This is a genomic window from Acidihalobacter yilgarnensis (assembly GCF_001753245.1).
Taxonomy (GTDB): Bacteria; Pseudomonadota; Gammaproteobacteria; order DSM-5130; family Acidihalobacteraceae; genus Acidihalobacter; species Acidihalobacter yilgarnensis.
The window spans coordinates 3,067,706-3,183,048 of sequence record NZ_CP017415.1; the positions used below are offsets into that span (position 1 = coordinate 3,067,706).

The 115,343-nt window shown below is 61.6% G+C and carries 105 protein-coding genes, 1 tRNA gene, 2 pseudogenes and 1 riboswitch (1 of these 109 cut by a window edge); of the genes and pseudogenes, 38 read left to right on the top strand and 70 right to left on the bottom strand.

The annotated features are described in order from the left end of the window. Positions 1–2 precede the first annotated feature (2 nt). From BI364_RS14855 to BI364_RS14865, 3 genes are read left to right on the top strand one after another with little or no spacing between them, the layout of a single operon-like run. Positions 3–2,711 carry an HAD-IC family P-type ATPase gene (locus BI364_RS14855; RefSeq protein ID WP_070079403.1) on the top strand — a complete coding sequence of 903 codons (2,709 nt, stop codon included), beginning with the start codon at positions 3–5 and terminating at the stop codon, positions 2,709–2,711. Between the two features lie 40 nt (positions 2,712–2,751). Beyond that, positions 2,752–3,615, top strand: coding sequence for a carboxylating nicotinate-nucleotide diphosphorylase (nadC, locus tag BI364_RS14860; RefSeq protein ID WP_070079404.1), 864 nt, complete (start codon positions 2,752–2,754; stop codon positions 3,613–3,615). Between the two features lie 17 nt (positions 3,616–3,632). Continuing rightward, on the top strand, positions 3,633–4,001 hold the full coding sequence (locus BI364_RS14865) for a diacylglycerol kinase family protein (protein WP_070080122.1): 369 nt from the start codon (positions 3,633–3,635) through the stop codon (positions 3,999–4,001). A gap of 19 nt (positions 4,002–4,020) precedes the next feature. Here BI364_RS14865 and BI364_RS14870 read toward each other — a convergent pair whose 3' ends face one another. Together BI364_RS14870 and BI364_RS14875 are read right to left on the bottom strand one after the other, a co-directional pair. Next, positions 4,021–4,749, bottom strand: coding sequence for a ferredoxin--NADP reductase (locus BI364_RS14870; RefSeq protein WP_070079405.1), 729 nt, complete (start codon positions 4,747–4,749; stop codon positions 4,021–4,023). A gap of 19 nt (positions 4,750–4,768) precedes the next feature. Further along, positions 4,769–5,335: a YfaZ family protein gene (locus BI364_RS14875; RefSeq protein ID WP_070079406.1), complete on the bottom strand. Its 567-nt coding sequence runs from the start codon at positions 5,333–5,335 to the stop codon at positions 4,769–4,771. Between the two features lie 127 nt (positions 5,336–5,462). On the opposite strand from BI364_RS14875, the gene BI364_RS18070 reads away from it, so the two are divergent. Both BI364_RS18070 and BI364_RS14880 read left to right on the top strand, forming a co-directional pair. Beyond that, a complete protein-coding gene (locus BI364_RS18070; RefSeq protein WP_156782786.1) occupies positions 5,463–5,624 on the top strand; it encodes a hypothetical protein in 162 nt (53 codons plus the stop codon). Positions 5,625–5,686: 62 nt separating this feature from the next. Then, the gene (locus BI364_RS14880; protein ID WP_070079407.1) at positions 5,687–6,589 is read left to right on the top strand and encodes a LysR family transcriptional regulator; all 903 of its coding nucleotides are present in this window, start codon (positions 5,687–5,689) and stop codon (positions 6,587–6,589) included. Here the strand turns inward: BI364_RS14880 and BI364_RS14885 are convergent. Next, a complete protein-coding gene (locus BI364_RS14885; protein ID WP_233279532.1) occupies positions 6,586–7,311 on the bottom strand; it encodes a pirin family protein in 726 nt (241 codons plus the stop codon). The genes BI364_RS14880 and BI364_RS14885 overlap by 4 nt on opposite strands. Before the next feature lie 171 nt (positions 7,312–7,482). On the opposite strand from BI364_RS14885, the gene BI364_RS14890 reads away from it, so the two are divergent. Beyond that, positions 7,483–7,821 (top strand): DUF1820 family protein, encoded by a 339-nt coding sequence (locus tag BI364_RS14890; protein WP_070079408.1) that lies wholly within the window; start codon positions 7,483–7,485, stop codon positions 7,819–7,821. 13 nt (positions 7,822–7,834) lie between these two features. Here BI364_RS14890 and BI364_RS14895 read toward each other — a convergent pair whose 3' ends face one another. The 4 genes from BI364_RS14895 to BI364_RS14910 all read right to left on the bottom strand — a co-directional run bounded on the left by BI364_RS14895 (position 7,835) and on the right by BI364_RS14910 (position 11,509). Continuing rightward, positions 7,835–8,830: a zinc-dependent alcohol dehydrogenase family protein gene (locus BI364_RS14895; RefSeq protein WP_070080124.1), complete on the bottom strand. Its 996-nt coding sequence runs from the start codon at positions 8,828–8,830 to the stop codon at positions 7,835–7,837. 279 nt (positions 8,831–9,109) lie between these two features. Beyond that, positions 9,110–9,949 (bottom strand): sulfurtransferase, encoded by an 840-nt coding sequence (locus BI364_RS14900; protein ID WP_070079409.1) that lies wholly within the window; start codon positions 9,947–9,949, stop codon positions 9,110–9,112. Between the two features lie 2 nt (positions 9,950–9,951). Beyond that, positions 9,952–10,620: a peptide-methionine (S)-S-oxide reductase MsrA gene (msrA, locus tag BI364_RS14905; protein WP_070079410.1), complete on the bottom strand. Its 669-nt coding sequence runs from the start codon at positions 10,618–10,620 to the stop codon at positions 9,952–9,954. A 40-nt stretch (positions 10,621–10,660) separates the two neighbouring features. Next, entirely contained in the window at positions 10,661–11,509 is an 849-nt protein-coding gene (locus BI364_RS14910; protein WP_070079411.1) for an NYN domain-containing protein, read from the bottom strand. Between the two features lie 92 nt (positions 11,510–11,601). On the opposite strand from BI364_RS14910, the gene BI364_RS14915 reads away from it, so the two are divergent. Next, a complete protein-coding gene (locus tag BI364_RS14915; protein ID WP_070079412.1) occupies positions 11,602–12,036 on the top strand; it encodes a thioredoxin family protein in 435 nt (144 codons plus the stop codon). Here BI364_RS14915 and BI364_RS14920 read toward each other — a convergent pair. The 3 genes from BI364_RS14920 to BI364_RS14930 form a co-directional block, all read right to left on the bottom strand. Then, positions 12,033–13,082: a copper resistance D family protein gene (locus BI364_RS14920; RefSeq protein WP_070079413.1), complete on the bottom strand. Its 1,050-nt coding sequence runs from the start codon at positions 13,080–13,082 to the stop codon at positions 12,033–12,035. The two genes, BI364_RS14915 and BI364_RS14920, sit on opposite strands and share 4 nt — an antisense overlap. Positions 13,083–13,091: 9 nt before the next feature. Further along, on the bottom strand, positions 13,092–13,463 hold the full coding sequence (locus tag BI364_RS14925; RefSeq protein ID WP_070079414.1) for a copper resistance CopC family protein: 372 nt from the start codon (positions 13,461–13,463) through the stop codon (positions 13,092–13,094). A 66-nt stretch (positions 13,464–13,529) separates the two neighbouring features. Beyond that, positions 13,530–14,435 (bottom strand): hypothetical protein, encoded by a 906-nt coding sequence (locus BI364_RS14930; protein ID WP_070079415.1) that lies wholly within the window; start codon positions 14,433–14,435, stop codon positions 13,530–13,532. 223 nt (positions 14,436–14,658) lie between these two features. Between BI364_RS14930 and BI364_RS14935 the strand changes: the two genes are divergently transcribed. Next, a complete protein-coding gene (locus tag BI364_RS14935; RefSeq protein ID WP_070079416.1) occupies positions 14,659–15,948 on the top strand; it encodes an ATP-binding protein in 1,290 nt (429 codons plus the stop codon). A gap of 4 nt (positions 15,949–15,952) precedes the next feature. Beyond that, a complete protein-coding gene (locus BI364_RS14940; RefSeq protein ID WP_070079417.1) occupies positions 15,953–16,516 on the top strand; it encodes a response regulator transcription factor in 564 nt (187 codons plus the stop codon). Here the strand turns inward: BI364_RS14940 and BI364_RS14945 are convergent. From BI364_RS14945 to BI364_RS14960, 4 genes are all read right to left on the bottom strand, one after another. Next, a complete protein-coding gene (locus BI364_RS14945; protein ID WP_197495736.1) occupies positions 16,513–16,887 on the bottom strand; it encodes a DUF2493 domain-containing protein in 375 nt (124 codons plus the stop codon). The two genes, BI364_RS14940 and BI364_RS14945, sit on opposite strands and share 4 nt — an antisense overlap. Next, complete coding sequence (locus tag BI364_RS14950; protein WP_070079418.1) at positions 16,884–17,465, bottom strand: tetratricopeptide repeat protein; 582 nt, start codon at positions 17,463–17,465, stop codon at positions 16,884–16,886. Before BI364_RS14950 ends, BI364_RS14945 begins: the two co-directional genes overlap by 4 nt. Before the next feature lie 5 nt (positions 17,466–17,470). Next, entirely contained in the window at positions 17,471–18,064 is a 594-nt protein-coding gene (locus tag BI364_RS14955) for a cytochrome b/b6 domain-containing protein (RefSeq protein WP_070079419.1), read from the bottom strand. A gap of 239 nt (positions 18,065–18,303) precedes the next feature. Further along, positions 18,304–18,669, bottom strand: a complete 366-nt coding sequence (locus BI364_RS14960) for a c-type cytochrome (protein ID WP_070079420.1) — start codon at positions 18,667–18,669, stop codon at positions 18,304–18,306. A gap of 247 nt (positions 18,670–18,916) precedes the next feature. Between BI364_RS14960 and BI364_RS14965 the strand changes: the two genes are divergently transcribed. Continuing rightward, positions 18,917–21,487 (top strand): bifunctional diguanylate cyclase/phosphodiesterase, encoded by a 2,571-nt coding sequence (locus tag BI364_RS14965; protein WP_070079421.1) that lies wholly within the window; start codon positions 18,917–18,919, stop codon positions 21,485–21,487. 68 nt (positions 21,488–21,555) lie between these two features. Here the strand turns inward: BI364_RS14965 and BI364_RS14970 are convergent, their stop codons facing one another. After that, positions 21,556–21,789: a hypothetical protein gene (locus BI364_RS14970; RefSeq protein ID WP_070079422.1), complete on the bottom strand. Its 234-nt coding sequence runs from the start codon at positions 21,787–21,789 to the stop codon at positions 21,556–21,558. A gap of 11 nt (positions 21,790–21,800) precedes the next feature. Between BI364_RS14970 and BI364_RS14975 the strand changes: the two genes are divergently transcribed. Together BI364_RS14975 and BI364_RS14980 are read left to right on the top strand one after the other, a co-directional pair. Beyond that, positions 21,801–22,322: a Rossmann-fold NAD(P)-binding domain-containing protein gene (locus BI364_RS14975; RefSeq protein WP_156782787.1), complete on the top strand. Its 522-nt coding sequence runs from the start codon at positions 21,801–21,803 to the stop codon at positions 22,320–22,322. A 290-nt stretch (positions 22,323–22,612) separates the two neighbouring features. Next, positions 22,613–23,227, top strand: coding sequence for a DUF1415 domain-containing protein (locus tag BI364_RS14980; protein WP_070080126.1), 615 nt, complete (start codon positions 22,613–22,615; stop codon positions 23,225–23,227). Positions 23,228–23,278: 51 nt separating this feature from the next. On the opposite strand, the gene BI364_RS14985 is transcribed toward BI364_RS14980, so the two are convergent. The 7 genes from BI364_RS14985 to BI364_RS15015 form a co-directional block, all read right to left on the bottom strand. Continuing rightward, a complete protein-coding gene (locus BI364_RS14985; RefSeq protein ID WP_083251445.1) occupies positions 23,279–25,528 on the bottom strand; it encodes a TonB-dependent receptor in 2,250 nt (749 codons plus the stop codon). A gap of 895 nt (positions 25,529–26,423) precedes the next feature. After that, on the bottom strand, positions 26,424–27,320 hold the full coding sequence (locus BI364_RS14990) for a DMT family transporter (RefSeq protein WP_197495737.1): 897 nt from the start codon (positions 27,318–27,320) through the stop codon (positions 26,424–26,426). Between the two features lie 149 nt (positions 27,321–27,469). Next, the gene (locus BI364_RS14995; RefSeq protein ID WP_070079426.1) at positions 27,470–27,877 is read right to left on the bottom strand and encodes a GFA family protein; all 408 of its coding nucleotides are present in this window, start codon (positions 27,875–27,877) and stop codon (positions 27,470–27,472) included. A gap of 876 nt (positions 27,878–28,753) precedes the next feature. Next, complete coding sequence (locus tag BI364_RS15000) at positions 28,754–29,506, bottom strand: hypothetical protein (protein WP_156782788.1); 753 nt, start codon at positions 29,504–29,506, stop codon at positions 28,754–28,756. Between the two features lie 132 nt (positions 29,507–29,638). Continuing rightward, positions 29,639–30,043, bottom strand: a complete 405-nt coding sequence (locus tag BI364_RS15005; protein ID WP_070079428.1) for a hypothetical protein — start codon at positions 30,041–30,043, stop codon at positions 29,639–29,641. A 592-nt stretch (positions 30,044–30,635) separates the two neighbouring features. After that, positions 30,636–30,953: a hypothetical protein gene (locus tag BI364_RS15010; protein WP_070079429.1), complete on the bottom strand. Its 318-nt coding sequence runs from the start codon at positions 30,951–30,953 to the stop codon at positions 30,636–30,638. Positions 30,954–31,035: 82 nt separating this feature from the next. After that, the gene (locus BI364_RS15015; RefSeq protein ID WP_070079430.1) at positions 31,036–31,398 is read right to left on the bottom strand and encodes a SpoIIAA family protein; all 363 of its coding nucleotides are present in this window, start codon (positions 31,396–31,398) and stop codon (positions 31,036–31,038) included. A gap of 380 nt (positions 31,399–31,778) precedes the next feature. Between BI364_RS15015 and BI364_RS15020 the strand changes: the two genes are divergently transcribed. Next, on the top strand, positions 31,779–34,982 hold the full coding sequence (locus BI364_RS15020) for a glycoside hydrolase family 15 protein (RefSeq protein WP_070079431.1): 3,204 nt from the start codon (positions 31,779–31,781) through the stop codon (positions 34,980–34,982). A gap of 55 nt (positions 34,983–35,037) precedes the next feature. Here BI364_RS15020 and recD read toward each other — a convergent pair whose 3' ends face one another. From recD to recC, 3 genes are read right to left on the bottom strand one after another with little or no spacing between them, the layout of a single operon-like run. After that, positions 35,038–36,840, bottom strand: a complete 1,803-nt coding sequence (gene recD / locus BI364_RS15025; protein ID WP_070079432.1) for an exodeoxyribonuclease V subunit alpha — start codon at positions 36,838–36,840, stop codon at positions 35,038–35,040. Next, a complete protein-coding gene (gene recB / locus BI364_RS15030) occupies positions 36,837–40,469 on the bottom strand; it encodes an exodeoxyribonuclease V subunit beta (RefSeq protein ID WP_070079433.1) in 3,633 nt (1,210 codons plus the stop codon). Before recB ends, recD begins: the two co-directional genes overlap by 4 nt. Then, the gene (recC, locus tag BI364_RS15035; RefSeq protein ID WP_070079434.1) at positions 40,466–43,705 is read right to left on the bottom strand and encodes an exodeoxyribonuclease V subunit gamma; all 3,240 of its coding nucleotides are present in this window, start codon (positions 43,703–43,705) and stop codon (positions 40,466–40,468) included. The genes recB and recC overlap by 4 nt, the downstream gene beginning before the upstream one ends. 108 nt (positions 43,706–43,813) lie before the next feature. Between recC and BI364_RS15040 the strand changes: the two genes are divergently transcribed. From BI364_RS15040 to BI364_RS15055, 4 genes are all read left to right on the top strand, one after another. Continuing rightward, positions 43,814–44,671, top strand: a complete 858-nt coding sequence (locus BI364_RS15040; protein ID WP_070079435.1) for a mechanosensitive ion channel family protein — start codon at positions 43,814–43,816, stop codon at positions 44,669–44,671. Positions 44,672–44,911: 240 nt separating this feature from the next. Beyond that, positions 44,912–45,910, top strand: coding sequence for an efflux RND transporter periplasmic adaptor subunit (locus BI364_RS15045; RefSeq protein WP_070079436.1), 999 nt, complete (start codon positions 44,912–44,914; stop codon positions 45,908–45,910). Continuing rightward, positions 45,907–48,975: an efflux RND transporter permease subunit gene (locus BI364_RS15050; RefSeq protein WP_070079437.1), complete on the top strand. Its 3,069-nt coding sequence runs from the start codon at positions 45,907–45,909 to the stop codon at positions 48,973–48,975. Before BI364_RS15045 ends, BI364_RS15050 begins: the two co-directional genes overlap by 4 nt. 107 nt (positions 48,976–49,082) lie before the next feature. Beyond that, the gene (locus BI364_RS15055; protein WP_083251446.1) at positions 49,083–50,048 is read left to right on the top strand and encodes a hypothetical protein; all 966 of its coding nucleotides are present in this window, start codon (positions 49,083–49,085) and stop codon (positions 50,046–50,048) included. A gap of 62 nt (positions 50,049–50,110) precedes the next feature. Here the strand turns inward: BI364_RS15055 and BI364_RS15060 are convergent. After that, positions 50,111–50,184 (bottom strand) — tRNA-Gly (locus BI364_RS15060). A 122-nt stretch (positions 50,185–50,306) separates the two neighbouring features. Here BI364_RS15060 and thiS point away from each other — a divergent pair. From thiS to BI364_RS15085, 5 genes are all read left to right on the top strand, one after another. After that, positions 50,307–50,507 (top strand): sulfur carrier protein ThiS, encoded by a 201-nt coding sequence (gene thiS / locus BI364_RS15065; protein WP_070079438.1) that lies wholly within the window; start codon positions 50,307–50,309, stop codon positions 50,505–50,507. Between the two features lie 19 nt (positions 50,508–50,526). Beyond that, positions 50,527–51,345 (top strand): thiazole synthase, encoded by an 819-nt coding sequence (locus BI364_RS15070; protein ID WP_070080128.1) that lies wholly within the window; start codon positions 50,527–50,529, stop codon positions 51,343–51,345. A 39-nt stretch (positions 51,346–51,384) separates the two neighbouring features. Beyond that, on the top strand, positions 51,385–52,071 hold the full coding sequence (gene trmB / locus BI364_RS15075) for a tRNA (guanosine(46)-N7)-methyltransferase TrmB (protein ID WP_070079439.1): 687 nt from the start codon (positions 51,385–51,387) through the stop codon (positions 52,069–52,071). A 165-nt stretch (positions 52,072–52,236) separates the two neighbouring features. Continuing rightward, positions 52,237–52,977: a helix-turn-helix domain-containing protein gene (locus BI364_RS15080; RefSeq protein WP_070079440.1), complete on the top strand. Its 741-nt coding sequence runs from the start codon at positions 52,237–52,239 to the stop codon at positions 52,975–52,977. Between the two features lie 125 nt (positions 52,978–53,102). Further along, positions 53,103–53,822 (top strand): Crp/Fnr family transcriptional regulator, encoded by a 720-nt coding sequence (locus BI364_RS15085; RefSeq protein ID WP_083251447.1) that lies wholly within the window; start codon positions 53,103–53,105, stop codon positions 53,820–53,822. 4 nt (positions 53,823–53,826) lie between these two features. On the opposite strand, the gene BI364_RS15090 is transcribed toward BI364_RS15085, so the two are convergent. The 9 genes from BI364_RS15090 to BI364_RS15130 all read right to left on the bottom strand — a co-directional run bounded on the left by BI364_RS15090 (position 53,827) and on the right by BI364_RS15130 (position 65,611). Next, complete coding sequence (locus tag BI364_RS15090; RefSeq protein ID WP_070079442.1) at positions 53,827–56,244, bottom strand: sucrose synthase; 2,418 nt, start codon at positions 56,242–56,244, stop codon at positions 53,827–53,829. Between the two features lie 40 nt (positions 56,245–56,284). Beyond that, positions 56,285–58,402 (bottom strand): HAD-IIB family hydrolase, encoded by a 2,118-nt coding sequence (locus tag BI364_RS15095; RefSeq protein WP_070079443.1) that lies wholly within the window; start codon positions 58,400–58,402, stop codon positions 56,285–56,287. A gap of 19 nt (positions 58,403–58,421) precedes the next feature. Next, positions 58,422–59,297, bottom strand: a complete 876-nt coding sequence (locus tag BI364_RS15100; RefSeq protein ID WP_070079444.1) for a carbohydrate kinase family protein — start codon at positions 59,295–59,297, stop codon at positions 58,422–58,424. A 32-nt stretch (positions 59,298–59,329) separates the two neighbouring features. Then, the gene (locus BI364_RS15105) at positions 59,330–60,175 is read right to left on the bottom strand and encodes an endonuclease/exonuclease/phosphatase family protein (protein WP_070080129.1); all 846 of its coding nucleotides are present in this window, start codon (positions 60,173–60,175) and stop codon (positions 59,330–59,332) included. Between the two features lie 13 nt (positions 60,176–60,188). After that, entirely contained in the window at positions 60,189–60,863 is a 675-nt protein-coding gene (locus tag BI364_RS15110) for a thiol:disulfide interchange protein DsbA/DsbL (protein ID WP_070079445.1), read from the bottom strand. A gap of 28 nt (positions 60,864–60,891) precedes the next feature. Then, positions 60,892–62,082: a c-type cytochrome biogenesis protein CcsB gene (gene ccsB, locus BI364_RS15115; RefSeq protein WP_070079446.1), complete on the bottom strand. Its 1,191-nt coding sequence runs from the start codon at positions 62,080–62,082 to the stop codon at positions 60,892–60,894. A 42-nt stretch (positions 62,083–62,124) separates the two neighbouring features. After that, on the bottom strand, positions 62,125–64,137 hold the full coding sequence (locus BI364_RS15120) for a cytochrome c biogenesis protein ResB (protein WP_070079447.1): 2,013 nt from the start codon (positions 64,135–64,137) through the stop codon (positions 62,125–62,127). A gap of 114 nt (positions 64,138–64,251) precedes the next feature. Further along, positions 64,252–64,893, bottom strand: coding sequence for a c-type cytochrome (locus tag BI364_RS15125; RefSeq protein ID WP_070079448.1), 642 nt, complete (start codon positions 64,891–64,893; stop codon positions 64,252–64,254). A 106-nt stretch (positions 64,894–64,999) separates the two neighbouring features. Further along, complete coding sequence (locus tag BI364_RS15130; RefSeq protein WP_070079449.1) at positions 65,000–65,611, bottom strand: c-type cytochrome; 612 nt, start codon at positions 65,609–65,611, stop codon at positions 65,000–65,002. A gap of 186 nt (positions 65,612–65,797) precedes the next feature. Here BI364_RS15130 and yihA point away from each other — a divergent pair. Together yihA and BI364_RS19020 are read left to right on the top strand one after the other, a co-directional pair. Further along, positions 65,798–66,094, top strand: a pseudogene (gene yihA, locus BI364_RS19015) (ribosome biogenesis GTP-binding protein YihA/YsxC); the annotation flags it as partial. 53 nt (positions 66,095–66,147) lie between these two features. Beyond that, a complete protein-coding gene (locus tag BI364_RS19020; RefSeq protein WP_322111784.1) occupies positions 66,148–66,396 on the top strand; it encodes a hypothetical protein in 249 nt (82 codons plus the stop codon). On the opposite strand, the gene BI364_RS15140 is transcribed toward BI364_RS19020, so the two are convergent. Next, positions 66,376–67,311 carry a homoserine kinase gene (locus BI364_RS15140; RefSeq protein WP_070079450.1) on the bottom strand — a complete coding sequence of 312 codons (936 nt, stop codon included), beginning with the start codon at positions 67,309–67,311 and terminating at the stop codon, positions 66,376–66,378. The genes BI364_RS19020 and BI364_RS15140 overlap by 21 nt on opposite strands. A gap of 3 nt (positions 67,312–67,314) precedes the next feature. Continuing rightward, positions 67,315–68,040, bottom strand: coding sequence for an LOG family protein (locus BI364_RS15145; RefSeq protein ID WP_070079451.1), 726 nt, complete (start codon positions 68,038–68,040; stop codon positions 67,315–67,317). 130 nt (positions 68,041–68,170) lie between these two features. On the opposite strand from BI364_RS15145, the pseudogene polA reads away from it, so the two are divergent. Beyond that, positions 68,171–70,872, top strand: a pseudogene (gene polA, locus BI364_RS15150) (DNA polymerase I). Between the two features lie 1,182 nt (positions 70,873–72,054). Here polA and cls read toward each other — a convergent pair. Next, positions 72,055–73,491, bottom strand: coding sequence for a cardiolipin synthase (gene cls / locus BI364_RS15155; RefSeq protein WP_070079452.1), 1,437 nt, complete (start codon positions 73,489–73,491; stop codon positions 72,055–72,057). Positions 73,492–73,654: 163 nt separating this feature from the next. Here cls and BI364_RS15160 point away from each other — a divergent pair, with 163 nt between their 5' ends. Further along, positions 73,655–74,188: a Slp family lipoprotein gene (locus BI364_RS15160; protein WP_070079453.1), complete on the top strand. Its 534-nt coding sequence runs from the start codon at positions 73,655–73,657 to the stop codon at positions 74,186–74,188. Continuing rightward, on the top strand, positions 74,188–74,727 hold the full coding sequence (locus tag BI364_RS15165; protein ID WP_156782790.1) for a Slp family lipoprotein: 540 nt from the start codon (positions 74,188–74,190) through the stop codon (positions 74,725–74,727). The genes BI364_RS15160 and BI364_RS15165 overlap by 1 nt, the downstream gene beginning before the upstream one ends. Before the next feature lie 42 nt (positions 74,728–74,769). Here BI364_RS15165 and uvrD read toward each other — a convergent pair whose 3' ends face one another. The 11 genes from uvrD to BI364_RS15220 form a co-directional block, all read right to left on the bottom strand. After that, a complete protein-coding gene (gene uvrD, locus BI364_RS15170) occupies positions 74,770–76,947 on the bottom strand; it encodes a DNA helicase II (RefSeq protein WP_070079454.1) in 2,178 nt (725 codons plus the stop codon). 61 nt (positions 76,948–77,008) lie between these two features. After that, a complete protein-coding gene (locus BI364_RS15175; RefSeq protein ID WP_083251450.1) occupies positions 77,009–78,640 on the bottom strand; it encodes a methyl-accepting chemotaxis protein in 1,632 nt (543 codons plus the stop codon). Positions 78,641–78,878: 238 nt separating this feature from the next. Continuing rightward, positions 78,879–79,418 (bottom strand): hypothetical protein, encoded by a 540-nt coding sequence (locus BI364_RS15180; RefSeq protein WP_070079455.1) that lies wholly within the window; start codon positions 79,416–79,418, stop codon positions 78,879–78,881. Continuing rightward, positions 79,402–80,070, bottom strand: coding sequence for a c-type cytochrome (locus BI364_RS15185; RefSeq protein WP_197495739.1), 669 nt, complete (start codon positions 80,068–80,070; stop codon positions 79,402–79,404). The genes BI364_RS15180 and BI364_RS15185 overlap by 17 nt, the downstream gene beginning before the upstream one ends. A gap of 110 nt (positions 80,071–80,180) precedes the next feature. Continuing rightward, the gene (locus tag BI364_RS15190) at positions 80,181–80,525 is read right to left on the bottom strand and encodes a hypothetical protein (protein ID WP_070079457.1); all 345 of its coding nucleotides are present in this window, start codon (positions 80,523–80,525) and stop codon (positions 80,181–80,183) included. Between the two features lie 66 nt (positions 80,526–80,591). Next, positions 80,592–81,278, bottom strand: coding sequence for a cytochrome c1 (locus tag BI364_RS15195; protein ID WP_070079458.1), 687 nt, complete (start codon positions 81,276–81,278; stop codon positions 80,592–80,594). A gap of 53 nt (positions 81,279–81,331) precedes the next feature. Next, complete coding sequence (locus BI364_RS15200) at positions 81,332–83,311, bottom strand: FAD-dependent oxidoreductase (protein ID WP_070079459.1); 1,980 nt, start codon at positions 83,309–83,311, stop codon at positions 81,332–81,334. 58 nt (positions 83,312–83,369) lie between these two features. Beyond that, positions 83,370–84,017: a cytochrome b gene (locus tag BI364_RS15205; RefSeq protein WP_070079460.1), complete on the bottom strand. Its 648-nt coding sequence runs from the start codon at positions 84,015–84,017 to the stop codon at positions 83,370–83,372. Positions 84,018–84,072: 55 nt separating this feature from the next. Further along, on the bottom strand, positions 84,073–84,684 hold the full coding sequence (petA, locus tag BI364_RS15210) for a ubiquinol-cytochrome c reductase iron-sulfur subunit (RefSeq protein WP_070079461.1): 612 nt from the start codon (positions 84,682–84,684) through the stop codon (positions 84,073–84,075). A gap of 465 nt (positions 84,685–85,149) precedes the next feature. Further along, on the bottom strand, positions 85,150–85,971 hold the full coding sequence (locus tag BI364_RS15215; RefSeq protein ID WP_083251451.1) for an SCO family protein: 822 nt from the start codon (positions 85,969–85,971) through the stop codon (positions 85,150–85,152). Beyond that, on the bottom strand, positions 85,968–86,675 hold the full coding sequence (locus tag BI364_RS15220) for an SCO family protein (protein ID WP_156782792.1): 708 nt from the start codon (positions 86,673–86,675) through the stop codon (positions 85,968–85,970). Before BI364_RS15220 ends, BI364_RS15215 begins: the two co-directional genes overlap by 4 nt. A 186-nt stretch (positions 86,676–86,861) precedes the next feature. Between BI364_RS15220 and BI364_RS15225 the strand changes: the two genes are divergently transcribed. Next, the gene (locus tag BI364_RS15225; RefSeq protein ID WP_070079464.1) at positions 86,862–87,389 is read left to right on the top strand and encodes a TlpA family protein disulfide reductase; all 528 of its coding nucleotides are present in this window, start codon (positions 86,862–86,864) and stop codon (positions 87,387–87,389) included. Positions 87,390–87,716: 327 nt separating this feature from the next. Here BI364_RS15225 and BI364_RS18075 read toward each other — a convergent pair whose 3' ends face one another. The 13 genes from BI364_RS18075 to typA all read right to left on the bottom strand — a co-directional run bounded on the left by BI364_RS18075 (position 87,717) and on the right by typA (position 100,780). Then, positions 87,717–87,875 (bottom strand): hypothetical protein, encoded by a 159-nt coding sequence (locus BI364_RS18075; RefSeq protein WP_156782793.1) that lies wholly within the window; start codon positions 87,873–87,875, stop codon positions 87,717–87,719. Positions 87,876–88,007: 132 nt separating this feature from the next. Then, positions 88,008–88,571 (bottom strand): plastocyanin/azurin family copper-binding protein, encoded by a 564-nt coding sequence (locus BI364_RS15230; RefSeq protein ID WP_070079465.1) that lies wholly within the window; start codon positions 88,569–88,571, stop codon positions 88,008–88,010. Positions 88,572–88,885: 314 nt separating this feature from the next. Beyond that, a complete protein-coding gene (locus BI364_RS15235) occupies positions 88,886–89,866 on the bottom strand; it encodes a heme o synthase (protein ID WP_407639325.1) in 981 nt (326 codons plus the stop codon). 45 nt (positions 89,867–89,911) lie between these two features. Next, positions 89,912–91,006 (bottom strand): COX15/CtaA family protein, encoded by a 1,095-nt coding sequence (locus tag BI364_RS15240; RefSeq protein ID WP_197495740.1) that lies wholly within the window; start codon positions 91,004–91,006, stop codon positions 89,912–89,914. 85 nt (positions 91,007–91,091) lie between these two features. Continuing rightward, on the bottom strand, positions 91,092–91,310 hold the full coding sequence (locus BI364_RS15245; RefSeq protein WP_156782794.1) for a phosphatidylserine decarboxylase: 219 nt from the start codon (positions 91,308–91,310) through the stop codon (positions 91,092–91,094). 19 nt (positions 91,311–91,329) lie between these two features. Beyond that, the gene (locus BI364_RS15250; protein ID WP_070079467.1) at positions 91,330–91,899 is read right to left on the bottom strand and encodes a hypothetical protein; all 570 of its coding nucleotides are present in this window, start codon (positions 91,897–91,899) and stop codon (positions 91,330–91,332) included. A gap of 52 nt (positions 91,900–91,951) precedes the next feature. Next, positions 91,952–93,826 carry a cytochrome c oxidase subunit I gene (locus BI364_RS15255; RefSeq protein ID WP_083251452.1) on the bottom strand — a complete coding sequence of 625 codons (1,875 nt, stop codon included), beginning with the start codon at positions 93,824–93,826 and terminating at the stop codon, positions 91,952–91,954. A 45-nt stretch (positions 93,827–93,871) separates the two neighbouring features. Next, positions 93,872–94,627, bottom strand: a complete 756-nt coding sequence (locus BI364_RS15260; protein WP_070079468.1) for a cytochrome c oxidase subunit II — start codon at positions 94,625–94,627, stop codon at positions 93,872–93,874. Between the two features lie 78 nt (positions 94,628–94,705). Continuing rightward, a complete protein-coding gene (locus BI364_RS15265; protein ID WP_070079469.1) occupies positions 94,706–95,278 on the bottom strand; it encodes a hypothetical protein in 573 nt (190 codons plus the stop codon). 107 nt (positions 95,279–95,385) lie between these two features. After that, a complete protein-coding gene (locus BI364_RS15270) occupies positions 95,386–96,723 on the bottom strand; it encodes a hypothetical protein (RefSeq protein ID WP_207644993.1) in 1,338 nt (445 codons plus the stop codon). A gap of 247 nt (positions 96,724–96,970) precedes the next feature. After that, positions 96,971–97,402 (bottom strand): hypothetical protein, encoded by a 432-nt coding sequence (locus BI364_RS15275; RefSeq protein ID WP_070079471.1) that lies wholly within the window; start codon positions 97,400–97,402, stop codon positions 96,971–96,973. 309 nt (positions 97,403–97,711) lie between these two features. After that, positions 97,712–98,908: a GGDEF domain-containing response regulator gene (locus BI364_RS15280; protein ID WP_070079472.1), complete on the bottom strand. Its 1,197-nt coding sequence runs from the start codon at positions 98,906–98,908 to the stop codon at positions 97,712–97,714. A 54-nt stretch (positions 98,909–98,962) separates the two neighbouring features. Continuing rightward, the gene (gene typA, locus BI364_RS15285) at positions 98,963–100,780 is read right to left on the bottom strand and encodes a translational GTPase TypA (protein WP_070079473.1); all 1,818 of its coding nucleotides are present in this window, start codon (positions 100,778–100,780) and stop codon (positions 98,963–98,965) included. Positions 100,781–100,842: 62 nt separating this feature from the next. Here typA and BI364_RS15290 point away from each other — a divergent pair, with 62 nt between their 5' ends. Further along, positions 100,843–101,289 (top strand): group II truncated hemoglobin, encoded by a 447-nt coding sequence (locus BI364_RS15290; RefSeq protein ID WP_233279533.1) that lies wholly within the window; start codon positions 100,843–100,845, stop codon positions 101,287–101,289. 15 nt (positions 101,290–101,304) lie between these two features. Here the strand turns inward: BI364_RS15290 and BI364_RS15295 are convergent, their stop codons facing one another. The 6 genes from BI364_RS15295 to BI364_RS18805 form a co-directional block, all read right to left on the bottom strand. Continuing rightward, positions 101,305–102,036: a hemerythrin domain-containing protein gene (locus BI364_RS15295; RefSeq protein ID WP_070079474.1), complete on the bottom strand. Its 732-nt coding sequence runs from the start codon at positions 102,034–102,036 to the stop codon at positions 101,305–101,307. 8 nt (positions 102,037–102,044) lie between these two features. Next, entirely contained in the window at positions 102,045–102,425 is a 381-nt protein-coding gene (locus tag BI364_RS15300) for a SirB2 family protein (RefSeq protein WP_083251565.1), read from the bottom strand. 43 nt (positions 102,426–102,468) lie between these two features. Further along, positions 102,469–103,083, bottom strand: coding sequence for an urease accessory protein UreG (gene ureG / locus BI364_RS15305; RefSeq protein WP_070079476.1), 615 nt, complete (start codon positions 103,081–103,083; stop codon positions 102,469–102,471). Between the two features lie 18 nt (positions 103,084–103,101). Beyond that, positions 103,102–103,830 (bottom strand): urease accessory protein UreF, encoded by a 729-nt coding sequence (locus BI364_RS15310; RefSeq protein ID WP_322111766.1) that lies wholly within the window; start codon positions 103,828–103,830, stop codon positions 103,102–103,104. Then, a complete protein-coding gene (gene ureE, locus BI364_RS15315) occupies positions 103,778–104,272 on the bottom strand; it encodes an urease accessory protein UreE (RefSeq protein WP_233279534.1) in 495 nt (164 codons plus the stop codon). The genes BI364_RS15310 and ureE overlap by 53 nt, the downstream gene beginning before the upstream one ends. 458 nt (positions 104,273–104,730) lie before the next feature. Then, entirely contained in the window at positions 104,731–104,901 is a 171-nt protein-coding gene (locus BI364_RS18805) for a hypothetical protein (protein WP_233279535.1), read from the bottom strand. On the opposite strand from BI364_RS18805, the gene BI364_RS19270 reads away from it, so the two are divergent. The 7 genes from BI364_RS19270 (at position 104,827) to BI364_RS15345 (ending at position 110,491) form a co-directional block, all read left to right on the top strand. Beyond that, positions 104,827–105,018 (top strand): hypothetical protein, encoded by a 192-nt coding sequence (locus BI364_RS19270; protein WP_407639362.1) that lies wholly within the window; start codon positions 104,827–104,829, stop codon positions 105,016–105,018. The genes BI364_RS18805 and BI364_RS19270 overlap by 75 nt on opposite strands. A 245-nt stretch (positions 105,019–105,263) precedes the next feature. Continuing rightward, a riboswitch (guanidine-I (ykkC/yxkD leader) is annotated at positions 105,264–105,362 on the top strand. Between the two features lie 67 nt (positions 105,363–105,429). Further along, positions 105,430–106,431: an ABC transporter substrate-binding protein gene (locus BI364_RS15320; RefSeq protein WP_070079477.1), complete on the top strand. Its 1,002-nt coding sequence runs from the start codon at positions 105,430–105,432 to the stop codon at positions 106,429–106,431. 35 nt (positions 106,432–106,466) lie between these two features. Continuing rightward, the gene (locus BI364_RS15325; RefSeq protein ID WP_070079478.1) at positions 106,467–107,498 is read left to right on the top strand and encodes a fatty acid desaturase family protein; all 1,032 of its coding nucleotides are present in this window, start codon (positions 106,467–106,469) and stop codon (positions 107,496–107,498) included. A 2-nt stretch (positions 107,499–107,500) separates the two neighbouring features. Then, the gene (locus BI364_RS15330) at positions 107,501–108,253 is read left to right on the top strand and encodes an SDR family NAD(P)-dependent oxidoreductase (protein WP_070079479.1); all 753 of its coding nucleotides are present in this window, start codon (positions 107,501–107,503) and stop codon (positions 108,251–108,253) included. A gap of 23 nt (positions 108,254–108,276) precedes the next feature. Then, positions 108,277–109,047, top strand: coding sequence for a creatininase (locus BI364_RS15335; RefSeq protein WP_070079480.1), 771 nt, complete (start codon positions 108,277–108,279; stop codon positions 109,045–109,047). Continuing rightward, positions 109,044–109,712 (top strand): cysteine hydrolase family protein, encoded by a 669-nt coding sequence (locus BI364_RS15340; protein ID WP_070079481.1) that lies wholly within the window; start codon positions 109,044–109,046, stop codon positions 109,710–109,712. The genes BI364_RS15335 and BI364_RS15340 overlap by 4 nt, the downstream gene beginning before the upstream one ends. After that, positions 109,709–110,491, top strand: coding sequence for an N-acyl homoserine lactonase family protein (locus tag BI364_RS15345; protein ID WP_070079482.1), 783 nt, complete (start codon positions 109,709–109,711; stop codon positions 110,489–110,491). The genes BI364_RS15340 and BI364_RS15345 overlap by 4 nt, the downstream gene beginning before the upstream one ends. 32 nt (positions 110,492–110,523) lie before the next feature. On the opposite strand, the gene BI364_RS15350 is transcribed toward BI364_RS15345, so the two are convergent. Both BI364_RS15350 and BI364_RS15355 read right to left on the bottom strand, forming a co-directional pair. Next, complete coding sequence (locus BI364_RS15350) at positions 110,524–112,626, bottom strand: HAMP domain-containing protein (RefSeq protein WP_070079483.1); 2,103 nt, start codon at positions 112,624–112,626, stop codon at positions 110,524–110,526. Positions 112,627–112,782: 156 nt separating this feature from the next. After that, entirely contained in the window at positions 112,783–113,175 is a 393-nt protein-coding gene (locus tag BI364_RS15355; protein ID WP_070080138.1) for a RidA family protein, read from the bottom strand. A 160-nt stretch (positions 113,176–113,335) separates the two neighbouring features. On the opposite strand from BI364_RS15355, the gene BI364_RS15360 reads away from it, so the two are divergent. After that, on the top strand, positions 113,336–113,896 hold the full coding sequence (locus BI364_RS15360) for a GNAT family N-acetyltransferase (RefSeq protein ID WP_070079484.1): 561 nt from the start codon (positions 113,336–113,338) through the stop codon (positions 113,894–113,896). A 171-nt stretch (positions 113,897–114,067) separates the two neighbouring features. Further along, positions 114,068–115,343, top strand: the 5' end (the start) of a protein-coding gene (locus BI364_RS15365) for an EAL domain-containing protein (protein WP_083251453.1). It continues 1,346 nt past the right edge of the window; 1,276 of the gene's 2,622 nt are visible here — the first part of the coding sequence; the start codon lies at positions 114,068–114,070; the stop codon falls past the right edge of the window.

The window sequence follows — 115,343 nt, forward strand, 5'->3', positions numbered from 1 at the left end:
CGATGCCAGAGCACAGCGACAGTGTACCGGCTTGGCATGCCCTGCTGGCCGAAGCGATACATGAACGGCTCGATAGCCCGCCTGGCGGGCTTGACCCCGCCAATGCGGACGAACGTCTGCGTCAGCATGGCCCCAATCGCCTACCCGCCCCCGCCCAACGCGGCCCGTTGCGACGTTTCCTGGCCCAATTCCACAATCTGCTGATCTACGTGTTATTGGCAGCCGGCGGCATCACGCTGCTGCTGCGGCACTGGGTAGATGCCGGAGTGATACTCGGCGTAGTCGTGATCAATGCCCTGATCGGCTTTCTGCAGGAGGGGCGAGCCGAGCATGCCATGGCTGCCATCCGCGCAATGCTCTCACCCAAAGCCACCGTCATGCGCGGCGGCGTGCTGCATCAGGTTGATGCGCAGGCACTGGTTCCCGGCGACATTGTCCGTCTTGAGGCGGGCGACCGCGTACCCGCCGATTTACGCCTGCTGCACACCCGAAACCTGCGTGTCGACGAATCCAATCTGACCGGCGAATCGCTGCCGGCCGATAAGCAAGTCGCGCCTTTAGCACCCGATACCCCGCTTGCCGACCGCCGCAACATGGCCTATTCGGGCACGTTGGTCGTCGGTGGACAGGCCACCGGCGTCGTCATCGCCACCGCGGGCGACACCGAACTTGGGCGCATCAACGCCCTGCTTGCCGATATCGAACCACTGACCACACCGCTGCTACTTCAGATACAGGGGCTCGCCCGACTACTGACGCTCGGCATCCTCGCCCTGGCCACGCTCACATTCGCCTTTGGCGTCTGGCTGCACCAACAAGACATGCTCGACATGTTCCTCGCCGCTGTCGCCTTTGCGGTGGCTGCCATTCCTGAAGGCCTGCCGGCGATCATCACCATCACGCTGGCGATCGGCGTGCGGCGCATGGCCGAGCGTCACGTCATCATTCGACGACTACCGGCGGTCGAGACGCTCGGTGCGGTCAGCGTCATCTGCAGCGACAAGACCGGCACACTGACGCGTAACGAAATGACCGTGGTCTCCCTGCTGACGGCCAGCGCCTACTATTGGGTCGAAGGCGTCGGCTATTCGCCAGAGGGTCGGATCAAGACCGTGGATGGGTCCGCCTCGACACCCAATCCCGGCGATCTCACGGAGCTGCTACGGAGCGGCCTGCTGTGCAACGATGGCGGCATCGAACAGCTCAACAATCAGTGGTCTGCCGTGGGCGACCCCATTGACGCCGCGCTGGTCGCGGTGGCGCGCAAGCAGGGACTGGACCTCGCCGTCGAGACCGAGGCTTGGCCGCGGATTGATGCCATTCCCTTCGATGCCGGTCTGCAAATGATGGCGACACTTCATCACGACCGTCAGGCACATCTCTTCATCGCACTCAAGGGCGCCCCCGAACGCGTGCTCGCACGCTGTACGTCGCAACGCCGCGACGGCGTCGACGAGCCGATTGACCCGGATTACTGGCAGACGCACTTGGAATCGTTGGCGGATACCGGCCAGCGCATATTGGCCTTGGCCGTGCGCACCATGCCGCCTTCAACCGACTCGCTGAGTCACGCGGCGCTCGAAGGTGGCTTCAGTCTGCTCGGTTTTGCCGGATTCATCGACCCACCGCGGGAGGAGGCCGCTGCCGCCGTGGCGCACGCCGCCAGTGCCGGCGTCAGCGTGAAGATGATCACCGGCGACCATGTACGCACCGCCGCAGCCATCGCGGCGAGCCTGGGCATCAGCGGCGCACGGCCGCCACTCACGGGTAGCGCGCTGGATGCCCTCAACGAGGCCGCGCTGGCCGGCATCGTGCGCGACACCGCGGTATTCGCGCGCATGGCTCCCGAGCACAAGCTGCGCCTGATCCAGGCACTGCAACAGGATGGCCACGTGATCGCGATGACCGGCGACGGCGTCAACGACACACCGGCACTCAAGCGCGCCGATGTCGGGGTCGCCATGGGGCGCAAAGGCACCGAGGCCGCCAAGGAGGCCGCCGAAATCGTGCTTACCGACGACAACTTCGCGGGGATCGTGGCCGGCATCGAGGAGGGCCGCACGGCCTACGACAACATCCGCAAATCGATCCTGTTCATCCTGCCGACCAACGGTGCCGAGGCACTGGTCATCATGTCTGCGGTCGGGACCAATGCCTTACTGCCAATCACAGCGGTGCAAATTCTCTGGATCAATATGATCACCGCCGTCACGTTGTCCCTGGCGCTGGCCTTCGAGCGTCCGGAGGCCGGGGTCATGCGTCGCCCACCGCGCCAGCCGCGCACCCCTCTGATTTCACCGCTGCTGCTCTGGCGCATCGCCCTAGTGTCGGTCCTTCTGCTCGCCGCAGTCGACCTGGTCTTCTACGGCACCCTCCGCCTCGGTGCCGATCTCGATGTCGCGCGCACAGCCGCCGTCAACATGTTGGTACTCGGCGAAATGGCCTATCTGCTCAACGCCCGCTATCTGAGCGCCTCGACCATCAGCCGAGACGGCCTGAGCGGTAATCCCTGGGTGCTGCTCGCGCTGGCGCTCACCGCCGTCATCCAGCTGCTGTTTACTTACGCACCCCCAATGCAGGCCCTGTTCTCCACCCAAGCGCTACCCTGGTACGCCTGGCCACCCATGATTGCGCTGGCGCTGATCGTTTACTTGCTGGTGGAGCTGGAAAAGCACCAGATCCGGCGGCGAGGCCTTGATCAGGGGCGCTAGCTCGAGCATCCTCAAGCGTTTAATCACGAGCCCGTAGCACATGCCCCCTACTCATCGCCCACCCCTGCCGATCGAAGCCATCGAAGCCAACGTGCGGACCGCGTTGGCCGAGGACATCGGTGGCGGCGACCTCACTGCCGCACTGGTTCCCGAGAACATCACTGCGCGCGCCGAAGTGATCACCCGCGAGGACGCACTCATCTGCGGGCAAGCCTGGTTCGAGGCCGTCTTCCGTCAGCTCTCTCCCGCCATCTCAATCGAGTGGGCGATCGAAGAAGGAGAAGCAGCATTGGCAAACGCGTGCCTGTGCACGCTCACGGGTCCGGCAAGACCGCTGCTGAGCGGCGAACGCACCGCACTCAACTTCCTGCAGACGCTCTCCGGCACCGCCACCGCGACACGGCATTACGTGCGGCTACTCGAAGGCACGCGCACACGCCTGCTCGACACCCGGAAAACTCTGCCTGGGCTGCGGGCGGCGCAAAAATACGCGGTCGCCTGCGGCGGCGGTCACAATCACCGCATGGGTCTCTATGACGCCATCCTGATCAAGGAAAACCACATCGCCGCTGCCGGCTCCATCGCTGCGGCGGTGCGGCGCGCGCACGAGATCGCACCCGGCGTGAAGGTAGAGGTCGAGACCGAACACCTCGGCGAACTGGATGAGGCACTCACTGCGGGCGCCGACATCGTCATGCTGGACGACTACAGCCTTGAAGACATGCGCACGGCGGTCGGTATTGCCGCCGGTCGCGCACAGCTTGAGGTTTCCGGTGGCGTGGACGAAACGCAGTTGCGGCGGATCGCGGAAACCGGCGTCGATTTCGTCTCCGTCGGCTCACTGACCAAGCATCTGCGCGCTACGGATCTGTCGATGCGATTCACCTTCGCCACCGGCGGCTAAGGATGCCAGCCCCCAATATGCACCCGAGAGCCCGGCTGCACAGCATGGGGCATGCCTGGCGCGGCCTGCGCTGGATGTTGCGTACTCAAGCCAACGCCCGCCTGCACCTGGCGGCGACACTCATCGTCATCGCCGCGGGTCTTGCGCTACATCTCGCTGCAGGCGAGTGGACTCTGCTGGCGCTGACTATCGCACTGGTGTGGGTTGCTGAGGCCGTCAACACCGCCATCGAGTGCCTTGCCGATGCCCTGCACCCCGAGCACCACCCCTTGATCGGGCGAGCCAAAGACGTTGCGGCGGCTGGCGTGCTGCTCGCGTCTATTGGCGCCATGACCGTGGCCACACTGATTCTGCTGCAACATGTCCTCTGGGGATCTTTGCCCTGAGTACACTGGCAAACCCGTGCTACCACCATTTCTCGTAGATCAACTGCGTCGGCGACAACCCGCCGTGCTGCAGATCCCGCGCCATGTCGTCGACGAAGCCCGGCGGCCCGCAAAAATAGTACAAGGCGTCACAATCGACCCCCGCCTCATCGAGTAATACGCGATTGATACGCCCCTCGAATCCGCTCCAGTCACGATTGAGCGGCTGGGTCACTGTGTAGAAACAGCGGATATTGTCGCGGGCCGCACTCATCGCATCGAGTTCCTCTCGGAACAGGATGTCCTGTGGGTCGCTGACGCTGTAGATCAAGGTCGCCGACACGCCCGCCGCCGACGCATATACGTATCGCAGAATGCTCAGCAGGGGGGTCACGCCGATCCCGCCAGCCAGCAGCACTAGGCGGTCGCCCATCGCACGCTCATAACGGAAAACACCCTGCCCGCCGGAAATACCGACCACGTCGCCGACGCGCGCGCTGCTGTGCAGGTAGTGGGTGACCGCGTGGGTCGCGGAGTCCTTGACGGCCAGTTGCAGGCGCCCCCGCACCCCCGGTTCGGAGACGATGGAGTACCCCCCCACCTCAACCCGGTCCCCGACGCGGGCATATAAATCGATCCACTGACCCGGCAGAAAGCCCACCGGTTGTTCGCCGTAATCCAACCAAAAAGACTTGATGGTCGGCGATTCGCGCCGGATTTCCACGATTTCCGCAGAAAAATCGCCGGCCGCGAGCGGCGCATGCGACACCGCCCGCGAGCCTTGCGGATCAGAAATGGAGTCGGATGCCGACGTGCAGGGCGTTGTCGAGCTTGTATTCCCCATAATTCTTCAGGTTCGCCTGCAAGACGCGATAGCCGACATAGGCCGTCGCGCCAGGAGTCACCTCGATCTGGTAATCCAGGCTGAGGTCAGATAAGGACTTGCCCTGACCGAAGGTCGTGATATTGGGCGCGTAATAGCCCTCTAACACCACGGCCATGGGCATGCGGTAGGGAATAGTGTATTTGACCAGGCCACCCAGTGCGATAGCCCCCACATTGACATTGGGTTTGTCGATAGACCCTGCATAGGCCTTGACGCCGAGGCCGAAGCTCAGGGGAGTTTGTCCGGCGGCCAGTCCCTCAACCTTGACGCTGGCATTGCCGATCACGTCGTGGCGACTGTTGACGAAACCACCGAAACCCACCTCGCCCCCGCTATAGCCTAGGGCACTCGACCCGGTGTAGAACTCAAGCTGGGCGGTATTATTGCCGAGTTGAAAATCCAGGCCATTGGCCATTGCCGCGGAACTCGCCGCCAGCAGACCGGCTCCAAGCACAGTCACAATGCGCATAGTGTCACCTTAAAAACAGTTGGTTGGACGGGCCCCGGAATCGCCGGGGAAGCGGCGGAGAGCAAGTCTAACATCCCTGGCGCAAGCCCCGTCCACCGTCGCCATTCAACGACGTGGAGCGCTTAACATGATGCGACTGGCAACGATGGGAGGGGCCACCCTCGGCAGTTGGCTCGGCTGGGATCTTGGACAGCCCGATGGTACCGGGCTCGCCATCGCGCTCAGCAGCGTGGGCACGGTGGCCGGCGTGATTCTGGGTTGGTGGCTGGTCCGCCGCTACCTGGAGTAATGTGGACCCGCCCAGCAAGCGATAGGCCTATAATCGCTGCGAATCACCGCTGGAACCTCACCATGCGCATCACTCTGGATGCCCTCAATGTGCTCGATGCCATCGATCGCAAGGGCAGTTTCGCCGCCGCGGCCGAGACCCTGCATCGCGTACCCTCGGCTGTGACCTATACGGTACAAAAGCTAGAGCAGGATCTGGATCTGGCGCTGTTCGACCGCAGCGGCCACCGTGCGCGACTGACGCCTGCGGGGCGCAAACTGGTACAGGAAGGCCGGCACCTGCTGCGCGCCGCAGACGATCTCGAATCCCTGGTCAAACGGGTTGCCACCGGCTGGGAAACAGAGCTGCGCATCGCCATCAGCGACCTCATCCCGGTCGCACGGCTCTACGCCATCCTGGGCGAATTCTACGACGCTGGACATGCCACCCGACTGCGCCTGAGCGAAGAAACCTTCGGCGGCAATTGGGATGCGCTGATGAGCGGGCGCGCGGACCTCATCGTCGGTGCCCCCGGCGACGGCCCACCGGAGGGTGGCTACAACGTGCGGCCGCTGGGCGAGGTCAGCTTCGTCTTCGTGGTAGCGCCGCAGCACCCGCTGGCACGCGTCGAGGAGCCGATACCGGAGTCGATAATTCGCCAGCATCGCGTCATCGTGGCGGCCGACTCCTCTCGCCATCTGCCGCCCCGCAGTTCCGGTATCGCCGGCACGCAAGACATACTCACCTTACCCAGCATGGAGGCCAAACGCGAGGCACACTGCCGCGGCCTGGGCATTGGCTACATGCCACGCCATCTGGTCGCACGAGATCTTGCCAGCGGGCGATTACTCGCCCGCAAGGTCGCCACGGACATAGCGCACCCCCGCTTGGCCCTCGCCTGGCGCGAAAACACCGAAGGCCTCGCGCTGGACTGGTTCCTCTCCCGACTCTCCCGGCTCGACTGGGTCGAGGGCATCATCGATTAACCCACCGCCCCGCCCAACTGCGGCAGATCGAAGAGCAACGCCTCGATCTCCCCAGTGGCCGTCAGCCGCAAGACCTCCTGCGCATCGGCCTCGACCGCATCGCCGGGACTCAAAGACAGGCCGTTGAGTTCCCCCGTACCACGGGCAATGAACAAGTACGCCACTCGCGCCGATGCCGGCACAAATTCGACTACCTCACCAGCCGGCAGCAGGGTCGCGTACAAGGCCATATCCTGATGCACCCGCACGGAACCTTCGCGGCCATCCCCGGAGGCAACCAGGCGCCAGCGCGCCGTCCGCTCGGCGGTCGAATAGGCGCGTTGTTCGTAGCTTGGCTCAAGCCCCGCCGTATCGGGCAGCACCCATATCTGCAGAAAGTGCACCGGCAGCGTATCCGAGGCATTGTATTCACTGTGGCTGACGCCAGTACCCGCGCTCATGCGCTGCACCTCGCCGGGTTGGATCAGTGCGCGGTTACCCAAGTTATCGCGATGCTCCAACGCCCCCTCAAGCACGTAACTCACGATTTCCATGTCCCGGTGCGCGTGCGTGGCGAATCCTGCGCCAGGCGCGACCCGATCCTCATTGATCACACGCAGATACGAAACACCCATATGGCTCGGATCGTGATAGCCGGCGAACGAGAAACTATGGTGGCTGTTCAACCAGCCATGACTGCCTCGACCGCGTTCCTCGCTCTTGCGTAGCTTGAGCATTTCCATGCCTCCGGCGTGGCCTGTAAAATACGAATGAATGAACTGATCCTAACCCGCGCCCGCCTCCTGTCAGCTGAAGGTTTTTGCACAAGTTCTTCAGGAATTTCGAGCGCACGTGATTGCACCGTGCGATCATGCCCCCCATATCAGCCCGCATAGCCATTACCTTCGACACCCATGGACAAATCACGTATTTATCGCATCGTTTTCCACAACCAAGGGAGCCTGTACGAGCTGCACGCACGCAAGATCGCGCAGAGCAGCATGTACGCCTTTCTCGAAGTTGAGGACATCGTCTTCGGCGAACGCTCCGCGGTCCTCGTCGACCCCGCAGAAGAGCGTCTCAAGGCCGAGTTCGCGGGCGTCAAGCGCAGCTATATTCCATTGCAGTCGGTGGTGCGCATCGACGAGGTCGAAAAGGCCGGTACCAATCGCATCCTCGCCGAGGCCGGCACGCAGGCCGGCGGCAAGATCGCCGCCTTTCCCTACCCAACACCGCCACGCCCAGCCGAATAGCCCGGCGTCCCCGTCAGGGCAGCAGCACGAGCTTGCCTTGTACCCGTCCTCCCTCGATTTGCGTATGCGCTGCCGCCGCTTCGGCGAGCACATAGCGGTGGCTGACGTGCAGGCGTAGGCATCCCTGATCGATGAGTTCGGCGCAGCGATCCAGAATCTCGCCCTGATGCGCCCGCGCCTCCGGAAGATCACGCATCAACGGCGTCAGCATCAGCTCAAAACCAATCTTGAGATTACGCGTACGCGCCTCTCTCCAAACCGTGCCGGCGGCGGGCTCGAGCAACGTAATCAGACTGCCGTAATGGGCCGTGGCGTCGATGCTGCGCGTGAAGGTTTCGCCGCCGACCGTATCGAAGCACACATCCACACCCCGTCCGTCGGTCCACTTTGCGATCGCCTCAACGAAATCCTCACGCCGATAATCGATCACGTGGTCCGCCCCCAACGCGCGGACGAAGGCCGCCTTCTCGGCCGTCCCAACGGTGGTCACCACGCGCGCGCCAGCCCATTTGGCCAGTTGGATCGCAACGTGGCCAACGCCACCGGCCCCTGCATGCACGAGCACCGTCTGCCCAGCCTGCAAAGCGGCGCGATCGAACAATCCTTCCCAGGCCGTCAGCAGAACCAACGGCCCGGCCGCGGCCTCCGCAAAATCGATCGATTTGGGTTTTCGCCGCGCGAGGGATGCCTCCAGCACGACATATTCGGCGTAACTGCCCGGCTCTCGGCCCAGACCGCCGTTGCAATACCAAACCTCATCGCCGGGTTTGAATGCGTTCACACCCGCGCCGACTTCGCAGATCACGCCGGCGCCATCGAGCCCGAGAATGGCCGGCAATGCATCCGGAAAAAACAGACCGCGGCTGCGCAGTTTGGTATCGATCGGATTGACCCCGGCGGCATGTACACGCACCTTGACCTGGCCGGCCCCGTCTATAGCCGGTTCCGCCACCTCGGCAAGCTGCAACACCTCCGGACCACCCGCCGCCAACATCTGAATCGCCTTCATGGCCATACCTCCTGTATCACTGCATGGCACTCACGCGAGCGCCGGATTAGGAGGTTTGACGATAACGCATTCGCCGTCGCGAATCGGTTCACCAGAATAAAAAAGGTCCGGCACAAAGGCCGGACCCAATGGAGAACATCTGCAGACCTCAAGTCGGGCCGGGGGATGACGCTACCACTCCCCGGCTGGAGGGAGATGACTTAAGGCACCATAAGTTTAGACAATCGAAATGATTACAACAAGCCTGAGTTATGCGGGCATAAGCACAAATCCATACCCCTAGGCGATCGGGCGTGTCGGGTCCCGAATCCACTCGCTCCACGACCCCGGATACAGTCGCCCGCCGGGCAAACCGGCATGCGTCATGGCCAGCAGCAAGTGGCAGGCGGTTACGCCCGATCCGCACATGGCGACGACCGTCTCGGCGGGCGCACCCGATAGCAGCGATTCAATCTGCTCACGTAGCGCTGCGGCAGGCAAAAAATGTCCACGTTCATCCAGCAAGTGGGTGAAGGGATGGTTCACCGCACCGGGCACATGCCCCGCCACCGGGTCGATGGGTTCGACCTCCCCCCTGTAGCGCGCGGCGGCCCGCACATCGATCAGGCAACATCGGCGATCCGCCAGTGCGGTCTGCAGCGCCTCCACCCCCAGGCTAAGGTCTACGCGCGGCGTGCCGGTGAAGCTTCGTGGCGTCGGCACCGATGACTGCGTCTCCAGTGCATGGCCAGCGGCCAACCAGGCCTGCACGCCACCATCGAGTACGCAGACATCGGCGTGGCCGAGCCAGCGCAGCAGCCACCATAACCGTGCCGCATAGACACCACCGGCGTCGTCGTAGGCAACCACACGCACCCCGGGGCAGATCCCCCACTCGCCGCAACGCGCGCCGAACGCCTCAGGCGTCGGCAGCGGATGACGCCCCGTATCTGGTCCAAGATGTCCGGAAAGCGCCTCATCGAGATGCGCATACACCGCACCGGGCAGATGCCCGGCCAGATAGGCCTGTCGCCCCGCGTTCGGGTGTGCGAGATCGAAACGACAGTCGACCAAGACTATCGACGCGTGCGCGTTCAGCGCACGCGCGAGGGCATCGGCATCGATCAGGCAATCCGACATCTTCAATCCTCTTTCGCGCGGCCCATCGGGGTCAGCGACGGGCACGCCACGCGGGTTCCGCCAAGGCCGCAATAACCAGCCGGGTGCTGGGCCAGGTATTGCTGGTGATAATCCTCCGCCAGATAGAAGGTTTCCATGAGACCGATCTCGGTGGTGATCTCCCCACAACCGGCAGCACTCAAAGCCGTCTGGTAGGCCGTGCGCGAAGCCTCGGCGATTGCCAGCGAGGCTGCATCGTGAGCAAGAATAAGCGAGCGGTACTGGGTGCCGACGTCATTACCCTGGCGCATGCCCTGCGTCGGATCGTGACTCTCCCAGAAACAGCACAACAGCTCGGCATAGGTAATCGCGTCAGGATCGTAGACCACACGCACCACCTCGGCATGCCCGGTCAAGCCCGAACAAACTTCATCATAAGTGGGATTTCGCGTATATCCACCGGCATAACCGACGGCAGTCACCCAAACGCCCGGCACTTGCCAGAAGCGTCGCTCCGCGCCCCAGAAACAACCCAGACCGAAGGTCGCCAAATGCGATGTTGCGGGATAAGGCGGCAGCAAACTACGCCCCGTCACTCTATGGGGTGCCGGCAACGGCAACGGCTCATTGCGGCCAGGCAAGGCCTGCTCCGCGCCCGGCAAGGCGCTTGTTTCGTGATTTGACCAGAACATCGGCGCTATCCTCATTCAAGGTTTCGTTCGGTGGCATGACTCAATCTTCCTGGGTATAGGCGCGGATAATGTAACCCCCTGATTTCTCATCATGCTCAAGCACCAACAGCCCCCTAGTCTGAGCCTCCTCCAACAAGGTACTGAAGGTACGGAAACCATAATAGGACTCGCTGAAACCTGGCTTGCGACGCTTGAGCGCCTGCTTGACCATCGAACCCCAGACCTTCTCCTCCTCGCCTCGTTCCTCGAACAGATCCTCCACCGTCGCCATCAGCTGCTCCAGCCCCTCCTGGCGGCGAGTCTCGCCATCGGCTTCGGCCTGATCGGCCTCGATCTCCCCGCTGCCCGGCGCGTTCTTGCGCGTCGCCTGGGCCTTGGGTGCGGGCTTCTTGGGCGTGGTACGACGCGGCTTGGCGGTCGCCCGCACAAGGTCGTCGTAATAGATAAACTCGTCGCAATTGGCGATCAACAGGTCCGAGGTCGATTCCTTGACACCCACCCCGATCACGACCTTGTTGTTCTCTCGCAACTTGCTGACCAGCGGCGAAAAATCCGAGTCACCGCTAACGATCACGAAGGTATCGAGGTGCGCCTTGGTGTAACACAGATCCAGTGCGTCCACGACCATGCGGATGTCGGCCGAATTCTTGCCCGACTGGCGCACATGCGGTATCTCGATCAGTTCGAAGGCCGCCTCGTGCATGGCTGCCTTGTATTCCTTGTAGCGCTCCCAGTCGCAGTAAGCCTTCTTGACCACGATATTCCCCTTGAGCAGCAGGCGCTCCAGGATCTTCTGCATGTCGAAACGCGCGTAACGCGCGTCGCGCACACCAAGCGCCACGTTCTCGAAATCGCAGAAAACGGCCATATTCTGAGTGGCGTTAACCATGCAGCGCGCCTCGCCTCATTCGCGTGCCGCCCGCATGCGCCAGCCGCCATCGGCGGGTGTAAGCTGCGGATTCGTTCACTCTGGTCCACGTCATGTCCATCGCATCCTATTTAATCCCAACGGTCATCGTCGGCTATCTCGCCTGGCAGTGGCGACCCCTGTGGCGCGCGCGCCGGCAACGCGGACAAGCCGCCCTCGGGCTGGAGCGCGTATTTCCGGCAGGCGTGCCCGACAAGGCTGCAGTCTACTTCTGGAGCAGCCACTGCGTCATGTGCCGGGGCATGACCCCGATCATCGAGCGCTTGGCGCAGGAACGCGGCGACATCGCCTGCCTCGACGCCGAACGTGAGGTGACGCTGGCCAAGGGACTTGGCGTCATGGCAACGCCAAGTCTGGTCGTAATACGCGGGGGACACATTGCACGCATCGTGGTCGGTGCGCAGTCGGAACCGCGCATTCGCCGATTGCTCGATGAAACGCCTTCCGACCCGGATGCGCCGGGGGATTCGAACGGTTCGCGCGGCTAGGCCTGCGAACCCTGCCGCACGAAGGGGACAACAACCGCGACGGCAGGCGCAGGCGCAAATCCCATGTGGCGCATGTCTGCCGGGGGCATACCGTGATGCAGCACTGACGCTGCCGCCAGCACCAGCACACCCAGAACGCTCTCGATATGAACGGCACGGGCGCAGCGCGACAGCAGGTGGGCCCCACCAGGCGCGGTAGAGAGTGGCTGCCAGCCGGGTACGCGTGCCCAGAATGATGACCGGCCGACGGGCAAACCGACCCAGCGGCGAAGCGCTGGAAGCTTGTGGTAGCGATTGTGGCCACCGAGATAGACCATCCATGCGACCAGTATCACCTTGAATGACAACACCTGTCCGTACCGGCTCTGCCACAGGTCGTCCACCCGCTCCAAGCCACCCCAGGCGTTGTACACCCCAGAAACCACAATCGCGATCAATGCAATCGTGGCGACGCTCGACAGACGGGCGAACACCTCGACCGAGAGCATGCGCTCGACATCCACCTGTCTCATCAGCGCCGGGAACACAAGCAACGACATGGCAAACAGCCCACCCACCCAGATACCGCTGGACAGCACATGCACACAGTCGACCCAGACACCGATTGAGTAGATACCCTGATCGCCGGCATGCCCGGTTGCGCTGCGTGAAAACACCACCACCAGCAATACGACCATCGCCAGCCACGCAGCGGCACCGCGCCAGCCGCGCACGAATCCCACCAACCAACACACCCACAGGATGGCCACCGCGACCATACGCGTCTGCCAGATGAGACCGAAGTGCGTCTTATGCACGACCAGCGGCAGATAAGTCGGCAAGGCGGAGAACGCAGCACCGCTGAATTCGAGTGTACGCGAGGCCAACAATACGCCGCTGGCCACGGTCAGCAGCGCCAGCGCGATCCCCAAACCCGCCCAGAGTCGCGCATGAAAATACCCCGGCGCGTGCCGGGGTATCACCCAAATCGCGCAGGCCAACACACCGGCGCATGCCGAGATGGCCATGACGTCCAGCCAGGTCGCCAGAACGAAGAAGGATTCCATCGCGCCCGCCTATTTCACATTGAACGGGAACTTGCCCTCTGTATGGTGGCCATCGCGCGCGACGACGCTCCACTGTACCCAGTACTGGCCTGGTGCCAGTGGCTTGAGGTTCGTCTCAAGCAATCTCGGGTTGCTAGCCGGCACCTGGCTGCCGCCGGTGTTGACGACCTGCCCGGCGCCGCTCTCGACGGTAATCTTCGAAAACAAGGCATTGAGATCGGCATCGAACCAGATGCGAACCTGTTTGGGTGCGCTCGCTTCCGTAGCCCCCACCTGAGGCGAGGACTTCACCGGGAAGGCGTGTGCCCACGCCGGTGCCGCCATGGAGAAACCGGCCAGCAGGCCGAAAACGATCCCGAACTGCTTCACGCTACGCAACATCTAACTACTCCTGTTGATATGGGTCGCCCCCTGCCCGCCGGCTCAAGGCCGGTCTTGGTCTCCGGCTCAACCGAAGATCGGCGCACCGAGGCTATGCGGCAACACGTCGTCGAGGTATACATCGATACCGACCAGGATACCGACATGATTGCCCGAGGCGCGAGTCGCCGGGATCTGCGCCTCGATGCCCAGCTGATAATACTTGCCGACCCAGATCACGCCCGGATTTACCGAGCCGGTGGCATCGAGATTACCGCTGTTCTGGCACACCGAGTAGTTGCCTGCGCAACGCGACATGGTGTACTCCACGATGGGCACCATGTTGTTGAACGGCGCCTTCAGGCCCGCGTATTTCACAAAGCTCTGCAGGTACGGAATGCTGTACTGCAACGACACGCCGACGTTGAGCATGCGCGGCTGGGTCGCATCGGAAGGCATGTCCATCGAGATCGCGCCCGAGACCGCCAGCGGGCGCAAATAGCGCATCGACCAGGGCAAATCACCCATGCCCTTGCCGAAGGCGAATTCGGGGGAAACCGTCGAATAATTGCTATCCATCCCACCACTGCCGCTATTGGCCAGGGTATCGCTCAAGGCCAACATGCCTATCGCCTCATGCGGACCGTTGACGAACAACTGGTAAGCAGCCCCGACGGTAATGTTGTCCCAACCGCTCTGATTCGGCGTGCCGGGCTGACTGATCCAGTTGTAGTCCGAGGCCACACTCAGGCCAAAGCGCTTGGTGATCGTCTTGGAATATGCCAAACCCAGGTTCTTGGTGGTCACACCGTCGGCCTTGGTTTGGCTGTAATTGGTGGAAAATTCGTTGGCAACCCCCGGGTCGTCGAAGCTCATGGTCGCCGGAAACACGCGCATGCCAGCCACCGCGTGTGCCCATGACGCCACAGGCGCGGCCAATGCCGCCGACACCACGATACCGACGCCCAAGCGCTTGAGTTTATTCTGTCGCATCCTGACCCTCTCCTGAAAATATAATGGTTTCTGATAAGGGTGGATTATCATCACAAAAACAATCTTCTGTCCTGCGACACATCGTCGCAGGACACTCGCGTTGTCATAAACCAGATGATTTGCGGTAGAAAATGGAACTATCATCGCCCTTCACGGCTCGAAACAGCCAAGCATAAATCCCGGCATCAGCGCTTCAGATCGGGAAAGCCATCAGGGGAAAAGCATGAACGCTGAAGCCAGCGTAGACGCGCGCAGCCCGGGACGCCCCGGCAAGGTCAACCTCCAGCGCCTGTACGTGATGCGCAATCTCGCCGTCGCGGCTCAGTTGGGCGCGATCATTGTCGCGCGCGAAATCTACCGCATTCACCTCCCCCTCGACCCACTGTTGCAGATCATCGGTGGCCTGGCCGTCATCAACGTGCTGACCTGGCTGCGGCTGCAAAGCGCCCGTGACTGCGGCGAGCGCGAGTTCCTGTTCCAGTTGCTGCTGGATATCGGCGCGCTCACTGGTGTGTTGTATTTCACAGGCGGTGCGACCAACCCCTTCGTCGGGCTCTTCCTGCTACCGCTGACCATCGCAGCCACCGTGCTGCGGCCCTATTACACCTGGCTGCTTGCCGGCATCACCGTGGTCGCCTACAGCTGGTTGATGACGCATTTCGTGCCCATGCCACCCTCCCTCGGCGATGTGGCTACCGGCTTCGACCCCATGGTGACCGGCATGTGGTTGCGCTTCGTGATCAATTCCGCGCTGATCGCGTACTTCGTGGTCGGCATGGCCGAGACCCTGCGCCAACGCGAGCGCACCCTGGCGCTGGCGCGCGAGGAGACCCTGCGCAACGAGCGCCTGGTCGCACTGGGCATGCTCTCAGCCGGCGCCGCACATGAACTCGGTACGCCACTGGCCACCCTGGCCACGCTGACCGGCGAACTACGTCGACGCTATCGGGGGCCTGAATACGAAGAACTGCAGGAAAGCCTTGGACTAATGCGTGGGCAAATCGACCGCTGCAAGGAGGCACTCGGCGAAATATCCGCGTCGGCCGGCGGCCAGCAGGCCCAGGCCGGGCACGTCGTGCCCGTTCGCGGCTACCTACTCGACACCCTGGAGCAATGGACCCGCATGCGCCCCGGCGTGGCGGTCACGCCGCGTCTCGACGGCCCGGAATCCCTGCCCAGAATCCTCACTGAACGCACCCTGTCGCAAGCCATTATCACCATGCTCAACAATGCTGCGGACGCTTCACCGCAGGCAGTCGAGCTGAATGCGGAATGGGACAGCGAACACCTGATACTGGAGGTCTGCGACCGTGGCGCGGGATTGGCGCCGGCGGCCTCCGCCACGGTCGGACAGTCGCCCTTCTCCACCAAGGAGCAGGGCTTGGGTCTCGGCCTCTACCTGGCCCACGCCGCCATCAAGCGTGTCGGCGGCCAGGTCTCCTTGCTCGACCGTCCGGGTGGCGGCACCTGCGCCCGGGTCGAGCTGCCACTCAACCGACTCTCAGCGACCTGAAACCATGAACCACACCGCCTTGAAAACACGCAATGATCCTCACCCGTCACTGCTGCTGGCCGAGGATGACGAAATTTTTCGTCATGTGCTCTCTCGGGCACTCGCCGAGCGGGGCTACGACGTGATCGCTGCCCGCGATCTGGCCGACGCCGAACGCCTCGCGGAGGATCACCGACCTTCCTATGCCGTGGTAGACCTGCGCCTGGGCGACGATTCCGGCCTTGAGCTGATCGACCGCCTGACCCGCATCTCGCCCGGCATCCGGGCCGTCATTCTCACCGGCTATGCGAGCATCGCCACCGCCGTCGAGGCCATCAAGCTCGGCGCCACGTACTACCTGACCAAGCCGGTCGATGCTGACGAAGTCGTCGCCGCCTTGCATCGAGATGAAGGCAACCCCGGCATCAGCCCGGCCGAACGGCCCTGCTCAGTCAAACGCCTGGAATGGGAACACATCCAGCAAGTCCTGCAGCAGTGTCAGGGCAACATCTCGGAGACTGCGCGCAAGCTGGGCATGCATCGTCGAACGCTGCAACGAAAGCTTCAGAAGCGCCCGGTACGTCACTAAACCCCGCCGACCGCCCCAGCCGGCCGCCGCAGGTCTAGCACCGGCAGGCCCAAGGTGCGGGCGCGCTCCACCAGATCCGGCGTGCCTCTGCCGCCCGGAAAGGCCACCACGAAATCCGGGCAACCCTGCTCGAACATGCGCCGATGGCTGGCCGGGCCGGCCGCAAACCCCTGCCCGCGCCAATCCGCTGCGAATACCTCGGTGGGAATGCCCTGCTGCTTGGCCCAGGCCTCGGCCAGATGATCGGTTTCACTGTGCCCGCCATGAATGACGCAACCGATGGACCAGCGCTCATGCACGGTGTAAAGGGCATGATAGATCCGGGAATGTGCATTGTCGGAAGCCCCGCCGGCCACCAGCACACGCCTCACGGCCGCACCTCTCGCGCCGTCAGCCAAGCGCGGGCGGCATCCTTTGCGCGGGCCGTGGCGCTTGGACCGATCTCAGCCGCCAACGCACCCAAAACCGACCGCCACTGCGGCGAGCGGCGCGCCGCCAGCCAATACCAACGATATGCCTGCGTCCGATCCTGGCGCACCCCCTGGCCAAGGTAATAGGCATTGCCCAATTCCGCCAAGGCATGGGCGCTGCCCAGCTGTGCCGCGCGCCGATACCAGACCACCGCCTGCGCAGGGTTCTCCGGCACACCCCGACCGAAGCGATAGAGATATCCCAGATTGAGCGCCGCCGTGCGATTACCGGACGTCGCCGCACGCAGATAGTCGCTGCGCGCGCGCAGTGGATCGCCGGCACTTTCCCAGTAGGCACCCAGCCAGTTCATCGCCACCGCATCGCCCGCGTGGGCAGCCACGTCGAGCCGGAGATAAGCCTTGACGTCATGCCCCAGCGCCATCACCGCCAATCGATGCCCCTGTGTCGGACTCATGTCCGCCCAGGCAGCCAACGGCAACAGCGCCATCAGACCAATCGCCACCCGCCATCTCGCCATCCCGATCATTCCTGACGCACTCGTCGTGGCCAGAACATCGACGACACCACCGGTTGGCGCGACAGCTGGTGTATCAACACGATGCCGACATGCCCCAGCCAGTAGGCCCAGGCAAGATAGGAAATGAGGTTATGCATCTCGGAAACTGCCGTGAACATCGCGGCCCCGTGCATGCCCTTGAAGGAAGGCCTGAGCAGCAGATTGAGCACCCCGGTCAAACCCATCCCCGTCATGATCAGAAAGCCGAGGCCGTGGACATAACTCGGCAGTCCCACGCGCGGACCCGATTCTGGCAGTTGCCCGCGCAACAGGCCGCGCAGGTCGGCCAGCACCGCGCGCCGACCGCTCGGATACCACGGGAACAGCTGGTTCAGATACCACCCCTGGCGATAACGCACGATCCACACCCAGTGCGCCGTGACCAGGCAAGCGGCGGTAACTCCGATGATCTGATGCATCAAAAACACATCAGCGGTCTGCGGAGTGGACATGTCGAGGCTACTAAACAGCTGGAAGGTAATCGTCAGGGCCATCCCCAGGTGCAACCAGCGGATCGCCGGGTCCCAGGAGCGGCCAGGAGCGGGCGCACGCATCGTCATGATATCGCCTCCGGTGGCTCGATCTCGCCACGCACCCGACACGGATGCGCGGTTCCACACGAATGCAATGCACAGCCCGCGCCAATCCCCCACCAGGTGCCACCCAGGCCGGCACGCGGGCCGCTGCGCCTTGCCCGATGCGCGTTAACGCCCGTAGCGGGACAGGCCGCTACGTCAACGACCGTGCGCGAAGCTGCATCAAGCTGAGTCTTGCATGAAGCAAAACGAGTCTGCCGACGTCAGTCCACCAAATGGAGAATCAGCTTGGCCAGTACGGGGGCTTGTGCGGCGCTGGCCATACCCGGGGGCATGGGCGGATACCCGGACCATAAACCGGTACTGCCGTTGGCAATGGCCTTGCTCACATCTGCTTCGGCATTCGATTTGCCGTGGTAGCGCAATGCCACGTCCGCCCAGGCGGGGCCGATCACGCGATGATCGACCGCGTGGCAACTCATGCAGGCAAGACCATTGGACTGAACGTACGCAAGCAACTTGGTGGCGTCGGCCTGATTGACCTTTGGCGATGCGAGCACCGGGGCCGACAGACCCGCAAGTATCAAAGCAAGACCGGCGAGACGTAATGACTGTGCGGTTTTTTTCATAGATGGACACTCCCTTTGTGCAATAGCCCACCGTGTTGGGTGGGACGACCATCACTCTAGCCCCAGCTCACCATGCCCCCCTTGACCCGGATCACGAAATGCGCGGATCGGCCAAACAAGCACTTTGCCGCATCTTTGGATACACTTCCAATTAAATTTGGCGATAAGCATCCCTATTCGCGAGTTGGGCCGCGCAAACCGCCATACAGCCCATACATCAGCACAAGTTCTTTAACTGGCCCCCCCCATGACTTACATACATACCGCCTACAACATGCCGCTGGTCGTTCTGTCCTTCGTGGTCGCCACGATGGCCTCGTTCACCGCACTGGAACTTGCCCGCCGCGTGACCAATCAAGAAGCGGGCAGGCGTGCGGATATCTGGCTGGTCACCGGCGCCGTGGTCATGGGGCTTGGCATCTGGTCGATGCACTTCATCGGCATGCTGGCCTATGAAACCGGTATGCACATTCACTACAACATCCCGCTGACGGCGCTCTCGATGCTGGTCGCCATCGCGTCCTCGGGCTTCGCCCTGCATATTGCCACTCGCAGCCAACTCGGCACCCTCCGGCTAGGCCTTAGCGGCCTGCTGATGGGCGCGGGCATTGCGGCCATGCATTACATCGGCATGGCGGCAATGATCATGCCGGCACGCCCGCATTACGACCTGACGATCCTGGGCATCTCGATTCTGATCGCGGTGGTCGCCGCCACGGCGGCGCTGTGGATGACCTACCATCTCGCGCGCCGGGCAGGATTCGACATCCCCCCGATGCGCCTGCGCCTAGCGGCCTCGCTGGCCATGGGCATCGCCATCTGCGGCATGCACTACACCGGTATGGCTGCGGTTGGATACACCCCGATCAGCCCCCAGGCGCTTGGCACCATCAACCTCGCTACCGACGGCAACGACCTCGGGCGCTTCTGGATCGCGGTAGCCCTCGGCGGCGTGACCGTCATCCTGCTGGCGGCCACTTTGCTGATCGTGCTGATCGAAACGCGCCTGGCCGACCGCGAACACATCGAGCGCGTGCTCAAGCACCGTATCGCAGATACCTCCCGCGCCCTGCATCACGAACAGATTCGCGGGCAAGTAACGCTCGACGCCATTGCCGACGGCGTGATCACCACCGACCTTGATGGTCACGTGATCCACCTCAACCCGATGGCCGAAAAAATGACCGGCTGGCTCACCGAGGCCGCGCTGAACCAGCCCGTGGCGAACATTCTGGCCATTCTCCACGAAACCACCCGCCGGCCAGTCACGTTGCCCATGGACGCGGTATTCGAGGAGCACCGTACCTCGCGACTGCCCTCGGTCAACCTGATCAACGCGGACGACAACAACGAAATCGCCGTAGACCTGATGGCCTCCCCCATCCGCGACGACGACGGCAGCCTGATCGGCGCGGTCATCGTCTTCCGCGACATCAGCCAGCGCCAGGAACTGACGCGCAAACTCAACTATCAGGCCCGTCATGACGCACTGACCGGACTGTACAACCGCACCGAGTTCGACGAACGCCTGCGCGAGGCCATCCATTCCTGCCAGGAAGACGAACGCGAGCATGCACTGGTCTATTTCGACCTCGACCACTTCAAGCTGGTCAACGACACCAGCGGCCATATCGCCGGCGACGAATTGCTCAAACAGCTGAGTTTGCTGCTACGCAGCTGCTTCCGTGAGGCCGACGCCATCGCCCGACTCGGTGGCGACGAATTCGGCGTGATCATGCGCGACTGCCCGCCGGTGATGGCCAAACGCCTTGCCGAAAAACTCCGTGAGACGGTCGAGCATTTCCGCTTTTCCTGGAAGGACCGCACCTTCAGCATCGGGATCAGCGCCGGGCTGGTCAGCATCAACGCCTTCGGTGGCGACATCACGCGCCTGCTCAGCGCCGTGGATGCCGCCTGCTATCTCGCCAAGGACAACGGCCGCAACCGCATCGAGGTCTACGACGAGAAAGCCAGTCAACTGGCGCTCAGGGGTCAGGAAATGGAATGGGCCAATCGCATCCGCGAAGCCCTGGAACACGATCACTTCGTACTCTACTGCCAAAGTATCAGTGCCTTGAACCCAGATGCCCAACCGGCCCACTGCGAGGTGCTGCTGCGTTACCGCGACGAACACGGCCATATCTCTCCGCCGATGAGCTTCATCCCCACCGCGGAACGCTATTTCCTGATGCCCTCGATCGATCGCTGGGTGATCCGCAATGTGCTCGATCTGCTCTCCCGCCAGCAAGCGCAACCCGGCAGCGAGGCGCACACCTACTCCATCAACCTCTCGGGACAGAGCCTCGGCGACGCCAGCCTCGCCGACTTCATCATCGAGCGCATCGAGGCCACCGGCGTGAACCCCGCCAGCCTGTGCTTCGAAATCACCGAGACCGCGGCGATCACCAACCTGAGCCATGCGCGGCTGTTCATCCATACCCTCAAGGCGCGAGGCGTGCGTTTTTCGCTCGACGATTTCGGCAGCGGCATGTCCTCCTTCGCCTACCTCAAGGACCTGCCGGTCGATTACATCAAGATCGACGGGTGCTTCATCCGCGACCTGCTCGACGACAATCTCGACCACGCCATCGTCACCTCGATCTGCGACATCGGCCGCGTACTCGGCATCAAGACCGTCGCCGAATATGTGGAAACGGAATCCGTCATCGAGCGTTTGCGCGAGATCGGCATCGACTACGCGCAGGGGTTCTGGATCGGCAAACCCCAGCCGATCCCCGACGCACAGCCCGTGCCGCTGATCCTCGAAACCGCCACCGAAACCACGCTCGCGGTCAATACCCCAGGCCTGATCAGCTAGCGAGTCGGCACTCCCGTTATCGCCTGCCAACGTACGCTGGTAGATGCCCATCAGATCCGCTTCCGCGATCACCTGCCCGCGCGCATCGCGGCGAGCAAGGTATCGCGCTCCGGCGGCACGGCGAACTCAAGCACCGCGCCCAGCGCGTACAACCGGAAGAAATAGCGATGCCGCCCAATCGGCGGGCAGGAACCACCGTAACTCGCGCGCCTCCATCTGCTGAGTCCATCGTGCGCACCGCACGGTGGCGACTGCAACCCTTCGCCAAGATGTCGCACCAGCGGCGGTAGGTCATACAGCACCCAGTGGCGCGTTGATACGCTCTGTCGACCTCATTGGGGCACACACCTCGAATGGTCTGCTCTCGCAGTTGCTCGTCGATATGCCCGCTGGATATCGGCTCTATCATCCCGACGGACCCGATCATGTACACACCTGGGCCAATCTGCCCGACGTCGCAAACGCGACCGGCCGGCTACTCGACCACGATAGCGCCTTGCCCATCTACGCGGTATTCGACTTTCCGGGATATCGACTCAGCTTCGCTGATTTGGCCGACACCGTACGCCGTGCCAGCGGCCGGCCGGTGAAACTCCGCCCCTTCGGCGTGCATACGACGCATCCGTTTGCGGGCTTCGCCCTGCATCTTCGCGCGTTGCGCCGTGCACATCCCAGTGACACAGCGACCCTGCCACCGCTCGACGGCGAGCCGCTACGCGTAACCCTCGGCGGTTCATTACCGTTCACGCAGCTGCCTGCGGCCCTGATCGCGGCCGGTCTGATCGACAGCGTCGACCAGCGAGAACTGCATTGGTCCTACGTGGAGTCGCCATAACGTCGGCGCAGGTATTGATCCCATGCTTCGTGGACACACTGCGGGCGCCCGAGCCGGCCGCCATGTGCGCATCGAGGCATCGCCGAGCCACTGCTGACGGCGATGCCGCATGGATCGCCGGGGACGCCGTGTGGCCGGCACGCGGATATCGTAATGGCGCACGGTGCGTTCTCCCACAGACCGGCAGCCGCACGCGTTTCCTGTTAGGCTCCGCCAGCGAAAGCCGGCGCGACGAAATTGAACGACACGCGACCCGCCCGAGCGAACCACCCTCACTCAAGAGCTGCCCCATGACCCGCGATACGAACACGGCCCATCCACGGCCGGAGCCCGCCAACGCCGTAGCCCAAACCCGCAGCTGGCTGGCGCGCGTGGTCATCGCCCACGACCTGTGCCCGTTCGCGCGAGGCCCCTTCGAAACCCAGCGCATTCGCTATGTCGCTTCCGGCGCCGACCGGGCCGAAGACCTGCTGACGGAGCTGCGCGACGAATTGTTGAAACTGCGCGACACACCGCGCGAGGTAATCGAAACCACGCTGCTGATCCACCCCGGCGTGTTGCAGGATTTTCTCGATTACAACGATTTTCTCGATCTTGCTGACGCGCTCATCGAAGACCTGGGCCATGGCGAGGATTTCCAGATCGCCAGCTTTCACCCCGACTACCAGTTCGCCGACACCCAGCCCGAAGACGCGGAAAATTATACCAACCGCTCCCCTCACCCCATGCTGCACCTGTTGCGTCAAAGCAGCCTGAACGCGGCTCTGGAACATTACCCGGACCCCGAGGCCATCCCTCAACGCAACATCGACGCGCTCAGGGCGCTCGGCAGCGAACGCCTGCGCTCGGAACTCGCGGTCTGCCTGAATGCGGATAGCGCGGAAATCGGCAACGACCAAACCTGACACCCGGCAGGGCGGGATGCGCGACCTCTCCACGCATCCCGCAAACCCGCACTACGCAAAGCGCGCGTCGAAGCCGATATCAAACGAACGGCCGGGGCCAGGCACCGTAATGCCAGCGGGCACGCCGTTGAGCATCATGGTCATACCCTGGCCGACATAGACGCCGTCCTGCGGGTTGTAATACAGCCGGTTGAACAGGTTATCGATGCCAGCGCGAACCGTCACGTTGCCCTGCGTATAGGTCGCGTGCAGATTCACGATCGCGTAGGCACCCGTCTTCGGTTCGCTTTGAATTTGCGAAACATTTGTTTTCGCGCCGACAAATTGCACCGCGACGGCATTGTTCCAGTGCACTGTGCTCTGGCTGAGTTCAACATCCCCCTGCCAGGGTGCGATGCCGAAAAGACCCTGGTGCGTGCTCGTGTTGCGAGCGTGTATGTAGCTGATTTTACCGTTCAGAAAAAACTCGCCTGCCGCCTGCGTCTGCGCCACGCTCACCTTGCCCATCAAGTCGGCGCCAGCCATGCGAGCCTGCTGATTGGTGTACTGTAGAATATTGAATTTTCCAGCATGACAGGTAGTGCCGGGAGCGCACTGCTCACCGATATAATCGTGTATCTGCGTCAGATACGCATCGGCATTAACGACCCACGGATGCTCTTGCGTGTTGGCCCATTGGCCACTGATATCAGCGGTGTAGGCAACCTCGGGTTTCAAATTCAGATTACCCACATAACCGTTACCGTCACCGACCATATTATTCATCACCGCGATCATCGGCATCGAGGACCAGGTGTAGCGCTGATACAAATTCGGCGAACGTTCCTGTCGCATCACACCGAAGGTGTATTTCTGCATATCGCTCGGTTTGAATTTGGCGATCGCACTCCAGTCCCAGTCGTGATCGGTTTTTTGATGAGACTGCGCATTGAACGTCGCCGCCTGCGTGTTGTACATCATGTTGTAGCCATGTACATCGCCTGCATTCTGCTCGACCGTATCGCCGCGCACGCCCACCAGCGTCGTCCAGCGCGGTGCCCACTGGCGATGCCACTCGAGATACGCATCGTAGCGGTTGCTATGCCCGTCATTGATATTATTGAACGTATTCGGCGCCATCATCCCAGTGCCCGAGGGCGGCCAGTAATCGTTCAGCCGGAATGAATGAAGCAGCAGGCCTGCGCGCAGAAAATCGCCGTGATCCAGGTGGATCATGCCGTCGAGCTTGACGCCGTCGATATGGCCGTGCGACTTCATCGGCATGCCCGGCGTGGTGCCGTACTGATATTGCTTGTCGCTGCCGAGATTCATCGTATGGCGTACGTCCTGGTGATACACGTGCAGCTTGATATTGCCCCAGTCGAAGCGATCACGATAATTGAAATGGATCAGGGTGCTCTTATTCGCCACCATGTCCATCCGCTGGTTCGGATAATACTCATGGGGAATATTCTGCCAATTAACCGACAGACTGGTCAGTTGCGTGCCGTGTCGATAGGCGAACTCCAGCATCTGATTATTGGTGCTGTAGGCAGACGATCCCACCACGTCCGCGCCGATCGAGCCCCGTCCCATAGCCGCCGGGCCCGCCGCATGGAAATCACCGCCAGCTTTGTAGTCCGAGGCATGCGCTACATCGCCGCTGTATTTCATGCTGAAGGCGTCGTTGGCGATGGTCGCGGCCAGATGCGCGCCCGTCGCGTCGCCGTTGGTATGGTAATACCCACCGATTTCTCCACTGGACAGGGTCTTGCCCGGCATCGCGAATTTCGGCGGCGCGGGATGCACGATGACCGAAGCACCGATACTATCGCCATCCGCACTCACCGGCACGATACCGGTATAGGCCGTCATCCCGCCGAGCTGGCTCGGAAAGAGATAAGAAAGAATCGGATTCATGTGATTCGGGCAGGCGGAATTGAGCTGCATGCCGGCGAACGACAAATGCAGTTGATCATCCATCAGGCCATGCACGACCGGAAATCCAGACACGCCACCCGTCTTGAACACGCTGCCACCGAGAATGCTGTTCAACATATCGGCCGTATTACTGGTTTTCATTCCATAATTTTTTACCGCCGCGGGCGACAACACCTGCGCGCCCATCTCCGCTTCCCACGAAGTGGCAGTATTGATGGTCACCACCGGGACATGTATGGCCGTTGTCTCGGCAAATGCGGCATACGGAAAACCACAGGCAGCGGATGCAATCGACACCGCCAGCATTTTTTTGGCAAAAGGGGCAAGACCCTGGTTACGACATATCACTCCTGCAAGCGTGGGAAGCTTGTTTTTCATCATTATCCTCTCGAATGAAGGCGGCTACGCGACCAAATCCCTGTCGCAGAATTAATCTCAATCGACACCTGGCGGACAGGCGAATGGCCATGACTCCGGCTGTCGATTGCGATATCGAATCCCTGAAATACAGATAAGCGCGCACACCCTATTCGATACCTTCACAAGGTCCAATAGCCAGACTGGTTTCTGCGACGATATGTCGCGACTTTCAGAGGTATTTACGGCGATCTGCGACGATATGTCGCAGAGAACAACACGATTAATACAGATGGTTATTTTGTCTTGTCGATAACCGAATAATTATCCAGACAAACAATCTGGAAATGCGTCGCGCTCCACGCGATTTGCGGAGCGGTGCCCGACCGCTCGCGCTCATTCGCCGAACTCAGGAAAAACATACCCATGCATGCCGGCCATACGACGGCAACCTCGCGCCTGCGTCGCCCCCCCAGCCGCGCATGCACGAGGCTGGCCCCGTTATTGCCCGTTCACACCCGGCGTGGCCGACACCGCATCCGTCATACAGCCGCAATAGCCGCTCCGGAATCCAGCCATGCCGGCCGCCTTTTCCGCACAGCTGTTGCGCATCTCGCGCAGTAAGGGTTAGTTAGGGAAATCATGCTTCACGCCCGCTTCGGCGAATGTTGCCTGACACGCGTAGAGCGGATCGGACAGGGCATTGCGGCTGCCGCACCGACCGCTGAGAAGCTGCTTAGCACCAACAGGAAAGACCGGATGGCGCGAGGACCGACAAGACAAATTCGCCGCATGACAAGACCTCCCCGGAAAGTCATCGCGATACGAATAAAGTGGTTTTTATCGATAATTCAGACCCCCACGCGGCACGATTGTTCGATTACTTTGACCTATCCCGCCCTGCGGGCAATCAATCAGCCTATTCCCTGGCGCGCACACCCTGCACGAACAGGCCGGACAGGATCAGCGCACCGCCGGCAACCGTCCAGGCCGTTGGCTGCTGCGCAAGGAAGGCCCAGCCGAAACCGGTCGCGAACAGCGGGGTCGTCAGCCGGATCAGGGTGTTGAGGAACGCAGGCAGACGGCTGGAAGCCACGGCGACCGCCACGGTGGGCAGCGCCGTCGACACAATGCCAAGACCAATCACCGCGATCACGGGCAATATCTCCAGCGGCAGCACACGGACGCTCGGCCCATGCAACCAGGCCACAGCCAGCAACGCCGCGCCCAGCGGTGCGAAGGCCGTGCGGCCGATCTCGGCACCGCTGGGCGCACGCTGCCGCAGGGCCAGTCGCCGGTGCAGCGTCGCATAAGCCGCCGTCAGCGCGGCGGCCACCAGCGCCACCAGCAATCCCGACCACATCCGCGCCACGCCCGTGCCAAGCAGCCCAGGCCAAACCATCACGACAAGACCCGCCAGCGTCAACGCCACCGCCACAATCTCGCGCCACGTCGGCCACCGGCCGATCAGCGCCTGATACAGCAACACGAACAGCGGCGCGCAGCCGATGCACAGGGCCACCTCGCCCACCGGTGCGTGCTGAAACGCGAACACCGCAGCCAGGTAATACGCCACCAACATCGCGCCCAGCCCCCAAGCCTGCAGCCCGAAGCCGCGCCGCACGCGGGGGAACAGCAGCCAGAACAGCGCCGCCGCCAGCAACAGCCGCCACGCGACCAGCGCCAGCGGCGACAGCGCGGGCGCAAGATTCACCCACACCCCGGTCGCGGCCCAAGACATGGAAGTCACCACCGCACCCATCACGCCGCGCCGGTCGATGTCTCGATCCAGGGTATCGCTTGTCCGTACAGTCATCTCCGGCATCGGCTCGTATCAGGAAGCAGCGACGATGATATCGGCTGGCGCGGGCTGCGTCTGCGAATGGCGCGGAGCCAGACAGTCGCGCAGGCCCTGCACGATGGCGACATCACTTGCGAAGCAGTCGTGGCGTGGCCACCGACGCCTTACCAGGCTACGCACTCATCCGGCCCGCCGAATTGCGGGGCGATAGCCCGATAGTGCGGCAGCCCGTCCTGGATGGGTTGCCGGGCAAACCGGCACTGCATGTGATATTCAGGCCGAAACGCCCCGGCCGGCAGCATGTATCCATTCACGCCCCGCAGCCGCAGCGCGGTGACCTCGATGAACAAGCGCGTGCCGCAGTCGCGGCAAAACGCGCGCGGATTGCGCTCCAGCGCCCACGCCGCCGGCTCGCCCTTGACGACCATCACCTCATCGGCGCGATAGACCGACTCGGGCACGTACGCCGCGCCATGCGCGGCCTGGCAGTCGTCGCAATGACAGAAAAACTGGGCCATCGGCTCGGCTGATATTTCCAGCTCGACGTTTCCGCAACTACATTGCACGCGCATGTGATTCTCTCCGTTGATGGTCAGCCGCCGTCCGGCGAGGACCAGGCAAGGTCATAACTGCTGATGCGGCCGCCCGCTGCGTGACGGTCAGTCGGGATGTTGCCAAATCTAGTCCATCTACGCCGGCATAGCGCTTCCGCCCACGGATGGATACCTGTGAGCCGAATAAGGACGTTATTCGGCTCAAGGGAAAATATGGGAGGAGAGTTTCACACGCTTTGAGCGAAGCGTGAAGTGGTTAGAAGCAGTGAGTAGAAAGCGGCGAGATGGTTTCACACGCTTTCAACGACCGCTTTTTTTAATGGCTCCGGTGCGGGCGGGCGTGCGAGTAACTTTCTTTGGACGAACAAAGAAAGTTACCCAAGAAATTCGCCCCGGATCGCCTGGGCCCCACGGGCGACCTCGTGTGAATCCATCTGGCCGGGGTCGCAGCCAAGCGCCATCCAGGCGCAGGCTGCTCGGCCCGGGTCCTCCGAGCCGCCCCGTCCAGTCGCATCCCCACGAGGCAAGGCGATAAGAGGGTAGGAAAAGACACAAGCGCAGCGCGTCACCGTCGCGAAGCGGCTTCGCCTTTGATCTTGATACCCGGTTACGCCTTGCCTCGCCCGTGCGTGCCGACGTGGGGTCGGGCGGCAGGACGCCGCCCGAGCAGGCTTCGCCCGGATGGCGATTGCCTGCTGCGCCCCTCGACTGCGTGTGCGGGCGAGGTCTGCCCGTAGGGACAAGGCGTTTCGGGCGCGTTTCTTTCGTCCATTTCTTTACGCGAATAAAGAAATGGACTCGGGCGCGTCGTTACGTCAGATCAAAAGCAAGAAAGCTGATTCGCGCCCGAAACCGTGTGGCGATATTTAATATCGGGGTTGGCGAATGTTACAATTATGGACCTGACCCCATTACTCTCGTGCGTTTCACCATTAACTCGTGATCTTCTGGCAAGTCACCACCATATCTAATTTCTTCAAGAAGGACATCGAAATCCAGTATTGCGCTAATCAACCAACAGCAAGAATAAAGCGAGTTGTATACAGCAGGAAACAACCCACGCTCATTCTCCTCTATGGGCTTATCGATATACCGAGAATCCTGCAATAACCCGCCATACAACATCATTCTTTTGCCATTTGGATGCGCGTCGTCGCATATTTGTTCCCAAAACTGCTCCTTGTCCTTTTGGGTGTTTTTTATAAATTCAATAACAGCCGCATTTACTCTTGGTGGACTCTCTGTGGATTTGTTCTTTTTATCGGGACCAGAAGATGTGGAGAACGCATATGCGTCAACGAGGCGACTTAACGTTTCCCATTCCTTTGCCTTGACCTCTTTATCGGCGCGCTTGAGAAACGAATGAAAGATTGCCAGTGTTTCGAGCAATGAACGTGCACATACAAGTGAACCAACGAGCGCCCTTTCATTCCAACAAACAACCACCCCTCTCGTTAGATCAAGCACACGATGCAGGACGGCTTTACGATATGCCTGCATTCGCCCTGTTATTGATATACACCCTAAACCTTCCGTAAGGTCGATGTCTGTTGAAAGAGTATCCTCAATATCACGTAAGCCATTGTACGTAACCGATAGGAATTGCCACGGTCCATCAGGTATACGTCCTTTATGAAACCAAATCATTACAATCTAACACTCAAGTTCAAGGGTTTAAATTACGGCCAAGTTCAACCATATGGAATCCGTCGGCTAAAAACGTAAGGCGTTTACCTAAAGTGTAGTTATAGTAGGCCCGTGGCTGTGTAGCTTGTACGCTCACCGAGCAAATCTAGACACCGCTGGACTCCATTGACTACTAAAGCGATCTACAATGTCTTGGCTAAGCCACGACTCGTAATTCTGACCCAATGGCAAAATTACTTGATCTATCACTTCTTGTTCAGACAAATCACCGGGCACTCTCTCTTGTAAATTATGACCAATCTCGGATCTAACCGCAGAAGAAACTTTAAATCGTTTGCCATCACCAAAAACCTCGAACCATCCGGGGCATTTCAAAAGCGCCTGTAAATCCTCCCGTTTGGATTTATCCAGCTCGAGTAGCTTCGGGTCTTGTGTGTGCAAATCTCCTTCGAGGTAAACACTCCAAATAAGCATGGCTGCTCTTTTGTTTCGCATAATAGCGACCAGATCCCCATGGTCGTGATCATTGAGTTTCATGTTGATACTCCAAATTCATATAAAGCATTCACTAATGCTCAGAGATATAGAAAGATCTGAGAGACAAAACAACAGTCTAGGTAAAGGCCTTACTTAAAACGCTACAGGTTCATTAGACTCTGTTGAGCCGCATTGCTTCCAGATGAGACCGCTGTATTCAGAAACAGCCATTCAACTGGCTAAGTTATTGAAGCGGCGACCGACTCCTCCTGGCCGACTCTTGCCTATCAGTGTCCCTAATCAACTGTCTGCTTTCAAGGAACGTACTTGTACCTGCGCGCTGTGGTCAATCACACTGAAATACGGATACCCAATAAATTGAATAATCGACCGACCTGAGCCTGTTGCGCCAATGACTTTTCAACAACTTGGTACGAACATCGATTCTTCTGCGACGACCGGCATTCAACAAGAGGCAGCTCCATCCTCATCGCTGAGTTCAACGCTAGATTCCGGATACCCTTTTTTAATGGCTTCGCCCGGACGCCGACCAAATACTACAAATCTGAACCTGATCTCGATTCTCTGGATATGGTCATAACCACACCGCCTTGTTTGCCGGCATGAATTAGTGGATTTTGTCTTGTGCCACCTATAACCACTTGGGCATATAGTAGCCAAGGATGATTGTAATTACGGCTACAATAAGAGCCGCCAACACGTTGGCTTTTAGCCATTGACCAACATTCTTAAGCAATCGTAATTTTTCAGGTGGATGTATTTTTTTCAATTCATCCCTAAATTTATTTTCATCCCAAGTCAAACCACATTTTCCGTAAACAGGGACAAACTCATTGATCAACTTATCAAACAAAATGACATCAACTGGAATTTCACTATTTTCAGGAAATGTAATATTCCGCCATTCCAAATTTTTATTTTTTGTATTTTTGACGAGGATGCTGGGCATACAGTGAATCCTAAAGAAAAATACAGCGCACGGACGGTGTCAGGTCTAGCCTTATTGCACCACACCTCATCCCGATATCGCCTTACCCCGCTACCCACACCTTCGCCTCATCCAGCTCTCCATTCCCAAACAACCTCACCTCCCCCGGAATCGTGAAGCCGAAATATTTCATGCCGGCGTGTATCCACGGCACGTCCGTGACGACGGCGACCTTTTCCCAGGCGGCCCGATGCGTGAGGCCGACCTTGGCATCGTCCCACATCGCACCGGCGGTGAAGCCGGTCCAGTCGGGGCCGATGTGGTAGAGCAGGCGGATTTTGTCGTGCGCCTTCAGTGCCGCTTCGACGGCGGGGATGACGACGGTTTCGTAGTCTTCGGCGGTGACTTGACCGGAGGCGGTCAGGCCCACGACGCCGGGCGGCAGGTCGGATATGCGTTCGATCATGGCGGCTTTCCCCCTTGGCGGCGCCCGTCGCTGGGGGCGCCGTTCGCCGCGCGCGGTCGCGCGTGGCGTCTGTGATAAGTCAGGCCGCTTGATGGCCGAAAAGTTCCCGCACGCAACTTAGGGGCAATGTCGTCACCGACGGGATCGCGGGGCGGATACCCGATGGCTCGACGTGACGCCGTTATTGCTTGCCATAGGGGCTGGGTGCGCGCGCGGAACGGTCTGCAACGCCGCTGCGCTGGCGCTGCGGACTTCAGGGAGGCAAACTGAGCGCCGATGCGGGCCCGGCCGCGCCCACATGCGCCGGGATGGTGCAAACTGCCGGCCACGCACGACCCAACGCATGATCACCACAGGCACTTCACCCACGGAAACCGCGGATGATCCAAGGCTCGTTCGACCCGCTCGACACGTATTACCAGCAGGTCTCGCGCATCATCCTGTCGCGCCAGCACCCCATCACCGGCCTGCTGCCGGCCAGCACCGCGATCACCGCCCACGGCGATTACACCGATGCTTGGGTGCGCGACAACGTGTACAGCATCCTGGCCGCCTGGGGGGTGGGGCTGGCCTATCGCCGGCTGGACGAGAGCGGCGGGCGCACCCTATTGCTGGAGCAGAGCGTGGTCAAGCTGATGCGCGGGCTGCTGACCGCGATGATGCGTCAGTCGCCCAAGGTGGAGCGCTTCAAGCAGACCCTGGACCCGCTCGACGCGCTGCACGCGAAATACGACACGGAAACGGGCGATGCGGTCGTCGGCGACGACGAATGGGGGCATCTGCAATTGGATGCGACTTCACTGTTCCTGCTGATGCTGGCGCAGATGATCGCCTCGGGCCTGCGCATCGTGTTCACCCTCGACGAGGTGAACTTCGTGCAGAACCTGGTGCACTACATCGGGCGCGCCTACCGCACCCCGGACTACGGCATTTGGGAGCGCGGCAACAAGATCAATCACGGCATCGCCGAGGTGAACAGCAGCTCGGTGGGCATGGCCAAGGCGGCGCTGGAGGCGATGAGCGGATTCAACCTGTTCGGCCCGGGCGGCGGGCAGGCCTCGGTGATCCACGTGGTGCCGGACGAGATCGCGCGCGCGCGCATCACACTGGAATCCATGCTGCCCAAGGAGTCGCTGTCCAAGGAGATCGACGCCGCGACCCTGAGCGTGCTCGGCTACCCCGCCTTCGCGGTGGAAGACCGTGCGCTGGTCGAGGAGACAGTCGCCGATGTGGTGGGCAAGCTGCAGGGCGAATACGGTTGCGCGCGCTTCCTGCGCGACGGCCACCAGACAGCGATCGAAGACTCGGACCGCCTGCATTACGAACCCGAGGAAATGTTGCAGTTCGAGCACATCGAATGCGAGTGGCCGCTGTTTTTCACCTATCTGCTGCTCTACCACCTGTATCGCGGCGACGAGGGCATGGCGCGCAGCTATCGGGAAAAACTCGAATCGTTGCTGGTCGAGCGCGACGGCGAGCGGCTGCTGCCCGAGCTTTATCGCGTGCCGGCCGGGCTGATCGAGGCGGAGAAAACCCATCCGCACAGCCAGCAGCGCGAGCCGAACGAGAACGTGCCGCTGGTGTGGGCGCAGAGCCTGTATATCCTCGGCGCGTTGATCCAGGACGGTCTGCTGGATGTGTCGGACATCGACCCGCTCGGCCGGCGCCTGCGTATCGGCCGGCAACGCGGCCGCCGCGTGCAGTTCGCGCTGCTGGCCGAGTCGCCGGCCGTCAAGGCGCGCCTGGAGGAACAGGGCATCAAGAGCGAGACGCTCGCCGAGGTGGCGCCTATCCAGGTACACGATGCCGAGAGCCTGGCCGAGGCCTATTGCCAGCTCGGATGCAATCCGCGCCTGGGGCTCAGCGGCCGCCCGCTGCGCCATCTGCGCGGCTTGGCCACCAGCCTGCTATACACCTTCGAAGGTCGGCGGATGGTGTTCCAGCCGCAGTTCATGAATCGGCACGATTTCTATCTCGCGCTGGACAACGTGCTGCTGGTCGAACGCCTGAAGATGGAGCTGGCCTACGTCAGCAAGCAATGGGATGCCTCCGGCCGGCCGCTGGTGGTGATGGTGGTGAAGGCGCGCATGTTGGGGGAAAAAGGCAGCCGCGCCCTGCTGCAATTCATGGAAGCCTGTCGCGAGGGCCGGGTTGGCGAAACCCCCGTGCAGCTCGGCCGTCTGGCGGGTTTTCTGCCCACCACGGGGCGCGAACGCATCGACATGCTGCACGGCTACCGCTTTCCGGACGAACCGGACGAGATGGCGGACCGCCCCTGCTTCACGCTGATGCAGGCCTCGGAAACCGACGAAACCGTAGCCGCCGTTCAACTCGCACTGCACACGCTGCCCGACGAGTCGTTGATCCAGACCGTCACCCGCAGCGGCAGCCTACAGACGCAATTCGAGGCGCTACTGGAACTGGAAACGCGTCACGGCCTGGATTTCATGACCGCCCTGCAAGACATGCAAGATCGCCCGGCACGGGTCCGCGACCTGCTCGAAGAGGTCTACCTGCGCGCCTGCGAGGCCAGGCACTGGCGGCTGATCCGACTGAGCGCGAACGCGCTGCGCAAGCACGATATCGACCTGGAGGGCGCCGCCACCGACATCGTGGTGCAGCAAAAGGCATTCAGCGTCTCGCGCTCCTACAACCGCCACTCCACCTTCCGCCGCCCGGTCGGCGCCGACGAGATCCTGCATACCATCCGCGAATTCAACGCCGACGATCCGCGCGCGCAGATCCTCACCCAGGAGCTGATCCTGAACCTGGGTCTGATGGTGCGCTCGCATCCGGAGCTGCTGGAAAACATGAGCCTGATCCGCGCCGGCCAGCTGCTGCACCTGATCGCGGTACGCCAGCGTCGCACCGAGCAGCCGACGATGAGCGGCGCGCTGGATGTGCTGATGGACATGGAGCCGCACGAACTGGCCAGCGCCCTGCGCGACGTGCTGCAGCACTACCACGCGGCGCAGGACGCCATGCGCCAATCCGAGCACATGCACGTCTCCGCCGATTCCAGCGGCATGCTGCGGGTGCATTTCGACGACAGCATGGACCCGGACAACACGGATGCCGGCGACTGGCACCGATGGCGCGCCATCCAGGGCAGCATCGGACGCTACCCCGACGCCTTCTTCGAGGGCGTCTGGGACATCGTCAACCAGAGTCGCGGCCTGGTGATCGGGGATCAGTGGAACCCCAAGCGCCGCCTCGATCACAAGCTGTGCGCCGACATGACGCGCGGCGAAAAACAGTTTCAGGACCGGGTCGAGCACCTTCTCAACAAGACGCCCGCGGCGGACGCGCGCCAGCTCTATAGCGAGGCCTTGCAGGTCCTGATGGTGGTGATGTGGAAGAACCCTGGGCTGCGCATCGACAACACCCTGTTCCTGGACGTCATCATCGGCCACGCCGTGCGTCTGGCCTGGGAGCAGGCCCACCCGGATCGGTCGTCGCTCTACGACGAGGAGCGCGCCGTGGCCTGGACGAATTTCTATCTCAGCCCGCCGTCCGCGGTCGCCAATCACGTGATGGACGCGCTGGCCTTCCTGCTCAACGGCAGCGCCCGCCAGTCTGCATGAACCCGGCATTCGCGCCAGTCCGCCCGACACCGCCGTCAGCGCTACCTGCCCGCCGTCAGCCGCCCCAAAGCCGCGCGCGCAGCCCCGAAGCACGACGTACGCGGCGGGCGACGGCGGCGGCGGCGATCACCGGATCGGCCCACAGCTCCACGCGATGGCGGGCGCGGGTGATGCCGGTGTAGAGCAGCTCGCGGGTCAGCACGCGCACATCCTGGCGCGGCAGGATCAGCAGCACCTCGTCGAACTCCGAGCCCTGGCTTTTGTGTACGGTCATGGCGTAGACGGTTTCGTGCGCCGGCATACGGCCCGGATGCACGCGCTTGAGCCCGCCGTCTGCGCCCTCGAAGTACACGCGCAGCTGGTCGTTTTCGTCCGGCCAGGTGATACCGACGTCGCCGTTGAAGAGTTCGAGGGTGTAGTCGTTGCCCTGCACCATCACCGGCCGGCCACGATACCAGGGGCGATGCGTGTCGACGCCGAAGCGGCGGCGCACATGGCGCTCGACCAGCGCGTTGATTTCCGTCACGCCGAACGGCCCCTCGCGCAGCGCGCAGAGGATGCGCAGCCGGCCGAGCGCGGCCAGTGCCTCGGCGGGACCGGCGGCGCCGAACAGGGCCGACAGCGCCTCGTCCAGCCGCTCGCCCAGGCGTGGCTCCAGCGGCGCGGGCGGTGCCAGCGCGAGGTCCGGCCAGCCGGCGTCGAACTCGGCGAGCGCCGCGTCCGCGTCGCCGGCGTTCACCGCCCGCGCCAGCGCGGCGATGCCGCCCGCCTGCGCGAAGCGGTAGCTGTGTGCGAGCAAGGTCACGCTGTCGGCCATCGGCGAAGCCGCGCCGTCTTCCACCGGCACCGGCGCCTCGCCTGCGGTCTCGTCCAGCGCCACGCGCATCGTCTCCGAATAGCCCGACAGGGCGCCCTCACCGCAGATATCCGCGAGCACGGCGCCAGCCTCCACCGAGGCGAGCTGGCCGCGGTCGCCAAGCAGGATCAGCCGCGCGTGCGGCGGCAGGGCGGCGAGCGCGCGGGCGAGCAGCGGCAGGTCCACCATCGAGGCTTCATCGATTACCAGCAGGTCGACGTGCAGCGGATTGTCCGCGTCGCGCCGCGGCTGGCTACGCCCCGGCACGATGCCGAGCAGGCGGTGCAGCGTGTGCGTGCGCTCGGGAATTGCCGCGCGCAGGTCTTCGCTCAGCGGCAGCTCGCGCTTGGCGGCCTGGATCGACTCGGCCAGCCGCGCGGCGGCCTTGCCGGTGGGCGCGGCCAGCGCCACGCGCAGCGTGGGCGTCTGTTCGAGCAGCAGCGCGAGGATGGCGGTGACGGTGCGCGTCTTGCCGGTGCCGGGGCCGCCCGAGATCACCGCCAGCCGGCGTAGCACGGCGAGCGCGGCGGCGCGGCGCTGATCTGCCGCGGCGTCGTCCTCGCCGAGCAGCCGGCGCAGGCCGGCAGCGAGCCGCGCGCGATCCACGCCCTCTGCCCAATCCTCCGCGCGCCCGCGCAGGGCGGCGGCGAGCGCGGTCTCGAAGGCCCAGTAGCGCGCGAGGTAGAGCGTGTCGCCGTCGAGCACCAGCGGCGCGGTCGCGTCGGTCCCGACCGCTGGACAGGCGGAGAGCATCGCGCGCCATTCGGCGAGCAGCGGCAGACGCAGCGCGGGCAGCGCCTCGAAGGGCGACTGCCCGGCCCAGTCGGCAAGGTGCAGACACACATCGCCCTCGCCGGTCTGGTGGCTGGCGAGGGCCGCGGCGAACAGCACGCCGTCCGGCGCGTTGTCGGCAAGGTCGTCGATCAGACGCGCGAAGTGATCGTCCAGCGCGCGGATCAGGCCGAGCGCGGCGGCACGCTGCAAGGTCTCGCGTGCGCTCATGCCCCGCCCGCCTCGCCGGTGAACAGGGCGTCCAGCGCGTCGATCAGCCCGGACTCGGGGCGGTCGTGGTATACGCCGAGGCGTGGGCCGTCGGCCGGGCGCATGCCGCGCAGGAAGAGATAGAACACGCCGCCGAAATCGCGTGCGTAGTCGTAGCCCGGCAGGCGGGCGCGCAGGTGCCGGTGCAGGGCCACGCAGTAAATGAGGTACTGCAGGTCGTAGCGGTGCTCGCGCATGGCCTCGGCGAGATTCCCCTGTGCGTAATCTTCGGCGCGGTCGCCGAGATGATTGGACTTGTAGTCGGCGAGGTAGTAGCGCCCGTCGCGGCGGAACACGAGGTCGATGAAGCCCTTCATCATGCCGCGCAGCGGATTGAAGCTCAGCCCCGCGCCATCAAGCGCGAGCGAACCACGGCGCGCCAGCAACGTGTTGAGCGCGCGCGACGACAGCGGTGCGAAGGGATAATAGAAGGCCAGCTCGTCGCGGCGATCCGTGCGGGCGATGTCGCGCAGACGCAAACCGGCATCGTCGAGCGGAGTGTCCAGCACCTGGCGGACCAAGGCCTCGATGGCTGGCTGCCAATCCGCCGCGAAGCCGTGCAGCTGCAAGCCTGCACGCACGGCCTGGGCCAGTATTTCGCCCTGCGCCTGCGGAAAATCCAGCCTTTCCAGCAAGGCATGCAGGAACAAGCCCGCGCGCGCGCCGCGCGGAAAGGCAAAAGCATCGCGAACGGTGCGCGCGGGCGGGTTCGATGAGACCTCATCCAGCGCCACGGCATCATAGTCCGGCAACTCGGGCCGCGTGCCGTGGTCAGCGACGAGCCCGGAGTAACTGGTCACGCGCCACCCGGCATCGACACGACCGGCGAAGCGCCGCGCGCGCCGCACCGCGGCATCCACCGGCGGCAACGGCACCGCGCGATCTGATGGCAATTCGCGCAATTCGAGGCGTTCGCCGCCTGCGTTGAGCCGGAACAAGTCGGCGCGAATCGCGGCCTCGTCCTGCCCGATCATGCCGACCCCGCCGTGTAGCAGCCAGGCAAGCGCGGACTGCTCGGCGCCGGCCACCGCCCCCCAGCTCAGATAGAGGCGCTGGCGGGCACGGGTGAGCGCGACGTAGAGCAGGCGCAGATCCTCCGCCAGACGTTCCTGCTCGGCGCGCTTTGCATGCGCTACCCGCGCCTCGCTGCCGAGATCGGCGCACAGCGTCTCATCCTCTTGCGCGTGAAACAGAAAGGGTTTGCCGTCATCGTTGGCCTTGTCCGGATCGATGGCGCGCACACGCCAGGGAAACGGCAGGAATACCAGCGGGTATTCCAGGCCCTTGGAGGCGTGGATCGTAACCACCTGCACCAGCGACTCGTCGCTTTCCAGACGCAGCTGCTGGGCCTCGTCCTCGCCGTCCGGATCGGCAATGCGCGCATCCAGCCAGCGCAGCAGAGACTCGAAACCACTGCGCTCGCCCGCGGCCACCGCGAGCAGTTCGCCGAGCTGCAGCAGATTGGTCATGCGCCGCTCGCCGTCGGGCTCGGCCAGGAGCCGGTGCGCGATGGCGCAATCGCCGAGCAACTGCGTGAACATCGCCATGAAGCCATGCTCGCGCCAGTGCATCTGTGCGCGCTGGAAGTGTCCGAGCCACGACTCCCAGGTGGCCTCGTCGTGGTTGAGTGCCTCCAGCGCCGTTGCATTGGCGCCGATCAGATCGGTGGCCAGCGCCGCACGCAGGGCGCGGGCGTCACCGGGTTCGGCCACGGCACGCAGCAGGCGACGCAAGGCCTCGGCCTCCGCCGTGGCAAAAATGCTGTCGCGCGTCAGGAATACGCTGGCAATGCCCGCGTGCGCCAGCGCCGTGCGCACGATGCGTGCCTCGACGCGGTCGCGTACCAGCACCGCAAGGTCGCGTGCGACCAGCGGCCTGTCGCCCAGACACGCATCGCCCGCCTCCGCGCAGGCCAGCAGACGGGCGATCTCGTGGGCACAGGCGGCGGCCACCGAGGGCATGAGCGCGCTGGGGCGTGGCGGCTTGGCGTCGTGCCCCAGCCACCAACACATCAATGGCGGCGGCGCCACGCCATTGAGCAGTAGCGGCGTCGCATCGGCCGTGATCGAGGCCTGCACGGGATGGAACCCGATCTCCTCGAACACGAACGGGCGCTCACATGCACCGAACAGGCGGTTAATGGCGTCGATCAGCGCGCTACCGGAACGCCAGTTGGTCGTGAGGGTGTAGGCATGCTCCCCCGCTTCGCGCTGGGCCTTGAAGTAGGCAAAGATATCGGCACCACGGAAGCCATAGATGGCCTGCTTGGGGTCGCCGATCATGAACAGGGCATTGGCGCGCGCACATTCCGCGCGCTCACCGCTTGCCGGTTGAGTGGATGCCGTTTCCGCGGGCTGCGCGGCATCCGCCACGGCGTACACGGCACTAAAGATACGGTACTGCAGCGGATCGGTGTCCTGGAATTCATCGATCATGGCGATGGGGAAACGGGCGCGGATGCGTTCGGCCAGGGCCGCGCCGTCCTCCCCCGACAGCACCGCATCGAGCTGACTCAGCAGGTCGTCGTAGGCCAGCAGGCGGCGAGCCCGCTTGTGCGTCGCAACCGCCTCTCGCGTGAAGCACACGGCCTCGCGGAGCAGCACCGCACGGCGCGCACGGGCCAGTCTCGGCGCCAATGCTTCGAGTTCCGCGCACAGATCGAACAACGGACCGGATGGGGTGTCGTGGCCCTTCTTGGTCGCCAGCGTCAACTTGGCCGGGGTGAACAGATCAATCCGTTCGGGCAGTTCGCCCTGCGATGGATTGCCGCCCAACCAATCGGCGAGGGCATCGATGGCCCGCATCACGCTGGCGGCACGGTAGCGGTTGCGGTTGAGCGCGGGACTGGCCCGCAGCTGCTCGCACGCGGCCTCTCCTTCTGCGGCCCAGGCATCGATCAGGCCTGTGCGCAGCGTCGCCCAACGGGTGGCCAAGGTCTGCACGATGTCCGCAATGTCTTCCGGCAACAGGCGAGCGGCATCGCGCCCCAGCAAGGCTGCAATCTGCCGATACAGGCCCTCCGGCGTACCCCATTCGGCAGAGGCCCAGGCAACGTCATCCTCTGGCGCACCGTAGAAGCGACGGCGCCAGAAATCCTCGACCGCCGCGCGGCGCAGGTTCTGCTCGTCGCCCAACAGCTCGGCCTCGAAGGGCGCGCCGCTCTCGAAGGCATGGTCGGTGAGCATGCGCTGGGCGAAACCGTGAATGGTATAGACCGCCGCTTCGTCCATATGCGTAAGCGCGGCGTCGAGCAGCGCCGTCGCGGCGGCGGCGTCGAGGCGCGTCCCCTGCGCCACGACGCCGCTCGTGGCGCGCAGCACGAGGCTGCCCAGATCGCCGTCGTCGCAAACCGCGCCGCTCAGGAGTCGCTGACGGGCCTCGTGCAGGCGAGCCCGGATGCGTGCGCGCAACTCCTGCGTGGCGGCCTTGGTGAAGGTCACCACCAGGATCTGGGGCACCGGCAGCTGACATTCCAGCACCAGACGCAGGTAGAGATTGGCGATGGTGTAGGTCTTGCCCGTGCCCGCGCTGGCCTCGATGAGCTGTACGCCCTGCAGGGGAAAGGTCTGCGTATCCAGCGGCCGCATCATGCGCCGTCCTCCGACTCGGCCAGCAGCAGCGGTTCATAGACACGCCGCGCCAGCTCGGCGAAGTCTGCGCCCAGTAGTGGATCGCGCCCGCGGAAGGCCAGCTGATTGTAGGCATCGTCGCCGTCGCCGGCGGCAAAGTCACTGCCGCGCCAGACCTTTTCGGCCGCCATCCGCGCCTCACTCGCATCCTCGCCCCGACGCAGCAGGCGCTCGGCGTAAACCTGACTGGTCTCGGGAAAGAACGGCAGCGGCGCGCACCAACCCGCACGGAACAGATCAACCAGATCGGCCAGCCGATCAACGGCGTCCGCCACCGGACCGAGACGCAACATTCGGTCCTCGGCGCGAAACACACTGACCGGCTCGACGCCGGATGGCACCAGCGCATTGAGCACCAGGTGCTCCAGCCACAAGCGCAGGCGATCCTGCGCGCGCAACTTGCCCGGTCGGTAACGCAGCAGGCCGCCAGCACCGACGCCACGCACCCAACCGCGCAAGCGACAGTCGCCGAACACGCGATCCAGCTCTAGGGTCTCGCTCGGCGCCTCCGCGCCGAGCGTGCGCAACGCATCGGCGAAGGCCGGTACAGCCTCGACGGCGTGCGCGAAGGCCTGCTCGCCGAAACCGGCGCTGGGCAGGCTGCCGTCCGCCAGCGCGCGTGCGCGCAGCTCGCCGGCCTCGTGCCCGGACAGCGCCAGCGCCAGCGCCTGGCTCTTGAGCTGCCAGGCCCCCAGGTGATCCAGCGCGAAGGCCTCGCTGTCTTCCGCTTGCGCGTCGTATTCGCGCAGGTAGATACCGAGGCGCCGTTCGAGTAGGTAACGTGCGGGGTGTACGAGAAACACGGCGAGTTCGCCCAGCTCCAGCTCACGCCAGGGGAGCGCCCCATCCGCCACCGGCTCCGGCAACGGCTCGCCGAGGAAGGCACCGATGCCGGCATGTGCCGAGGCCGGCAGCCACTCGGCGGCGTAGCTGAACAGGCGCTCGTCGTCGGTGAAATAACGCGGGCTGAAGGGCTGCAGCGGGTGCTCGACCACCACGCACGGGCGCACCGCTCCCCCGTCGGGCGCACGGAATCCCCGTTCAATGGTTTCCAGCAACTCGCCGAGCAGTACCGAGGGCACGCGCTCGGCGTTGCTGCGGATGTCGCGCCCGACGTAGCTGACGTAAAACACCTCGCGCGCCGACAGCAACGCCTCCAGGAACAGGTAGCGATCGTCCTCGCGTCGCGAGCGGTCGCCCCGTTGCGGTTGCTCGGCGATCAGATCGAAACCCAGCGGGCGCTGCACACGCGGATAGTCGCCATCGTTCATGCCCAGCAGGCAAACCACGCGGAACGGGATACTGCGCATGGGCACCATGTTGCAGAAGCTGACCCGACCGTCGAGGAAGGCCTGCCCGCCGTGCGCATCTTCAAGCCGTCCGCGCAGATGATCACGCACCACCGCCAGCTCGATGTCCTCGGCGAAGCCGGCCACTTGGCAATGCCCGCGTAAGGTCTCCAGCACCTCACGCACCTGCTGCAGGAAGCGCGTCTCGTCTTCGTCAGGAAGGAGGCAATCGTCGAGCAACGCACCGAGCGTATCCGCCCAGGCGGCGGCAGTACGCGGCTGGGCAAGGCGTGTGCGCCAGGCACCGAGGCGTTCGATAAAATCGGCTAGCAGGCCAAGGTCTCTCGCCTCATTGCCCTCAATGTCCGTATAGGGAGCGATGCCGGCGAACAACCGCCCTTCGTTCGGGGGCATCGCATAGCCCAAGAGCAGGCGGCGCAGGCCGAAGGCCCAGCTCGCCGCATCCTCGGCCGGCAACCCCAGCTCGGCGCGCATGCCTGCATCGAGCCCCCAGCGGATATTGGCCTCGCGCACCCAGCGGCGCACGCGCTCCAGCCCGCCGTCGTCCAAGCCCAGGCGGCGCATAACGACGGCATCTTCCAGCAACGTCAGGACTTCGGAGACGGTCAGACGACTTTGCGGCAATGCCAACAGCGTCGCCAGGGTCGCCGCCAGCGGCGATTCGGCGGCCGCATGACGGTCGGCGATGGACCAGGGGATATGGCGCTCGGGCGGCGCCGCGCCGAACACGGCCTCGACGTAGGGTGCATAGGCGTCGATGTCCGGCGCCATGACCACGATGTCGCGCGGTGTCAGCCCCTCGCAGTCCTCGAACAGTGCCAGCAGGCGGTCGTGCAGTATCTGCACCTCGCGCATCGGGCCGTGCGCGCTGTGCACCTGCACGGAGCGATCTTCCGGCGCGAGCGGCAGCGGCGGTTGTTCGCCCTCGCCGTCCCCGCGCGTCTGCAACAAAAGAATATCGAGCTGCAGCAAGCCGAGCAGGTCGAGCCGTTCGGGTGGAGCGTAACGCTCGTGATCCTCGCTCGCACCGGCGTGCAGCAGGTCGACCAGGTCGCGCCCTTGCTGGCCCAACGAGGCAAGCAGAGGATTGCCGACGCTCAGATGATCGGCCTCGTCCGTGCGGCCAAGCCGCGCGCGCCGGGCGCGCAGCCTGGCAAGCATGCGCTCGTCAACGATGTCGCCCCAGTAGTTCAGCGAGGGGTTGAGCACGAACAGGTGCACGTCGATGACCTCGGCGATCGCGCGCAACACTTCGATATAGGCCGGTGGAATCGCGGTCAAACCGAATAACGACACGCGTGCCGGCAGATCGCCACGGCGCAGCGCGCCGGTACGCGCACGCTCGCCAAACGCCGCATACAAGCGGGCGCGGTGGCTCGGACGCCCGCCCGCGCATAACGTGCGCCACAGCCGCGCCTGCCAGTGGTCTTCCTCGCCGGCCTCCCAGGCGAGCACCCGCTCGGCGCGGAACACCAGATACTGGTCGAACAGGTCGGCAATGCGGCACGCGAGCTGGTAACGGCGCAGCGGTTCGTCGGCCCCGCGCAGGTAGTGGCGCAACGGCGCATAGGCGGGGTCTTCGAGCTGCGCCGGCAATAACGTCATCAGCCGCCACAGCAGCACCTCGCGGTCGAGCGGCGACTGTTCGGGCACCGCATCGAGCTGACCGGCGTAGAGACGCCAGACGAAGGTGGCGAGCAACGGAAATTCAAGATTGGCTGCCACACCCGTGCGCTCGGCCAAGCCCAGTGCCAACCAGCGCGCCATACCCGGATTTTGCACCACCACCTGCTCCGCCTCGAACGGGTCGGCCGGCGCCTCGCCGCAGACATCCGCCAGCGCGTCGAGCAGCCATTCCATGCGGTTGCTGTGGTGGATATGGAACATGCGGCACAGTCTTCCGTAGTATGGGTGCCGTCGGCAACCGCCATTGATGCGCGACTACACTAGGAACTCGACGTCACGTCAATCCACACATTCCAAGGGCCACACACCATGAACCAGCTGCTCGACCCCGGCAAGCTCGACTGGCATCAATTACTGCAGGCCTACGCCATTCCGTGGGGCATCAAGCTCCTGATGGCGCTGGCCGTGCTCGCGATCGGCCTCTGGTTGGCCGGTACGATCACGCATCTGATCGGCAAGGCATTCGCCAAGGCGCGCATGGACGCCATGTTGGTGCGCTTTCTGGAGTCCATCACCAAGGCGTTTCTGCAAGTAGTGGTGGTCATCGCGGCCCTGGGTCAGCTCGGCGTACAAACCACCTCGCTGATCGCCATTCTCGGCGCCGCCGGTCTGGCCGTCGGCCTCGCCCTGCAGAACTCTCTGTCGAACTTCGCCGCCGGCGTGCTGCTGCTGGTATTCAAGCCCTTCAAGTCGGGCGACTTCGTCGAGGCCGGTGGGGTACTCGGCGTGGTCGAGCACGTACGCGTGTTCAACTCGGTGATGCGTACGCCGGACAACCGCGAGATCACCGTGCCCAACGGCAAGATCTACAACGACGTGATCACCAACTATTCCGCACGCGACACCCGCCGCATCGACCTCGTGGTGGGCATCAGCTACGACGCCGACATCCGCAAGGCCAAGGCGATCGTCGAGGCGATCCTGGCCGAGGACGCGCGCGTCCTCAAGGAGCCGGCCGCCACCTGCGGCGTGATGGATCTGGCCGACAGCAGCGTGAACCTCTACATCCGCCCCTGGGTCGCCTCCGCCGACTACTGGAACGCGCGCTGCGACCTGCTGGAGGCGATCAAGCTGCGTTTCGACGCCAGCGGCATCGGCATTCCCTACCCGCAGATGGACGTGCACCTGCAGCAGGCCAAAGCTGAGACCGAGACCGAGGCCGCCTGAAAGACCTTGCCGGGTGCCCGCCCCCGACAGCGGGGACGGCACCAAGACGAGCGGATCACCGTCTGGGCAACGCACCTACGGCGACACCGAAGTCTCGACCGCCACGCCATTTCGTGGTTCGCCGCCACATCCCCGACATTAACGCTTCATTACATCCACACCCTGCGCAGGAACCCTGTCCGCACCATTCGGTCTGCTGATTACCGACGCCTGCCCGCGCGCCGGACAGGACCCTCAACCATGCATACCCGATCGACCACGATCCTCGGCCTCGCCGCCCTGCTGACGCTCAGCCCCTTGGCCGCGATGGCCGGCTCCGGCTACGCCGTCGACATCTCCCCAGCGCGCTTGACTTCCTGGAATGCCCGGATTTCGGCGCTCGGCGAGGTGCGCAGTCGCGCGCAGGTCACCCTGAGGGCGCCGGTGAGTGGACGGCTTGAGGGCCCCTTCGCGATCGAGGGCGCGCACGTGGCGCGCGGACATATGATCGCGCGCATCGTGCCGCCCGGCCTGGATGCCCGCATCGCCGCCGCGCACCGCACGCTCGTCCTCGACCGCAAGCTGCTCGGCCATGCGCGCGCGCTGTACCACGAACGACTCGACACCCACGGCCAGCTACAGCAGGCGGCCACCCGCGTTGCCACCGCCGCTGACAGGCTCGCGGCCCTGCAAGAAACGCTTCGGCAAACACGGCTGACGGCTCCGGTCGCGGGCACGGTGCGCTATCTGCTGCCGCCCGGCGAGACCGTCGCCGCCGGCTCCCCAGTGGCCCGCCTGTCCGGCGCCGGCGCCACCTGGGTACGTACCTACGTGCCGCCGAGCGCATCGCGACGGCTTCGCACGGGGGCACAGGTGAGACTCTCCGGCGACGACTGGCACGGCCAGGGCCAGATCGTCTCGATCGGCGACAGCGCACGGCACGACGGTCTGGTGGAGGTCTTCGTACGCCCCGAACATCAAGGACGCCTGCCGGGCGAATGGCTGCGACTGTCTCTGCCGAGTGCCGCCGGGCGAGCCTGGCAATTACCGCGTGCGGCGCTGGTGATGCGCGGATCGCAGGCCGAGGTATTCACGGTCGATCAAGGCCGCGCACGCGCGGTGAAGGTCACCCTCGTCCACCTCGGACGCCGCCATGTCTGGGTCGACGGCCCGCTGCACGCGGGAGAACCCGTGATCGCACAAGGGGCCGGCTCGGTCGCGAACGGCACCGTCGTCAACGTGCGTGCGCCAGGCGCATGAGACGCTACCTCGATTTCCTCTGGATCAATCGCGCCACGCTGACGCTGCTGGCGCTGGCGTTGCTCGCCGCCGGCTGGCTCGCGCTGGGAGCGCTGCCGCGCAGCGTATTCCCCGATATCGACTTCCCACGCGTCACCGTGCTGGTCAGCGACGCCAATCTGCCAGTGAAGTACATGCTGCTGGAGGTCACCGAGCCGCTGGAGCAGGCGGCCAAGGGCGTCGCCGGGGTGCGTCTGGTCAAGTCGCAGTCCGGGGTCGGCCTGTCCAAGCTGCACGTGTATTTCGACAGCCACGTCTCACCGCAAACCGCCTATCTGATGCTGCAGGCACGGCTGGCGCAAATACCCCTGCCGCCGGGGGCGCGCATGACCGTGCGCCTGATGACGCCACACATCCAGCCATTCGCCCAGTACGCGTTGGTCTCCAACCGCAGCGACAGCGCGGCGATGATGCCGTTGTATGCCTTCAACATCCGACCGGCATTGCTATCCGTGCGCGGGGTCTATCAGGTCAACGATACCGGCCGCGGCTGGCCCGAGGTCACCTTGCGCCTGTCGCCGCGCCGGCTGGCCGAGCACCATCTGGACGCCGGGCAGGTGGTGACTGCACTACGCCACGCACAGGGACCGTTCTACGCCGGGCTGATCAACGCCTTCCACCAACAGTTCGTACTCGTCGCTCAGCCACGGCCGGCCAGCACCGCCGCACTCGGTCGGCTAATGCTGCCGCTCGGCGCCCACGATCCAGACGGTGCAAGAGTCGCCATCCCCCTGAGCGCGCTGGGTAGCGTGAAGGTCGGACCGCCACCACGCGTCATCGGCGCGGCGGTGGCCGGCTATCGCCACGCCCTGCTGATCGACGTCTCCGCGCAAGCCGGTGCCAATGTGGTCGCCGTCGCCGGGCAAGTACACGCACGGGTTGTCGCGCTGCGCGCCGATCTGCCGCCCGGTGCGCAGCTCGTGCGTATCTACGACTTCAGCGGTCTGGTCAGTCACAGTCTCGACGACGTGTGGATCGCGCTACTGCTCGGCACCGCGATCGCGTGGCTGGTGGTGTTGCTGTTTTTACGGCGCCTGGACAGTGCACTGGCGACGCTGCTCGTCGTGCCACTCGCGCTGGCTGGCACCTTCCTGGTGCTACACGCGCTGGGCTTCGGCATCAACATCATGACCCTCGGCGGGCTAACCGCCGCTATCGGTGCGCTGATCGATCACGCCATCGTGGTCATGGAACGCGGGTTGCGTGGGCTGCCCGCAAATGCGGATCGCGCCACCCGCCGGCGTACCGCGCTGGCCGCCTGCGGCGAAATACTACCGCTGATGACCCTCGCCACCGTGACCTCGACGGTGGTGTTTCTGCCACTGATTTTCCTTTCCGGCACGCTTGGCCTGCTGTTCCGGCACATGGCGCTGGCCATCGTGATCGCGCTGCTGGTGTCGCAACTGGTGGCCCTCGGACTCACCCCGGTGCTGGCCGCATGGCTGGCACAGCGCCCATCCCGGCCCGAGCACCCCTGGCGCTGGGTCCGCCGCCTACGGCTGGGCTACGACCGCCTGTTGCGTAGCGGCCTGCGTCGGCCCTGGCTCGCACTACCGGTCGTCGCCGTGCTGATCGCGGCCGGCCTGCTCGCGGGCCTCGGCCTGCCGACGGCCTTCCTGCCACACTGGGACGAAGGCGCCATTGCCGTGCCCTTTCGCACGCCGGTGGGCACACCCACTGGCGAAACATTGGCCACCGGTCGTCGGTTGGCCGCAGTCGCCGCACGCGATCCGGCCGTGGCCCGCGTATCCGTGGTGGTCGGGCGCAGTCTGGAAAATTCGCGCGCCACCTCGAACAAGGGCGACCTCGTGGTCATACTCCACCGCGACCGGCACACGACCACCGAGGCCATGATGCAGACACTGCGCCGGCAGTTCCGCGCCGCGCAGCCGGACCTCATCGAACTCAAACTGCACCAGATCATGAGCAATCGCCTGGAGAATCTATCCGGCTCGCACTCGCCGCTGTCAATCTTGCTGTTCGGCAAAAACCCGGCCGAGCTGCAACGCTATGGCCATCAACTACAGGCGCGGATACGCGCCAGCGGACACTTCGAGGACACCGTGTTCAAGTCACCCTCGGCGGGGCCGGAGATCGCACTGGAGCCGCGTGCCCGAGCGCGGCTCCTCGGCATCGATGGCGCAGGCATCGCCGATCAGGTACGCACGGCCGAGTGGGGCCGAAAGGCCGGCTTTCTGCTGCGCGGCGAACAGATTCTACCCATCCGCGTTCGCCTCGATACGCCTGGAGAAACACCGCAAACCCTAGCCGATCTGCCGCTACGCCTGCCGGACGGCACGCTCACCCCACTCGGGCAAGTCGCGCATGTGCGGCTCAAGGGCGAGGTGCCGTACGTCACTCACGACAACCTCGTGCCCTACGCCTACCTATGGATGGCGCCCAAACCCGGTGAAGGGCTGACTGCCGCGGCTGCCGTGCTGCACCGTGAGATCCGCGCGGCGCACCTGCCCCCAGGCATCACCGCTGTGGTTGGCGGCTACTACCGCCAGCAGGCCCAGGGGTTTCGCCAGATGAGCCTGATTCTGGCCGGAGCGGTCCTCATACTCCTCATCCTGCTTGGCTTCCAATTCTCCGGCCAACGCCCCGCCATGGCTGCGCTCGCCGCCGTCGTGCTCTCAGCACCGGGGGCCTTCCTCGCTTTGCGACTGACGGGCACCCCGCTCGACAGCACCGCCTTTCTCGGCCTGCTGCTGGTGTCCTCCATCGCCGTCAACAACGTCATTCTGATCTTCTCGCTGGCACGCAGCCGTACCGGTCGCCTGCCTAACGCCGCCGCCGTGACACGCTCGGCGCGCGCGCGCCTGCGCCCGATCCTGATGACCATGCTCGCCGACGTGCTGGGTTTCCTGCCCATCGCCATCGGCGTCGGTCGCGGCACCGACCTGCTCAAACCGCTGGCCATCGCGGTGATGGGCGGGCTGAGCCTCGCGCTCTTCGCTTCGCTGTGGCTGGCTCCCGTGCTTTATGCCGGCTTGCTCCGTCTATCTCCGCCCGCCGGAGACTGATGCAGGGGAACGGCCGGACGGCCTCGTGGTCTATCGACAGGCACGACAACCATAATCACCGAGCATGGACACTCCCTCGCCCGGATACCACCATCGAGGATGTCAACATGGCCGACGTCATGCCCACGCAACCCGCCACGCGCATCCAGTGGGACCTGCACGATCGCACCTCGCAGCGTGCCGCCTTCCGCGCATTACGTATCGTGTTCGGGCTCATCTGGGTGTTCAACGTGCTCTACCAGCTGCACCCGGCCTACATCGACGGGCTGTTTCTCAAATCCATCGCCGCGCATCACGGACAAGCCGCCTGGTACGTCGCCTATACGCACGGCGCCATGAATCTGATCGCCGCGATCGGTGCCCCGGAAGTGGCGCTATTCACAATCCTCATCGGCGCGCTGCTCGCCCTCTCGTTGCTGACCGGGCTGTGGGTCAGGCCCTTCGCCTGGGTTGGCGCAGTCTTCACCTTCATCATGTGGACGCTCAACGGCCACTTGGGCGGTCCCTATACCCAGGGCGCCACCGATCCGGGCACATTGATCGTCTACTCGCTGGTATTCATCACCATCCTGCTCGCCGAGCCGGCGGCAGGTGCACCGGACGACGACGGCGCACGCGCACGGCGCTATCGCACGCTACGCCTGTTGTTCGGAGCGCTCTGGGCCTTCGACGCAGCCTGGAAATGGGCGCCCTATTTCATCCATCACTCGCTGAGCTATCTCGTGCAATCGGAAGCCGGTCAACCCGGCTGGATCGTCGCCTACATCCAGATATTCGTGGGCGCCATCCACTTGGTTGGGCAGGAAACCTTCGGCATTTTCGCCGCCGTGGCCGAGACCCTCATCGCCATCAGCCTGCTGACCAACCGCGGCATGCGCTACCTGCTGCCCTTCGGCTTGGTCTATTCGCTGGGCGTGTGGACCACCGCGGAAGGCTGGGGCGGCCCCTACGGTGCCGTGACCGGGGTCGGCGGCGACGTACTCGGCACCACCATCATCTACGCACTGGTCTACCTCTACCTGATGGTCATGTACCCGTTGCTGCCGCCGCGCACGGAAAGGACAGGCGAGTAGCGGCCACGGATGGCCGGATTATCCTGGGTAGCTGTGTCTGGGGAAGGGGAAGAAGATGGCAATGGAGCGGGTGAAGGGAATCGAACCCTCGTATGCAGCTTGGGAAGCTGCCGTTCTACCATTGAACTACACCCGCGCGAAGGCGATTCTACGGGGCGGACAGGCGGCAGGGCAAGCTAAGCACACTCGGCCATCCGCCGGAGGGCGGCGCGGTGTTGTAGAATAGGCGCCCACATTCCCGCTACCGCCCGAAGCGATATGCAGATCATCCTCAACGGACAGACGCACGAAGTCCCCGACGGCCTCACGGCACGCGAACTCGTGGCCCTGCTCGAACTCGAAGGCCGCCGGCTCGCACTGGAGGTCAACGAGGAGGTCCTTCCGCGCAGCCGATTCGACGAATATCGGCTCGATGCACAGGACCGCGTGGAAATCGTGCATGCCATCGGCGGCGGCTGAACGCAGAGCGAGCGTCACCATGGCAAGCAATCCGGACACCTTCGAGACCGCATCGACGCAGGCGGACATCCTGCGCATCGGCACGCGCGAATTCAGCTCACGCCTGCTGGTCGGGACCGGCAAATACAAGGACCTGAGCGAGACCCAGGCGGCGGTCGAGGCCAGCGGCGCCGAGATCATCACCGTTGCCATTCGCCGTACCAACATCGGGCAAAACCCCGGCGAACCCAACCTGCTCGACGTCATCCCGCTCGACCGCTACACCCTGCTGCCGAACACGGCTGGCTGCTATTCCGCCAAGGAAGCCGTGCGTACCTGCCGACTGGCGCGCGAGCTGCTGGATGGCCACAACCTGGTCAAGCTAGAGGTGCTGGGCGACGAGAAGACGCTGTTCCCGCACGTCATCGAGACCCTGGATGCCGCCGAGACGCTGATCGCCGACGGCTTCGAGGTCATGGTCTACACCAACGACGACCCGATCATCGCCCGCCGTCTGGAGGAAATGGGCTGCGTGGCAGTGATGCCACTGGCTGCACCCATCGGCTCGGGGCTGGGCATCCGCAATCCCTACAACATCCTCGAAATCATCGAGAATGCGCAGGTGCCGATCATCGTCGATGCCGGCGTGGGCACCGCCTCCGACGCGGCGATTGCCATGGAGCTGGGTTGCGACGGCGTGCTGATGAACACCGCCATCGCGGCCGCGCGCCAGCCCGTGATGATGGCCTCGGCCATGCGCAAGGCCATCGAAGCAGGCCGCGAGGCCTTCCGCGCCGGACGTATGCCACGTAAGCGCTACGCCTCGGCCTCCTCGCCGATCGACGGCACCTTCTTCTGACCTACACCCGGGCGCCAGTACCCGGGCAAGCGACTCCAAGTGACCGATACGACGACCATCCGCCGCATCCGCAGCTTCGTGCGCCGCGAGGGCCGCCTGACGCGTGGCCAGCAGCGCGCCATCGATACGCTCGGCCCACGTTATCTGCTCGACGCAGAAGACCCGCCTTTGTCCTTGCCCGACCTGTTTGGGCGCACGGCACCGGTCACACTGGAAATCGGCTTCGGCGATGGCGAATCGCTGGCCGATCAGGCCACGCGTCACCCGGAACGCGATTACATCGGCATTGAGGTGCACCGCCCCGGCATCGGTCACCTGCTGCAGTTGGTCGAGCGCGACGGTCTCACCAACGTGCGCCTGTTTTGCGCCGACGCCGTGGAGGTGCTGGAACGGCGCATCCCCGACGCGGCGCTGGCCACGGTGCAAATATTCTTCCCCGACCCCTGGCACAAGAAGCGCCACCACAAACGCCGACTGGTCCAACCCGCGTTCGTGGCCCGCCTGGCACGCAAGCTCGCCGTCGGCGGGCATCTACATCTGGCCACAGATTGGGCCGAGTACGCAGAACACATGCTGGAGGTGATGGAATCCACACCGGATTTCGTCAATGCCCACGGCCCGGTTGCCTGGGCGCCCGGGCCTGGCGACCGCCCCGAAACCAAGTTCGAGCGTCGTGGCCAGCGCCTAGGTCACGACGTCTGGGATCTGGTCTATCTCAAGAACTAAACCAGGAGCGCCGAGTCCGAGTCCAACTGTGAAGGGTGCGTATTGATGACGCTTGGCAGGCAAGATGCTCTGCACTAAGTTTCGTTAAGTTCTAGTAACCTGAGTCACGCCGCGGGAGCCGACCGCTCGGTATCGTGAAGGGCCTTTAAGAAACGGGACGACGCGATGGGTGACGATGGGCACAGTAACGACTGGCTCGTCAGGCGCAAGACGATGCTTGCCTCCTGCACCTCCTGCCATCTCCGCGCGCGTTGCGTGATTGCCGCCATCCCGACCCAACATCTGGACGCCATCGGCCATCATGTCCATGCGCTCAGACCGGTACACCGGGGCGATACGATCTACCGTGCCGGCGAACCCGTGCGGCGTCTACTGATCGTCCATGCCGGCAGCGTGAGAACCTCGCTGGCCTGGCGCGGCGGACGCGAGATCATTTGCGACTATCACTTGCCCGGCGATACGCTCGGGCTGGAAGAGCTGCACGCCAGCACCTATGTCACGACCAGCGTGGCGCTGGAATCCACTCAGCTGTGTGAGCTGAGTCACGAGTCGCTCGCTCAGCTGGCCAGCGCCCACCCTGGGCTGCGTGAGCGCATCTGTCTACAGACCAGTCGCGCGCTCACCCGCAGCCACCGGCGTCAGCTTGAAATCGCGGTCAAAACCGTCGAACAGCGCTTGGCGGGCTTCCTGCTGGAGCTGTCGGCACGCTTCGCGGAACGCGGTTATTCGTCATGCGCTTTCCGTCTACCGCTGAGCCGGCAGGAAATCGCCAACCATCTGGGCATGCGCACCGAGACACTGAGTCGCCTGCTCGCGACCTTCCTCCAACGTGGCCTCATCACACTGATCGGTCGCGAGATCCGACTGCTGCAACCGAATCGCTTGGGCGCGCTGTCCGGTGGCTGACCGGTACCGCGCAATCCACTAGACTGCCCACCCACCCGTTCGATCCGTGTGCGCGATAAAATCCGACCAACCACCACCGAGGCCGGGCTGCCGACTCGCCAACTGCTTGGACACGAGCCGACGGAATGCCAATGGAATCACCGGAAACCTTCAAGCCAATCCATCACTCTCCTTTGTTCGAGGGCATGGCTACGGTAGACATCGAACGGATGCTTGCCAGCATGACCCGTATGAACTGGCCGGGGCGCACGCCCGCTTTGAACGGGGCCGACACTGGCGAGCGCTTCTACCTGATCGAACGTGGCCGGGTGAAGATCAGCCGCGCCGCATCCCATAGCGGGCGCGAACTCAGCCTGGAAATTCTCGGCCCCGGCGATGGCTTCAATCTGGTCACGCTACTGGACGGACAACCGCATGCGGTCCTGTGCGAGACACTGGAGCCCACCAGCACGCTGTCGGCACCGTTGGATGCATGGCGGTCATGGTTGGAGTCGCAGCCCGCCCTGCGCCGGGCACTGATGCGCTATGTCGCCGCGCGCCTACGTGCACTGGAAAATCTCGCCGCCGATCTCGCACTGGAGGATACCCAGACGCGCCTGGCGCGCCTGCTGCTCAGCCATCTTGCCGACGAGACACCACAGCGGTCGCCACTGCTGCGCGGTTTACCGCAGGAGGAGCTGGCGCATCTGATCGGCAGCGTGCGCGTGGTCGTCACACGCCTCCTGCAAGGCTTTCGACGTGAGGGATTGGTGCGCCACGAAGCCGGACAATGGATTATTGAGGACATCCGCCGGCTGGCTCAACGTGCTGGCATCACGCCACCCGCCCACCATCACCCTCCCTAGCGCATCAGGGATGCCGTTCGGCCTCCATCGCGGCGGCCATCGGCCGCCATTGCAAACCGTAGAACATTTCAAGATAGCGCCGGGTTTCGGCACGCTCGAAGTTGGTGACGTATTTCCAGAAGCCGTAGACCCGCGACAACGTCATCATTCGCTCCGCGTACAACGCCCAGGTGTAGCGACTGGCGACGCGTTGCAGCGAGGCCTCGGCAATCCGCTCCCAATAACCGGGCGTCTCGGCGCACTGTGCGATGAAATCCGCCATCTTGTCGCTCGCCGCCTCACCATGGTTCGGGTCGATGTGGAAACCCGATACGCCGTCGACAATGATTTCGAGCGGACCACCGTAACGCGTGGCAAAGGTCGGCAGGCCGGAGCTCATCGCTTCGATCACGGTCAAACCGAAGGCCTCGAACAACGCCGGCTGCACGAAGGCGCCGCGCAGGTCCGCGATGTAACGGTACAGCTCACCGGCTAGCGTCTTGTCCAGACGTATACCCAGCCAGCGCACCTGGCCGTCCAATCCATAGCGCTCGAACAGCGTGTGCATCTGCGCAATCTGCGCCTGTTCCTCGCGGTCATCTGAAGCCCCAGGATCGATGTGACCTGCGATCACTAGCAGATTGGCGCCCGCGCGCAAACGCTCGTTGGCGCCGTACCACTCGACCAGACCGGCGATGTTCTTGATCCGGTCAAGGCGCGCCATGGTGAACAATAACGGTCGATCGGGCACCTCGAACTGCCCTCGTGCCGAGGCGCTTGGACCACCGAACACGAGTTCGTCTAATTCGGCGTGCAGGCCGGTCACGCGGCGCTCGGTCTCGGTATAAGAGAAATAGACGTCGGCATCGGCGCCCGGCGAAACGATATTGAACTTGGGATCGAAGATGTCGATCCCGCGCACCACACGGTACAACGATGGCAGGGTAAAGGATTCGTAGCTCTCGTATTGGCCGATGCTGTCGTCTGTGCCGGCGATCTCCTGATAGGTGCTGGTCACGATAAAATCGGCCGCGTTCATCGCAATCAGGTCTGCGGTGTATTGGGTGGCGAAGTGGTATTCGGCATCATTCTCGCGCCAGTACAGGTCGGAGAACAGGTACTTGGTTTTTTCCAGCGCGTGCGCGATGTTGCACTGGGTCACGCCCATGCGGTTGGCCAGCAAACTGGCCACGAGATTGCCATCGGAATAATTGCCGATGATCAAATCTGGCCGACCGTCCAGCTCCGCGATCACCGCCTGTTGCACCTCGCCGGCGAAGCGTTCGAGGTAGGGCCATATTTCGAAGCGCGAAATCCAGTGCGGCACCACGTCGCCCTCTGGATTACGGAAGGGCACACGCAGGATGCGCGAGGCGCGCGTGCCCGAGATCGGCTCTAGTGGCTCGTTACAGGTGGTGCCGTCCGCCTCCGGGATCAGGCGCGTGACGACGACAATATTGGGTTCGATGTCCAGCCCCTGCTCCTCAAGCCGCGCGCGCATCTCCCGCTCAAGCGCACGCACCTGATCAAGGATGTACACGACCTGCCCACCGGTATCCGGGCGCCCGAGCACGTTGGCCTGCCCGAAGTAGCCGTGCGGCGAGAGGATCAAGAGATTGAAAATCATCGGCACTCGCGCCAGGAAGCGTTCAAGTACCGCTGGGTCCGGCGCCTCCAGAATGTCGGAAAGCAGGCGCAGGGTCTCCACCGCGTGTGCCGCATCACGCCCCCAGCCCGGTTCGAAGCCCAGCGGTTTGAGCAAAGGCGCCAGCTCCGCCCAAGGCGTGTCCGGTGCTTGGTGCGCCAGCGCACGCTCCGCACGGCGCAAGGCCGAACGCAGTGCGGCGACGTCGCGGATCTGTTCGCCCAGCATCAGCTGCTGTCCGCGGTAGGCGTGTACACGCAAAAAATCGAGCAGGCTCTGCGCGCGGCGCCCAGACTCCTGAAACAGTTGGCTGGACAGGCCTCGATTGAGAAATTCCACGCCACGGCCGATGGAACGCGCCTCTTCCAGGCGCGGGAATTCGCGATTGAAGGGCGCGATATCGAATTCGAGCTGCCAGGGCAGCTCGGGCTGCGCGAGCACCATCCGCTCCTTGTACGCCAGGAATTCGGAAACATCGAGGCCATCGATATGCAGGGTTTCCGCATTGATGCGCAGGTAGTAGCGGAAGCCGACACCGGGACGTACGGAAAAACCCAGCCAGGGGGCGTCGACTACTGCCTCTTCGGCGGCTGCAACGAAGCGGGTCAGCGGCCCGTCCACCGGCACCTCGCCGCGCGCAGCCAGAAATTCGAGGTAGTGATCCCATAGATCACTGCGCAGCCAGTGGCGCCGTGTGTCCGCGCTCAACCCGCGCAGTAGGAGGTAGAGGGTTTCGCGATGACGTTCCGCATATTCGCGCAGTTCGCCGATGGCCCCGTCCGTCACGTCTTCCGACATATGCGCCTCCTTGAATGGGTGGTGCCGGAATCAGCTCCGGTCAGTCGTAGCGCGGTTGCAATATCTTGCCTAGGAACCGGTAGTGTTCGATGCCTTCGAGTACGCCGGCCGCATGCGCGTCACGTGCGAAATACACCCGCTTCCGGCCCTTGAGGTGTTCAAGCTCCGGGCTGTGGTTGCCAACCACCACGCCGAGACTGTGGCCGATCAGCATTTCCTCGTCGTTGCCGGAATCCCCGGCGACGAGAACATGATCCATGCTCAGCCCCCAGCGATCTGCCACGAAGCGGACCGCCAGCCCCTTCGAAGCGCGAATCGGCAGAATGTCGATGTAGGCCTGGTGTGAGTAGATCACGTTGACGTGTACGCCGCGGCGACGCAATGCACGGCGGATCGCCGGCACGCCCGGCATGCGCGTGGGGTCCGCGTAATAACTCACCTTGTGCCTGCGCTGTTCGCTAGCCGGTTGTAGACGCAAGCCCGGCAGTTCGCGCAACGTCTCGAAAATCGCCTCGCGATCCCAGCGAAAATCGATATGCTGACTCCATTCATGGTCGGCCTGTGGGTTCGCGCCATAGTGCACCTCGCTGCCCACCGCGGTGATCAACAAATCCGGCACTGGCGCGCCCCATTCCTTGAGTATGCGCACCGCGCTGTCGAGGCGTCGACCGGTGGCGATGCCGAAGGCAAGGCTGTGACCGGCAGCTTCGATGACCTTCACCAGCTTCGCCAACGCACCACGGTCACCGATCAAGGTATTGTCGATATCACAGATGAGCATGCGATCGACCGTGGGCAGGCGGCTCTTAGATGCCTTGCTACGCTGGCGGCGACGCGAAATACGACCCAGCTCGCGCAGATAATGCTCGGCGTGTCCAAGCCAGGTGTAGTGCTGACGCACGCCATGCGAACCACGTTGCGACCAGAGGCGCCAGCGGCGTCGGTCGGCCAGCGCATCCGACAAAGCCTGGCCGAGGCCATCGGCGTCATGCGGGTCTATCAGCATGCCGTTGCGACAGTGGCGCAGGATTTCCTGTGGGCCGCCATCGTCGGTCGCGATCACCGGCAGGCCGCTGGCCGCCGCCTCGATCAATGTCAGGCCGAAGGGTTCGGTCCAAGCAGGGTTGACGAACAACCCGCCACTGGCGGTCGCACCCCGGTAGATGCACGGCACGTCATCGGCCGAATGCTGCTTGGGGTAGGCGATGTGGCCATAGAGGTCGTAATCGTCGATCAACTCCAATAGCTCACGCCAGACCCGACTCGCGCCCTTTTCCAGCTCGGCGACATGTTCACGCACGCCGGCCACCAACACGAGATTGGCGCGTTCTCGCAAATCCGGGTGCGCACCGTAAGCCTTGACCAAGGTCGCGAGGTTCTTGCGCTCGTCTGCGCGGGCCAGGGCGAGAATCCATGGCCGCCTGGGGTGACGCAGAAAGCGCTCGATGCCGTGTACGCAGTTGCCCACCCGCTCGTTCTTGACCGCCGGGTGGAAGCGCGAGATATCCACGCCCGGAGGGATGACCGCGACGCGCCGATGTTCGTGGTTATCATAGAGCGCGTACTGGCTATCGACCTCCTGACGCGTGCTGGCGACCACCAGCGACGCCATGTCGAGCGCGTGTTCTTCGGCTTCGATGCGGCGGCTGAGCTGATAGCGGCTCTCGATCAGTGCCTCGTCCTGGCCGCGCCCGAGCAGCAGCCGACGCTTTTCCCGGCCCAGAGAATGCCCGGTGAAGATGAGGGGCACACCGAGCAATGCGGCCAGCCGCGCGCCGGCACGTCCAGCATCGGCATAGTGCGCATGAATCACGTCGGGCACGCGGCCAACGCGGCGGATGTACTGCAACGCCAAGTCTACGAAGCAGTCGAGATAGAGCCAGAGGCGTTCCTTGCGCAAATAGCGCCGAGGGCCGAAGGGGATACGCACGATGCGCGCACGTCCTGCCTCGTCCAGGGGCTCCTCTTCGCGGCGGTAATCATCCGCAACGCGCGGGTCCTCGATACGACGCGTCAGCAAATCGACTCGCGCCACGCGATCGAGCTTGGCCAATGCACGCGTTAGCTCGACCACGTACTGGATTTGCCCGCCGGTATCCGCATCGCGCCCCAGCTCGATATCCTGTCCGCGCACCAAGCCGTGTAGGCTGATGTGCATCAGATACCAGCCTTCCCGCTCAGCTGCTTGCCGTTCCCCTCCAGTCACTCAATATCTCCCGGTAAATGGTGCGGTCGTCGCTCAGCGCCCCTCGCCATCCGCACACGCGAGCGGCGAATGCGGTCGCCCGTCTCAACAGGACCGGCCACGCCCAATCCTCGATCAAACCCAGAATGACAACCGCACTGAAGGCGTCGCCGGCTCCCACGGCGTCGACTAGATCGACAACGGTCGGTGGCGTGACGTGATGCAAATGCTCGCGCCCATCATACACATCCGCTCCCTGTGCGCCCCGCGTCAGCACCACCCGTCCCGCCTGCCGCTCGCGTGCAAGCCGGGCGGCATCGCCGGCCTCCACTAGTCTGATGGCCTCGTCCTCATTCAATTTGAGCCAGGCGGCGCCGACCACCAGTGGCCAAAGCGTGACCATTGACCACCAAGGGTCGCGTAAATTGACGTCTACGAACACTCGCCCGGCAAACGCGGCGCGCAACCCCAGCAGAGTGGCCCGCGAAACCTCGCTGCGCGCGACCAAACTGCCGTGGTAAAACAAGCTGTCGCCGCACCCGCCGAGAGCATCCGGCGGCAGGATATAGTCATAGGCTTGTGCTGGCAGAATATCGTAGCTCGGCTGTCCGTCCGTCAGATGCACCGACACGCGGCCCGTCGGATGCTCGGGATCTATCGCAAGCCAGCGGGTATCGAGCCCCCAATCCTGCATGCGCGCACGCGCCTCTGCTCCCAGCGCGTCCGCGCCCACTCGGCTGACAAAACGCGGATTGAGACCGAAGCCCTGAAGGTGCCAGGCGACGTTGAAGGGTGCGCCGCCCAGGACGCTGTCGTCACCGAAGCAGTCGAACAGCACTTCGCCCATGATCACGGGAAAACGGTCCATCGCACACCCTCGCGAATCGGGTTTGAGTTCGTTCAGTGTCCCACGATCCGTCCCAGCGGCGGGGCGGCGTCGTCATACAGATTGAATCCAGCCGGCAAAATCAGCTCAAGTCCGACAGGCAGGTGGTCCGAATAATTGACGGGGTAGGCTTGAAATTCCCGAGCCTCCAGAGTGGGACTCGCCAGGATGTGATCGAATGATTGCACCGGTCGCCAGCTGGGATAGGTCGCGGCACCATGTTCCGCCATGCGAAGGTCGGTCGTTTGCGTCAGTGCGAGCAGTTCACCCGCCTCCGGCGTACAGTTCAGATCGCCCATCACCACCACATGCCGATACTGGTTGACCAATCTGGCCACGTATTCGAACTGAAGTCGGCGCGTACGGCGTCCCAAGGACAGGTGTAGCAGGATCACCACCAAGGGCTCCTGTACGGGCCCGAAGTGCACCTCAAGCGCCCCACGCCCAGGGATTGGACCGGGCAAGCGGTGCGCTATCACACGGCGCGCATTGTAGCGCCCCAGAAGTCCGAGGGCGTGACGCGCGAAGTGTCCGAGCCGACGGTTAGTTTGGCTATACCAATGAGGGAACATCGCGGTCTGCGCCAGGAATTCCGCCTGGTCCACGAAACCGGTACGCAGACTGCCGACATCGATCTCCTGCAGACCCACCAGATCGAAGTCCGCGATAAACCGCGCGATCGACCGCAGGGTTGCCATGCGTTCCGGATAAGGCAACACATGCTTCCAGCTATGCGTCAGATAATGGCGGTAACGTGAGGTCGTGATGCCGACCTGGATGTTGTAGCTCAGCAGACGAATGTGCTGGCGACTGGGATGCGGACTGGCAAGGGCATTGTTCACAAGCCCAGTGTCGGCCATCTGTCCGTCCGGCTCAAGCACCGCCGTCGGACGTAGCCGCTTTGGTACTCTGCTCCGCCCTAACCTTGCGCACAAGATAGTCGACAATCTGGAACATGCGCGCATAGCTGCCCGCCTGATTCGGGTTCACCCGATAACGCCCATCCACGACCAGCGTCGGCACCCCGGTAATACCATATTCACGCGTCAGCTGGATCGCGCGACGTACGTGGGTCTCGACCGACAGTGATTCGAATGCCGCCTTGAAGCGATGCTCACTGACGCCATGCTGCGCGAACAACGCGGTGACCCCGTCCAGGTTCTCCATGCGGGCACCTTGAGCCTGTATGGCCTTGAACAACACTGGCGTCATCCGTTCTTCGACACCGAGCAGCTCAGCGGTATAGAAGACGCGAGCCATGAAGAACCAGTTAGGCGCCAACACCGCCGGCACCCGTACAAACTCGGCACCGGCCGGTTTGTCGTGACTCAGCCAATGCTCGAGCTTGGGTTCGAGATTCGCGCAATGCGGACATTGATACCAGAAAAATTCCGCGACTTGAACCTTGCCCCCGGACGTATTGACCGGCAACGTGGGACGCGGCGCGATCAACTGATAATCGATGCCCTCGTCAAAGGTTTCGGCGGTCCCGCTGGCCATCGCGGCCAGCGGGAACAGGAGCAGCAGTACCGTCCACAGACGCCACATTGCATGATCTCCGCAGACGAATCTAGGCTCAGAGCTTGCCGTATGAGTGCAAGCCGGACAGCCAGATATTGACGCCAAGGAAACAGAATGTGACCACACCGAGACCCACCAGCGACCACAAGGCCATCGGCTTGCCGCGCCAGCCCTTGGTGAAGCGCATGTGCAACCACGCCGCATAGTTGAGCCACACGATCAACGCCCAGGTTTCCTTGGGATCCCAGGACCAGTAACCACCCCATGCCTCAGCCGCCCACATCGCACCCAAGATGGTTGCCAAGGTGAAGAAGGCAAAACCCAGGGCATTGTAGCGGTACATTACATCGTCCATCAGCTCCAGGCTTGGCAGGCGACTGGCAATGCGCCCTTGCGGATTGAGTCGCTCCGCACGCAGGCGCACAAGATAGGCCGCACCCACCATTGCCGAAAACGAGAAGGCACCGTATCCGACGAAATTGGCCGGTACGTGAATCTTCATCCAGAAGCTTTGCAGCGCCGGAATCAGCGGCTCAATCTTGTCGGCATGCCACACGACGGTGTAATAGATCAGGAAACCTACCGCCGCGGAGACGATCAGCATGGCCAGCGCACCTAGCGCCCGGTTGCGATACTTGGACTCGAAATACAGATATAGCAATGTGGTCAGGGAACAAAACAACACGAACACATCGAAGAGATCGCTAACGGGGATATGCCCAAAGCTCGGGCGGATCAGGTAGGACTCGCGCCACCGCACCATCAGCGAAATGAAGCCCATGGCAACTCCGCTCCAGGCCAACCAGCTACCGGCACGAAGGCTCAGCTCGGAGATGCGGTCGCTCTTCACCACTAAACCAAATACATAAGCCACGGTGGACGCGACCAGTAGTCCGTTCATCCAGGCGATGCCGGCCGGGCTGGACAGCACGTAGTGCAGCACCGGGTTGGTCATCTGGGCGTTATAGTCCGAACCGTAGAGCCAGATCGCGAACAAGCTGACCGCCGCCACGACAATGCTCAGAACCTGCATAGGTCGCCAATTCCAACCTACGGCGATCAAAGATCCGGCAGCAAGCGCAAGAATGCTCTCCTGCCAATACCACATCTGGCTGTTGAAATGGACGTAGACAAAGATGGCCCCGGCGAGCACCACGGCTGCCCAGGCCCAGTCCAACGGGCGTAATCGGCGTAGGAACGAGGGCTTTTCGAGCCCTTCCATAAGATCATGCGGTACGGACGACATCGCGGTGGATCCTCCTCTGTTGGCCAGCGCCAAGCGGCCCGGTCATGGCCGAAGCTTACTGAATAGCGCGTCTTTGAGCTCGGTAAAGTGGTTGTCGAATTCCATCATATTACGGTTGCTGGTACCCGCAAAGAGCACCCGGGTGCCGCCATCGCCTCTGGGTTCTGTACGCAACCAAAAGCGGCGGTGTGAAACGAAAAACATCAGGAAAATACCCGAAAGCAACATCAGGGCGCCAATATAAACCACCGTCGCGCCGGGGTAACGGGTGATCTGGAGACCCGCCGCCTGAATCTGTTTGAAATCGGTCATCTGCAAATATACTGGCGAACCGTATAGCGGCAGCACGCTGAGCGACGGGACCGCTGCTTGGAAGAAATTCCAGTCCTTTTGCGTCGGCGCGGTCACACCGTCTTGCGCCAGCACGCGTCGATAAACGCCCTCAAGCCCCGCGTTGAGTACCTTCAGAAAGGCATCCGCCGCCTCCTTCTGTCGGTCCGCGGGCACGCGCTCACGCACGCTTTCCACCACGGAAGGATAACCGCCCTGGGCGAACAACTGCAGGATACGCTTGATTGATGCCTCGATTTTATCGTGCGTTGAGGCATTCTCGCCCGAGCCCATCGCCTTGAGCGTGGTGCTGGCCATATTGGCGGCTACGTCATCCAGTATGGGCTTCGAATGCAAGGCCTCTGCAAACTGCATAAAGCGTTTTACGCCCCCGTTCGGGCCCATAGGAACATGCAGGTATCGGTAAGGCTGATTGGGCTCGGTACGCACGCCACTGAGGAAATAGCTCGTGCCATCCACCTGCTGCGGCACCAGATAATTGACATATTCGTTCGCCACGCCTTGGGCATTGCGTAGCTTGAAGGTCACGCTGGGGCCGAGATCACGCGGTTTTGTTTCACCATTCTGCCCCGGCACCTGCTCGATGTTGTACATCCGGAAATTGTCGATTTCGAGCTGACGCTTACCATCCTGCGTGTCCAGCGCGTACTTGCCAAACACCGTGCCCTTGAAATCCAACGGCTTACTGGTTCCAACCAGCGACCAGATATTGAACTGCAGCTTGGAACCGCCGTCGCCAAAGCTCGCCTGAAATATCTTGTCACCATCGAAATCCAGAGGGTGGTTGACGCGAATCACGTCGTGCACCGTCTTCCCGGTCTTGGTGTCTTGAACGACCACCTCGCTCTCGAAATCTTTCGGCTGCCCCGTGATGTAGTGCTTCACGGTGAACTTCTTCACCGCCACGGTGAACGGCAACTGCTGCACCACATAACCGTCCTTGAGTTGCAGGAATAGCACATTGGCGGAAGACCCTTCTGGAATACTGACATTGCCGCGATAAGAAGGGTTCCATGTGCCGATGCGACTGGAGGCAGGTACCTGCGACACCGGGATGTCCTGTGTCTCGACCTTGAGCTTACCGAGTGCAACCGCCATCTTGAGAAACATGTTGCTGTCGAGCATTCCGCCGATGAGGATTACCACGATGCCGATATGCGTCAGCAGATAACCGAAGCGGTTGAAACGACCGCGCATCGCCGCAAGCACGCGATGGTCGCCGTGGTCCTGCTCGCGTACGCGATAGCCGTGATTCTCCAGCAGCCGCTTGGCCCGCGCCTCCACCCCAGAAACATCAACAATCGTCTCCTGCTCGACGTGATGGCGCATCAATCGAAGCGACTTGGCCTGCACCTTGAGCCGGTACTGACGCATTTCGCGTAGCATCCGCGGCCCGTTCCGATAGACGCAAACGCTGGTCGACACCACCAGAAAACTCATGATGAAGACGAACCAGGTGGCTGAATAAACGTCGTAGAGCCCCAGATCCCGAAAGACCTTGAACCAGTAGGGCCCAAACCGCAGCAGGTAATCGCTATAGGGCTGGTCCTGCTTGAGCACTGTGCCGATGATGGCCGCGATGCCCACGACCACCAGCAGCGTCACCGCCAAGTTCATCGATCCCAGGAATTCCAGCAGAATGCGGGAAGTACTCTGCGGCGCCCGCGGCGAGGGGCGTGGCGTAAGGGTAGCGGCTTGGCTCATGATTCAATTCGCGGATGCAAGGATAAAAAGGACACAGCTTGGACCATTTTAGTGTCGACGACCAGTCAAAAGTTCCGCGCTGCCGTGCTGTGGAAAGTATCTGGCAAAGCCCGATCAGTGAAGCCCCTGCAAATAAAGCGCGACGGCTTCCATTTCTTTTTTATCCATCCCGGCCACCACATGCGCCATCATCTTGCCAGCATCGTTCACGCGGGAACCACTCTTGAAAGCCTCGAGCTGGGCTACCAGATACTTCGCATGCTGGCCGGCCAAGCGGGGGAAATGATCGAGCTGCCCAGCGCCGCCTACACCGTGGCAGCGAATGCAGGCGCTGATACCCGCACCTGCGGCACCCTCGCGATAGATGCGTTCGCCGAACGCCACGATAGCCGCATCACCAGCAGGCGCGGTCTCCGGCGCTGATGGTGACTGGCTCGCATAGTAGGCAGCCAGCGCACGCAGATTGCCCTCCGTGAGTGCCGCGACCATGGCATTCATGATCACATTCTTGCGCTCACCCTGCTTGAAATTCACCAACTGCTTGTAGAGATAGTCCGCGCTCAGACCCGCCAAATTCGGAAAGTCCGGCGACACGCTGGTGCCGGTGACGCCATGGCAGGCTACGCAGCTGGCCGATAGTTGCTTACCGATGCTCACATCGCCCGCCGTCGTACCTGTTTGCGGCGTGGTTTCCGCCAGGGAGGCCGACGAGACCAGCACGGCCAATAACCCTACGAGGATGCTACGTATTTTCATGCCACTCCCCCACTACCCTTTAACAAAGGATACTCGACAGGTCGATAGTTCTGCGCAGCAGCCCGTAATGGCCTGGCGCCGCGCGCTTGGAACGATACTGCGATACTCAATACAGGCCCTGTATGTACTGTGCCACCGCTCGCATTTGTTGCTCGCTCATACGCGAAGCAATGTCTCGCATCATCTGATTGGGGTCATTGTCGCGTGTACCCCTGGCGAAGGCCTCCAGCTGACTGACGACATATTCCGCGTGCTGCCCGCCCAGACGCGGGTAACCCGCCGGCGCGTTGCCGACACCGTTGGGCGCATGACAGGCCATACAGGCCGGCACCGCACGTCCAAAATCGCCGCCGCGATAAACGGCCTCGCCCATCTTGACCAACCGCTGATCCCCGGTTGCCGATCTGGGTGTCTGACTGGCGAAGAAAGCCGCGAGATGATCGATATCCTCTGCGCTCAGCTTCGCCGTCATGCCATTCATGATGGCATTCTTGCGGCGACCGTCCTTGAAGTCGGTGAGCTGTTTGACGAGATATTTGAAGTTTTGCCCGGCAAGATTGGGGTATTGCGGATTCAGGCCGCTACCACTGGCGCCATGACAGGCGGCGCACGTGGTCGACAACCGTTGCCCTATGGCGGGGTTGCCCGCCGCATACGCCTGACTGCCGGCGAACAGAAAGACCGCCAAGGCAGCCGACACCTTCCATCTGCTGATCATCACATCCCCCCATCTGGCCGTACCAGGGCCTTGTTATGATGCGGACCGCCCTGCCCGGGCGTCCGTTTTTATAGTCATTATTATTCACGGCTTATACCATAGCCCTCCAGTCACGGCAAAAGGGCCTGCATGCACAAGCGCTACCAGAACACGCAATTCCTCACCAGCGCCACCAGTTTGCGGGGGATGCCAACCGACAGCGTACGCGAGGCGGCCTTCGCCGGTCGCTCCAACGCGGGCAAATCCAGCGCTCTGAACCGGATATGCCACCAGAAATCACTGGCGCGCACCAGTAAGACACCGGGGCGCACCCAGCAGATCAACTTTTTCACCGTATCCGACGACCGTTACCTAGTCGATCTGCCCGGCTACGGCTATGCCAAGGTGGCCAAATCGCAGCAACAGCAGTGGGGACCCATGCTCCGTCAGTACCTGCTCGGGCGCTCGGCGCTTGCGGGCTTGATCCTGCTGATGGATATCCGCCATCCCATGACTCCGCTCGACGATCAACTGTTGAACCATTGCCGCGAGGGGGGGTGCCAATCCACATCCTGCTCACCAAGGCGGACAAACTCAAACGGGGCCCCGCCATCGCGACGCTGCGCGAAGTTGAGCAGCAACTTGCCAGAGAGGGTTATGACGCCAGCGCGCAGCTGTTTTCTTCGCTCAGCGGCGAGGGGTTGGACGCGGCACAAGCGCGTCTTGATGAATGGCTTGCCTTTGACGAGGTGCCACCTCTAAACGCCGAGCCTCCCCAATCGGACTCAGGGCCAGAGGCGCTGTAATTCACCTTCGCGCGCAATGCGGTCAAGCAGCCGGGCCTTGGCCGCCGCTACGCTGGGGTCGGCCCGCTCTTCATGCTGCAAGGCGCGCACCCATTGCTGCAACGCGGCAGCGCGTAGCATGACCGGCCAGGCACCCCGCTCGATCGGGGTCAGTACGACAACCGCATGGTAGGCCTCAAGCATCGCCAGTACGCGTTCGGGGTCCAGGCTACCGTCCGCTAGCGAACAGCACGCGGTCGTCGCAATGGCCAGATCACGCAGCCGAGCATCCGTGCGGGCGCGTTCAAGACCCAGGACGCCACATAGACGCCCATCGTCGAAGAGCAGCGCCTCAGGAGCGATATCGCCATGTATGAGGCCTTGTGGCAGATCACTGAAGCGATACAGACCCTGAAAGCGTATTTCGTCACGCAGCAACGCCGCATCGGCGGCGGCCAGCTCGGGCGCCAGCATCGGTGCGATATCTCGCCACTCGCGTACCGTCGAGCCCGTTGTTTGTACGGGCACGCATTGCCCCGCGAGCCGATGCAGACGCGCCAGCAATTCACCGACCCTGGCGCAGTGCGCGGCTGTATGGGACGCCAAGACCCGCCCCGCAGGACAGGCACTCAGGATCGCGGATCGACCGCCGAGCCAGCCGAACAACCGACCATCATGATCGGCAACGGGATTCGGACACGGAATATCGGCACCCTGCAGACAAAGGAACAAGGTCGCAACCATCGCCGCCTGCTGGGCCTCACCCTCGTCGAACAGGTGCAATAGTCGAGCCCCTTGCGAAGTTCTCAGTCGATAGGCGCTCGCCATAGACATCGCGACCGGCAACTCGTCGGCAAGCATTTCATCGGTTCCGTAGGCAGCAAGAAACGACCGCAGTGCAACGACATCGATGGGCGGTACCGAGAGGGTGGGCATGACCTAAAGATCCAGCAGGCGCTCGCGCTCCTCCGGCGAAGGCTCGAAGTCGCGTTGCTCGTAATGATCAAAAATCGCGTTGACCGCATCCGCCGCGTTATCCACCACGGTCATCAAATCGATGTCGGCAGCACTGATCGTGCCCTCGGTCACGAGTACTTCGCGAAACCACGTCAACAACCCGTCCCAGAAAGGGCTGTGGACCAGAATGATGGGAATACGCCGCGTCTTGCCGGTCTGCACCAGGGTCAGTATCTCGGCCAGCTCGTCCAACGTGCCGAAACCACCGGGTAGCACCACATAGGCCGAGGCGTATTTGACGAACATGACCTTGCGCGAGAAAAAATGGCGAAAGGTCAGTGAAAGATCCTGGTAGTCGTTGCTGTTTTGCTCGTGTGGCAACTGGATGTTGAGCCCGACGGATAACGATTTGCCCTGATACGCACCCTTGTTGGCGGCCTCCATGAGCCCTGGCCCACCACCGCTGACCACGGCAAAGCCGGCCTCCGACAAACGCAGCGCAATGTCTTCGGTCAACCGGTAGAGCGGGCTTTCCTGCGGTATGCGTGCCGAACCGAAGATACTCACCGACGGCCGGATACGCGCCAAGCGCTCGAAGCCCTCCACAAATTCGGCCATGACCTGGAAAATTTTCCAGCTCTCGCGGGTCAGCTCCGAGTCGTTCAGGGGCCACAATTCGGGGTGGTGCGGGCGGTCGTGCAGGTTCATAGGATCTACCGCGTATGCATCGAGGAAAAGGCCGCCGTTTTAACACAAATAGCGCTTCGGCATAAGGCACGCTGCAATTACTGACGTATCGCAGGTAACCTATGGCACTACCCGTTACTGTGCGAAGTCCATGAGCCAAGCCCCCCTCGTCCTCGTCGACGGCTCCTCCTACCTGTACCGCGCCTTCCACGCGCTGCCGCCACTGACCAGCCCAATGGGCGCGCCTACTGGTGCGATCTACGGGGTCGCGAACATGCTTCGTCGATTGCTGAAGGACTATCAACCCACCCACCTGGCCGTGGTCTTCGACGCCAAGGGCAAGACCTTCCGCGACGAGTTATACGCCGAATACAAGGCCCATCGTCCGCCCATGCCTGAGGATCTCGCGGCACAAATCCAGCCGCTGCATGCCCTGCTGCGCGCCATGGGATTGCCGATCCTGGTCGTCGACGGCGTCGAGGCCGACGATGTGATCGGCGCACTGGCCCGGCGCGCCGCCGAGCGGGGCGAGCACGTGGTGATCTCGTCCGGCGACAAGGATCTCGCGCAGCTCGTCGATATCCACATCACCCTGGTCAACACCATGAGCGGTGCCGTACTCGACCGCGCGGGTGTGATCGAGAAATTCGGCGTTCCACCCGAACGCATCATCGACTATCTCGCGCTGATCGGCGACAGCGTGGACAATGTACCCGGCGTGGAGAAATGCGGCCCGAAGACCGCAGTGAAGTGGTTGGCGGCTTATGACACGCTCGACGGCGTCATCGCTCACGCCGACGAAATCAAGGGCAAGGTCGGCGACAACCTGCGCCGCGCGCTGGACGATCTGCCACGCTCCCGCGAGCTGGTAACCCTACGCACCGATCTTGATCTCGATTACCGCCCGGAAACCCTGGCACTCGCGCCGCCAGACCTGGAAATACTGCGCGAGCAACTCGGCGAGTTCGGCTTCACCTCCTGGCTGCGCGAGCTCACACCCGAAGAGGCGGAGGCGACGGGCGACGACAAGCCCCCCCATCAACCACCGGCACCTACGAGGCCATCCTTGACGAGGGCGCACTCGAACGCTGGCTCGAACGCATCGAGGGCGCCGAACTGATTGCCTTCGACACCGAGACCACCAGTCTGGACTACATGCAGGCACGTATCGTCGGCCTATCGTTCGCGATACGCCCTGGCGAGGCGGCCTACGTGCCGTTGGCGCACGACTACCCCGGCGCACCCGAGCAACTCGACCGCGAACGCACGCTCGCACGACTCAAACCGCTACTCGAGGACCCTGCCCGCGCCAAGGTCGGACACCACCTCAAGTACGACCGTAATGTACTGCTACACCATGGCATTGCTCTGGAAGGCATTCGCCACGACACCATGCTCGAATCCTACATCCTCGATTCAACCGCCACGCGCCACGATCTTGATACCCTTTGCCAAGCTCACCTGGGCCACCACAACATTGCCTACGCGGATGTCGCCGGCAAGGGTGCCAAACAGATCCCCTTCAGCGCGGTCGCCATCGACGACGCCACACCCTACGCCGCCGAAGACGCCGACATGACCCTCTCGCTACACGAGGTGTTCTGGCCGAAACTCAGCCAGAACGAGAAGCAACGGCAGGTTTACGAGGAAATCGAAATCCCGTTGGTCCGGGTACTCTCGCGTATGGAATGGAACGGCGTGTGCGTGAATGCCGCGCAATTGCGCGTTCAGAGCGCCGAATTGGCGGCGCAGATGAGCCGCCTCGAACGCGAGGCGCGCGAGATCGCCGGCAGCGCCTTCAACCTCGGCTCACCCAAGCAGATTCAGGACATCCTTTACGGCCAGATGGGCTTGCCGGTGATCCGCAAGACACCCAAGGGCCAACCATCCACCGCGGAAGACGTGCTTGAAGAACTCGCCCTACAGCACGAACTGCCGAGGGTCATCCTCGAACACCGGACCCTCGCCAAGCTCAAATCGACCTATACCGACCGCCTACCCGAGCGTATCGACCCCGACACCGGACGGGTACACACCTCTTATCACCAGGCAGTGGCCTCGACCGGACGATTGTCGTCCTCCGATCCCAACCTGCAGAACATCCCCGTGCGCACCGAGGCCGGGCGGCGCATCCGCCAAGCCTTCGTGGCACCGCCGGGGCATCTGCTCCTGGCAGCGGATTACTCACAGATCGAGCTGCGGATCATGGCCCATCTGTCGGGAGATGAAGGCCTGCGACGCGCCTTCGCGGCAGGGCAAGACATCCATCGCGCCACCGCTGCGGAAGTTTTCGGCGTCGCGCCGGAAGCAGTTGACACGGATCAGCGGCGTGCCGCGAAGGCCATCAACTTCGGCCTGATCTACGGGATGTCCGCCTTTGGATTGGCCAAACAGCTCGGTATCGGACGCAATGACGCTCAGGCCTACGTCGACCGCTACTTCGTACGCTACCCAGGTGTACATCGCTACATGGAGGCAACGCGCGCGCAGGCGGCCGAACGCGGCTATGTCGAAACGCTATTCGGGCGTCGCCTGCATCTGCCTGAGATTCGATCGCGCAACGCCCAGCGACGCGCACAGGCCGAACGCGTCGCCATCAATGCGCCCATGCAAGGCACCGCCGCCGATATCATCAAGCGTGCCATGCTCGCAGTAGATGGCTGGATCGAACGTGAGGCCGAGGACATCCGCCTGATCATGCAGGTACACGACGAACTCGTATTGGAAGTCCCCGAGTCGCGTATCGACGCCGCACGCGACACGATCCGTATCCATATGGAAGGTGCCGCCGCGCTCGATGTCCCCCTGGTAGTCGACATCGGCATAGGCCCTGACTGGAATGCCGCTCATTAAATCCGCGTGACGAGAATAAGAAAATCGGATGAATCCGAACCGAACTCCGGCGTTCCAACGCCATCAAAGTATTTAAGCGCTTAGCCCGGCGCTCCCGCCGTCTCCCTGGCGGGCTCGACTTGTCTCCCCCTTCAAGTCGATGATTTCTTGCCCCGGCCCCGTGCCGGGGTTTTCTTTAATGCCCTGTCGAAAATCTCGCCACACCACTGCGTGGCGTGACGTGAAACTTTTCACAAACTGCCCGGTCTGACGTTATGAGTGCTTAGCCCGCACTCACCCGCCGCAAGGCGGGGACGACTTGTCTCCCCCCCTTCAAGTCGATGCAACTGCCCCGGCCCTGTGCCGGGGCTTCTTTTTTATACACGGCCCACCCGTATGAAACTTTTCACAAACTGTCCGGTCTGAGTTTGTGAGCGCTTAGCCCGGCGCTCACCCGCCGCAAGGCGGGGACGACTTGTCTCCCCCCCTTCAAGTCGAATTGCATGGCCCCAGCCTTCGAGCCGGGGCCTTTTTTTTGCCTGAGCCGAACGGCATGAAACTTTTCCCCTAACGTCCGGTCTGAGTTTGTGAGCGCTTAGCCCAGCGCTCACCCGCCGCAAGGCGGGACGACTTGTCTCCCCCCCTTCAAGTCGAATTGCATGGCCCCAGCCTTCGAGCCGGGGCCTTTTTTTTGCCCTGAACCGAACGGCATGAAACTTTTCCACTAACGCCCGGTCAGAGGTTATGAGCGCTTAGCCCGGCGCTCACCCGCCGCAAGGCGGGACGACTTGTCTCCCCCTTCAAGTCGAATTGCATGGCCCCAGCCTTCGAGCCGGGGCCTTTTTTTTGCCCCGTCCGCGCGATCCAAATAGGTTTGCCTTGAATTCAACGCGACGGCATCAGCGCGCGAGCGGTCCACCATGGTCGCACTGCGGATAGATTTGCAGCACTACGACTCGACTCGAAGGGGGTTGTAGCGCGGGGTGGCCGCTTTGTCGCCAGACACGGCTCATCCGACGAACCCAGCAATGGACTGGATGTCGCCGCGCGGACCTATCTGTATGCACGCTTCGCCGCCGAGCGGGAACGACGCGTGATCCTGTTCACGACCCACGACGGCCATTTTGCGGAACAGGCCGGCGCAACCCATACCCGATCAAAACCCTGTTCGCCAACATCGACGTTGGAGCGCGTTGATCGGGCTCAGAGTAGCGCGCCGAGCAGTCCAGCCGTGTTGTAGTAAAGTCGGCGCGGCCAGGACAGGCGCAACCAACGCGCGGGGTCGACGGCGCCTGCATCCACCATGTAACGTCCCTGTAGCGCACGCAGCTCCTGCGTGAAGGGCTCGCTATAGACAATCACCGACACCTCGAAATTGATCTCAAAACTGCGCCGATCGAGATTCGCCGAACCCAGAATACTCAGGCGGCCGTCCACCGTCAGCGTCTTGGCGTGCAACAGGCCGCGCCGGTATTCGAGAATCTCCACACCGCTTTCGAGCAAATCGGCGTAGAAACTGCGGCTGGCCGCCGCCACCATGCGCGAATCGTTGCGGGCCGGCACTACCAAGCGCATGCGCGTGCCGCAGCGGGCGGTGGCGTGAATCGAGGCGATGGTCCCCTCATCGGGCACGAGATAGGGCGAAGTGATCACGACCTCTTCGCGCGCCAGATGCAAGGCGGCCTGCTGCACTTGGCGCATGGCATAGTTGTACGACATCGGCCCGGTGCCGATGATCTGGGCATCGATACCACCCAGCTCCGGCTCGGGGCGGATGCTCAGCACCTCGCCCAGCCACTCGCGGCTATCGAGGAACCAGTCCTCGACGAACAGGCGCTGCAGATCCCAGGCGACCGGGCCTCGAATACGTACCGAGGCATCCACCCAAGGCGCGTAGCGCGCCTTGGGTGCAAAGGCCGCGTCGGCGATGTTCTGACTGCCGGCATAAGCGATCACACCGTCGATCACCGCCAGCTTGCGATGATTGCGGATGTCCATACGTGCCAGCAGCGCGCGTAACGGGCTGACCGGCAACGAGGCCACCACCTCGACGCCCGCCTGGTCCAGATGGCGTCTGAGCGGCGAAGCCAGAAACGCCTTGGAACCGATGGCATCCACCAGCAGACGGCAGGGCACTCCGCGACGGGCCGCGCGGATCAGTGCCTCGGCTACGGCATGCCCGGAAGCATCCGGGAGATAGATGTACGAGAGCAAATGGCAGTGCAGATGAGCCGTGTCGATATCGCCAACCAAGGCATCAATCAGGGCAGCCGAATCGCTGATCAAGCGGATCTGATTGCCCCTGCGGGCACGCGTCCCCCCCACCGATTGCGCCAGTGCCGCAATCGGCGCGTAATCCGGCGCCAACGCAGCGGGATGGTCTTCGTGGGGCACGCCCAACACCTCGCGTTGGTGTTCGCGCAGCATGGTGTGCAGACGCAGACGTCGCCGCCCAAGGCGTACCTCGCCCACCATCAGGTAAAGCAGCGGCCCGGCCACCGGCACCAGCATGACGACCACGATCCAGGCCAGTCGAGCGCTGGGCTGACCGTTGCGCCGCACCAAAATCCGGATGACGACGATCAGCCGGATCAGCAGCTCCCCGGCAACAGCCAATGAGGTGATGGGTTCTCCGAACATGGCCGGAGTGTGCCAGAGCGAGCGCCGGCACAATAGCCCGCGCACAGAACTACCCGAGACAGGAACACTCTAAAACCGTGTGCGGCCACTTCCCGACACACGATACGCTGTGGGATGATGGGCGCGTCACCCGACGTGACCGGCCGTTGCCGGCGAGGATCGCATGATCAGACGTCTCTGGATGGCACTACCCGCACTGCTCCTGGGCGGCTGCGCCGTCAACCCCGTTGCCCCTGCCGGACCCTATGCCGCCGTATCGCCAGAGATGGCCGCGGCGGGCACCGCTACCGGCAGCCGCGTGCGCTGGGGCGGTATTCTCGTGGATACGCGCCCCGAAACCGCGCGCACCTGCTTCGAGGTCCTGGCTCTGCCGCTGGACAGCGAAGGCGAACCGTTGCGCGAACGCACCGTTAGCGAGGGCCGCTTCATCGCCTGCTCCCCTGGTTTCTATGACCCCGCACTGTATGCCAAGGGGCGCGAGATTACCGTTGCGGGCGACATCGTCAAGGTCGAGACGCATCGCATCGGTGGCTACGACTACCGTTTCCCGGTGTTGCAGGCGGGCGCCCCGCATCTATGGCCCAGATTCCGCAACGTGCGTTACGTACCTGGAGGGCCTTGCTGGAACAACCCTTTCTGTAGCCCCTGGGGCTGGCCTGGGCCCTATCCCTATTACTCACCGTGGTGGCGGCGCTGATGCCCACAGTCTTCGCCAAACCCATGCGTTACCGGGTAGGCCTGCAAGCGCTCGCAGGTGTCGGCTTCGCGCTCGTGCTCGGCGGCTGCGCGACAACGCCGCCTTTCGCGCCCACCCTCACGCAACAAGCACAAACGGCACCCGCACCTCAGGCGGTCTCCCGCAACGCCCGCGCACCCGCAACGCCGGTGGCCTGGGGTGGGACCATCGTGAAGATCGACAACGAGGCGCATGCCACCCTCATCACGGTGCTCGCCTATCCGTTGAATGACGCCCTGCGTCCGAAACTGCACGAATCGACCCTCGGGCGCTTCATCGTCCGCGAGGCCGGTTTTTTGGAACCGCTGATCTACGCCCCTGGGCGCGAGCTAACCGTCATCGGTCATGTCAGCGCCTTCAAGCCAGGGGAAATCGGTCAGCAACCCTACAATTATCCGGTCGTGACTGCGCAGGCGATGCACCTGTGGCCCATCGAACCGATACGAACCGCCCCCCGGTTCCAGTTCGGCATCGGGATCGGAATCGGTTCTCGTTTCTAGCGCCTGCCCGGCGCGGCATAATGTCCGCGCCGGACTTCGCGCTCAGGCTACGGGTTCGAGCTTGGCATAACTGAGCACCAGCCACTTGCTGCCGTGCGCATTGAAATTGACCTCGACCCGCGCCTGCGGACCCTGCCCCTCACAGTCGAGCACCACGCCCTCTCCGAACTTGGCGTGTGTGACTCGCTGGCCAATGCTCAAACCACCCACGCCGACGCGCCCACGCACCGGAGTCGCTACCGGGCGCGGCGTAAAAGTCGGCGCGTGCGCACGCACGCGAGGGCGCACTTCCTCGATCAGCGCGACGGGAATCTCGCCGATAAAACGCGAGGGTGGATTGTAGGTCTGCTGCCCGTGAAGCCGACGCGTCTCTGCAGCGGTCAGTACGAGGCGGCTGCGTGCGCGGGTGATACCTACGTAGCACAGGCGCCGTTCCTCCTCCAGGCGGCCGGGTTCCTCGATGGACATGCGGTGCGGGAACAGCCCTTCCTCCATGCCGGCGAGGAACACCAGCGGAAACTCCAGACCCTTGGCGCTGTGCAAGGTCATCAGTTGCACGCAATCCTCCCAACTGTCCCCCTGCCCTTCACCCGCCTCCAGCGCCGCGTGCGACAAAAAGGCAATCAACGGCGTCATGTCGGCGTGCTGCTCGGGGTCCGGCGCGAAACCACGCGCCGCGTTGACCAATTCGTCGAGGTTTTCTACGCGCGCCTCGGCGCGCTCGCTCTTGTCGGCTGCAAAATGCGCGCGCAACCCGCTGGCGCCAATAACGTGCTCGACCTGTTGGTAGAGTTCCAGATCGGCGCAGGCTTCACCCATACCATCGACCATATCCAGAAAACCGATGATCGCGCGCGCCGCTCGCGCGGCCATGCCTGATTCGGCCACCAACGCTCGGGCCGCCTCCCAGAGTGCGCAACCCTGCATCCGGGCTCGATCACGGATTGCCTGCAGGCTGCGCTCACCGATACCGCGGGTCGGTTGATTGACCACGCGCTCGAAGGAGGTATCGTCATGACGGTTGGCCAGGAGGCGCAGATAAGCCAGTGCGTCCTTGATCTCGGCGCGCTCGAAGAAGCGCAGCCCGCCATACACGCGGTAAGGCATCCCGCGGGCGATCAGCGCCTCTTCCAATACGCGAGACTGCGCATTCGAGCGGTAGAGCACGGCGACTTCGTCCCGACGATGTCCCTGCGCCGCCCAGTCGGCGACCTGATCGACCACGTAGCGCGCTTCGTCAAGGTCGTTATAGGCCAGGTACAGCTGCACCGGATCGCCCTTGGCGCCATCCGCCCAGAGCTGCTTGCCCAAACGCCCGGTATTGTTCGCAATGACCGCGTTGGCTGCATCGAGGATCGTCTGGGTGGAACGGTAGTTCTGCTCCAGGCGCACCGTCTGGGTGCCGGGAAAATCACGCGCGAACTGCTGAATGTGCTCGATACGGGCGCCACGCCATCCGTAGATCGACTGGTCGTCATCGCCTACCGCAAACACCGGATTGCGCGCGCCCGCCAGTATTCGCAGCCAGGCATACTGCAGTGCGTTGGTGTCCTGGAACTCGTCCACCAGGAGATGGCGGAAGCGCTGCTGATAGTGCCGCTGCAGGGCTTCGTTATCGCGGATCAACTCCAGGGCTCGCAGCAGCAACTCGGCGAAATCCACCACGCCAGCCTGACGGCAAGCCGCCTCGTAGGCACTGTACAAGCGCACGAACTGCGCCTGGGTCGGGTCTCCGGTATCGTCCAGATGTTGCGGACGCAAACCCTCGTCCTTACGGCCATTGATGAACCACTGCACCTGCTTGGGCGGCCAGTGCGCCTCGTCCAGATTCAGCCCACGCAAGACGCGTTTGACCAAACGCAGTTGGTCTTCGTTATCGAGAATCTGAAAGCCTTGCGGCAGACCGGCTTCACGCCAATGCGCTCGCAACAGACGGTGGGCAAGACCGTGGAAGGTGCCGATCCACATGCCACCCGCGGGCACGCCCATCAGCGCCTCGATACGCCCGCGCATCTCGTGCGCCGCCTTGTTGGTAAAGGTCACCGCCAGCAGGCTATAGGGCGAAATGCTTTCAACGCGGATCAGCCAGGCAATGCGGTGGGTCAATACGCGGGTCTTGCCGCTGCCAGCGCCGGCGAGCACCAGCACCGGCCCAGATGGCGCGCTGACAGCCTCGCGCTGGGCATCGTTAAGTCCGGAAAGTAAATCGGTAACATCCATCCGCGCGAGTCTATCAGATGGCCGTCCATCGCCGTCGCGCCCGGCACGTGCAATGCGCGATTCAGATGCGGAATCGCCCGACCAACCGCTGTAACTGGCTCGCCAACCCCTTGAGTTCCTCCCCCGCACTGGCCGTCTGCTGAGCACCCTCGGCACTAATTTCGGCGACTTCGTTGATGGTCAGCACGTTACGGTTGATCTCCTCTGCAACGTGACTTTGCTCTTCCGCGGCACTTGCGATCTGTAGATTCATGTCGTTGATTCGGGTAACTGCGCCGGTAATCGCGCCCAACGACGCGCCGGCGCGCGCAGCCTGATCGACGCTCAATTCGGCACGCGCCTGACCACCTTCCATCGCAGTCACCGCATCACGAGCCCCAGCTTGCAAGCGCTCGATCATGCCCTGGATTTCCTCAGTAGATTGCTGGGTACGGCTGGCCAACGTACGTACCTCGTCGGCCACGACGGCGAAGCCTCGCCCTTGCTCGCCTGCCCGTGCCGCCTCGATGGCCGCATTGAGGGCCAGTAAATTGGTCTGCTCGGCAATCCCGCGGATCACATCCAGAACAGTGCCGATCTGCACGCTGTCTGCCTCCAGCTTCTTGATCACGCCACCAGCCTTTTCCACCTCGCTAGCCAGGGTGTTGATGACCTCCACCGTACGCTGGACCTCAGCCTGTCCCGCGCCGGCTTCCCGGCTTGCCTCATGAGTCGCGTCGGCCGCTTCACTGGCGTGACGCGCCACCACCTGTACGGTCGTGGTCATCTCATTCATGGCGGTTGCCACCTGTTCGGTCTCGCGCTGCTGACGCTGCACGCCTTCATAGGTCATCCGAGTGATCCCCGACATGCGCTCGGAGGCGCCCGCAATCTGTTGGCTTGAGGTCGCCACCTCGGCGACCAATGCCTGCACCTTACCGACGAAGCGGTTGAACGATGCCGCCAGCTGGGCCACTTCGTCACGCCCGCCGATGTCCTCTGGCAATCGTCGAGTAAGATCGCCCTCCCCCTCTGCGATGTCCGAAAGCGCGCGGGTGGCTGCACGCAGGCCACGCGTGATCGATCGCCCCAGGAGTACCGAAAGCAGAAGTCCGACCACCGCTGCCACGAGACCGATCAAGGCCCCCAGGCGAAAGCTGGCATCCACCTGCGCAATCACGCCGTCGCGGGTTTGTCCAAAACTGGCCTGTTCGCGCTTCATAAGATTCTGTAAGGCAATGCGGATGGGTCGCCAGGTCTTGGTTTCCTGCTGGACCAGGAGGTCGCGCGCCTCGCTCGTCTTGCCGGCCTCGACCAAGTCGATCACCCTTAGCTTAAGCGCGCTATTGACCTGCCAACTCTTTGCCACCTCTCGTAAATCCGCGAGCGCCCTCGGATTGCCTCGATAAGCTCCCTCTGCGCGGGCAAGCGCGGCATTAAAACGTGCGATTGCCGTCTCGGTAACCTTGCGCGCCGGCTTGAGATCCGGCTCGAACACCTTGTTGCGCGTCGAAATGCCCGACAGCAGACCTGCACCGTACATCACCTGTAACGTATTCAAACGCGTCTGGTCATGCTCGATGAAATTGACGAACGCGTCGCGTATGTCGCGGATTCCCAATAACGAGACGGCCAATGCGACCGACATCAGGACAATGGCAAGTCCAGTGGCGGAAATGATTTTGGACTGAATGGTCAGACGATTCAGCAGCATGTCTCCCCCTCGCAAGTGCGCCAAGCCCCATATGGTCGCTGTCAGAGATTATCGAGGCCTCGATTTAGAGTAGTCGGCTCGATATAGGTTTTCGGCACAGCATAGGAACACTTGAGAAAAATACGTGCGCATAGAAAGCGCAACCGTCGCCGAGTGGCGATCCGGGGAGGAGGCAAGAAGCAGGGTGCGGAAGACCCGCACCCAGAATCCCGAGGTGCTCGTTTGACCTTACGGGTCGTTACAGGCCGCCCCGACGTCGTCCGTTTTGACCGGCGAATACGGGGTTGGCATTGAACTGCTGCGCCATAGTGAAAATCAGGTGGCTCGCAAGATACAGCCACACGCCGTAAACCAGATAATGGTGCGCCGTGAGATCCTCCGCGAACAACCGGACCGCACCACCTTGATCGAAGACACCGAACAGCACACCGAGAAATCCGGTCAGGCATAACAAGCTCACTGCGATCACGCCAAGGCCCTGGCTCAACTTACTTCCCCAGCCAATGGATGAAGCGCGCACGCCAGACCACCAGCGCCACTGGAACGCGATCGCCAACACCAGGGTCACGGCCAGCGCATCGTGCATCCACATGTGATCGAATGGACCCGCGCGAAATACGCTGTTGCCACTCACCAATTCGAGCAAGACACCGACCGCGAGCATGGCGTGTAAACCTTTACTGACACACTCGAAGCCATGGCACTCGAATTTGAGTCGGCTTCCCTGTTCCGATTCCTTGACTCCAGAATCACCTTCCTGATCATTGATAGGCGACATACGCTTCAATCTCCGCTGTCATCGTCAGTGGGATGTGGCAACTGTGTCGTCGGATTCCCCCCGACAACGTGGGGATGAACGTAGCCAAGGCGAGAATTTCCTGCTTGTCCAGACGGCCTGCGATGTCCCGCATGATCCCATTGGGGTCGTTCGCACGCGTACCATCATGGAAATAGGTCAGTTGCTCGACGAGATAAGTTTTATCCTGCCCAGCCAAGCGCGGAAATTCGGGTGGGGTACCTGCACCGGTAGTGCTATGGCAAGCCTCGCAAGCCGGGACATCGGTTAAACGGATACCACCGAAGTAAATCGACTTGCCAGCGGCCCAGAGTGCCTTCGCCTGGGTATCTGTCGGTACCGGCTTCGCTTTCGGCGGCGGTAGCGAACCGAAAAAGGCAACCAAATCCTTCATTTCCTGTTGACCATGTATGGTCTTGACCGCATCGATCATCGTGCCCTTGGCGAGTGGATCGTCTCGCTTTTTCGACATGAAATCGTGCAACTGCTTAAGTAGATATTGCGGCCACTGACCTGCCAGATCGGGAAATCCCTGCACGGGCGAAATACCCGCCGCGCCATGGCAAACGATGCACATGGTTTTTGCATCTGTCTTGCCCAATTCCGGATTACCACCACTGATCACGCCGATCACGCCATTTTTCGGGTCAGCCTGCGCTGGGCCCAATAACGCCAACATGAGGATAGCGGCAAGCGAACAAACGGCGGGCGATCGTCCATACGCCCTGAACGCATCCCAATTCATCATTTGTCGCTCCTGAGAATTTCACGGATGAAAAGAAAAATGTAATAGAACGTCAGCGAAACCAGCAACACCACGAGCGGCGCCGTCAGTGGATACATTTCCTTGAAATTCGGTGCTGTCACGAAAAACCCAGCGCTCATCGCCGATAGCAGTAACGCCCTGCGTTCCGCTCGCTCGGCTATGCGGTAAGTCATGCTCAAGGCCAGCATGACCAACGCGAATAAAACCAAATTCACGATGCCGGGAATTCCCAGGTCGAGCACCAGCGGCATACCGAAGACAATGGCCCAGAGGCCACTCTTGTAGGAATTTCCGGATGCGGCATTCGTCAAACTAGGTTCCATGTCCATTCCTCGTCCGTTCTGTTCATGCAGGTAACGTCAACCCTTGGCAGTTACCCGATCCTGCGATTAGAGAATCGCGATAATGAAACCCACCACGGTCGCCAATCCGAACCCACCCACCACGTAAGGGCCGATCCGGTGGCGCTCGAGCACTGAGGGGTCGCTGGCATAGCGTAGGAAAGCAACGATATCGACCACCATGGTTTTGTATTGCGCCGGCGTCATCGAACCCTTGCGGTAAAGCTGCCCATCCTTGAGATACTGACCGCCGTACGCAGCTAAAACATTGGGCATGGCTACGCTCGGAAACACATGGTTGTTCCAACCTGTCGGGCGACTGTTATCCAGGTAAAAACTGGTTAGATACGTATAGATAAAATCAGGCCCCAGATAACGTTCGATCTGCGACAAATCCGGTGGTGGCTTGCCGAAGAATTTTTGCGCTTCCTTCTCCGTCATGGTGACGGTCATGCCACCATGAATGTTCGCGCCATCAGGACGCATCACAAATTTATCCAGTTCCTTTTGAGTCATCCCCAAGCCAGTCATCAGATTCATATAACGCAGATGTTCCACGCTATGGCAGGAGAAGCAGTTTTGACCGAAATATTCGGCGCCGCGAATCACGGTCTCCTTGTTCATGGTGTAGTGCGGCATGCGCAGTACGGGAGCAGCTTCCGCTTCACACGCACTCGTCGACAGCATCCCTAGCATCAGGATCAGGATCGTTGCCATGCGGATTTGTATTGCCATTTCAGTTCACTCCGATTGGATGGGATGCCTGGTGCATCGTCGTCTTCATGCGATCAGGTCTCGCCGCCCGCATACCGCCGCGTGGTCCATCGTCGCACCAGGCTCAGCAGCGGCATTGCCACAAAAAACGCGAAGTAACCGATGGTGAACCAACGTCCCCACATCGCTAGCACGGGCGTCGCCGGCTCGAAACCGATCCACCCGAGGACGATGTAGCAGACGATCATGAAAATAAGCAGCACTTTGTATGTGTTATCAAACAACGGGTGCTTCTTGACGCGAGCCTCTGGCGTGTTGTCCAGGAAGGGCACCAGGAACATGACCACAATGGCCAGTGTCATCATGAAAACACCGAGGTGCTTATCGGATATCGAACGCAGAATCGCGTAAAACGGCCCGAGGAAGAACAACGGGCGAACATCGGCCGGCGATTGAAGTGTATTCGCCGGTGTTGAATTATCTTGATCGATGAAGATATTGAAAAATGTCGGCTCGAAAAACACGATAGCTGTGAAGATCGTACCCAAAAATGCGTAGAAAAAAAGATCCTTTTCGCGAAAATATGAAAACAAATCAAACGTGATGTTCACTGGCTTAGGCGTTGAGTCCGCATATTCAGAACCCAATGTCATCGACAATATCTGTTCGACTTGACGCGAGCAGGTACCGCATGATGATGCGGCGCGCGTAGTGAGACGCACATCTTCCACAGTAGACAAACTGTGCATTTTGATCGCACTGATAATTTCACCCTTACTGACCGAATTGCAGGTACAAATCTCGGCATCGTCGGGCAGATTACTGACTACGTCGACGGCCTCACCACCTCCGCTACCACCGGTCAGCAGCACATCGCGGCGATCTGAAATATCCTCACCGTTACGTATTAATTCCTTGAACCATTGGGACAGTGCGACATCCCCGTACAAAATACAGCCCGCCACGCGGTTGTTCTTGATGCAGGCCTTTTTGTAGATACCGCTGCGCGCGTCAACGTACACCAGTTCGTCGATGCCGTCCCCGCCCATGATCTGCCCCTGCGAATACAGATCTATACCCGTGATCTTGAGCTGCGTGGATGGCAATGAACCGTTATAGCTCGCCTCGACTTCACCGGACATGTAGCGAGCGAGCACTCGTGCCTGTTCGTAACACGGGTCGACCAATCCGTAGGTCCGCCCTTTATGCTGGACGCACTCGCCGATCGCGAAGATCGATGGATCACTGGTTTCAAGCTGGTCGTTGATCACGATGCCTCGATCGACCTTAAGGCCGATCGATTTGGCGAGTTCCACGTCAGGTACGATACCTGCGCAAACCACCACCATGTCGGCGCGTATCTCCTCGCCGCGCTGAAAGCGCACGGCCTCGACGTGCTCCTCACCAACGATGGATTCCGTCATCCGCGGGATGTGGAAGACGATACCTTTGTCTTCCAGGCGGCGCTGCAGCAGCGCCGAACTACCCGCGTCGAGTTGCCGCTCCATCAGCCAATCCGCGAGATGTACGACGGCGACTTCTGCACCCTGAACGCGTAATGCGTTGGCGGCCTCAAGACCCAGCAAACCGCCGCCGATCACCACGACATGCGTATGCTTCCCTGCGCGTTCGAGCATGTAGTCCACATCATCGATCGTGCGGAAGACCGTCACTTCCGGCAGTTCGCGACCTGGAATCGGTGGCACCATCGGCTTGGAGCCCACCGCGAAGACGAGATAGTCGTAGGCCTCGGTCACACCCTGGTCGGAGGTCACGATCTTGCGCTCGCGATCCACGCTGACGATGCGATGCCCCTTGTAGAGCCGGTTCCCGCCATCGCCGACCCAAACCTCGTCGTCGATCATGATATCCGGCAGCGAACGCTCATTAGCCAGCAACGGACTGAGCTGGATGCGATCGTAAGCCGAATAGGGCTCATCGCCGAAGACGATCACCTGATAGCCGCCCGGCGCCTGCTTGAGCAGTTCCTTAACGAACCGGCTACCGGCCATGCCGTTGCCGATTACCACCACACGTTTTTGTTCTGACACCATGATTTAAACCTCGATCATTGGGATTCCGTCCGTGAGCCAACGAGGTGCCGACGGACGCTCAACGTTGCGCGGAGCGGCTGGCTTCCTGCTCGATTCGGAGCGCATAAAGGTTCTGCAGATGCATCACGATCAACGCGACCAGCGCCATCGGGATGACCGCAACGTGAAACGCCATAAAACGATTGATCGTGGGCGTGCTAACCAGCGGACCGCCGCGAATCCAGGTGATCAGGTCGTGTCCGATCAACGGGATGGAACCGAACAGGTTGGTGATCACCATGCCGCCCCATAGCGACATATTGCCGTAGGGCAAGATGTAGCCGAAAAATTCCTCACCCATGAGCAGCACCAATAAGCTGACGCCCCACAGCCATACCTTGCCGTTGCGTTTCTTGTACGTGCGATCCCAGAGGGCACGAAACATGTGGATGTAGACGATGATGAACAGCAAAGAGGCGCCGGTCGTGTGGATGTAGCGCACCAGCCACCCCCAACGCACGTCGTACATGATGCTCATCACGGAGTTGTATGCACCGGAGCCGTCGGCACCACCCGGGTGATAACTCATCAACAGAAAAACACCGGTGATGAACTGAATGCCGATCAATACGATCGACATTGCCCCCAGCACGCGCCAGAAGCGCGATCTCAACGCCTTGACCTTGGTGCCCAAGTCGGGCGCCGCACTCGCATTTACACTCGCCATCACATCCGCTCCTTACGATCCGCCACCGATTTACGCGCCGTAGTAGTCGCGTGCTTCAGCACAGCTTCGCCTTGGGCCACATTTTGGTCACCACCACCTTCTTGCCGCCGTTTTCATAGTGGTATTCCGGAATAGCCATATTGCGCGGCGCTGGCGAGGTCACGATGACGCGCGCCGAGAGGTCATACATGGACCCATGGCACGGGCAGTGGAAACCGCCCAACCAACCGGGTCGGACCGAATTCGGTTTAGGTTTGTAGAGGGGAATGCAGCACATGTGCGTGCAGATACGCACCAGCACGAGCATGTTTTTCTGTTCCATACGCGCGCGGTAGATGTTCTTCGCGTAGGGCGGTTGCTGCGGCACCTTGAGATCGGGGTCCTTCAAAATTCCCTGCGCCTGCACCTTTTCAAGGGTCGCCAACATCGCCGGTGTACGATTCATCACCATGACCGCCTTACCCTGCCAGGGTACGGTTACCTGTCCACCAGGCGGCACCTTGGTTACGTCGATCTCGACACTAGAAGCGGCCTCGACGGCCGCACTTGGATTCAGGCCATCCAGCATGGGCACACCCAGCGCACCCACGGTGGCTGCACCGGCGAGCTTTACGCTGGAACTGAGAAACTCCCGGCGTTCCTCCTGCTTTTCTTTGCGTACGGTCATCTCTGTCCTCTGAATGTCAGCCTTGGGCAGGACTACCATTGCGGGTTTCGTGCCAAATTTCTTATCCGAGCATAAATTCAACACATGAAACCGAATAAACTTAAATAAAAACTATATAAAACAATCATTTAATAGATATAAACTTAGGCGCACATATGACGCCGCAGGCAATAATCTCAATCCAATACGCACGAAAAGTGGAGCGAAACGAGCCACCGCTGAAGTGATTCATTTCACAATGGGTCAGCGATGAGGGCCCTGATGGTCATCACAGGACCGAGCATGACGCGCACGCCCATCTGGCACCGCGTTTCCGTCAGGTGCTATCGCTTTAGGATTCAGAAGGGGATCGAGACTCGAAGGGATCTTAATTAAACGCGCTTATTAAACGCGCTTCACACGCACGTGTTAGCGCCAGCGCTAACACGTGCCATGCAGATCATAGCGGCTGACGCCGCCATTCAATCAGGGCTTACCCATGCCCGGCAACTTCAGCATTGCGGCAATATCGTGGAGTATCCGATCATTCGGATAAGCACTCGCTTGTCTGATTTTGACGTGTATATCGCCGTTGGGTGCGACCAATACCAATTCATCGTGCCCGACGATACGTTTGTGTGCTGGCGCATTTTGCGTCAGTGGATTGACTGCCGGCGCGTAGTCAAACAAACCTTGCTGCTTCATCCGCGTTGCATATGCCTGATATGCGGCCGTATCGAGCGGGCGATAGTGCACGGCGTAACGACCCGCCACGATCCCACCGATGCTCGACTCGCTACCCGTCAAAAATGCCCAGTTATCCGCATCGGCGGGTTCGAGCCCGGCAATCGCCTTCATGAAATGAGACATCACCGCCGTTCCCGCATGCTCAGGATCGAGGTTATAGGAGACGAACACGACTTTGCTGCCCAACAAATGGCTTTGCTTGAGTTCTTCGTAGAGATTCATCAGATGGCTGACGATCACCGGGCTGCTATCCACGCCGTAGGGCGCGATGAAACTGACGACTTGCACCTTCCCGTCGAACTGATCTGACGACACTTTCTGCCCGTTCTGGTTGATCAAATCGCTGAAGCGCGGCGCCTTACCGAATCGCCCGCGCTCGACCTGCGATTTCATCATCTCGTTCATCGATTTCGATTCGGTGTAGCGCGTCGCGTCATGCAGCCGCACCGTGCTGACAAAGCTCGATATGGCGAAGCCGAATACCAGGCCGACGAAAATTCCGATCGAGATGCTGAACCAGAAATATGAACGTTGGTTGAAGTCCTCGTTTTGCATTGTCATGCGCCCTTGTTCGCCTGCAACACGCGGATGATGTCATTCATCATGGCCGCCACGGATACGGTATCGGCCTGACCCAAGACATAACGTACGACGCCCTTCGGTCCGACGATGATCGCCGAGCTATTGTGAATGATGTCGTAAGCAGGATGCGCGGCATCCGCCAAAGGATTCGCCATGACCGGCATGTAACGGTAGCTACCATTTTGACGCTGCGCCGCAAAAACCTGATCAACCGCATCCACGGCTATTTTTTCGTAGTTGGCGTGAAAGCCTTGTTGCACTACGCGCTCGGTCACTGCGACTGGCGCCGTTAAAAACTGCCAAAGGCCATCGGCTGGATCAGCACCATACTGCTGCATGAAGCGGCTCATTTCCGCGGGCCCACTCCCTTCCGGGTCGACATTGAAGCTCAGCAGCTGTACTCGATTTTGCAGTCCGCGCTGGCGCAACAAGGTTTCGAGATTGACCATGCGGGAAGCCAGCGATGGGCAAACGCGGGTGCAATACGGATACATGAACGTAACCACCAGGACCTTTCCCGCATAGGCGTCGGAAGAAACCGCACGGCCCTGCTGATTCACGAATCCATTAAATACCGGCGCCTTGAACATCATCCGTGGCGGATCACCCGCCGCCGCAACATCGGGTTTCGTCGGTGGCGGACGCCAAGGCAGAACACCGCCTAGCGCAATGGCTACCAACAAACCGATCACCCCCCCAATACCAGGCCCGTTACCGGCGTTTTGTAGCGCTTGAACTGCTCCAGGCCCATCACGTAACCTCCTACTCCCTGAATTGGGGGCGATGTCGAATCGCCTGCCTGACTACCACTTGCCGAGCCGTCACACACCACGCGGCCGGTCCTATCGCACACGCACGGAGCCTACCGCATGCCCGCCGCCTCACCGCGCCACAACCGTTATCGCAAAATTCTGATTCCAGCCATTGTGCTACTCATTCTCGGCGGCTTTCTTTGGCGTTATGACGCCGATCATCCAGCACCCGGTGCCCTGCCGGCACTCAGCCTCGAATCGCTCGCAGGCCATACCGTAATGTTGGGCAAGCTCAACGGAAAACCGCTGATCATCAATCTTTGGGCAACTTGGTGTCCACCGTGCCGGGCAGAGCTCCCGCTGCTCATGAAGGCCAGCCACCAATATCCGAATATGCAATTTTATTTCGCGGAACAGGGCGATTCACGCGCCAACGTCAAGGCTTACGCCGAAAAAATCGGGCTTACGCCAGCGCACATATTACTGGATACGAACACGCGCCTGAGCAAATTCTTCGGGGTGCTTGGCTATCCCACCACGATTTTCTACAACGCAGCCGGGAATATCGTCGCGATCCACCGTGGCGAACTCACCTCATCCACGCTTAAGCAATATCTTGCCAGACTCGGTCACAATGCCGAGTAGGCCTAAATACCCGAAAACCCTGGGTGGAGCATCATAATCCCGGCGCCACTACATCAAGACATTGACCGCAGCCCATAACCGTTCTAGAAGCAGAGCATCAACGTCGGGGACACTACCCGAGGGGTGGAGCCAACGAATCTAGCCGAAGCCAGCCAATTTAGTGGCCATCATTGCAACTTCGCCTTGATTCGAGATGCGTGCCAAGCAGATCGTGGTCACTCATACTCGACGAGAACACCACCGCCCGCGTATGCGGGCAGTGGCAGGCAATGCGTTCGCGAACCATGCGCGGCCTCTGCTTGAGCCGCGATCGCGAGATCGGTTCGACTACTTACGGGCTGCGAAAATCTTTTCCTGCTTAACTCGCATCATATCCTCGGTGCGCTGCACCCAGGTTGCGACCATGCTGACGCCGGTCACCATCAACTTCACGACCACAATAATGCCCGCGCCCACAATCAGTCCGGCGATATCCAATGGTGTCATGGCACTCACTCCACACGCTGTGTTGTCGCCCGGCTCGAATCGACCATACGATGCGGCCAGACAAAGTGCCGCGGGCCAAGGCCCGCGGCCAATGAGTCTCACTCGATGGACATTACGTCCGGCGAGCGTTTCTTACTTAACGATGATCTTGCCAAACATGCCGGTCGAGGCATGACCCGGCGTCTTGCACAGATAGTAGTACGTTCCTGCGCCTGGCGGCGTCCATTCAACGGTATCGGTGTTGAACTGGCCACCGCTGGCCGCAGGCAGCTCCGGCACTTCTGCCATCGCATGCAGCGAACTCGGGTTAGGCATCGCCGAGAACGGAGGACCCTTCTTGGTGATCATGAAGCTGTGCTCGGCACCACCGTTGGTGTTGATCACGGTGATCGTGACCTTCTTGACTCCAGCATCGTAAACCAGTGTTGGGTTGGTTTGCTTATCCGCCTCGAACGAAGGGAATGGGAAGCCGGGCAACACCTGCTCAATCACTGTATGTGGGGTGGCTCCAGAGTAGGTCACTTCGTTCTTGCCACTCACCTTACCGGTGTCCGCCTTCATCAGCTTGACGACACCAGGCTTGCCGACGGTCGTCACGCCGGCTTGGGCAATACCCACGGCCAGCAACGCACTCACGCCAGCGACGCCGGCAATCATCTTGACGATGCGGTTTTTCACGAACTTATCCTTCTTCATACTTTCCTCCTCAGACAAAATTGTGCATCTATCGCTGCACAGCCATCGTCACAACCCCATCGCGAGCACCTGATGACGTGCTTACCGCCAATTTGGGCATGACATACCTTTCCTCAAAATAACGCACCCACTCTCGATCTCATGTTTTTCTAATCTAATGCCAAAAGATGTACTCGATAAAAAAATACAGCCCCCGAGCACAGCCACGGCCCATATTGCACTGATCAGCAGTATTTGCCTGCCGCCAACCGAATCTCGCTCACGCTGTTGGTTCCTTGGCATGACTAACTCCGGTCACCTCCGGTTCACACGCTTCACGACAGCACACTACGCAGGATGGTGATGTAGTGGTCGATCAGTAAGGCGCTAAAAATCCCCATCAGATAAACGATCGAGAACGTGAACATCCTGATTGCAGTATTCGCCTTCCGCCTGAACTTCAGCTTAACGGCATATCCCAGGAAGCCCAGATTGAACACCACCGCACCGGTGAGATAAAGCCAGCCCGCAGTACCCATAATGAAGGGCAGCAGGGTCACGAGCACCAGAATCACGGTATAAATCAGGATCTGCGTGCGCGTGTGCTCCTCGCCATGTGTCACCGGTAGCATGGGAATTTTTGCCTTCGCGTAGTCATCCTTGTAATGCAACGCCAACGCCCAGAAATGTGGCGGCGTCCAGAAAAAAATAATCGAGAAAAGCACAATCGACTCATAAGTCACATGTCCGGTCACGGCGCACCAGCCCAATACCGGCGGTACCGCGCCGGCCGCTCCGCCCCAAACGATGTTCTGCGGGGTACGGCGCTTGAGGAAGCCGGTATAGATGATGGCGTATCCGATCATCGCCGACAGCGTCAACACCGCCGTTTCGACGTTGACCCACTCAACCAACACAATCATCGAAAGCGCAGCCAATAACGCCGCGAAACCCAGCCCTTGGAAGGTGCCGAGGCCTCCGGTGGCAATCGGGCGCCAGGCGGTACGTGACATCTTGGCGTCCATGTGTTGATCGATCACATGATTGACCGCAGCGGCGGAAGCCGAGCCCAGTCCAATACCAATGGTGCCAAAGAGCAAGGTACCGATCGGGATGATGCCCGGCGTTGCCAACAACATGCCGACAATCGCGGTAAACAGGATCAAGGCCACTACACGCGGCTTGGTTAAGGCGTAGTAGGCCTGCATCTGACGCCAAACGTAGGCCCAACTCAAACCGGCCATCCCGTTCGTCGCCACACTCACGACGGGCAGCTCGGGTTCCCCGGCCAGGCTACGCTCCTCATCTTGACGCATATCAACTCTCCTCGAGATGTACTGTTGTTATAGGATCGGCAACGCTCATACTTGGCCGTAGACCACCGATCCAACGCGGCCATGCACATAGGCATATCCCGTCGACCACAGCAAAAAATTCACCGAAATAACCGCAGACAGTAGCAGCGCCGCGCCTGGCGTATGCGCCCATTCGATATAAAACGGCAGACCGAAACTCACCATGGAAATACCCAATGCGAGTTGCAACGCCAGACTGGCAAGCAAACAAACGCCCAGAATCCGTAGCTTACCGACCTTCGTGGTCAGCACTAGGTATAAACCCAGCCCGCCGACGACCAGCGTGGTGACCATCGCACCGATACGGTGCACCACCTGAATGGCCACACGTGCGCCGCCACCCAATACACCGCCCTGATAATCGATACCCAAGCGATGCCAGAATACGAACGCCTTGTCGAAATCCATGCCCTCCGGCCACCAATGACCATTACAGGTTGGAAAGCCATAGCACGCCCACGCGGCATAATTCGTACTGGTCCATGCACCGAGAAATATCTGCGTGCATACCACCAGTAGTGCCAGACCGGCCCACAGCCTCAACCCACCCATCAGTGCCACCCGGCCCAGTTCCGTCGGCCCAAGTCTCATCAGGCGGCTGCTTCTGAATACCAGCCATAACAGGGTTCCCAGCATCACCATCCCTCCAATCAGGTGGCCGGTAACAATCAGCGGGTCGAGCAACAGGGTTACTGTAACCATGCCGAGCAACGCCTGCACGATGACCCACAACGAGATAAAAGCGGTCAGTTTTACAGGTTGCCCCATCTGCTTGCGATTACGGATTGAGACCAGTAACAAAGCGAATATGGTCATGCCGAGTGTACCCGCGACATAACGGTGGATCATTTCCTTCCATTCTCGTGCGGCCGTATCACCGACTGCCGTCGTGGCATGCGCGATATCGCTTGCCTGCGGCACACCTGGTGGCGTGACGTGCCCATAGCACAGTGGCCAACTCGGGCAGCTCAAACCGGCCTTCGAGAGACGCACATACGAGCCGAGAACAATCATCACGAAAGTCAGCAACAAGGCCACGACGGCGAGCCGGCGCGTCCAGCGCATCGGGTCGTTCATCATTTCATGGCGCCGCTGTTCCATCGTGAACTCCAAAATCCCTTGGGTTAAATCCCTAATACCTCAGGCGGACCTGACGCCGGCATTACCGGCGTCAGGTATTAACGCCTTAACTCAATACTTCTTCAATCTTCTGAATACGCAGTTCTTCTTCCTTACGCGCATTCCGGTAAAACCAAAGCAGGAATACGGTAAAACACGTCCAGGGGACCAGCATGAATGTTCCCGTCCACCACCACGCCGGTAAACCAACGGTGTGAGGGATGATGAAATGCAATGCCGGAATATGCATATGCGGTAATGCATGCGAATGTGCTGGGATAGCCATCTCGTTGACCTCCACGCGATCAGATAATGAAATAAATCACATAGAACAGGACCCACATGACGACCAGCAGGCGCCAGAAATCCACCGCGTTATGGATTTTCCAGGCCTGTGCGGCGCGGATCTTGCCCTTCGAGCTCGCCGACACGTAAGCCATGAAGGCAAAGTGCGCGAGGGACATCATGATCACAAAAGCGACCGTGTCGGTGTACAGGTTCTCACCGTAACGGCTATCGATCGGGATCGTGCCGGTGAACCATTGATAAATGATCCCGATGGCCACGAGCGTGATCATCAGCAGTGCGATCGAAAGATTGCGCGCGATGCCACTATTTTCGCCCTGGTAGGCCGCCTTGACCGCACCCGAGGTCGGGAACAGGCTTGCGATCATGATCAGGGTGAGTACCGTCCAAAAGACGTAGTTGATGCCCGCGGGCTTGTCCGCGTAGGCCCACAAAAAGCGCGCGGCAAACAGCGGGATGAAAAAGATCGTCGACGACAACAGGATCAGCCCGAACGCGCCACGCTTGGCGCGCGCTGGGGCAGGATCGAGAATCCCGTTCACGTAGGCCTTTGCTTCGTCTAGTTCCATTGCCTTATTTCCTCAACAGGTATTTGGTCGTGTCGCGGACCAGCAAGGCGCCTTAGGCGCCCTGCTTGGTCTCCACCCAGATCACCGGATCCGGTGCGTTTTCCTCGTAGTTGTAGAAATCGCCCACCACCACGGGGTCCTTGCCGAACGGGAAGTTCTCGTAAGGCGGCGGCGTCGGCATCTGCCAATCCAGGGTCTTGGAACCCCAGGGATTGTCGCTGGCGATCGGGCCACGGTAGTAGCTGTAGACCAGGTTCACCAACGGAATCAGGAAGCCCGCGCCGAGCAGGAACGCATTGATCGAGATCCACTCGTTCAGCGACTGCAGGTACGGCAGATAGGTCGCGACACGGCGATTCATGCCGTCGAGACCCACGATGAACATCGCGAAGAAGGTGAGATTGAAGAAGGTGAAGAACCACCAAGCGTGAAACTTCGCCCAGAACTCGTTCACCATGCGCCCCGTAACCTTCGGGAAGTAGTAATACAGCGCGGCGATCCAGGTGAACAACATCCCGCCCAGAATCGTGTAATGGAAATGCCCGATGACGAAGAAGGTGTTGTGGATCTGGAAGTTCGCCGGAACGTCAGAGTTGAACACGCCCGTCAAACCGCCGATCAGGAAGTTCACCATCGACATCAGCACGAGCAACATCGGCGAGGTCATTCGAATACGACCGCCCCAGAGGGTGCCGATCGCCGCCAGATAGAAGAAGCCCGTCGGCACGGACACCATCTCGGTCACGCCCATGATGATGGGCAAGCGCACGTCGCTGACCTGGGTGAAGAAGTGATGCACGCCCACCGCGCCGGAAATCGCCACGATACCGACAAAACCTGCGATCGCCCAACCGCGGCCGAACAGGCTGCGACGCGTGAACACCACGATCATTTCAAGCCACAGGGCCCATGCAGGCAGCACGAACACGTAGACCTCGGGATGGAACAGCCACCAGAACATATCCTGGTAGGCCAGCGTGATGCCACCCTTGAGCGCGAAGAATTTCGTCCCCACGATCATGTCGAACAGGTTGAACAGGAAGGCGCTTGCCGTATAGGGCACGAAAATAATCAGCAGCACGGCGGCTGAGGCAATGCCCCAAACGAACATCGGCACCCGAGACAGGGTCATGCCTCTGGCGCGCATGAACACCAAGGTTGCAACGAAGTTGATGGAACCGGCCCAAGAGGAGAGCAGCAGAGTAGCACCACCCATGAAGTAGAAAATGATGCCGGTGCCGCCGAGCTGCGCCAGCGGCGGGAAACCCATCCAGCCGCTCTCGTAACCGCCCACCATCGGGCTCATCGCAACCGCAACCACCGCCGGCGGCACGAACCACGAGCTGATACCCATCAGCTTCGGATACACCACCTGACGCGCGCCGATCATCGGCGGCAATATATAGTTGCCGATACCGCCAAGGATCGCCAAGGCCGCTACCGCGAGCAGCATCAACGTGCCGTGGATACTGAAGGCCTCGTTGTATTGCTGCTTGTTCGCGAAGAACATGCCATGCGGCGACAGCAGGTCGATACGGATGGCCATCGCCAGCATGCCGGCGATGAAGAAGGTCGCGATCGCGAAGATCGTGTAGCGGGTCGCGGTGGCCTTGGCCTCGGTGCCGAAGCGGAAGTAACGCCCCACGCCCTTGTTGATCCAGGTCTCCTCGCCGCCGAAGGAGGGCTTGACCCAGCCTTCCCACACGCCAATGCCCATGAACCAGCCGATCAGGCCAAAAATGTAGCCCGCCGTCAGTTCGCGCGGCGAAGCCAGCGAACCATGCTCGATTAAGGCCACGATCAGCGTGCCGATCATATAGCCGATGCCGGCCCACAGCACTCCGCGGGCTAGCGGCCACCAGTCTGCGAAGGTGATCCCTCGCGGGCTGCCGGCCCTATTCTGACTTGATGAAATTACCGATGACATTTCATTTACCTCTTGTCATAACTGAGTCGTTCGGAGGGACGATGCTTAGAAGCTCTGGTTGGCAACCCATGCCTTGAATTCCTTGTCCGACACCACCTTCACCACGGCGCGCATCTGCGCGTGGCCCAGTCCGCAGTCCCAGCTGCACTGCACGCGAGCCAGCGGGTTCTGATCGGTGGTGACTTCCTCGGTCGGCGTGATCACGATCGAGCGGGTTTCGCCAGGCACCAGTGCCTGCTTGATTCCCCAGATGGGCACCCAGAAGGAGTGCATGACGTCATCGGTCTTGACGATGAACTTGATCGGCTGATCAACCGGCACCTCCAGAACGCGCGAGTTCATCACGCCCTGCTTGGGATAGCTGAACGACCACTGCCACTGCTGACCGGTCACGTCGACGACCAGCGGGTCCTTGGCGTCGGCTGCGATATTCCACAGCTGCTCCAGACCAACCATGCCCGGATACACGAACACGACCGTGTTGATCATGATCGAAATCCCCAACCAGGCCAGCGTGAACGGGCCGAACGCGTGGCGGTGAATCTGTGCACTCTGCTTGTCGTCCAGCGGCACCCGATGCACGATCGCGGCATACACGAAGGGCACGGTCACCAGAATGAACACCACCACCGTCACGTGGTAAATAAAGGTGATCGCGTCCTTGGTGATCTCTCCCTGCAGACTCGCCACTGCCGGCCATAAATGATCGACAGACCAGAATACAAAGGTCTGCGCGATCGGTATCAATATCGCCCAGATAATGACGACGTTGATGAAGTCTCTCCAAAGATTTCTTTTCATGCGCTGAATACCTCAATCAAGGCAAATTCGGGGTCATGCCCGCACTCAATATGTGTTTGTTTCGTGCACGGAGCGCATTTAGTTGCCGCTAGCCGGCACTACGTCGACCACACCCTTCATGCCATCCAGAAAATGCTGACCGTTCTGGAGGAAACAGCCATACGTCCACTTGCCGGGCTTGTTCGGCACGATGAACTTGAAGGTGAAATGTTGTCCCGGCGTCAGGCTGACCGAAAAATCTTTTTGGATTTTTTCCACACCAGACTTGGTGTTGATGGTCACGCCCGCAAAGAAATTGGTCTTCCAACCTGTCGGTTCGCGGTGTTCCACGAAACCCGTCGCATCCGATGCCAAACCGCGACCCATGTTCCATTGATGGTTCTGACCGGGTTTCGCATGATTTTTATTGACCAATGTCACTTCTACCTTTTCACCGACATGCCATGTCAAATGGCCCGGTTCATAGTAAAAATCATGCTCGTCAATCGTGTAATGATGATACCCATCGGCCAACATATTGCCGCCCGACGTCGGCTGTGTCGTCCTGGTCCAATACCATCCTGCTACAAATAAAATCACGAAGATGATCAGCGCGACGAGCACCTGACCACCCCCCTTTGGTGCGACCCCGGGTGTGCTTGACTGAGCCATTATCAATCTCTCCAATGAGCGCTGGTTGTCTAAAATTTTGGAAGGTCTTGGGTTCCGACAGAAACCGCCCCGGCGCAGGCCACTCTGCGCCGGGGCGGTTGTTTAGATCACATCATGATCCACATAAACACCGAGAACGTGTTGTTGTCCGACGCGTTCTTGGCAGCGCCATCGAACTTGTTGAACGCCACGTACTGCATACCGAACTTGGTGTTGATCCAGGGCAGATAGTTGAGCTGCAGGATCTCGCCGGCGGTGTCCGGGCTGCCGGTGGTGCTGGCGACGTCGCTGGTCAGCAGCGGCGTGGTAGCGCCGGTGTTGGTCGGGCCACCCCAGAGCTTGTCGCTCTTGGTGCCGCTGGTACCGAAGTACTGACCGACCACGCCATACTTGCGGTGCCAGTAGTACTGGCCGTTGACCTGATACTGGTTCACAGTCGGATTGCCCGAAACCGTGGGGACGGTCAGCTTCTCGTGAATGTAGGAAGCACGAATCGTATAGCTGTAGTTCGTAGCTACATGCTCGTACTGGCCATCGACTGCGGTATCAAGATAGCCGACTTCCGGGCCACCCGTCGCACCACTCTGATAGGCCTTCGCATCGATACCGAAGGTGCCGACTTCCCACGAATTCACGCCGCCTTCGTGCGAATAGGCCAAACGCCAGTAAGGCGCGGTGTTGGCCAGCGTGCCCTGCAACGTATTGACCGTGCTGCCCGGGTTCATGCCACGATAGAACATGACCTGTGCATACCAGGTGTTGTTGTACCAAACATAACCACCGGCGCCGGCCGAGGTCTGCTGCAACACGACATTACCCAACAAGGTGCCGTCGGCTGCGCCGCCCGTACCCTGCACAGGCGAGTAGAACGGGAAGCCCCAGATCGGGGTGTCCTGCCACAAATCGCCCACACCCGGCGCGTTGTTGGCGTCCAGACCCCAGACGAGGTTGCCGCCACCCACCTGCGATTCCTTGGCGTAACGCACGTCGGTATTGTCGATGCCGACGGAATTGGTCGTCGGATCCCACGTCAACTGCGAGAACACGCCCAGATCGGTGCCTGCACGGCCGGCGTAGAACAGGCTGTACTGACCGGGGAAATCGGCCGACGGATTCGGGGTCGATGCGCCCTTGTTCTGCCAGCTCTGATCCGCGATCAACATCAAGGCGATCGGCGGAATCTTGTCGATCGCAAGGCGCTTCTGATTGTCCTGCTCGTATCCGATGGTGTTGCCGCTACCGGAGTTGAAGGTGTAGGCCAGCGACTTGAACTGACGGCCAAACGAGGTCAGCTGCGGTTCGACCGTATGACAGGCCGCGCAGGACACGCCCAGCTGCCTTGCAAACGATGGAACGGCATGCGCTTCCTGCGCACCCACCATCGCGGCACCGCCAACGACCAGCGCCGTGGCAAGCTTGCCAGCTGAAAATTTCATTCGATTCATACTCTCCTCCCAAATTGAACAAGGTCACACGATCAAGCAATCACCGGCGACGGACCACCGATTCGAAACACACACCTCAGGCATTCGGTTTCTTCGACACTCCGTCTCGATACGACGGATACGCCCAACCGATTTGCACAGCTTTTGAATCAAAAAATTCGGGCTTGGAACGGGATATCTGAACTACAGACAGACGCGGTCGACTGGCATCTCTTAAGGTGCCAGCTACGCGTCATGAGAAGGGGTACTAAATACGGAGGCGGAGGGTCGCCAGGTAAAGCGGTGAATGCTTGCTGCCTAAGTCGCTTTCTATCGGATCGCGAAGGCGGCGACCCATGAGCGCGCTCAACGACGCAGCCAGCAGAATCAACAAAGCAAAGCAGAGGAAACCAAAACTCACGACACTATAGGGACTCTTGGGCTCAGTGAACTCGAACAACGCACGGTTATCTTCCATGACCGCGCGGTCAACCGCACTGGCGCGCGTATGTTCTCCATGAGATGTCACGCGATCACGGCGCAGCGCGTTTGCATGTACGTGAGCGGAAGGTGGCGCGCCATTCTGGGCGATCGCGGCCAAGGACGCCAAGGCAGGCTTCACAAGCACGAAAAACAGCAAGACGATGAAAACCGCCCCACCGAGTCTCAGCCACCTGTATTGATCGAAACCTGTAATCATGGGTTTTTATGCTAAAGAAACGCCGAATGGCTTTACTGCCTCGGTCGCGTCCTTGCGTCTCTCCTGACTTTGGTTATCGACTGCCTGGAACCCTTTCGCTCCAGACAACGTGTTTGTAATGTTGCCTGTTTACCGTGGTGGCTTTTATATCCCAATAATCTTGCCGATCAAAATCAAAGTTTATGATAAGACCTATCAGTTCATATTATTCTCTGATATATGAATATTATATAATTCTCATATAGATACGCGACATCGGCACACCTACGGTACGAGCCGTGTGCGCCGCTTGTTGATAAGTTATTGTTATCAATATGATTTCAGACGTTCGCGCATGCGCGACAGGCCATCGTCCAGCCCGAGGTCTAATTGACGATTGCCGAACACCAGCAAAGGGTAAAGCCTGATCATGAGCCGCTTGAGCTGAACACCGACCTTCGCGGTTTCACCCGCACGCACCAGCACCAAGGCCTCATCGAGTGTTAGCGACTCCTCTTGCGGGAGCATCATGGGCCCCGAATCGGACTCCTGCTCGAAGATCAGTTGGTCGCCACCTTCCCGCATGCCTCGCTGTAGACGCGATTCCGCGACTTTCAGCACCTCCTCGAATCGCAAGGATTCCGTCAGCGCGGGGGCGACCAACCCTTCACTGACTGTCATGCGGAACCGGGTTTGTCCGCTTCTATAGCCGGTCTTACGCATGATCTGGTGGATTTTTTCGGCTGTCGCTCGCGCCGATGCCACGCCTGCACCCAACATCAGCACCGCAAAATCCGCGCGACCGATACGGGCGACCGTGTCCTCGCTTCGCACACAGGAAGCAATGATACGTGCGATATTGACCATTACCTTCTCGGCAACGCCCTCGCCTTTTTTCTGTTCGAGCACATTGAATCGGTCAATATTAATGCGCAGCAACGATATCGGTGTCGCATGGCGGATCGCGAATGACAGCAGCTCAGGCCCGTGCTTCATCAGATATTGACGATTGGCCAAGCCCGTCAGGGTGTCGATGGTCGATTCGAGCTCAAGCGCCTTCGTCGCACGCTGGAGTTTGCGTGTCGTTTGATCGAGGTGCGCATACGAACGCGCGCGGGCGCGTAGCTGGAGGGAATCGAAGGGCTTGGTAATGAAGTCGGTCGCGCCCAGGTGCATCGCGCGGCGCTGCATGCGCTCATCATCCGTATGCCCGGTGATGATAATCACCGGCAGCTGATTGATGCGGGGGTGAACCGATTCGCGAATCAAACGCAGCAGCTGAAAACCGTTCATCGCCGGCATCATCAGGTCGGTGAACACCACCTGAATACTCGCGTCGCTGCTGATGATATCCCAGGCAGCATCGCCATCGTTGGCCTCGACCACCTCGAAATCGCCGGCCAGCAGGCGGCTCATCGCCAAGCACATCGTCGGAGAGTCGTCGACGATCAGGATACGTGGCCGCTGCAATGCCACGTCATCGGGGACGCCGGCCGTGGGGCGCCTCAACGGTACTGCTTGCGACATGCATACCTCCCGCAAACCTTGTGGGGATTACGGGGAGGCCGGATCAGACTACGATCAGGCCGTCGCCCGTGCCGACCGCTTGCGCTCGTGTTCCAACAGGAACTTCTTGCGCATGCGAATATGATGCGGCGTCACTTCGACCAACTCGTCGTCGTCGATGAATTCCAGTGCCTGCTCCAGCGTCATGCGGATAGGCGGTGTCAACAGGATGTTCTCGTCGGTACCTGCGGCGCGGATGTTCGTCAGCTGCTTGGCCTTGAGCGGGTTTACCACGAGATCGTTCTCGCGGGAATGGATACCCACGATCATACCTTCATAGACTTCTTCGCCGGGACCGATAAACAAGCGTCCACGCTCCTGCAGGCTGAACAGTGCGTAACCGAGTGCCTTACCCGCACCATTGGCGATCAATACGCCATTGATACGCTGACCGAACTCACCGCGCTTGATCGGTGCGTAATGATCGAACACGTTATATAGCAGACCCGTACCCTGAGTTGCGGTCAGAAATTCGGTACGGAAACCGATCAAGCCACGCGCTGGAATCAGGTAGTCGAGGCGTACACGTCCCTGACCGTCTGGGACCATATTCTTGAGATCGCCACCACGCTCACCGAGTTTCTGCATCACGGTGCCCTGGTGATCATCCTCGACGTCGACGGTCAATTGCTCATAAGGCTCTTCGCGGACACCATCAACCTCGCGCACGATGACCTCTGGGCGCGAAACGCCGACTTCGTAGCCCTCTCGACGCATATTTTCGATGAGCACGGATAGATGCAACTCGCCACGCCCGGAAACCTTGAATTTATCCGGATCATCCGCTTCCTCAACGCGTAGCGCGACGTTATGTACGAGCTCGCGCGTCAAACGCTCACGGATCTGGCGGCTGGTCACGTACTTGCCATCGCGGCCAGCGAACGGTGAGGTATTCACCTGGAAGGTCATGCTTACCGTGGGCTCGTCCACGGTCAACGGCGGCAACGCCTCGGCATGGCCAGGCGCACACAAGGTATCCGAAATATTGAGCGGATCGAGCCCGGTGAAGGCGATAATGTCGCCGGCCTCGGCCTCGGGCACCTCGACGCGCTCAAGTCCATGAAAACCGAGTACCTGCAACACGCGGCCATTGCGCCGATTACCTTCGCGATCCACCACCACCACCGTGGTGTTGGTCTTGATGCGACCGCGCGCAATCCGCGCAATACCGATCACGCCGACGTAGCTGTTGTAGTCCAACGAGCTAACCTGCAGCTGCAGCGGTCCTTCCGGGTCGACCTCGGGCGGCTGTACATGCTCGACAATCGCCTGGAACAGCGGGTCCATATTGCCCTCGCGCACATCCGCACTCATGCCCGCATAACCATGCAGCGCCGAAGCGAAGAGGACCGGGAAGTCGAGTTGCTCGTCGGTCGCGCCGAGACGATCGAACAAATCGAAGGTCTGGTCGACCACCCAGTCCGGGCGGGCGCCAGGCCGATCGACCTTATTGATCACCACGATCGGGCGCAGGCCCTGCGCCAGCGCCTTCTGAGTCACGAAACGCGTCTGCGGCATCGGCCCATCCACGGCGTCGACCAACAGCAATACGGAATCGACCATCGACATCACGCGCTCGACTTCGCCGCCGAAATCGGCGTGGCCGGGTGTATCGACGATGTTGATGTGATATCCCTGCCAATCGATGGCGGTATTCTTGGCGAGGATGGTGATCCCTCGCTCTTTTTCCAGGTCGTTGGAGTCCATGATCCGCTCCACGAGCTCCGCACGGGCGTCGAATGTGCCGGACTGCCGCAACAGCTTGTCCACCAGGGTGGTCTTGCCGTGGTCGACGTGAGCGATGATCGCGATATTACGAATAGAGCGGGTCATAGTGCTTGTATGGTACGGTTATCCAAGGGCCCGCAATTGTATCTGGAAACCTTGCGCGGCGCATGCAAATCCTCAACTTTCGATCCGCACAAGCCAAATTCGCCGTCATGTCCCAATCCAATCTCCCTATCGCATCTCCCTACGAGCGCCTGGGTGGCGAGGCTGCCCTGCGCCGGCTGGTGAATCGTTTCTACACCCTGATGGACACGCTGCCGGAGGCGCAAGAGATCCGTGGGCTGCACCCACAGAGACTTGCCGATTCGGAGGAAAAGTTGTTCAAGTTCCTGTCAGGCTGGCTCGGCGGCCCGCCGCTCTACGTCGAGGAATACGGCCATCCCATGTTGCGGCGGCGCCATCTGCCCTTCGCCATCGGCCGCCGCGAACGCGATCAGTGGATGCTGTGCATGGACCGCGCACTCGCCGAACAGGGACTGGAGCACGCGCTCGTTATTTCGCTGCGAGAAGCGCTAATGCGCACCGCCGACCATATGCGCAACCAATCCGACTGATCGCGAATCCAGTACTCAGGCAATGCCGACCGAGGCCGCCGCCTCGTCGCCCGCGGTCACCAGCGCCTGCGCCCGCGGGAACAGTTCGTCGGCAATCGCAGGCTCATGACGCAGCGCCCGCATCCAGTGCGGGAACAAATTGGTCTCTTCTCGCCACTCGTGCTTGGCCAGTTGCCCGGAAATGATGGCGAAAAAGGGGGCGAGCATACCGGCATCGTCCAGGCCTTCATCGAGCATCTCCTCGATCATGACCGTGTGCTCGATAATCGCTTCATGTTCATGCAGCATGATGGACGTCGGATCGTCGCCACGCGGCGAGCGTGGCAGCGACAGCGCGGGCACCACGATCTCGTTTTCTGTCTCCACGTGGCGCCTAAGACAGGCTGCAAACACCCGGAAACTCGGCAATGCGGCAGCCATATCTCCTGCATTGCTGCGGTGTAACGCCGTCGCGAACAGATGATCTACACGCACGTGATCGCGGGTCAACAAATCTACGAGATCGCTCGCGGCCACGTCTTCGCGGCGTCGGACCCGCACGCGCCACGCCGGTGGGCCGGCCTCGGTAACGTCCCAGTAAATGCCGTTACGCAGTTCCAATGTCAGGGCATCGAGCAAAATACGCGGGTCGTCGTAGGTCACCACGACCGCCGCGTCGCCACGGGCGAGACCGCGCAGCTGCCCCAGCAGATAATGATGTTCGGTCTGCCCACCGCGCGCGGCGAGGTCGATCAGTTGCATGTTCATGCTGCCTCCTATCCAGGTAGGAAGGGCATGGGCCGATGAGTCAGCGCCACGCTCAATATATATATGAATACCCCCAACGCACCGCACCAAGCCATCGTGCGGACGGTACGCGTCCGCCCATAACGCAGCGCTACCGCACCCAGGCCGATGTAAGCCAACACACCGCTCAACTTGGCCGCAAACCAAGCATGCTGCAACGGCGACAGACGCAGGCGGAATGCCAGCCACAAACCGCTGAGCAGCAACACGGTATCAATCACGTGTGGTAGCACGCGCGTCAGGGGCGCACGCAGTTTCGGCGAGCTGCGGATCATCCACACGCCGCGCGCGATGAAACCCGTCAGCGACAGCATCGCGCTAGTGAGGTGTACCTTCAACAACCAGTCCACGGTCACGCTCTCCTCCCATGAAGTCTGCACGCGCATCAATGGCTCAAGCCAACATGCCACGCGTCTCGATGAAATCGGCGATCGCTGCCACGCCCTCACCGGCCCGGATATTGGTGAATACGAATGGGCGCTCGCCACGCATCCGACGCGCGTCGCGATCCATTACCTCCAGCGAAGCCCCGACGTGCGGTGCGAGATCGATCTTGTTGATCACCAGCAGGTCAGATTTGGTGATACCGGGCCCGCCCTTGCGCGGAATCTTGTCGCCGGCGGATACGTCAATCACATAGATCGTCAGGTCCGAAAGTTCGGGGCTGAAGGTCGCACTGAGATTGTCGCCACCGCTCTCAACAAATACCACATCAAGCCCCGCGATGCGTCCGACCAGATCACGCACGGCGGCAAGATTCATCGAAGCATCCTCACGAATGGCCGTATGCGGGCACCCGCCCGTCTCCACGCCGACGATGCGCTCGACCGGCAAGGCGTCGTGACGGATGAGAAATTCGGCATCCTCGCGGGTATAAATATCGTTGGTGACCACCGCCAGTTCGTAGCGGTCGCGCAGGTGCTTGCACAAGGCTTCGACCAGTGCCGTCTTGCCCGAGCCGACCGGGCCGCCGATACCCACACGCAATACCGCCGAATCCGTTTTCACTCCAATGTCCTCACCAATTCATGACCGGAACAGACGTGAATATTGACGCGCATGTGCCGTACTGGCGAGCGCGTAACCAGGGGCCGAGCGACCCAGCGCTTCGTCGGGCAGGGACAGGGCAAGGTCTATGTGGCCCGACAGGCCCACGATCACACCGCTCAACATTCGCTGGCCGGCAGATTGCCCCAACGGCACCAGTTTAATTGCCGCCGCGACCTGATTTTCAGCCCAAGTCCACGCATAGCCTAACACCGCCTGACGCGCCGGAATCCGCCAATGCGATGCTGCCAACGCAAACAGCGTCGCAAAGGCGACCGGGCGGCGTTTCAGCCATTCATCGGCCTCGGAAACGCCAAGCCCGACGAGCACGTGCGCCAACGCGCCGCCGAGCTGACAGTCTTCCTCGCGCAGCTCGGCAGTTTCGCGCAAGGCATACAACACATCCGTCCAGCGGGATACCGACGCGACGTCGCCCGCCGCCCAAGCAGCCTGAAGCCGGGCCAACAGGGGCAGGTCGGCATGGGCCATGCCATGCGCGAGCACGCCATCGATCCACTGGGCAGCAGTCGCCTCATCATGCACCCAGCCCGCCTCTACGGCAGCCTCCAGGCCTTGCGAATAGGCGTAGGCACCGACTGGCAGCGCCGGACTCACCAGTTGCATCAACCGCAGCAGGGCAAGATCGCCCATGCCTTCAGCGTTCATGCGCTTGATCGTGGGCATGCGCATGATCATGGTCATGACCATGCGCAGGTCCGCCCCCGTAGGCTCCCGCCTCCGGTTCGAAGGGGGACTGTTCGACATTCACCACGAGTCCCAGTCCGCGCACCATGTCGTCAAGAACGTAATCGTGCGCATACCGCAGCCAGTCGGTCGCGATCTGGAGCGGCACATGACGATTGCCAAGATGATACGCCGCGCGTAGTAGATCCAGGGCATCGCTCGCATGCACGGTGGACACCGTCTCCGGCGAGGCGCGCACCTCGATCACGCGGCCATCGGCCGTGCGCAGACAGTCACCGTGGCGCAGTACCCGCCCGCGCGGCAAAAACAGGCCGACCTCCTCGCCATCGTCAAGCCGGGCACGTAAACGGCTACGCTGACGCAGCTCGAAGGGCAGTGTCAGGCTGGCATCCGGCACGGCACCGGCCGCGGCCATGGACTCGATTCGGATCAGTTCCGCAGACATCGCGCACTCCATAGGACACCGGGCGTGACAGCTTATCGGAGGCTCGCACGAATGTGTACGGCTTCCCCGTGGTGGTGCGCTCTGTGCACGCCACGCCTGTCCCCGGCCGGCCAACAAGTCCCCGCCAAAGTCCTCGGGCTATAAGGCGACATATCCAAGACAACGCGGAAGCCGCCGTGCGCGCGCTGCACAAACGCCTGCCAGAAGGCCGGCGCGCACATCGCCGTAGCCGTCTCCATCGACCATTCACGGGGTGAGACGACTGCCGATTCACCAGCAACTCGTCGCCGCGCGAGTACAACTTCAACACCCCATGACCGCCGCCAGCGCCGCCATACTCTGCATTAGCTGCGCACCCTGATCGAACAAGATATTCCATTCAATGACGGCGGCCGCAAATCGATTCACCTCATCGTGCCGCACAGCTCCCTGCTCCCTGCTCCCTGCTCGCGCCCGCGTCACCCGCTGCGGTCGCCGCCGGCAACGTCAAGATCAGTCGAGTCGTACGCCGCCTGCGCCTGCTCTCCAACCGCCGCAATACCGAGCCCTTTGGGCTGGCAGGCGGCGCACCATGTCAACCCGGCATCACCGGCATCACCGGCATCACCGGCATCACCGGCATCAATCATCTGATCCGCGCCAACGGTCGCGAGGAAGATCTAGACGCCTACAGCCAGCGCGAAACCATGGCTGGCAACCTGTTGATTGTCGAGACTCCCGGTGGCGGAGGTTACGACGCCTCCTGAGGGTGAAGCCGGGTCGCGGGATGCACCGGGGCGAGGCGCCTCACCGAACATACGCCCCGCAGCGAGGCACTCTCCGCGTCATAACGACGTTGTCACCAACCTCGCGGACACAACCTATCCACATGAAATAAAAAGGATAAGTTGAAAAAATTCGGGGCCAATCAACTTCTGGCACCAATTGTGCTCAATCACCCAAAATCGAAACACCGGGAATCGACACACGAATTTTTATCTGAAAACACGGATTTAAAGGCGACTAGGGTTCCGCCCGAAAACTGGGGTCTGGACCGAGAGTCACCGGCTCCGGCTGCGGAGCTACACGGCGGGATAAAAGCCCGGGAGAGCGAATACGGTTGTATTCCTCCCCGGGCTTTTTGTTTTTTGGCTGCGCCAATACTCAGGAGAACGGGCATGAACCGGAAATTTACGATCAAACTCATCGTCAGCCTTCTATTCACCGGCGCCACGCTGGGCGCGAACGTCGCCAGCGCGATGCCCACGATCAGCATCGGTACCGTGGTCTGGATCGGCTACGCACCACTCTATGTCGCCGAGCATATTCACGCCTTCGAGAAACACGGCGTAAAGGTCAAATTCACCAATTTTTCGGACAACGCCACCATGCCTGCCGCCGTTGAGGGCGGTGCGATCGACGGCGCCACCCTCACCTACGATCAGGTGTTGCCGGGCGCAACCAAGGGCTGGGATCTGCAGGTCGCGCTACCCATCGACTACTCCAGCGGCGCCGACGCCATAGTCTCCACCGATGACATCACCCGGATTTCACAGATCAAGGGCAAGGCGATCGCCTACAACGCCATGTCGCCCTCGGCCTTTCTGCTCGCCTACGCACTGCAGAAAAACGGCATGAGCCTCAAGGATGTGCACTCGGTCAACATGGACCCCGGCGCCGTCCCCGCCGCGCTGATTGGTGGCAACGTCAAGATCGGCGTCACGTACCAACCCAGCGTCTCCTCGATCATCAAGGCCGACGGCGGCAAGCGTTTCCACGTCCTCTTTTCCAGCCGCGAGGCACCCGGCTTGATCACCGACGTCCTGGTGTTCAAACATCGCTACATCGTCAGCCACAAGGCCGAAGTCAAAGGCATCGTCGAGGGTTACTACGACGGCCTTGCCTACATGAAATCCCACCCGAAACAAGCTGCCGCCTACATCGCCGAAGCCATGGGCATCAAAGCGGACGAGGTACCGGGTCAGCTCGATGGCATCCATAACCCGACACCCAAGCAGGCTTGGGAGAATTTCAAACGCTCGAAGAAAATCGACTCCTTCTACACCAGTGGCCAAGTGATCGGCGGTATTTTGATGGCCAACGGGTCCATCAAGAAAATGCCCGATCTCCACGAGACGCTTTATCCGTACTTCGTCGACGCCATCGCTGCTGGCCACTAATCGGCAATGTGCAGCCATGCAAGGGAGGCATCCTCATGACTTCATTGACACCGAGGTTTGCGGCCTTCGCGCCGCGCGAGCCCGGAGGCACAGCGGTGACCTGGGCGGCCCTCGCCTACGCAACCCTCGGCTATGCCTTCGGCGTGTGGCTGCTCACCCGACACAACCCCGCGCTCAACGCCATCGGCATCCTACTGACGGCACATACGCTGGTGATCGCCGCCTATTTCATCCACGAATTCGCGCACCTGACGATCTTCCGCCAACGTACGATGAACGACCGTTTCGGCACCATGATGACCTGGATCACGGGCGCCTGCTACGCGCCCTTCGACAACCTGCGGCGCAAGCACCTGCGCCACCACGCCGACCGCGCCGACGTTATTACCTTCGACTACCGTGCCTTCCTGTTGCGTCTGCCGACACCCTTGCGCCGCATCGTGTTTGCCCTTGAATGGCTACACATACCCGCGGTGGAGCTGATCATGCACGGCTTCGTCGTCGCCATGCCCTTCATCTCGCCCGAACAGCGCACCAGACGCGGTCGCGTACTCACCATCCTGGCGATACGCCTTACGTTGTTCGCAGCCCTTGGCGGATACGCTCCTCGGGCGCTGTGGCTCTACGCCATCGCCTATCTGCTGTTTCTCACGGTATTGCGCTTCGCCGACGCCTTCCAGCACACCTACGAAGCCTACCCGCTGCTCGCCAGCGGCAAGCCGCCAGACATGCCCCCGCGCGACCGCGAATACGAATACCGCAACACATACTCCAATCTGGTATCGGTACACCATCCCTGGCTCAACCTGCTGACACTGAACTTCGTCTACCACAACGCACATCATGCCCGCGCCAGCGTGCCCTGGTTCCGTTTGCCGATGCTGCATCGCGAGCTTTACGGCGAACACAACCCTCAGGTATTGCCCATGCGCGAATTGATGCGCAGTTATCACCGCAACCGCCTCGCGCGCCTGCTCGGTGATGGCTATGGGGAAGTCACTGAGGGGCCGGGACGGGCCGACGGATTCATCGGCGCCGTCGGCGTTTCCTTTCTCACGGCGGTCTGAGTATGCAGATCGATCTGAGTGGCAAGACCGTACTGGTCACCGGCGCTGCCAGCGGTATCGGCCGCGCCACTGCGCTGGCCTTCGGCGAGGCCGGCGCACGGGTCGCCGTCAATCACCTCGGTCGGCGTAGGGAGGCTGAAGCGGTCGTCGCCTACCTGCGCGAGCGCGGGGTCCGCGCGATCGCTTGCAAGGCAGACGTCACCGACCGGAGACAGATCGATGCCATGATCGACGCCGCCACAGCCGCGCTCGACGGCATCGACATGCTGATCAACAATGCCGGCATCGTGCTCGAACGCCCGTTTCTCGATATGCGCGAAGACGAATGGGATCGCGTGATCAATACCGATCTCAAGGGTGTATTCCTATGCTGCCAGGCCGTACTACCCGCGATGGTCGCGCGCGGACACGGTTGCATCATCAACATCGCGTCCGAGCTGGGTTACCTCGGACGCGCAGGTTATACCGCCTACACCAGCGCCAAGGCCGGCGTGATCGCCCTGACCCGCTCGCTGGCGCGCGAATTCGCGCCGGCAATCCGCATCAACGCCATCGCCCCCGGACCGGTGGCTACCGAAATGCTTGACCCCGCGCTGATGAGCCCAGCCGTCATCGCCCACGAGGTCGACATTCCCATGGGACGACTGGGACGCCCCGAGGAAATCGCCACTACGGCCGTCTTTCTCGCCTCGACGCACGCAGCTTTTTACTGCGGTCAAACCCTCGGCCCCAATGGCGGCGCCTTGATGACCTGAGCCCGTCCCACCAGGAGACACGCATGACCGAAGTCCGCATGGAACGCATGAGCTGGGTGGAATACCGCCGCCGGATCGACGCCGCGGAACCGGTCGTGTTCCTACCCTGCGGCTCGCTCGAACAGCACGGCCCACACCTCCCGCTGGGTGTCGACGCACTACTGTCGACCGCCGTGGCCTGCGAAGCCGCACGACGCACCGGCGGCATCGTCGCGCCAGCACTTTCTTACGGCTACAAGTCCCAGCCGCGCTGCGGCGGCGGCCAACACTTCCCCGGCACCACCAGCCTTGACGGTGACCATTTGAGCCAGCTCGCGCGCGACGTGATCCGCGAGTTCGCGCGGCACGGCGTGCGCAAACTCGCGCTGATCGACGGTCACTACGAAAACCAATGGTTCCTGATCGAAGGCATCGACCTCGCCCTGCGCGACCTTGGACATGACTGCGGCCTGCGCGTGCTGCGCACCGAATACTGGGACTTCTGTACGGAAGACGTGCTCCGCGAGGTCTCCCCCGATGGCTTCCCCGGCTTCGCCCTGGAGCACGCCGCGGTGATCGAAACCTCGCTGATGCTCCACTTCCATCCCGAGCTGGTCCGACCGGACCTCATCCCCGACGACGACGCGGCGAACTTCCCGCCCTACGACCTCTATCCGCCAGAAACCGAACGTGTACCGGCCTCGGGCGTACTTTCGTCTGCCCGAGGTGCAACGGCTGCCAAGGGCGAGCATCTGGCCGAAGTGGTTTGTAGCGGCCTTGCCGACGCCGTACGTGTGGCCTTTGACCCGCCATGACGGCACCCCCCGCACCGCTGCACGGCACCGCCCTGCTGGTGATCGACATGCAGCGCGACTTCTGCGAACCCGAGGGTTACGCCGCGCACGTCGGCCTGGACATCGCACGCCTACGTCAGCCGATCCAGAATATTGCACGGCTACTGGCAGCGGCACGCAGACAGGGGCTGACCCGGGTATACACACGAGAGGGCCATCGCCCCGATCTTGCCGATCTGACAGCCGCCAAACGCGAGCGCTGCGCGATGGCGGGTGCACCGATCGGCAGTCCTGGTCCACTCGGCCGACTGCTGATCCGCGGCGAATACGGTCACGGCATTATCGACGCACTCGCACCGCTGACGGGCGAGGCGGTGGTCGACAAGCCCGGCTACGATGCCTTCCACGCGACCGGGCTCGCACGGTTGCTGGATGACGCCGGTATCCGTCATCTCATTCTCACCGGCGTCACCATGGACGTCTGCGTGCATTCCACGCTACGCGCGGCCGTAGATCGGGGCTACCGTTGCACCACGGTCGCCGACGCCTGCGCCGCGACCGACCCCACGCTGCATGCCGCCGCGCTTGCCATGATCGGCGGCGAGGGCGGTATCTTCGGCACCGTAATCGACACCGACGCCCTGCTACGCATCTGGCAGATGCCCTCACCGGGAGAAACCGCATGACTCAGGCCACCCGCCTCATCCCCCTGCTCACCGGCATCCACCGCTATGAAAAAACCCTGTCCACGCGTCATCGAGGACACGGAGAATTCATCGAGGCACCGATTCTCGCCTATCTCATCGAGACCGCGCAGGGCCGCATTCTTTACGACGTCGGCTGCGATTACGCCAAGCTCAGCGAGCCGGCCCTACGCGCGCGGCACTACGACGACGCTGCCTTCCCCTTCGGCCCACCGGTGATGCGCGAGGAGGATCGTCTACCCAATCGCCTCGCCCGCCTCGGCCTGGCCCCCGAGGACATCGACCTCGTGTTCGTCGGGCACCTGCACTTCGACCACGCCGGTGGCCTGTGCGAGGTCTGCGGTGCGGAGATTCACGTACACCGGCGTGAATGGGAGGCCGCGCGTGCACAAGCCGATGAGGCCTATTTTCAGGACGATTTCGCCGGTGACTACCGCTGGCGCTACGCGGAAGGTGAATACGAGCTGGTCCCCGGTGTTCGCGCGATCGAGAGTCCCGGCCACACCGCAGGACACATGTCACTCTACGTCGAACTACCCAAGGGCGCGCCGATCATCCTTGCCGGCGATGCAGCGGACCTGACCGAAAATCTGGAACAGGAAATCGCCCCTGGCCTGTGCTGGCAGGAGCGCGAGGATATGGCGTTGGCGAGCATCCGTAAGCTCAAACGCACGGCACGTGAAACCGGTGCCGTACTATGGCCCAATCACGACATGGCCTTCTGGCGCAGCCGCAAGCCATTTCCCGCGTTTTATGAATAAATCCGGCAGGAGCCCACAACCAGCCGATGCCTTCAGGCTTCCACAGACTTTAAATTGCGTGAGCGGCTACGCAGAACTTCCAGGCCATAGGCAAGGTTCGCGCTCAGCTCGTCGAGCAACACCAGCTCCTGTTCATCAAATTTACCCGGTTTTTCGCTGTAAAGCGTGATCGCACCAAGCACCCCGTTTTCACCGATCAATGGCAAGGCGGCGAGGGACGCGAAGCCACGTTCAAGCACACGTTGTGCCCACGCCTCGGTACCGCCCATCTCAAGTAAATCATCCACCACGCATACCCGCCGCTCGCGCATCGCATGATTATGGGGAAGCCGATCCTGCGCCGGCTCGCTGCTTGATGCGGCCAACGCGACGAAGGTGCTATCCGCGCCAAGATAAGCGGCAACACGCACCGGCTCATCCGGCCGCTCGGGGTCGATCAGACCGATCCAGGCACAGGCATATCGATCTCCCTCAACTAGCCCTTCACAGATACCGTGCACCCATTCGGATTCGCTGGTCGCACGCGCCAACAAGCGGTCGTGACTGTGCAGAAGGTTCAGTGCGCGAGTGGCGCGTGCCAGTTGCGCCTCGTGCTGCTTGCGCTCCGTGATATCGGTCATCAGACCATGCAGCGCCACGATTTGGCCTGTTCCGTCGCGCTCCCAACTACCGCGATCCTCGATCCAAACGACCGTTTGGCCGTCGCGATGCAGCGCACGATAATTCACGACGAAATCCTTACCGGCCTTCTTCGCGTCACCGATCTCCCCGATGATTCGCTCACGATCCTCATCCAGAATCAGCTTCCCGCGCAACCCCGGATCGGCGGCAAAATCCTCGGCAATAAAGCCCAGCAAGGGCTCCGCGGCCGGGCTGACATAAGTCAGGCGCAGTCCTTGCGACGAAGCCGAATAAAGAATGCCGGGCACCGTATCGACGATACTCTGGATGCGATTTTTTGCAGAAAGCAGCTGCGCCTCGTGTGCTTGCAGATGCACGGCCATCGCATTGAAACTGGCGGCGAGCTTGCCTACCTCGTCGCGACCACCGTAGTGCAGCCGCTCGCGAAAATCACCGCGCCCAATGTGTTCGGCCATGCGTGCCAGACGAGCCAGCGGTCGCGTCAGTCGATACCCGAACATCGCCAAGGTCAACGCCAGGATGGCCAGTACTCCGGTCACGATCATGACGGTCCGCCACGCCAGCCGCCGCGCGGGTGCAAAAATAGCGGTCTCCGGTTGCTCGATCACCAGCCCCCAGCCCAAGCTCGGGAAGCGACCATCCGCCAATACCATGTGCGTTGATAACATAGCCCGGCCATCGGCATCCTGGGTACGCACCACCTCATTTCGACCGACACCCGCTATCTGCTGCATGATGTCGTGCCGCTCAAAGTCGGCACTGTGCGCATCGCTCATCACCCCGCCTTTCGCGGCGATGGCATGCCCCGCCGCATCGAGCAGATAAATCCCCCCATCCGGCGGTGCTGCACGTTCGACGAGACTCGCGATCGTGGACCAGCGATACTGCGCCAGTATCACGCCGATGACCAATCCCTCGTCCTGCTCGCCACGAGCCTCGCCGCCTTCGTCCCGCTCGCCTCCGGGCGGCTCACCCTCGCGCTCACGTATCGGCATTGCGAAAATCAACGTCCGCTCCCCGCCCGGCTGCGCCTCGATCAAGCCGGAGTTGTAGAAACGTCCGCTCAAGGCCACTCTGAACGCGTCGGCAATCATGGGGTTGTTCAGGCTGCGAATCGCCGTGTAGGGATCCGTCGTCAACAGGAATGTCCCCTTGCGATCGAACACCGTCAAGCCATGCCAGGGCCCCGTATATTCGGCACGCTCGCGCAGCTCGTTCTGCAGGAGCTGGGTATTCTGCGCCGTACGATAGGCTGGCGAAGCGACGTAGACCTTGAGAAATTCACTCCCGGCCAAGATACGCATATCGCGCCGCGCATAGCTCAATGCATCATCGATCTTGGCAAGAACGCCATGCGACGTGGTCAGCTGAACCTCGACCACGTCGTGCTCCAGCAGCGTGCTGACCTGACGGTAGGTCAACACGCCGAGAATACCCGCGGTCATCACGGTCGCGATCCCCACCATCAGGCCGAATTTGGCACCCAGTCTCATGACTCATTCCCCAGCTACCGTGCGATGCCGTGTACACAAACCGTCTGGCAAGCGTCATTCGAATGATTGATTGGTCAGACTGAGCCTAATACCCCGCAGGCCAACTTGCCACCGACCGGACGCTCCGGCGGCGACAATATGGACGAACAAACGTTATCAACGTGTGCCCGATACCCGCGTTGCGGTAATTTCCACCTCGACGAGCATTTCCGGGTCAAGAAAGGGCAGCACATGCAGCAGCGTCAGCGCGGGGCGGATCTCGCCAAACACTTCGCCATGCGCCCGACCCGCCTCCTGCCATTGGGCGATATCGGTCACGTAGAGCCGGCTCTGCACCACGTCCTCGAAGCCGAACCCAGCCTCGGCCAATACCTTGCCCAGCTTCTGCAGGATGTACTGTGTCTGCGCGTACAGATCGCCGCCGACGATCTTGCCGTCCGGTCCACTCGCCGCCGTGGCCGACACATACAGTGTTTCGCCGACCTGTACTGCGCGCGAATAACCAATGGATTGTTCCCAACTCGAACCCGACGTATACAGCTTGCGCATATTGCCAATCTCCCATGATGAATTGCCTCGACCCGGCTGCGCCATCGGCGACCGAACTCACCAGTGTAATACCTGCGACCTGCGATTTGCCTTGGTGCACGCATGTCATATACGCACGGATATACTCGGCACACACCTCGACATCTTGCGGAGAACGGGCATGCCGGACCCGACGCTGCTGACCACGCGCCTCTTGCTGCGCGCCTTTAACCATGCGGATGCGCCAGACGTGCAACGTCTGGCGGGCGACCGCGCCATCGCCGACACCACCCTGAACGTACCCCATCCCTATGAAGTGGGCATGGCCGAGGCCTGGATCGCCGGCCACGATGCCGCCCTCAAATCGGGCCATCTACAGAATTTCGCCATCACCCTGCGCGAGGGCGGCACACTGATCGGCGCCATCGGCCTGACCATAGAGCCACGCTTCGAGCGCGCCGAATTAGGTTACTGGATCGGCCGACCGTATTGGGGGCGAGGTTATTGTACCGAGGCCGGCAAGGCCGTGTTGCGCCATGGCTTTATCGAACGGGGTTTAAACCGCATCCACGCCTCTCACTTCGTCCGCAATCCCGCATCCGGCCGGATGTTGGACAAGCTCGGCCTGCAACCGGAGGGCATGCTGCGCCAGCACGCCCGGCGCTGGGAAGACTATGAAGATCTCATCTTATACGGCCTGCTACGTCAGGACTGGTCTGCTGCGCTCGACACAGCACGCTAAACGCCTCGCGCGCTTCAGTATGAGAATTGCCGGCCGATAACCGCTATATATTCATTATGGTCGCCGGACCCATCGTGCCAAGATGCCCGACAACCGTATCGGGCCCAACAGAACAATTCCGGTTCCGGACTGCAGCGCAGGCGAATGGCTTGGACGAGCTGCGGAGAGGGTATGCGTCAGGACAGAACCATACGACTACATGGCCGCCCGACCCTGGCCAGAACTCGCGGGCACCTCGGCCATCGGACCATCTGGCTGGTACTCTGCCTGCTGGGGATGATCGGCACCAGCGCCGTGGCAAGCCCACGCACCGTTCGCGTCGGCGTCTACCAAAATCCACCCAAGATATTTTTCGCTCGCGGCAGGATTTCGGGCATCTTCGGCGATCTGCTCTACGCCATCGCGGATCGCGAGGGCTGGACCATCGAGCCGGTCGTTTGTTCCTGGCGCCAATGCCTGGAAAAATTGCAGGCCGGGCAGATCGATCTGATGCCCGACGTCGCCTTCAATAAGCCACGCGCCCAGCTCATGGATTTCGGCAAGACACCCACGCTCTACAGTTGGTCCGAGCTGTACCGAAATCCAAACGTCCGCCTGATGTCCATCCGCGATCTGAGCGACAAGCGCGTTGCCGTCCTCTCCGGCTCCATTCAAGAGACCTACCTAAGCGAAATGGCCCGCAATTACGGCATCCGCGGCGTGGTTTTCATGCCCACCGAGAACCTTAACGCTGCCTTCGAATTGGCCGCCAGCGGCAAGGCCGATGCCGTGGCTACGAATTATTTTTTCGGCGACGCCGAAGCGCGGCAATATCACCTGGATAGCACGCCGATCATTTTCCAGCCTTCTCAACTGTTCTTCGCTGCACCCAAGGGACGGGGCCAGGCGCTGCTCAATGCCATCGACTTTTATCTCGAACAATGGGAAACCACCCCCCAATCGCCTTACTACCGCATCCTCGATCACTGGAAAACCACCGCGCGCGAGACCCATATTCCAGTGCTGTTCTGGTGGGGGCTGGGCGCGCTCGGTGGCTTACTGTCACTTGCGTTGCTGGCGATGTGGGTGCAACGCCGACAGGTACTTGCGCAAGACCGTCATCTGAGGATCACCGAGGACAAACTCGCCCTCATTCTCGACAGCGTCGACGCCTGCATTTACATCAAAGACACCGAGCTACGCTACCAATACGTCAACCATCGACAGGCGGAGCTGGTCGGCCTGCCTGCAAAAAAAATCCTCGGGCAAACCGACGATGTGTTGTACACCCCGGAGGTCGCGATTCGAATGCGCGTCGACGACCGCCGCGTACTCGAACACGGCGAGCGCCTGACCGTCGAAGAGGAAAACCGCTCCGCGAACGGCGTTCTACGACGCACCTATCTGACCGTCAAACAACCCCTGCGAGACGACGACGGTGAGATTTATGCGTTATGCGGCATTGCCA

What these genes read in the sequence shown, in the direction of transcription:
- BI364_RS14855 (WP_070079403.1), top strand. Translation starts at nt 3, where the DNA reads ATGCCAGAGCACAGCGACAGTGTACCGGCTTGGCATGCCCTGCTGGCC.
- nadC (WP_070079404.1), top strand. Translation starts at nt 2,752, where the DNA reads ATGCCCCCTACTCATCGCCCACCCCTGCCGATCGAAGCCATCGAAGCC.
- BI364_RS14865 (WP_070080122.1), top strand. Translation starts at nt 3,633, where the DNA reads ATGCACCCGAGAGCCCGGCTGCACAGCATGGGGCATGCCTGGCGCGGC.
- BI364_RS14875 (WP_070079406.1), bottom strand. Translation starts at nt 5,335, where the DNA reads ATGCGCATTGTGACTGTGCTTGGAGCCGGTCTGCTGGCGGCGAGTTCC.
- BI364_RS18070 (WP_156782786.1), top strand. Translation starts at nt 5,463, where the DNA reads ATGATGCGACTGGCAACGATGGGAGGGGCCACCCTCGGCAGTTGGCTC.
- BI364_RS14880 (WP_070079407.1), top strand. Translation starts at nt 5,687, where the DNA reads ATGCGCATCACTCTGGATGCCCTCAATGTGCTCGATGCCATCGATCGC.
- BI364_RS14885 (WP_233279532.1), bottom strand. Translation starts at nt 7,311, where the DNA reads ATGGAAATGCTCAAGCTACGCAAGAGCGAGGAACGCGGTCGAGGCAGT.
- BI364_RS14890 (WP_070079408.1), top strand. Translation starts at nt 7,483, where the DNA reads ATGGACAAATCACGTATTTATCGCATCGTTTTCCACAACCAAGGGAGC.
- BI364_RS14895 (WP_070080124.1), bottom strand. Translation starts at nt 8,830, where the DNA reads ATGAAGGCGATTCAGATGTTGGCGGCGGGTGGTCCGGAGGTGTTGCAG.
- BI364_RS14900 (WP_070079409.1), bottom strand. Translation starts at nt 9,949, where the DNA reads ATGTCGGATTGCCTGATCGATGCCGATGCCCTCGCGCGTGCGCTGAAC.
- msrA (WP_070079410.1), bottom strand. Translation starts at nt 10,620, where the DNA reads ATGTTCTGGTCAAATCACGAAACAAGCGCCTTGCCGGGCGCGGAGCAG.
- BI364_RS14910 (WP_070079411.1), bottom strand. Translation starts at nt 11,509, where the DNA reads ATGGTTAACGCCACTCAGAATATGGCCGTTTTCTGCGATTTCGAGAAC.
- BI364_RS14915 (WP_070079412.1), top strand. Translation starts at nt 11,602, where the DNA reads ATGTCCATCGCATCCTATTTAATCCCAACGGTCATCGTCGGCTATCTC.
- BI364_RS14920 (WP_070079413.1), bottom strand. Translation starts at nt 13,082, where the DNA reads ATGGAATCCTTCTTCGTTCTGGCGACCTGGCTGGACGTCATGGCCATC.
- BI364_RS14925 (WP_070079414.1), bottom strand. Translation starts at nt 13,463, where the DNA reads ATGTTGCGTAGCGTGAAGCAGTTCGGGATCGTTTTCGGCCTGCTGGCC.
- BI364_RS14930 (WP_070079415.1), bottom strand. Translation starts at nt 14,435, where the DNA reads ATGCGACAGAATAAACTCAAGCGCTTGGGCGTCGGTATCGTGGTGTCG.
- BI364_RS14935 (WP_070079416.1), top strand. Translation starts at nt 14,659, where the DNA reads ATGAACGCTGAAGCCAGCGTAGACGCGCGCAGCCCGGGACGCCCCGGC.
- BI364_RS14940 (WP_070079417.1), top strand. Translation starts at nt 15,953, where the DNA reads ATGAACCACACCGCCTTGAAAACACGCAATGATCCTCACCCGTCACTG.
- BI364_RS14950 (WP_070079418.1), bottom strand. Translation starts at nt 17,465, where the DNA reads ATGGCGAGATGGCGGGTGGCGATTGGTCTGATGGCGCTGTTGCCGTTG.
- BI364_RS14955 (WP_070079419.1), bottom strand. Translation starts at nt 18,064, where the DNA reads ATGACGATGCGTGCGCCCGCTCCTGGCCGCTCCTGGGACCCGGCGATC.
- BI364_RS14960 (WP_070079420.1), bottom strand. Translation starts at nt 18,669, where the DNA reads ATGAAAAAAACCGCACAGTCATTACGTCTCGCCGGTCTTGCTTTGATA.
- BI364_RS14965 (WP_070079421.1), top strand. Translation starts at nt 18,917, where the DNA reads ATGACTTACATACATACCGCCTACAACATGCCGCTGGTCGTTCTGTCC.
- BI364_RS14980 (WP_070080126.1), top strand. Translation starts at nt 22,613, where the DNA reads ATGACCCGCGATACGAACACGGCCCATCCACGGCCGGAGCCCGCCAAC.
- BI364_RS14985 (WP_083251445.1), bottom strand. Translation starts at nt 25,528, where the DNA reads ATGATGAAAAACAAGCTTCCCACGCTTGCAGGAGTGATATGTCGTAAC.
- BI364_RS14990 (WP_197495737.1), bottom strand. Translation starts at nt 27,320, where the DNA reads ATGACTGTACGGACAAGCGATACCCTGGATCGAGACATCGACCGGCGC.
- BI364_RS14995 (WP_070079426.1), bottom strand. Translation starts at nt 27,877, where the DNA reads ATGCGCGTGCAATGTAGTTGCGGAAACGTCGAGCTGGAAATATCAGCC.
- BI364_RS15000 (WP_156782788.1), bottom strand. Translation starts at nt 29,506, where the DNA reads ATGATTTGGTTTCATAAAGGACGTATACCTGATGGACCGTGGCAATTC.
- BI364_RS15005 (WP_070079428.1), bottom strand. Translation starts at nt 30,043, where the DNA reads ATGAAACTCAATGATCACGACCATGGGGATCTGGTCGCTATTATGCGA.
- BI364_RS15010 (WP_070079429.1), bottom strand. Translation starts at nt 30,953, where the DNA reads ATGCCCAGCATCCTCGTCAAAAATACAAAAAATAAAAATTTGGAATGG.
- BI364_RS15015 (WP_070079430.1), bottom strand. Translation starts at nt 31,398, where the DNA reads ATGATCGAACGCATATCCGACCTGCCGCCCGGCGTCGTGGGCCTGACC.
- BI364_RS15020 (WP_070079431.1), top strand. Translation starts at nt 31,779, where the DNA reads ATGATCCAAGGCTCGTTCGACCCGCTCGACACGTATTACCAGCAGGTC.
- recD (WP_070079432.1), bottom strand. Translation starts at nt 36,840, where the DNA reads ATGAGCGCACGCGAGACCTTGCAGCGTGCCGCCGCGCTCGGCCTGATC.
- recB (WP_070079433.1), bottom strand. Translation starts at nt 40,469, where the DNA reads ATGATGCGGCCGCTGGATACGCAGACCTTTCCCCTGCAGGGCGTACAG.
- recC (WP_070079434.1), bottom strand. Translation starts at nt 43,705, where the DNA reads ATGTTCCATATCCACCACAGCAACCGCATGGAATGGCTGCTCGACGCG.
- BI364_RS15040 (WP_070079435.1), top strand. Translation starts at nt 43,814, where the DNA reads ATGAACCAGCTGCTCGACCCCGGCAAGCTCGACTGGCATCAATTACTG.
- BI364_RS15045 (WP_070079436.1), top strand. Translation starts at nt 44,912, where the DNA reads ATGCATACCCGATCGACCACGATCCTCGGCCTCGCCGCCCTGCTGACG.
- BI364_RS15050 (WP_070079437.1), top strand. Translation starts at nt 45,907, where the DNA reads ATGAGACGCTACCTCGATTTCCTCTGGATCAATCGCGCCACGCTGACG.
- BI364_RS15055 (WP_083251446.1), top strand. Translation starts at nt 49,083, where the DNA reads ATGGCCGACGTCATGCCCACGCAACCCGCCACGCGCATCCAGTGGGAC.
- thiS (WP_070079438.1), top strand. Translation starts at nt 50,307, where the DNA reads ATGCAGATCATCCTCAACGGACAGACGCACGAAGTCCCCGACGGCCTC.
- BI364_RS15070 (WP_070080128.1), top strand. Translation starts at nt 50,527, where the DNA reads ATGGCAAGCAATCCGGACACCTTCGAGACCGCATCGACGCAGGCGGAC.
- BI364_RS15080 (WP_070079440.1), top strand. Translation starts at nt 52,237, where the DNA reads ATGGGTGACGATGGGCACAGTAACGACTGGCTCGTCAGGCGCAAGACG.
- BI364_RS15085 (WP_083251447.1), top strand. Translation starts at nt 53,103, where the DNA reads ATGCCAATGGAATCACCGGAAACCTTCAAGCCAATCCATCACTCTCCT.
- BI364_RS15090 (WP_070079442.1), bottom strand. Translation starts at nt 56,244, where the DNA reads ATGTCGGAAGACGTGACGGACGGGGCCATCGGCGAACTGCGCGAATAT.
- BI364_RS15095 (WP_070079443.1), bottom strand. Translation starts at nt 58,402, where the DNA reads ATGCACATCAGCCTACACGGCTTGGTGCGCGGACAGGATATCGAGCTG.
- BI364_RS15100 (WP_070079444.1), bottom strand. Translation starts at nt 59,297, where the DNA reads ATGGACCGTTTTCCCGTGATCATGGGCGAAGTGCTGTTCGACTGCTTC.
- BI364_RS15105 (WP_070080129.1), bottom strand. Translation starts at nt 60,175, where the DNA reads ATGGCCGACACTGGGCTTGTGAACAATGCCCTTGCCAGTCCGCATCCC.
- BI364_RS15110 (WP_070079445.1), bottom strand. Translation starts at nt 60,863, where the DNA reads ATGTGGCGTCTGTGGACGGTACTGCTGCTCCTGTTCCCGCTGGCCGCG.
- ccsB (WP_070079446.1), bottom strand. Translation starts at nt 62,082, where the DNA reads ATGTCGTCCGTACCGCATGATCTTATGGAAGGGCTCGAAAAGCCCTCG.
- BI364_RS15120 (WP_070079447.1), bottom strand. Translation starts at nt 64,137, where the DNA reads ATGAGCCAAGCCGCTACCCTTACGCCACGCCCCTCGCCGCGGGCGCCG.
- BI364_RS15125 (WP_070079448.1), bottom strand. Translation starts at nt 64,893, where the DNA reads ATGAAAATACGTAGCATCCTCGTAGGGTTATTGGCCGTGCTGGTCTCG.
- BI364_RS15130 (WP_070079449.1), bottom strand. Translation starts at nt 65,611, where the DNA reads ATGATCAGCAGATGGAAGGTGTCGGCTGCCTTGGCGGTCTTTCTGTTC.
- BI364_RS15140 (WP_070079450.1), bottom strand. Translation starts at nt 67,311, where the DNA reads ATGCCCACCCTCTCGGTACCGCCCATCGATGTCGTTGCACTGCGGTCG.
- BI364_RS15145 (WP_070079451.1), bottom strand. Translation starts at nt 68,040, where the DNA reads ATGAACCTGCACGACCGCCCGCACCACCCCGAATTGTGGCCCCTGAAC.
- cls (WP_070079452.1), bottom strand. Translation starts at nt 73,491, where the DNA reads ATGTTCGGAGAACCCATCACCTCATTGGCTGTTGCCGGGGAGCTGCTG.
- BI364_RS15160 (WP_070079453.1), top strand. Translation starts at nt 73,655, where the DNA reads ATGATCAGACGTCTCTGGATGGCACTACCCGCACTGCTCCTGGGCGGC.
- BI364_RS15165 (WP_156782790.1), top strand. Translation starts at nt 74,188, where the DNA reads ATGCCCACAGTCTTCGCCAAACCCATGCGTTACCGGGTAGGCCTGCAA.
- uvrD (WP_070079454.1), bottom strand. Translation starts at nt 76,947, where the DNA reads ATGGATGTTACCGATTTACTTTCCGGACTTAACGATGCCCAGCGCGAG.
- BI364_RS15175 (WP_083251450.1), bottom strand. Translation starts at nt 78,640, where the DNA reads ATGCTGCTGAATCGTCTGACCATTCAGTCCAAAATCATTTCCGCCACT.
- BI364_RS15180 (WP_070079455.1), bottom strand. Translation starts at nt 79,418, where the DNA reads ATGTCGCCTATCAATGATCAGGAAGGTGATTCTGGAGTCAAGGAATCG.
- BI364_RS15190 (WP_070079457.1), bottom strand. Translation starts at nt 80,525, where the DNA reads ATGGAACCTAGTTTGACGAATGCCGCATCCGGAAATTCCTACAAGAGT.
- BI364_RS15195 (WP_070079458.1), bottom strand. Translation starts at nt 81,278, where the DNA reads ATGGCAATACAAATCCGCATGGCAACGATCCTGATCCTGATGCTAGGG.
- BI364_RS15200 (WP_070079459.1), bottom strand. Translation starts at nt 83,311, where the DNA reads ATGGTGTCAGAACAAAAACGTGTGGTGGTAATCGGCAACGGCATGGCC.
- BI364_RS15205 (WP_070079460.1), bottom strand. Translation starts at nt 84,017, where the DNA reads ATGGCGAGTGTAAATGCGAGTGCGGCGCCCGACTTGGGCACCAAGGTC.
- petA (WP_070079461.1), bottom strand. Translation starts at nt 84,684, where the DNA reads ATGACCGTACGCAAAGAAAAGCAGGAGGAACGCCGGGAGTTTCTCAGT.
- BI364_RS15215 (WP_083251451.1), bottom strand. Translation starts at nt 85,971, where the DNA reads ATGACAATGCAAAACGAGGACTTCAACCAACGTTCATATTTCTGGTTC.
- BI364_RS15225 (WP_070079464.1), top strand. Translation starts at nt 86,862, where the DNA reads ATGCCCGCCGCCTCACCGCGCCACAACCGTTATCGCAAAATTCTGATT.
- BI364_RS18075 (WP_156782793.1), bottom strand. Translation starts at nt 87,875, where the DNA reads ATGACACCATTGGATATCGCCGGACTGATTGTGGGCGCGGGCATTATT.
- BI364_RS15230 (WP_070079465.1), bottom strand. Translation starts at nt 88,571, where the DNA reads ATGAAGAAGGATAAGTTCGTGAAAAACCGCATCGTCAAGATGATTGCC.
- BI364_RS15235 (WP_407639325.1), bottom strand. Translation starts at nt 89,866, where the DNA reads ATGCGTCAAGATGAGGAGCGTAGCCTGGCCGGGGAACCCGAGCTGCCC.
- BI364_RS15240 (WP_197495740.1), bottom strand. Translation starts at nt 91,006, where the DNA reads ATGGAACAGCGGCGCCATGAAATGATGAACGACCCGATGCGCTGGACG.
- BI364_RS15245 (WP_156782794.1), bottom strand. Translation starts at nt 91,310, where the DNA reads ATGGCTATCCCAGCACATTCGCATGCATTACCGCATATGCATATTCCG.
- BI364_RS15250 (WP_070079467.1), bottom strand. Translation starts at nt 91,899, where the DNA reads ATGGAACTAGACGAAGCAAAGGCCTACGTGAACGGGATTCTCGATCCT.
- BI364_RS15255 (WP_083251452.1), bottom strand. Translation starts at nt 93,826, where the DNA reads ATGTCATCGGTAATTTCATCAAGTCAGAATAGGGCCGGCAGCCCGCGA.
- BI364_RS15260 (WP_070079468.1), bottom strand. Translation starts at nt 94,627, where the DNA reads ATGAAAAGAAATCTTTGGAGAGACTTCATCAACGTCGTCATTATCTGG.
- BI364_RS15265 (WP_070079469.1), bottom strand. Translation starts at nt 95,278, where the DNA reads ATGGCTCAGTCAAGCACACCCGGGGTCGCACCAAAGGGGGGTGGTCAG.
- BI364_RS15270 (WP_207644993.1), bottom strand. Translation starts at nt 96,723, where the DNA reads ATGAATCGAATGAAATTTTCAGCTGGCAAGCTTGCCACGGCGCTGGTC.
- BI364_RS15275 (WP_070079471.1), bottom strand. Translation starts at nt 97,402, where the DNA reads ATGATTACAGGTTTCGATCAATACAGGTGGCTGAGACTCGGTGGGGCG.
- BI364_RS15280 (WP_070079472.1), bottom strand. Translation starts at nt 98,908, where the DNA reads ATGTCGCAAGCAGTACCGTTGAGGCGCCCCACGGCCGGCGTCCCCGAT.
- typA (WP_070079473.1), bottom strand. Translation starts at nt 100,780, where the DNA reads ATGACCCGCTCTATTCGTAATATCGCGATCATCGCTCACGTCGACCAC.
- BI364_RS15290 (WP_233279533.1), top strand. Translation starts at nt 100,843, where the DNA reads ATGCAAATCCTCAACTTTCGATCCGCACAAGCCAAATTCGCCGTCATG.
- BI364_RS15295 (WP_070079474.1), bottom strand. Translation starts at nt 102,036, where the DNA reads ATGAACATGCAACTGATCGACCTCGCCGCGCGCGGTGGGCAGACCGAA.
- BI364_RS15310 (WP_322111766.1), bottom strand. Translation starts at nt 103,830, where the DNA reads ATGGTCATGACCATGATCATGCGCATGCCCACGATCAAGCGCATGAAC.
- ureE (WP_233279534.1), bottom strand. Translation starts at nt 104,272, where the DNA reads ATGTCTGCGGAACTGATCCGAATCGAGTCCATGGCCGCGGCCGGTGCC.
- BI364_RS18805 (WP_233279535.1), bottom strand. Translation starts at nt 104,901, where the DNA reads ATGATTGATGCCGGTGATGCCGGTGATGCCGGTGATGCCGGTGATGCC.
- BI364_RS15320 (WP_070079477.1), top strand. Translation starts at nt 105,430, where the DNA reads ATGAACCGGAAATTTACGATCAAACTCATCGTCAGCCTTCTATTCACC.
- BI364_RS15325 (WP_070079478.1), top strand. Translation starts at nt 106,467, where the DNA reads ATGACTTCATTGACACCGAGGTTTGCGGCCTTCGCGCCGCGCGAGCCC.
- BI364_RS15330 (WP_070079479.1), top strand. Translation starts at nt 107,501, where the DNA reads ATGCAGATCGATCTGAGTGGCAAGACCGTACTGGTCACCGGCGCTGCC.
- BI364_RS15335 (WP_070079480.1), top strand. Translation starts at nt 108,277, where the DNA reads ATGACCGAAGTCCGCATGGAACGCATGAGCTGGGTGGAATACCGCCGC.
- BI364_RS15340 (WP_070079481.1), top strand. Translation starts at nt 109,044, where the DNA reads ATGACGGCACCCCCCGCACCGCTGCACGGCACCGCCCTGCTGGTGATC.
- BI364_RS15345 (WP_070079482.1), top strand. Translation starts at nt 109,709, where the DNA reads ATGACTCAGGCCACCCGCCTCATCCCCCTGCTCACCGGCATCCACCGC.
- BI364_RS15350 (WP_070079483.1), bottom strand. Translation starts at nt 112,626, where the DNA reads ATGAGACTGGGTGCCAAATTCGGCCTGATGGTGGGGATCGCGACCGTG.
- BI364_RS15355 (WP_070080138.1), bottom strand. Translation starts at nt 113,175, where the DNA reads ATGCGCAAGCTGTATACGTCGGGTTCGAGTTGGGAACAATCCATTGGT.
- BI364_RS15360 (WP_070079484.1), top strand. Translation starts at nt 113,336, where the DNA reads ATGCCGGACCCGACGCTGCTGACCACGCGCCTCTTGCTGCGCGCCTTT.